This is a genomic window from Kitasatospora sp. NPDC015121 (assembly GCF_055562955.1).
In genome coordinates this window covers 1-115343 of sequence record NZ_JBVHEH010000018.1, presented here as the reverse complement: position 1 = coordinate 115343, position 115343 = coordinate 1, and the positions used below count along the sequence as shown (strand labels likewise).

Sequence of the window (115343 nt, the reverse complement as noted above, 5' to 3'; positions counted from 1 at the left end):
GGAGTCCGCACGGGGCTTTCCGGGGTGTTCGGCGTGCTGCCGGGGCCGTACCCGGGCACTTCCGGCGGGGTGTCAGGGGTGCTTGTGGACGGTGCCTTCCTTCATGACGAAGTCGACCTGGCCGGTGACGTTGATGTCGGTGAAGGGGTTGCCGGGCATGGCGATGATGTCGGCGGTCTTGCCGGGGGCGAGCACGCCCAGGTCGTCGAGTTGCAGGAGTTCCGCGGCGACGCTGGTGGCGGCCTTGAGCGCGCGGGCCGGGGTGATGCCGGTGGAGACCATCATCGGGAACTCCTTCCAGTTCTCCTCGTGGGGGAACATCCCGGCGTCGGTCCCGAAGACGATCTTGACGTCGCTGGCGGCGACCGCCTCCGCCCCGTCGAGCAGCGCCTTCTGGTACTTCTGGAACTTGCGGCGCTTGTAGAGCGGGGTGCCGGCCCAGTAGGCGTCGTCGTCGGCGCGGCGCGCGTCGTCCAGGATCGTGTACTGGGTGGGGACCAGGAACACGCCGTGGTCGATCATCATCTGCAGGGTGTCCTGGGTGGCGAGGTTGCCGTGGTCGACGCTGCGGACCCCGGCCTTCACCGCGCGGCGCACGCACTCGTCGCCGTAGCCGTGGGGGGTGGCGGGCACGCCCAGGTCGCGGGCGGTGGCGACCAGGGCGTCCATCTCCTCCTGGCTGTAGGTGGTCTGCGACGGGTCGTCGGAGGGGCTGGAGAACCCGCCGGAGGCGCCGAACTTGATCCAGTCCGCGCCGGCGCGGATCTCGGTGCGCACCCGGGTGCGGATCTCGTCGCAGCCGTCGGCGCAGGACATCTCCAGCAGCCTCGGGTGGTTCTGGAACTGGTTGTCGAGGACCGCGCTGAAGTCGCCGTGCCCGCCGCGGGCGGAGATCATGTGGGGGGCCACCAGCATGCGGGGGCCCTCGATCAGGCCCGCGGCGATCGCGTCGCGCAGCGCGACGGTGGTGTAGCCCAGGTCGGCGCCCATCAGGTCGCGGATCGTGGTGAACCCGTTGAGGAGCATCGTCTGCAGCACCGGGAGGGTCTGCAGCGTGTGCGTGGCCTCCGACTGGGTCAGGGCCGGGACGAGCAGCGCGGGCTGGACGGTGACGTGGGTGTGGCAGTCCATGAAGCCCGGCGTCACCGTGTGCCCGGACAGGTCGATCACCTCCGCCCCCTGCGGAGCGGTGATCTTCTCGGCGACCTCGGCGATCCGGCCCTCGCGCACCAGGACGTCGCGGATGCCCAGGGGCGCGTCGGCCAGCCCGTCCCACACTTCGGCGCCCGTCAGGAGTGTGACCACACCGTCCTCCTCGGAATCTTCGGTGACACCCGGTGACGCTACGCACACGGGTGCCGGGCCGCCAGCGCGGGCGTCCAATCGGTGGAGGACGCGGGCGCCGCGACCAGGCCCTGCGGGCTGCTGCGATGGGACGGCCCTTCCGACAGCTTCCTGTTTACCGCTTGGGCCGGCGCAGGGTCTTGGCGAAGGCGACGCTGGTGTGCCAGTGGAAGCGCATGGCCAGCAGGCGCACCGAGAGGGCGACGAGGAACGCGATGCCGCCGGTGAAGACGGTGTAGCGGCCGAAGTGCAGCAGCAGGGCGCTGATGGTGGCGCCGATGGCCACGGGGATGGCGTAGAGGTCCTCGTCGGGGCGCAGGATCAGGGGGGTGCGTCCGGCGAGCAGGTCGCGCACGACGCCGCCGCCGGTGCCGGTGATGATGCCCAGCAGCGCGGAGGAGACCGCGCCCAGGCCGTTGCGGTAGGCGGTGAGGGTGCCGGTGACGCAGAACAGGGCCAGACCGACGGCGTCGACGACGTTCAGCGGCCAGTGGGTGAGGCGGGCGGGGGGATCGATGAGGAAGATGATCACGGCGGCGGCCAGGGATACCCACACGTAGTGCAGGTCGACGAAGGCGACGGGGACCCCCTTGTTGATGATCACGTCCCGGATGACGCCGCCGCCGAACGCCGTCGCGAAGGCCAGGACGGTCAGGCCGGTGAAGTCGTAGCCCTTGCGGACGGCCAGCAGGGCGCCGGATACGCCGAAGGCGAAGGTCGCCACCAGGTCGGCGACCTGCTGGGCCGTGCCGATGACCGCGGCCCCGTCCGGCGCCGCGACCAGGACCGCGGCGCTCACCGGCGGCCCCCCGGGACCGGGTGGATGCGACGACGTGCTGGCTCGGTCATGCTCGTGCTCCTGGATGCCGCTCGGCGGTGTACCAGCGCCAATCTAAGTCGACCCCCCTCACGAGGCCGGAAGCGGCGCGGCGCGGCGGGCTGCGGCGGTGGCCCGCCAGCCGATTCGCGCTTCGCCCCGTACGCTCCACCGCTGTAGGCACATCCGTGCCCTTACACGTCGAGGGAGCCGTCCCGGGGCGGCGTCAGGTGAGCTTGCGGCATCTGCCGACTGCCGTCACTACGGATCTACAGGGCGGCGGCGCCTACCCGTGGCCCTTTGGGCATCGCCGGTCGCGCGGTGTCCTTGCACAGGGCCGCGCGACCAGCGCTTCGGTCAGCGGGGCACCAGCGTGCCGTTCAGGTGGTCGTAGGCGGTGTGGGCATGGAGGCGGACTCCGGTGACGAGAGTGTCGTCGTCGGCGTAGAAGTGTGGATTGTGGTTGTAGGCGATGCCTCGCCCGCCGGGGGTGGGACGCGTGGCGCCGTCGGGGGTGAACTCGACGTCCTGGACGCCGAGCAGGACGTAGAGACCGCCGTACTTGTTGACCAGTTCGGAGACGTCGTCGTAGCCGAGGGTGGGAGGGGTGTTGGTGACGTGGTCGTCGCCGACGACGCGGCGGAAGGTGGGCAGGCCGGCGTCGACCCATTCGGGGAGGTTGTGCACGGCGGGAACGACCTGGAGGAAGTCGACCGCGGCCGTGCAGTTGTAAGCCTGGGCGGTGTGCTCGGCCAGGATGGTCAGTCGTTTCTGCACGTCGGCCATGTCGGCTTCGACGGAGCAGCGGATGGTGCCCCAGAGGGTGACGCTCTCGCCGATGATGTTGAAGCGGCCGACGTCCTCGATGTGGCCGATGGTCACGGTGACGGGGTCGAAGGCGGGGACCTGGCGGTAGAGCTGGCCGATGCCTGTGATCAGGGCGCCGGCGGCGGGCATCGGGTCGACGCCTTCCCAGGGGGTGGAGCCGTGTACCTGCTGTCCGGTGATGACGGTCTTCACCAGGCAAGAGGCGCCGAACTGATTGCCCACCCGGTAGCCGACGTGGCCCTTGGGCAGTGGTGCGACGTGCACGCCGAAGGCCATGGTGGGGGTCGGATCGGCGAAGGCGTCCGCGTCGACCATCGCCCGTGCGCCGCCCTGCTCGTCCACCGGAGGGCCCTCCTCGGCGGGCTGGAAAACGAACAGCACCGTTCCCGCCAACTGGTCGCGCGCCTCCGCCAGAACGGTGGCAGCGCCCATCAGCATCGCGGTGTGGCAGTCGTGGCCGCAGGCGTGCGCGACGGGGAAGGGTCCCCCGGGGTAGTCACGGTCCACCACCGTGGAGGCGAACGGCACGCCGGACAGGTCCTGGACAGGCAGGGCGTCGATGTCGGCCCGCAGCGCGACCACCCTATCCCCCGGCTGGCCCCCGCGCAGGACGCCGACCATGCCGTGGCCTGTGATGCCGGTGCGGACCTCGTCCAGGCCCAGCGAGCGCAGGTGGTCAGCGACGTACTGGGCGGTGGCGCTCTCGCGGTTGGAGAGCTCGGGGTTTTGGTGCAGGTGGTGGCGCCAGGCCACCACCTGCGGGGCGATCTCGGTACTGCGGCGGTCGATTTCGGCGTACACCGGATCGGTCATGGAGGACTCCGGGGCTCGGGAGGGTATGAGCCGAACGCTAGTCGCCGGGCTGGGACACCGTCGTGCAGACCGTGGCAATCGGGGCACGGAGGGCGGTCTGAGGCTTCGGTGAGCCTGTTGCTCCGGTACGGGCCCGAGGGCCTGCCTCGGGTCCGTGCCGGTTCTGGTGTGCGGCCGCAGGCTCTCCAATCCCGTACTGGCATCAAGCAGCAGATACGAAGGAGAAGGGAGGACAGGCGTAGCGCGGCCATGAGCGGCATGCGGGTTGCGGCCGCCGTGTCGAAGTTGTCACTGAGGCTTCCTGGTCATTCACGCCTTACTGGAGAGGGCGGCACCACCTCCTCGCCAGCTGCCTCCTTGCGATTCGTCGCGGCCGTCCTAGCTCGGCTGCAGATTTGTGGTGCCACGCGTCGGCGATGTGCCGCTGACCGGGCGGGCCGGTATACCTAGGCCCCGAGAACTTTGACGGTGGCAGGCTCACTGTCTACCAGCGGGCGGCCGCTGACCAGGTCCGTCGGAAGCGGCCGGTGGCCGGAAGTGAAGTCCGCCCTTCTACCGGTACCTGCTGTGTTGCAGAATTTACCGATGCGCGTTGGCAGCACGTCGAGCTGAGCAGGCGTCAGGAGCTGGAGACCCGGCCGAGGGAGAGCAGGTCGATGGCGGTGCGGCCGCCCATGTAGGCGCTCTGCCCGCCGTCAACCGTGAGTTGGCTGCCCGTGACGAAGGAGGAGGCGTCGCCGGCCAGGAAGAGAGCCGCGCCGACGATGTCCTGGGACTGTCCCCAGCGGCCCAGTGGGATCTGGTCCACGATGCTGGCGGAGATCTCCGGGTCGGCATGGAGGATCCCGGTGAGTTCTGTGCGGTGCCAGCCCGGGAGCAGTGCGTTGACCCGGACGCCGGAGGCAGCCCATTCGGCGGAGAACGACTGGGAGAGCGAGATGATGGCGGCTTTGGTGGCCGCGTAGTGGGAGGCGAAGGGGAAGCCGGTGGTGCCGACGATCGACGCCAAGTTGATCACCGAGCCATGGCCGCATCCCACCATGTGTCGGCCGAAGGCCTGGCCGCCGGCATGAAGGAGTTCATGGCCGCCCAGGACTGGCTCACCGTCTACCAGCTGCCTCCGTACGCACCCGACCTCAACCCGGTCGAGGGGATCTGGATCGTTACTGCGGCGGGGATTCCTGGCCAATGTCGCGTTCGCCGACCCGGAGCACCTGGTGCGGACGGTCAGACGAAGGTTGCGGAAGATCCAGTACCGCCCGCACCTCATCGACGGTTGCCTGACTGGAACCGGGTTAGCCCTTGCCCCACCGTGACAACCGACATCGCGAGTTCAATCTGAGTAAGAAACCGCCCTCGCCCGCGACGGGCCGACCTGTACTGACCACGGAGGTCGGTGGCGGGGTTCACGGTGGGGTGATCTTGAAATGAGTGAGGGCCTTTTGAGCCGGTGAGGACTGCGACATCTCCATTCGGCCCGCAGGGCCCTCACGCCCCACCGTGATGCCCCGCCGACCGGTCATAGGACTGAAGGCGGGGCGTCACGGAGTGCGGGCGGCCGTTCAAGTGCCGGGGGTGAGGGCGGCGGCCAGGACGGTGACGTCGTCGCGCTCCCAGTCGGCGCCGTGCTCGGCAACCGCCCGGTAGAGGGCCTGCACACTCTCTCCAGGGTCCGTCCCGGCACGGGCGACGAGGCAGGTGACGGCGTCGCGGCCGAGCATCGCGCCCGTGCTGTTGCGGGCCTCGGTCAGGCCGTCGGTGGCCAGCACGAGCAGATCGCCGGGTTCGAAGGCGCTCTCCCGCACCTCCCAGGCCCCGTGGGGGTCGAGGATGAAGGAGCCGATGACGGGACCGGTGGTCTCCAGCGCGAGCACGGCGGCGTCGGCGCGGCGCAGCAGGGCGATTTCGTGGCCGGCGTTGAGCCAGGTCAGGCGGTGAGCGGTGGGGTCGAGGACGGCGACGAGCAGGGTGGTGAAGCGTTCGTCCTCGTGGGTGAGGAGGGACCAGGCCGCAGCCGCGGCGCTCTGGGGGGCGCGGCCCAGGCGCAGGGCGGCGACGACGGCGCTCTTGACCTGCGCGGCCAGTAGTCCGGCCTCGACGCCGTGGCCCGAGACGTCTCCTTGGACGAGGGCCGTGGTGCCGTCGGGCAGGGAGAGGGTCTCGATGAAGTCGCCGGAGATGACGCCCTCGGCGGCCAGGACGGTGCCGCGGGCGGTGACGCCGGGACCTGGGTGGTCCTGGGCGGCGAGGATGCGGTGCAGGCCGTAGGTGGTGGCGGCGTCGGTGCGCAGCGCCTCGTCGGCCTTGACCGCCCGGTGCCGGGACTCCTGGAGCAGCAGCAGGGTGCGTTCCGCTTCGCCCCATACTCCGCGCAGCCACGGCTCGTCTGCCGGAGCGGCGGGTCCGGCCCCGAGGGTGCCGGCCCGGGTGCGGGCGAGGTGGCCCTCCAGGTCGGCGAGCGGGCGCACGATGCGCCGCCACAGTGTGTAGGAGACGGCGCCCAGGATGATCAGCAAGGCCAGCATGCAGGCGCAGTGCAGGATGAACAGGGTCTCCTGGGCGTGCACGGCGCGTTCACGGTCGACGGCGCGGTGCCGGTCGAGGCTCGCGACCAGCGCGTCGGCGGCGGCGAGGACGGGGTGCAGGCCGCCGGCCGGAGCGGTGAGCCAGGACTCCAGCGCGGTGTCCAGCGCGAGGGCCTGCTGGTGCAGGCCCAGGGCGCGGGAATCGGACGTGATGGATTGGGCCAGCGCGCGGGCCGGGGCGGCGTACTTGGCGGGCACCGGCGTCTCCGCGCCGCCTGGGGCGGCGCGGCCGTCCTCCTGGGCGGCGTGGACAACGGTGAACATGCGCCCGACGCTGTGCGCGGCCGTGGTGGCCCGGTCTGCTTCACTCGACAGCCCGGTACGCACCCGGGAGGCGATCAGCACGTCCACCGCCACCAGGATGAGGGCGACCAGCACGCTCAGCAGCATCACCGCGCGTGCCGAGCGCGGCACCAGCGACCGGGGCAGCACTTCGACACCTCCGTCTCTACCTCGTCCGTCCGTGCCCCCTGGTCACCCGCACCCAACGCAGTGCCCTCTCCTGCCCAGTGTGCCTGTTGGTGCCCCCAGAACCCGGGACAAAGGGCTGTGCCGTCCCGGGCGAACGCCACCGCGCGCTGGCAGCAGATCACCGGCTCCGCTTCCGACCATCACCGGGGAGGAGATCGGTTGGACGGTGCTGCCGGGGCTCAGCATGCGCGAGCTGCACCTGCTACCGGCGCGGACGGTGTTCCGCATCAAGGAACTGCGCCAGGAGATGAAGGCGATCGGCTGACAGCTCCGGTACCTCGCGGCCGACGCTGATCTGCTGCTGGTGGTGAGGGCCGGCGGGCGACGAAGGTGTCACCCTGCTCCTGGGCGCGGCGGTGCCGTAGGTCTACCGGAACGAGTGCGCACCGGACGGAACGATCTACGACAAGAGCAGCGAGTCCTACAGGGTCTTCGCCGCCTCGATGTCGTACCGGTCCACTGCGCGGTGCGGTGTCCGGCCGGCGCGCCCCGGGGCCGGCGTCCGTGGTCCCGGGAGGTGCGGGAGGTCCGGGCGGCCGGTTCGTTCGGTGGCGTTGAGTGCCGGCAGGTCGAGGAGGGCGATGGAGTAGGCGGCGAGTTCCTCGGAGCGCTGTCCCGTCTTCCCTCCCGGGCCGGCGAGCTGGCGCAGCGTCAGGTCGACCGCCTCGTCCGGGGCGGTGGGCCGGGTCGGTGCGGCGGGCGCGGCGGCGGCTATGCCCGCTTCAGCGGGGGTGACGGTTCGGCCCAGTCGGCGTGAGAGGGCTTCGGCGATCAGCTGGGGCGTGCTGCCGCGCGGTCGGGTGCCGTAGAGCCAGTGCGCGACGGTCGAACGGTCGAAGGTCAGGGGGGTTCCGGCCTCCCGTCCGGCCCGGTTGACCTCGTTGGCCAACTCGGCGGCGCTCCAGTCGGCCTCTGTCAGCAGGGCCCGCAGCGAATCGTTCGGACGGCGCGGCGGTGTCATGGACGTCCTCCCTCCACGTACGGGCACGCGGGCCTCTTCACCGGCTTCCCGGCGGCATGGTGCCACGGCCGGCTCCGCGATGTCAGGCGGGCACGCTCGGCAGCGGGCAGTGTCGAGGACCGGAGGTTGCCACTGGTCACGGCGGTGACCAGGTGCGGGGGCGGGCGGGTTGGGTGAGCGGCGGTTTCAGCGGGCTGCCATTTTCAACACATCGGCTCTCGCCGTACGACACGGCCTGGTGCGGACGCTCCGCACGGGCTTCGTGAAACGCCGTCTGTGACGGCGTTTCACGAGCGCGCGATCAGCTGGGATGCCGGGGGTCGTGACCGGACGCACGCCCAGTCGATGCTTCATCGGACGCCGGTGTGGGGAAGCCGGAGTGCGGGGCTGTCGGGGTGGGGACGGCCTCGCTGTGGACCCGGTGCTCGACGATGCTGAGCGGGCCCAGTCCGGTGAGCGCCCGCAGGACGTCGTCCAGCAGCGAGTCCTTCGCGCCGTTCCGGGGTCCGGCTGGGATCAGGCCGATGGTCGCGGCAGCGGCCAGCTCGACCGGACGTAGGTCGACGAGGCCGTCGATCCGGCGCACGGGACCCTTTTCCGAGGCAAGGAGCTCTGTTTCGGCACCGCCGAGCAGGAGGGTCAGGTCGCTCGCCGCGGCGACCGCCCGGTGCGCCCAGCGGATGGCGGAGGTGCGGTGGCACCACTGCTCGGGGTGCTGCCCGCGCAGTCGGGGAAAGCGATCGCGCAGGATGGTGAGGATCTCGGCCGCGTCCTCGACCGGGGTGCACGGGCGCAGGACGAAGGAGAGCGCGTTCGGATCGGCCACCCGCAGGGTCCGGGCAGCCACGGAAGAGGGCACCGCGACAGTACGGACGCTGGGGGCTTCCACGGCACCTGGTGGCTGGGGGCCCGGGCCGACCAGGAGGACCTCGTCTCCTCGTTCGTGGAACTGCCGGACGGCGTCGGACGCGTGCCGCACGTGCGGGCAGTCGTCGCCGAGTCGGGCGGCGGCGCGCGCCCGGGGGAGCTGTGCGACAAGCTGGTTGAAGGATCCGCAGGGTTCGGCGGCGACCGGCAGGAGCACTCGCCGTGTGCGCAGCGTGGCGGACCACGCGGTGACGGCGACGCGTGCGCGGGGCAGCATTTTTTCGTTCGCGGCCACCGCCAGGCCGATGGCCGAGCCGTCGGCGGAGAGGAAAGTGGTGGCAATCAGGTTGGATTCGCCGTCCCGTGTCCTGCGCAGGGCAGTGGCAGCCGGCAGCGAGTCCGTGGATGTGACGACTTGGCGGCGTCGCAGCCACGCCGCCAGCAGCGGGGCGGCCGGGCAGGAGACCAAGCCTCTCTCAGGATGCCAGAAGCTCGACAGGACCAGGGCCTTATCGCCGAGGGGCAGTGCAGCTGTGAACTCTTCCGTGATCGAAGTCCGACCGACCATTTTTTCCGCCTCCTAGCGGCATGACGACGAATAGAAGTGTGGTACCCGCGCTTCGGAGCCGGACGCGGAGCGGATTGCCAGAATCTCTCTCGGATACATGATTCCCCCCGGGTGATTACTTTGCATTTTTTGGGATTTTCTCAAGTCTGCACGGTCCGCCGGGGAAACTTTCTGGCCATGTGATTTTTTCCGATAAAATTCCTCAAGGGGCCGTGGCATCACCGATGCGACTGCTCCTCGGCGCGAGACGGCGCGGTCAAGAAGCCGCAGGGGCGGACGACAATCCGCGGGCGAGGATCGAGTCGCCGCCTCCGGCCCGCCGCGACCGACTCCAGGGCGGTATCAGGCGCGCAAGCGGTTGAGGACGCAAGGGAATGCGTTGGCGCCGTACAAGGGCATCACCTGGCGGCGTCGAGCCGGTCTTCGGCTCCGGCCGGACCCGCTGACAACGCCTCGGTCACGAGCGCGGCAAGCGTGCCACGAACCCGGGGAACCGGCGCGCCCTCACGCGGCACAGCAGCCGGCACGACCACCTGCTCGACGGCGTCCGGGCCGTCACCCGCAGGCAAGTCGCCGGCCCTCGGCGGGGCGGGTCGCCTGCGCGGGAAGGCGTGCGGCAAGGCAATCCCCTGGGACACGCTCCACCGCCGGGCGGCAACTCTTGCCGCGCCCCGGCGCGGGCCGCGGGGGCAGTCGGCCTAGTTTTCAGCGCGGCGCCGTTTTCAACGCCGAAAGTCCTGGATCACGTAGAAGTGGAGCCGCTCGGCGGGCACACTGGCAGGCATCTGTACGGAAAGATTTCATGACTCCCAATCGAGTGCTTGAACCATCCCCTCACCCTCGACTCGAATGGCGGATCCGCAGGCTTTGAAATTGGAATACCCAAATCCAGCCGCTTCGTGCGCAGCATTTTTCACCCAGTCGCGAGCGGGTGATTCCTAAATTTCCGATTGGCCGAAAGGGGGCGCAATGAAGCGCGGAAACTCCTCCCTGGAACGACACGGCCGCAACATCCCGCAAGGAAATTTCGTCACCGCATCCGATATCGATGGGCCGTGCCACACATTTGTTGGCCGGTTCCCCTCGGCGCATCCGTCTGCACGTATGTCAGACCGCGAAGAAAAAGCAGTCACAGGCGCGCCCGACGTCCTCGCGGGATTCACGCTGGCCCATGCCGACGCCGTTCCCGGATTCCCCGTGGGCTTGCGCCCAGCAGCCTTCCGGACGTGCGGCGACGCCCTGGACTGCTGGTGCGCCGCCCCGTGCTCCTGGCTACCGGTGACCGCTGTATCTGAGCTCTGCCCCGAGCGGCGCCATGCTGCGGGGTCCGGCCGGGAAGACCGCCGACGACGGCCCCATCCTGCCGGAGTGCTACGGCGAAGCCGGCGCCTCTCCACCAGGCCGACTTGTCGGCTGACCGGTGCAGTCACAGCCGACATACATCCGGACCGTCTCGCGGGTCGACCAGGTCAGCCGCAAAACGGCGCGCGACGCACCGTTTTGTTGTTCGTCCCGCATCGGCTGATGCCGCCTGTCCCGGATACCGCCTTACGCAGAGTCCTCAGCGGCCTTGACCCGCTGTCAGTTGCATACCCGTGATACACGCCCTCCCCGTTCAGATGAGCGAGTGGGCCCTGGCGGACGGCATGACTCTCCTCGAGGTCATCACCGGCACTCATCCACAGCCCACTCCCAAAGCCGAGGCGTACCGACACCAGTAGCCAGGATCGGGCTCCGCGCCCTGCCAGGTGGGTACGCGCCGGCGAGTAACACACAGACAAGGTATATGCCATGGGCACTTCTACAGATTCCCGACAGCCGGCGGACATCTCGTCGCTGTACATGCCGTTCCCGGCCGCCATCCACCCCGGCCACACAGCGATCGACGATGAGACCGCAGCCTGGGCCCGGCGATTGCGCATCGCTGACGACGAATTGCGCGAACGCCTGCTCCGCCAGGACCTGGGAGCGCTCGCGGCCAGGATCCTGCCCGATGGCGACCAGGATGTCGTACGGATCGCCAGTGACATAGTGCTGTGGCTCCTCGTGGTCGACGACGGGCACTGCGAGGAAGGCGAGCTCGGCAGCCGTCCCGCTGAGCTGACCACCCTCCTCGCCCGACTCCTACGCATCGCTCAGAATCCCGAGATCACCACCCTCGCGGGAGACCCTCTCACGCAGAGCCTGCGTGACGTGCGCCGCAGGATCGACCGGTACGCCACCGCTGGTCAGGCCGCCAGGTGGGTCAACGCGCTGCGCGAGTACTTCCTGTCGGTGATCTGGGAGGCCGCCCACCGCAGCCGCGACAGCGTCCCGAGCCTGGACGACTACACGCTCATGCGCCTGTACAACGGCGCGGTCTCCGTCCTGCTCCCCTTGCTGGAGATCGGCCACGGCTACGAACTCCAGCCCCACGAACGCGACAGCACCCCGGTGCGCGCGCTGAGTGAAATGGCCTGCTTCATCATCTGCTGGGACAACGACCTGCTCTCCCTGCCCAAAGAAACCGCGGAGGGCTACTGGGTCCTCAACGTCGTCCGGCTGCTCCAACACCACCACCGGCTCAGCCCCAGCGAGGCCTTGGAAGTGGCTGTCGGTCAGCGCGACCGGGTCCTGCGACTCTTCCTGGATCTACGCGAGCACCTCACCCCCACCGCCAGCCCGCAACTCCAGCGGTACATGAAGAGCCTGAGCTGCTTCATCCGCGCCGCTCTGGACTGGCAGATCAGCTCCACGCGCTACACCCGCTCCGGCGCCTCCGGGCAACTGCCCACCACTTTCAGCACCACACCCACCGACACCGGCACCCGCCCGGTCGACATTCCGGTAATCGAATGGTGGTGGTCCCTCCTGCCCGAATCGAGCAACTGACGGAGTGTCGGGTTTGGCGCGACATGCGAGGCGATCCACCGACGGCCGACCCCCTTCAGCCACAACTGCGGCGACTCGTGCCCCGTCCGGGCCTTTACAGCCGGTCGCAGTTTCGCGACCCTTTTCGGCTCCCCGGCTGCTTCCGGCAGCAGCCGAGAACCTCCCTGCTCCGGATCGAACGCGGTGCACTCCGCGCGGCCGGCGCCGAGACCGCCGACCGCACGGCCGCTGATCACCCCTCAGCCCGCCCCGGCACCCTGCGCAGCACGGTCGCGGCAGCCCCTCAGCGGGTCCGTCACCCGGCCCGGTTCCGCTGGCCGCTCCCGGACGGGGCTCCCGACGCCGCACCGTTCCATCGTTCCGAGACCCACCAGGAGTCCGACATGGACGCCACACCCCCCCTTGGCCGCCGCGAACGCGGCCTGGCCACCGCCCGCGCGTTCGCCGGAGAGGAACTGGCCGACGGGTACCTGGCACGCCTCGGCCGGCTCAGCCCTGACCTCGCCGACGCCCTGCTCACGAACGTCTACTCGGACGTGCTCTCCCGCCCCGGTCTGAGTCCCCGCGAGCGCGAGTTGCTGACCCTGGCGACGCTGATCGCGCTCGGCGGCTGCGAGGACCACCTGCGCATCCACGTCCACCTGGCCCTCAACGTCGGCACCCGGCCGCAGGAGATCGCCGAGGCCCTGCTGCAGGCCGCCGCCTACGCGGGCTTCCCCCGCGCCCTGACGGCGGCGGCGGTGATCCACGACGTCCTCGCCGATCGAGGGCTCCTGCCCGCCGACGAACAACCCCCCGGCGTCCCGGGCGCGGTCCCCGAAGAAAGGTGACGACCCCCATGCCCCGCACCGCCTTCGTCTTCCCCGGCCAGGGAGCCTACCTGCCGGGCCTGCTCGTGGGTTTCCCCGAGACCCATCCCGTCGTCGTCCCGGTGCTCGGCGAGATCGACGGCGTCTGCGCGGAGTTCGGCGTCCAGCCCGTCTCCAAGCTGCTGCTCGACGTGGACGCCCCGGACCTGGAGGCCCTGCTCGAACGTTCGCCTGAAGCCCTCCACCTGTCCATCTTCGCCGCGTCCCTGGCCGTCGCCGCGGTGTGCGGCAACGAAGGGGTGCGTGCCGACGTGCTCGTGGGGCACAGCTTCGGGGAGTGGGCGGCCCTGACGGTCGCGGGCGCGTGGACGCCAGCCGAGGCGGCCCGGCTGATCTGCGAACGGGACCGGATCTGTCGCCGCTCCGTCATACCCGCCGGCGGCCTCCTCGCCGTGGACACCGGCCCCGTCCGCGCCCGCCACCTCGCCGCCGCCGTCGACGACTGGTCGCTGAGCGTGGCCGTCGTCAACGGGCCGACGCAGTGCGTCCTGGCCGGGCCCGATCCGCAACTGGCCCAAGCCGCGCGGGTCGTTGAGGCGTTGGGCCGCCGGGCGTTCCGGATCCGGGCGGCCTACCCCTACCACAGCAGGTGGATGCGGCCCGCTGCCGACCGCTTCCGGCCCGTGGCGGAAGCCACCCCCGCCCGCCCTCCGCAGCAGCGCGTCTACTCTCCCATCGCCGGCCGCTACCTGGAGACGGTGGCGGACCTGCGCCGGGTGACGGCCGACCACATGGTCGAGCCCGTGGACTTCCGGGCCGCCCTGTACGCGCTGGAAGCCGACGGCGTCGACGTGTTCGTGGAATGCGGGGCGAAGGACATCGTGACCCGGCTGGCCGCGCAGACCCTGCGCGCACCGGTCACCGTCGCCCCCCTCACGCGCCGCGCGCTCCCGGACGAGGCCCGCGAGGCCCTGCGCGCCCTGGCCGCGCCGCCGGGGCCGCCGCCCTCGCCCCGAGCCGTACCGCCGGGGTGGAACGCCGCTGACCCCCCGCCCTCGCCCCCGCCCGCCCCGCCGACCGCCGAGGAGGACGCCCCACGACCGCCGGCGAAGGGCATCCCCGCCCAGGAAACGCCGACCGCGCCCCGCACCTCCGGCGCGCCCACCGGTCCGAACGGACTGCCGGACCGGGCCACGCTGATCGCCGAACTGCGCGCCCTCTACGCCGAACGGCTCGGCTACCCGCCCGACGTGGTCACCGAGGACGCGGACCTGGAGGCCGACCTCGGCGTCGACTCCCTGCGGCAGACCGAGATGATCTCCTACGTCCACCAGCGGTACGGCGTCCCCCGGCCGACCGCCGACGGCCCGGGCGGCGCCCGGAGCCTGGCCGGGATCGCCGACCGCCTGCTCGCCCCCACCGCCGCCGGGCAGCGGACGTGAGCACGCGCCCGGAAAGCGACGCGCAAACGGAGCCGGTGGCCGTCGTCGGCCTGGGACTGCGGCTGCCGGGGGCCGACAACCCCGCCCAGTTCTGGGACCTGCTGAACCGGCCCCGCGACCCGTTCAGCCGGCCCGGCGGCCGCTTCCGCCTCGAACACTTCCTCGACACCGACCGGCGGACCCCGGACCGCACGTACGCCCCCGTCGCGGGCTACATCCACGACGCCCCGCAACCCGGCGAGCCGCTGGAGGTCCGCTGGCTGCGCGAGTGCGCCCGCCAGTCGACCGCCGGGGTGCGCGTGGACCGGGTAGGTCGCGCGGTGTGCGCGGTGGGCGCCTGGCCGGGAGGCAGCCAGGCACTGCTGCACACCGTGCTGACCGACCTGCTGGTCCGCCGGTGCTCCGCCCCGGGCGGCGACGGCCCGCTCGTGCGGGCGCTGCGCACCGCCCTGCCCTTCGCGCAGCCCCAGTGCCCGCAGGCCCCCGAAGCCGTCCGCGCCGCCGTCGAGGACCTGCTGCCCGCCGACACCCGCGTGATCACCGTCGATACCGCCTGCTCGTCCGCGCTCTACGCCATCGACCTGGGGGCCAGGCACCTGCGCACCGGCCGGGCCGACATCGCCCTGTGCGGAGGGGTGTCGGTCCTCGAACCCACCATGCAGGTCCTGTTCTCCGCGATCAACGGCCTGTCGGCCCAGGGGCGGCTGCTCGCGCTCGACGCCCGGGCCGACGGCACCCTGTTCAGTGACGCAGCCGTCCTGGTAGCGCTCAAGACGCTGCGCCGGGCCAGGAAGGACGGCGACCCGGTGCTCGCGGTCCTCGCCGGATTCGGAGCCGCCGCCGACGGCCGCGGACGTTCGATCGCCGCCCCGAACCCCGGCGGCCAGGTCCGCGCCCTGCAACGCGCCTGGCACGAAAGGGGGCTGGCGCCCGAAGACGTCGACTGGATGGTGGCCCATGCCACCGGCACGCGAGCCGGAGACGCGGCCGAGATCGAGGCCCTCTCCGCCCACGCCCCCCGGACCGGCTGGACCTGCACCGCGACCAAGACCCTGGTCGGCCACGCGGGCTGGGCCGCCGGCGCCGCGTCCGTCGCCCACGTCCTGCTCGCCCTGCAGCACCGGACGATCCCCGCACAGCCCGGATTCGACGAACCGCCCCGCCCTCTCGGGCGCCTGCGGGTCCCGACCACCCCGACCCCCTGGACCGAGCGCCGGGACCGGCCACGCACCGCGGGCGTCTCCGCCTTCGGATTCGGCGGCACCAACGCCCACCTCCTGCTGGCCGACGCGCCGGAGGCGACGGAAGGGCTCGGACAGGACCCGGGCCCCGCCCCGGCCGACGAGCCGGTCGTCCTGGTCGGCTGGAGCGCCCTGCTGCCCGACGGACCCGGTCCGGAAGCGATCCTCGACTGGCTGACCGGAGACGGACCCGCACCACCGGAGCGCTTCCCCCACGACCCCGAGCACCTGCCCGCCTTCGCGGAAGTCGGCCTTCCCGCACCGACCGCCCGCGCCGTCGACCGGGCTCAGGTCCTCGCGTTGCAAGCCACCCACCGCTTCGCCACCGAGCACGGTCCGTTGTGGGAGGCCTGCCCTGACCGCACCGGGGTGATCGCCGCCCACGCCGGAGTGCCCGCCGCCTTGGCCGACTACGCCCTGCGCGCCCACGCCACCACCCTGTCCGCGGCCCTCGCGGACCGGCCCGACGCGCTCGCCGCGGTGCAGCGCCTGCTGGAACAGGTGGAACGCCGGACCCCGCCGGCCGGCCCGGACGCCATGCCCGGCGTCCTGCCCAACGTCATCCCCTCCCGGATCGCTGCCCGCTACGACCTGCGCGGTGCGAGCATCTGTCTCGACACCGGCGACACCTCCGCCGCCACCGCCCTCGACACCGCTGCCGCCTACCTGGCCACCGCGGACCTCGACCTCGCCCTGGTCGTCGCCGCGGACGCCGGAGCGCTCCGCCCCGGTCCCGAGAGCGCCCCCACCCGCCGCGAGGGCGTCTTCGTCCTCGCTCTGGCGCGTGTCGACGCCGCCGAACGCCACCGGTGGCCGGTCCTCGCCCACCTCGTTCCCGCGTCGCCGGACGCCCCGCCCACTGCGGACACCCCGCCGTCCGGGCACGGCCTGCACGCCGCCGCGGACGCTGCCGACCTGCTCGCCCGACTGGCCCGGACGGCGACCGCCGACCGCGGAAGAACCCCCGTCTTCCGCCTGCCGCCTCCCGGCACGCGGCAACCCCGCCTGACGCGGCGTCACGTCCTGCGCGCCGCTCCATTCCCTTGGCGGCCCGGCCCCGGTGCCGTTGCGCCCGCTCCACCGCACGCCCTCGTCCTCACCGACGACGCCGCCACGGCGGTCCGGCTCGCCGCCCTGCTGGCCGGGACGCCCGTCACCCTGTGGTGCACCGACCCCGAAGCGCTCGACGTCCACCGCCCCGGCCCCCGAGCGATCGACGCCGCCGTCGACCTCGCCCGAGGCCACATCCGCGTAGTCACCAGGCCCTCCGCCCGGCCCGCCCCGCCCACCGACGCCGGCCGGCGCCTGCACGAACTGCTGTTCACCGCCCTCGCCCACACCCGGCGCACCGGGCGCACCGGCTCCCTGGGCGCGGTCGCCCTCGGCACCGCCGACCACCCCGAAGCAGCCCTGCTGGCCGCCCTGGTCCCCGCACTGCGCGCCGACCACCCCGATCTACCCGTGCGCACCGTCGCCGCGGACACCGACGACCCGGAGCTCGCATGGCAGCGGCTGAGCCGCGAATGGACCAGCGCCGACGGCAGGCCCGCCACCGCCTACGACGGCGCCCGGCGCACCGTACGGCAGCTTGTTCCCGCACCCCTGGCGTCCGCCCACCGACCCGCCTCCTTCCGCACCATCCTCGCCAGCGGCGGAACCGGCGGAGTCACCACCACCCTCCTTGCCGCCCTCGCCGCCCGCGAACGCCCCGACACCATCTGGCTGCTCGGCGCCACCGACCTCGACGCGCTCCCCGCCCAACTCCTCGCCACCGACGAGAGCGACGTCCCCGCCCTCCGGGCCGACCTGATCGCCCGACACCTGCACGACGGGGCACCGGACGTCGCCGCGGCCGCCCGCCGCGCGGACCGGCTGCTGGCCGGCCGCCGCGCCGCACGCAACCTGGCCCGACTGCGCCAGCAGGCACCAGGCACCACCGTGCACTACCTCGCCCACGACATCACCGACCCGAGCGCCGTCCAGGCCGCGGCCCGCCGGATCCTGGCCGAGCACGACCGGCTCGACCTCGTCCTGCACGCCGCCACCCGCAGCCGCACCGCCCCCCTCGAACGCAAAACGCTCACCGACTTCCGCCTCGTACGCGACACCAAGATCACCGGCTACCACAACCTGCGCACCGCCTGCGCACCGCTACGCCCCCGACTGTGGTGCAACATCGCCTCCGTCGCCGCCTACTACCCGCTGCGCGGCGAGATTGACTACGGCCCGGCCAACGCCTACCTCCTCGCCGCCGGCCGACCCGGCGCCGAGGACCCCGAGATCACCATCGGCCTGCCGCTGTGGCGTGACAGTGGCTACTTCGCCGCGCAACCCGCCCTCCTGGAGCGACTGATCGACGATGGTCGCCTCACCGCCGTTCCGGACGTCGAAGGCGTGGCCATGGTCCTCGCCGAACTCGACGCAGCCGCCTCGCCCCAGGCGACCGGGGCCTGCGTGTACCTGGGGACCAAGGAGCGCAGCACACTCACCCGCGAACTCCCCGGCCTGCTGGCCGACCCCGCCGATCCCGCCACCGCCGGCCCCGTCACCCCCGGTCCGGTACGGGCCCGCGCCCGCGCCGCCGACACGGCGCCCGCGTTCCTCACCGGGCCTGCCCGGGAAGGGCCCAACGGCTCGCTCTCCTGGACCCTCGACCTCGACGACCACGCCCACGACTACCTGAAGCACCACCTGGTCCACCAGAGACCCACCGTGCCCGGCACCCTGCTCCTGGCCATCGCCGCGGAAGCCGCCGTGGCACTCCGCCCCGGCCACACGCCGACCGCGATCCGCGACGCCTCCTTCGAAGGCTTCGTCCGCCGCTCCCACGGGCCGACCCGACGCACCTACACCGTCACCGCCCGGCACGACCCCGACGACGTCCGCACCGTCACCATCGACCTGCACGGCAGCGGACACGTCAGCGGCGCGCCCCTGCCCCGGCGCCGGCACTTCCGCGCCACCGTCCTCCTCGACCGGCCGCCGCCACCCCGGCCACCCGCCCGGCCCGCCACGCCCGGGCACTTCCTGCCCCCAGACCCCTACTACTACCCCGACTCGCCGATCCACCTCACCGGACCCTTCGCCAACACCCGCCGCTGGCAGCGGACACCGGACGGCCCCACCGCCCTGTGGCTACCACCACCCACCGCCTTCGACGACCACCCCGTCCTCGGCCGAACCGCCTTCCCCGCCCTCCTCGCCTGCGCCGCGCTGCGCACCCGCACCCTCCTCCCGGCACCGGACCGGTCCTCGGTGGTGGTCGCCCCGCAGCGGATCGCCGCCATCGACCTCCACCTCCCGGGCGGCGACCTCCTGCTCGCCCACGCCCACCCCGGCGGCATCACGGTGCACTGGGACCCCCTGCTCGACGAGTACCGCGCACTCGCACCGGACGGCAGCCGGCTCCTGCACGTCACCGGATTCCAGGCCGCCTCGGTCGGCGGAACCGGCCCGCTCACGGACCGCCCCCCGGCGGGACCGGCCGCTACCTGACCGGTCGTGTCGCCGCGGCCCCGGAGCCCGAGCGGACCGCCGCCCTCCGCCCGCCCGCCGCGAGCCACCCGGCCCGAGGAGACCGTCATCCACAGTGAAAAGTCCTGAACCATGTGCGGCGGTGGCACCGGCCAGGGGGGAGCAGCAGCCGTGCCAAGGCACTCCAAAGGCGCCCCCAGGCTGCGTGGCTGTTTCACCCCGGGGCCCCTGGGTACCCGCCGGAGCGCTGCCGGAGTGCTGCCGGAGCGCCGAAACTCCCGTAAGCGACCCGGCAGCGGAAGCACCGTTGCCCTCCCCTGGGTGAACGGTTCCCAGAGGTGCGCCGGAGTCACGGCCCCCGTCGCCGTACACGCGAGAGCCGAGTCCTCAGTGTCATCCCCATCACCGCACTGCCACAACGCCAAGGGGCACATCATGAAGGCAGCGGTATACGCAGGACCACGAACGGTCGAAGTGAACGACGTACCGGACGCGAAGATCGAGCACCCCTGCGACATCATCGTCAAGATCACCAGCGCCAACATCTGCGGTTCGGACCTGCACATGTACGAGGGCCGCACCTCGTTCGAGTCCGGCCGCACACTGGGGCACGAGAACCTCGGCCAGGTCGTGGAGGCCGGCCGCGCCGTCAGCAAGGTCAAGGTCGGGGAGTACGTGGTCCTGCCCTTCAACATCGCCTGCGGCTTCTGCAAGCAATGCGAGCAGGGCCTGACCAACTACTGCCTGACCATGCAGCCGGAACCCGCCCTCGCGGGAGCCGCCTACGGATTCGCCGACATGGGCCCCTACCAAGGCGGCCAGGCTGAACTGTTGCGCGTGCCCTACGGCGATTTCAACGCGCTGCGCCTGGGCGAGGACGCCGCCGAGCGGCAGACCGACTACGTGATGCTCGCCGACATCTTCCCCACCGGGTACCACGCCACCGAGATGGCCCACGTCAAGCCGGGCGACCAGACCCTCGTCCTCGGAGCCGGCCCCGTCGGGCTGATGGCGGCCTACTCCGCCCTCCTCAAGGGCGCCGGGCGCGTCTGGGTGGCAGACCACCAGCCCGACCGGCTGCGCATGGCGGAGGAGATCGGGGCCATCGCGATCAACACCGCCGAGCAGGAACCGGCGGAGGTCGTCAAGGAGGCCACCCTCGGTCTGGGCGCCGACAACGGCTGCGAATGCGTCGGCTACCAGGCCCACGACCCCCAGGGGCACGAGGACGCCGGGCTCACGCTCAACGGCCTGATCGACTCGGTCAGGTTCACGGGTGACATCGGCGTCGTGGGCGTGTTCCTGCCCCAGGACCCCGGCGGAGCGGAGGCCCAGGGCGAGCTGGAGGCCCAAGGCAAGGTCCCTATCGACTTCGGCATGATGTGGTTCAAGGGCCAGCGCATGGGCACGGGGCAGGCGCCGGTGAAGAAGTACAACCGGGCCCTGCGGGATCTGATCGCGGGCGGGAAGGCGAAGCCGAGCTTCATCGTGTCCCACGAGCTGGGACTGGACGAGGCCCCCGCCGCCTACGAGCACTTCGACGCCCGTGACGACGGCTGGACCAAGGTGGTCCTGCATCCGAACGGATACGGGAACGGCCACAAACGGTAGGAGACCCCAGCTCGCAGTGCGGTCGGCCCACTTCTGCAGGGGGGCGAGATGGTCAGCCAGCCAGCCAGCCAGCCAGCCAGCCAGCCAGCCCGCCCGTCCGCCCGCTCCGCCGAGCCCGTGAGGACCGGGCCGACGCAGCCGCCCCGGCCCGACCGGCCAGATCGCCGTCCGGCGCGGAAAGCCGAAGCCCAACGACTGCGCCAACGCGCTACGCGCCGACGCCCTGGGCGCGCTCATTTGTCCAGCCACGCGGAGACCAGGGGCGCGGAGGGACACTGCACCGGGCCGCGCTCGGGGTGGTCGAAGGAGGACGGTACGAGGAGGCCCTCATCGGCCAGGGCCGGGAAGCGTTCGGTGAGCCGCGAGCTGTGCATGCGTCCCTCCCAGGACAACTCATCGGTGGATCTCTCTGTCCCCTCCCCTGTCCTGGACCTGTCACGGGTGACGGTCCCTTGCCCGAGCAGACCGCTGCTGCGGATCGGCTCCCCGAGCGCGCGCCTTCGCCGCGCGGGGTCCTGCCGACGACAGCGCTCGGTGTCCGGTATGGGGGAAGTTCGTCTCCCGTTCGGGGCGCGTCGCGAATCGGTTGGGGGCGCGAAGGAGCGTTCACCGGGCTTCCTCCGCAGGGGCGGCGCGAGCCGGGATCCTTGCGCGCCGGGGGCACGGTGAAACGGTCTACATGCGAACGGCGCTGATTGCAGGTCACCTTCTGGGTACCGCTCCGGTCGGTTCAGGGGCTGGTCTGAACCATCAGATCGGCAAGGTGCCTCAGGGTTCGGGCGGGGCCGTCCTGGCAGGAGGCGAGTTCCAGGTGGTGGAGTGCTTCGGCGAGGTGGTGCCGCAGCCGGTGTGCGGCCCAGGATCGGGCGCCGGTGTCCTGGATCAGCTGTGCCATGAGGGCCGGGTCACCGTCGGGGGCGCCGGGTTCGTAGAACCGGGCCAGCCGGCCTCCGCCGGGGGTCTTGGAGGCCAGGGCGGCGATGACCGGCAGGGTTTTCTTGCGGCGGGCCAGATCGGCGTACGCGGACTTGCCCGTGGCCTGGGGGTCCGCCCAGATGCCGTGCAGGTCGTTGGCGATCTGCCAGGCCAGGCCCAGGCCGCGGCCGAAGTCTCCGAGGCTGCGGGCCCGGTCCGGGGTGGCGCCGCCGAGCAGCGCGCCGAGTTCGGTCGAGCAGCCGACCAGCGCGGCGGTCTTGTCGGCGGCCATGGACAGGTATTCGTCGACGGTGACGTCGGTGCGGTGTTCGAAGTCGACGTCGGCGGCCTGGCCCTGGCACAGCTGGACGCCGGTGGTGGCCAGCCGGGCGGCGCCGGTCGAAGGTCAAGGGGGTTCCGGCCTCCCGTCCGGCCCGGTTGACCTCGCTGGCCAACTCGGCGGCGCTCCAGTCGGCCTCCGCCAGCAGGGCCCGCAGCGAATCGTTCGGACGGCGCGGCGGTGTCATGGACGTCCTCCCTCCGCGTACGGGCACACGGGCCTCTTCACCGGCTTCCCGGCCGCATGGTGCCACGGTCGGCTCCGCGATGTCAGGCGGGCACGCTCGGCAGCGGGCAGTGCCAAGGACCGGAGGTTGCCACAGGTCACGGCGGTGACCAGGCGAGGGGGCGGGCGGGTTGGGTGAGCGGCGGTTTCAGCGGGCTGTCATTTTCAACACATCGGCTCTCGCCGTACGACACGGCCTGGCGCGGACGCTCCGCACGGGCTTCGTGAAACGCCGTCTACTCAGGTTGAACTCGCCTTGTCGTAGGCGCTGAGAGCTGTCGATCCGTGGGGATGCCCTCGTTGTGCGATACGCGCAGGGGGCGGCTTCACTGCCTAGGAACAGCAGCGCCGGGAGCGGATGCGGCTTGATGCCGCTGAACGGTTCGAGCGTGGTGACGGCAACAGAAAGATCGCGGCTGACCTGAGGGTCACGGTGCGATCGGTCGAGCGGTGGCGCCGGGCTTGGTGGGAAGGCGGCGCGGTGGCTCTGGAATCGAGGGGAGCGGGAACAGCTGGTCCACCCCGGTGGTCTCCACGACTTCCAGCACGTACGGTGTGGCCACGGCGAATCCCGGGACGGCGGTTGTGCTCCGCCGCTTGCCGGTGGGGGCGGGCTGGTCCAGGTATCCGGGAGTCTGACGCCGGTGGGCCGGACTCCTCGCGGGGAGTCCGGCCCACCGGTTCGTGCGGGTGTGCTGTGCCGGGGTCAGCAGCTGGTGGTGGTGTCCCCGGTGTCGACGGTGCAGGTGTCGGTGCCCAGGCCGCCGTTGGCACTGTCGCCGCCGGTGCCGTCCTGGACGTCGATGGAGTCGTTGCCGGTCCCGCCGCTCATGATGTCGGTGCCGTCGGTGTCGATGAGGACGTCATTGCCGTTCTGGCCGTCGAGGTCGTCGTTGCCGGGGCCGCCGTAGATGTGGTCGTTGCCGTTGTCGAACAGGTAGAGGAGCGAGCCGAGCAGCGTCTCGCCGTAGTTGGTGTCGTTGCCGGCTTCGCCGTAGAGCCAGTCGGCGCCGTTGCCGCCGCCGATGACGTCGTTGCCGTCGCCGCCGTGGATCACGTCGTCGCCGTTGCCACCGTCGACGGTGTCGTTGCCGGACCCGGCGTAGATGATGTCGTCGCCGTTGCCCCCGTTGATGGTGTCGTCGCCGCCCAGTCCGCAGATGACGTCGGCGCCGCTGGTGCCGGTCAGGGTGTCATTGCCCGGGGTGCCGGTGATGGTGCAGCCGTGGCCGTTGTTCACGGTGGTGGTCTGGGTGGCGGTGTTGTTGGCCGGGGTGGTGTCACCGATGGCGGAGGTGGTGGTGCCGGTGGCGGTCACGGTGCCGGTGGCCTGCGGCTCGACGGTCACGGTGATGGTGGCGGAGGCGGCGTTGGCCAGGGTGCCGAGGGTGCAGGACACGGTCGGGGCGGAGACGGTGCAGGAGCCCTGGGAGCTGGTCGCGGAGACGATCGCCGCCGAGGCACCGGACAGGGTTAGCGTCGAGGCGGTGCCCGTGGCGGTGTCGGCGCCATTGTTGGTGACGGTCTGGGTGTAGGTGTAGGTGTCGCCGAGGGCGGCCGGGTCGGCGGAGTCGGTGACGGTGGTGGCCAGGTCGGCGTTCGGGGCCACGTAGGTGTACTGGTCGGCCGGCCCGGTGGCGCTGGCGCCGACCGGGGTGGTGACGGTGACGTCCACCGTGCCGGCCGCGCCGGCGGGGGCGGTTGCGGTGATGGAGGTGTCGGAGTTGACGGTGAAGGCGCTCGCCGCGGTGGTACCGAAGGCGACGGCGGTGGCGCCGGTGAAGTCGGTGCCGGTGATCGTGACCGTGGTGCCGCCCGCGGTCGGCCCGGAGGCGGGGCTGAGGCCGGTGACGGCCGGGGCGGACTTGTCGTAGGTGTACTGCCCGGCGGAGCTGGTGCCGGAGGCGGTGGTGACGGTGACATCCACGGTGCCGTCGGCCTGCGCGGGGGCGATGGCGGTGATCTGGGTGTTGCTGTTGACGGTGAAAGAGGTGGCCGGCACGGTGCCGAAGGTGACGGCGGTGGCCGCGAGGAGGTTGGTGCCGGTGATGGTCACGCTGGTGCCGCCGATCTCCGGGCCGTGGGCCGGGGAGAGGGCGGTGACGGTCGGAGCGGGGATGGGGACCTCGGTGGCGTGGACGCCGCCGGGGTTGTTGAAGCCGCCGCTGACAGTGGCGGTCACGGTGTTGGTCGCGGGGTTGATGACCGAGACCGTGTTGCCGGCGCCGTTGGTGACGTAGGCGTGGGTGCCCGCCGCGTCGATGCTGATGAACTGCGGTGAGGAGCCGACCGGGATGGTGGCGGTGACGGTGTTGGTCGCGGTGCTGACCACCGCGACGGTGTTGTTGCCGTTCAAGGTCACATACGCGGTGGCCCCGTCCGGTGTGATCGCCACGCCGACCGCGGTGCTGGCCAGCGGGATGGTGGTGGTGACCGTGTTGGTGGCGGTGCTGATGACCGAGAGGCTGTGGCCGTTGAGGTTGGCCACGTAGGCGCTGGTCCCGTCGGGGGTGACCGCGATGTCGATCGGCAGCGTGCCGACCGGGATCGTGGCCGCCACCGTGTTGGTGGCGGTGTTGATGACCGAGACGGTGTTGGACAGCTGGTTGCTGACGTAGGCCTTCGACCCGTCGGGGGTGATCTCGATCCCGTAGGGGTTGGCGCCGACCGACACGGTGGCGGTGACCGTGTTGCTGGTGGTGTCGACGACCGAGACCGCGGCCGCACGGAAGTCGACCACGTACGCCTTGGCCCCGTCCGGGCTGAACGCCACGTTGACCGGGCCGGCCCCGGCCGTGACCGTCGCGGCGACCGTGTTGGTGGCGGTGTCGACGACCGAGACGTTGTTGCTGCTGTAGTTCGGCACCCACAGGCGCGTTCCGGCCGGGTTGGCCGTGATCGAGCGGGGCGAGGAGCCGACCGGGATCGTGGCCGTCACCGTGTTGGTGGCCGGGTCGACGACGCTGACGCTGTTACCACTCTGGTTGGCGACGTAGACGACCGTGCGGGTCGGGGTCGCCGAGGCCGGGCCGGCGGCCACGGTGAGCACGCCCGCGGCGGCGAGCGCCAGGGCGGACACCGCGCCGGTGGCTCGGCGCCAGCGGGCGCGGGCAGGGCGGGGCAGGACTGATGCGGACAAGAAGATCCCCTCCAGGGCACAAGGAAGCCGCGCCCGGCGGCCCCGGGGCGGATACGCCCGGCGGGCCGCCGCCACGCGACAGGAACAGCACGAAACGGCAGTTCAACAGGCAGACACGACAAGGGAGTTCGCCCCGGCCCGGGTGAGCGGGCCGAGCCCGTGGGCGGCCCGCCTGGAACAGTCTCCGGGCAAGCGGACGGACCCGTACCGGGAACCGCCCGAGATGGCGCGTTCACGACCGGCGCACCCGGCGCACACCACACCCACCCCAGAGCCACACCAACTGCCCGGCCGCTGGTTGTCCCCGGGCCGCCGCTCCCAGCCGTGGACCGTGACCACTGCGAACCGCCTCCCAGGGCATGCCGTGGCACTCGTCTCCTCCACAGCGGTGCGCCGAAGCCTGTGCGGGCGAGACCGTTCCCAACGGGCTCGTACGGCACCGTCGGGCGCGAAATCGCCCCCTGGTGCGGGAGCGTGACGGCGCGCACGGTGACATCGGGCGGACGATCACCGACGGTCGTTCACCGCCGGGCTCAGATGAGAATCGCGGCGAGGTGGAGTGCCGCCTGGAAGGCGATGGCGAGCTTGTCGCACCGCATGGCCAGGTGTCGGCGTGCGAGTTGAAGTGCAGAGGTATGTACGAGTGAACGTGCAGAACGGCATGCAGACGACTGGGACTTGATGCCAACAAGCTCGTCAAAGCGGATCAAGCCCACGCCCTTCAGCGGACGGCCACGCCACTGCCCCACGGCCACCATTGCCCGGGAAGGACATCACCGCGATCGCACGCAGCCTGCCGGCTGACGTCCGACTCGTCGACGACTTCTTCGAGAGCTGCTTCTACCAACGGGAGGACCACGAGCACCGCTAAAGGTTGTTGCAGAAGGTGGTGGCAGGGCAGGGTGAAGTGCGCTCTGACCTGGTGTTTCATCCGGTCAGGGCGAGGTTGTGCATGTGGGCGACGGCCTGCACCGCGTGGTGCAGGCCGTCGTTCTTCTGTCGGCAGTCGCGGAGGATCTTGTAGTTCTTCATGCGGGCGAAGGTGTGCTCGACGCGGGCGCGCACGCGTCGGTGTTCGGCGTTGTCCTCCTCCTGGGCCCGCAGCAGGGGGCGGCCCGCGCGTCTGCGGTGCGGGACCACCAGGCCGGTGTTGATGTAGGCGCCGTCCGCCAGGACCGTGGCGTTGGCGCACCGCGCGGGCAGGTCGCAGGCCCGCCAGACGTGGGCGTCGGCCTTGTTGCCCGGGGCAGGGCGGGCGGTGGCGACCACGAGGCGGGTTTCCGCGTCGATGACGACCTGCACGTTCGCCGAGAACCGGTAGTTGCGGCTGGACGCGCCCACGCCGCGGTCGCGGACCGGGATGAGGGTGCCGTCCACGATCCACAACCGCTCGACGCCCGGAGCCGGCCGCCGCACAGGCTCAAGCGCCAGCAGCGGGCCCAGACGCTGCACGACGCGGCACACCGTTGCAGTCGAGACGCCGAACAGCGGCGCCAACTGCCGCATCGTCAGGTTCGTCCGGTAGTACACCGCCACCAGCAGTACCCGCTCCGCCAACGGCAGACACCAGGGCCTACCCCCACCGGGCCCGTTGCCGCCCCGCTCCCGCACCACCTTCACCAGGCCTTCGAACTGCCGCATCCGCAAACCTGTGAATGTCTCCACCCACAACGGCTCAACCCTCAGCACCCCACCCATACAGGAGAAATGCCCCGATCCCAGCCTTACGGAACAATCTTTAAACCACGCACGAGGTCGTTAGGTAGGAAACGGTGTTTCCAAGCACTGCGGTAGCGCTGTCCACTGTGGCATCCAAGCGCTCGCGGATTTCCTCGGACATGCTGCTTCCTCCCAACGCGTAAGTGGTGAGGGCTTGTTCGAGGGTGGCTGTGTGGTGGGGGGCGAGGACGGTGCGGATGGTGGGGTGGGTGAGGAGGTCGCGTAGGGCGTAGCCGTCGCCGGATCTTTCTGTCCGGTCGGCGGTGGCCAGGGCGAGGTTTCGGGCGGCTGGTGTGCCGGGTGTGGTGGCGTCGACGACGGTGAGGGCGAGGCGGGTGGTGAACACCGCGAGACCGTCGCCGGGTTCTAGGGCGGTCCAGAGGTCGGCGGCGTGTTCGGCGGCGTGCTGGTCGCCGGGGCGGCACAGGGCGGTGAGGGCGGCGGTGACGGCGTCCTCCCACGGATCGCCGGGTTCGGTGTCGTGGAGGAGGGCGAGGGCGGTGGGGTGGTCGCCGGTGGTGGCGGCGGCGAGGACGGCGGTCTGGCGGCCGTCGAGGATGCGGCGGCCGATGCCGCGGTGTTCCTCGATGTGGCGCAGGGCGTCGTGCCAGCGGCCGGCGGTGGTGAGGGCGCGGGTGCCGTCGGCGATGACGACTCGCCACAGCCACTGGCGGACTTCGGCGCGCTGCTGGTCGGTTGCGGTGAGGCGGGCGGGGATGGTGATGCCGTCGACCCTCGTCTCGGTGGAGGTGGTGACGGCGCGGTAGAGGTCGAGGAGGAGTTGGTGGCCGTGCTGGTGGCGGCCGGCGCGCAGGTGGAGGCGGGCGAGGTTGACGAGGGGTTCGAGGCCGCGGACGGCGCTCATCGCGGAGAGCGGGCCGCGGGTGAGGTAGAGGGTGGCGTGGCGGTGGCACAGGGCGCGGGCCTCCTCGGGCAGGTCGAGGTCGGAGGCGAGCAGGGCGGCCTGGTTGAGGACGGTGGAGGCGAGGCCCGCGTCGTTCTGCCGGGAGGCCGTGTCGGCCAGCTCGGTGAGCCGGCCGACACGGGCGTTCAGGGGCAGGCACGCGGGCCGGATCCTCGGGACCAGCGGGAAGCGCTGGGCGGTGGGTCCGGTCGGGTGCACGGCGGCTACTCCCAGGTGATCGGGTGGTGGGGGCGGTCGAGGACGAAGCGGCCTGCGGCAGGGTCGGCGCTGGGCGGGGTGTCGGGGAGGGCGATGCGCGGGGTGCGGTCGCGGAAGCCGGCGTCCCAGGTGCGGATCCGCTGGGAGACGAGCTCGGCGAGCGCGGCGCCGTCGGGACCGTGGCCGATCACGCCGGTCTCGTAGGTCTTGCGGCCGTCGGGGGCGGGTTCGCCGGGACGCAGGGTGAGGTAGGCGAGGGAGGCGCCCTGGACGGTGGCCATGGCGCCCCAGCCGAACATGGGCGCGGCGGTGCCGTGTTCGCGGGCAGTGGCGCTGACGGCCATCCGGAGCAGGGAGTTGGGCAGGGTCAGGGCGAGGAACAGGTCCTGGTACTCGTAGGTGGTGCCGGCGGGGATGGTCACGCCGGTCCAGGTCTCGTGGCGGGGTGTGTCGAGGACGCCGAGCAGCAGGGTGGCGTCGGCGCTCTGGTCCTTGTGGACCTGGAGGGTGACGTCGCCGGTGCCGGTCAGGTCGAGGGTGCGGCGGGCGTCGTCCATGCTGCCGCGCAGTGGCATGAAGACGGCGAGCTGGTCGTCGACGGAAACCCAGGCGTCGGCGGCGCGTTCGAAGGCGACGGTGCGGGAGGCGTTGCCGCGCAGGCGCAGGGGCAGGACGATCCGGCCGGTGGGCTTGACCTGCTCCAGCCACGGTGTGGGCATCTCGCTGGTGCTGACGGTGGCGATGATCCGGTCCCAGGGCGCGCCGTCCGGGTGGCCGAGGGCGCCGTCGCGGAGCAGCACCTCGACGTTGGTGGCTCCGGCGTCGGCGAGGTGCTTGCGGGCGCCGTCGACCAGGTCCTCGTCGACGTCGACGGTGGTGACGTGGCCGTCGGGGCCGACGATGCGCCCGAGGTAGGCGGCGTTGACGCCGGTGCCGGCGCCGGCCTCGAAGACGCGCTGGCCGGGTCGGGCGGCGAGCTGTTCGAGCATCAGGGCGACGATGCTGGGCTGGGAGGCGGCGCTGATCTGCGCGCCGGAGCCGTCCGCCTTGGTGTAGACGGGGTTGTCGGCGTAGGCGGCTTCCAGCGGGAAGCCGGGGAGGAAGTGCTCGCGGGCGACGGTGCGGAAGGCGTCCTCCACCGGGGTGGTGCGGATCGCGTGCTGGTCGAGCAGGCGGGTGGTGAGGGCGTCGCGCAACTGGTCGGCGGTCGCGGCGGAGGGTCCGGTTTCGTCGCTCAGGGTAGTCATGTCGGTGACCTTAGTGGTTGCGGTGTTGGTGGCGGTCGAGGGCGCGGGGCCCTCATCGGAGTGGAAGACGGCGTCCAACGCCCGTGCGGCGAGGACTGCTTGGTGCTCGGTGGGCAGTCCGGCGCGGTTGGCGTGGAAGAGGAGGTGGTGGGCGAGGACGGCGCGCAGTCCACGGGTCAGGCGGCCGCCGCGGGAGAGGCGGGCGAGGTCCTGTCCGGCCTGCTCGAAGGCGTCGACCCAGGCGGCACGGCCGGCGAGCGGTGCGTCGTGGTGGGTGAGGGCGCGGGTGTCCAGGCGCATCAGGTGCCTGGCGGCGGCCGCCTGGCGGGCCGCCTGTTCCGGTCCGACGGGTGCGGGGGCGTCGCGGAGGGCGGCGAACTTGCCCCAGACGTCGCCCTGTTCGTACCAGTCGAGTCCGGCGGCGCGCAGCATCGCGGAGACCAGGACGGTGACGGTCTCGGCGCGGCCGAGGGCGGGTGGGCCCGGTCGAATGGCGCGGGTGAGGAGGTACCGGCTGTCGGTGTGGAAGAGGCGGTGGGCCACATCCAGGGCCTCGGGTCCGCCGAAGGCCGCGGTCTCGGGCTCGTAGACCACGGTGGCCCAGCCGGCGAGGAGCCCGGATTCGGAGAGGTTGTGCAGGAGCCCGGTGACGACGGGGACGGGAGCCGGGGCGCGGTAGCGCAGCCGCAGCCCGGCCTTGCGCATGTACCACCAGCCTTCCAAGTCGCCGGAGTGCTGGGCGAAGGCGAGCACGGGGGCGAGGTGGTGGGCGGCGGTCTGCTCGACGGTCGCGGGGTCCGGGAAGGCGAGGTCGTGCTGAATCCAGGTGGTCATTAGTCGTCCTTGGTCAGGCGGTCAGGAGGCAGCTGTCCCATCCGGTGGCTGGCACGGTGCCGGTGGCGGGGGCGAGCAGGGCGAGCGCGGTGCCGGCGGCGCCTTCCAGCAGCGCGGGCCCGGCGGCGTCGAGCAGGTGCCGGGCCTGCCGGTCGGGGTCGGCGTGCGGTGGGTGGGCGGTGTCCAGCAGGAGCGCGGTGGCCGCCCGCAGCCGGGCGGCGCCCGCAGGATCGGCGTCGGCGGCGGCCCGGTGGGCGATGTGGGCGAGCCCGGCGAAGCCGTGGCAGGCGGACAGGTCCGTGGTCGCCGCCAGGGCCGCCGGGTCGGTCAGCGCGGAGGCGAGCGCCTCCTCCGCCTGGTGGCGCAGCCGCTGGTCGTCGAGGGCGAGGGCGGCGAGCTGCTGGGCGCGGGCGAGGCCGGCGGTGCCGTAGCACCAACTCGGCCGCTGCACCGATGGCTTGTGTCGGGGGTGGGGGTGGTCACGAGTGGTCCAGTAGGGCCAGGTGTGGCCGCTACGCAAGCGTCCCAGGTGGGCCAGCACGGTGCGGATCGCCTCCCGCTGTTCGGCCACTTCGACGCCGTGGAGGAGAGCGAGGGAGAGCAGGGCGAGGGGTCCGGCTATGCCGTGGGCGAGGCCGTTGTTGCCGTGTCCGCCGGGGAAGCGCCGGTCGGGTTTCCCGGCGGGCCCGTCAATGGTCCACCAGCCCGGCAGCAGGTCGCCGTCGTGCTTGACGTCCTCGGTGAGCCGGACCAGGTGGGCCAGGACCTCCCGCAGGGCCCGGCCGTCGGGTTCGCGACGCAGCAGGAGGGAGCCGAGGCCGGCCAAGCCGCGGATGGTGTCGAACTCGGCGAGCGCCGGGAAGTCGCCGCGGGCGAGGCGGGTGCGGGCCTGCGCGCAGCGGCGCAACGCGTCGGTGGACATCGCGCGGTCGAGGTGGGCGAGGGCGGCCCGGTAGGTGCCGGGGCGGGCTCTGGCGGCGCAGTCGAGGGCGTGGGTGAGTGCGGGGGCGCCGTAGTAGAGGTAGCTGTCCGGGCCGCTGGTGACGGGGCCGTCTGCCGCGAGCGACAACCAGGTGGCCGCTGTCTCCCAACGGCCCCTGCCGGTGGCGGCGCGTTCGACGTGGAGCAGGGCGATGCCGGGGGCGCCGTGGGCGAGGGACTGGCGCCAGGACGGGTGTGCTGTCCAGGCTCTGGGCAGGGAGGCCGGGTCGGTGAGCAGGTCGGCGATCCGGTCGGACAGGTCCAGGGCGGGGTGCGGGGTGTTCACCGGGCACCTTCCCGTGACAGGCGGGCGAGGGCGGCGGCGCGGGCCAGGTAGAGGATCGCGGCCTCGTCGTCGAAGTCGATGCGGTGGGCGCGGACGTAGGAGCAGTGCAGCAGCGAGCCGAGGACGTCGTCGGTCCGGATGCCGTGGGTGTGCGGACCGGGGAAGTGGCGGCGGTAGGCGCGAAGGGCTCCGTCCCGGGGCGCCCAGGCGTCGATGATCGCGGTGCCGCCGGGCTCGGCCCGCAGGGCGGCGAAGCCGTCGGCCGGGTCGGCCAGGCGCACCGCCTCGGTGAAAACCGGTCGGGGGACGGAAGTCGGCGCCGTGGCAGGGACGTTGGCAGCAAGCCAGCGCAGTCCGTCGGTGGCGGAGCCGGTGAACGCGGTGGCGATGGCGACGGCGTGTGCGGCGAGCAGTGCGTGCCGATCGGGTCGTACCGAGGTGGAGAGGTGGGTGAGGACGGCGGCGGAGTCGGTGCGGAACACCTCTTCGGCGGCGTCCCACGCCGGTCCGTCTCCCCAACGGCCCTTCTCCCGGTAGGAGGTCGGGTACCCGACCTCGGACAGCAGCCCGGTCCCGTGCAGTTCGCCGGCCCAGGTGCTGACGGCGGCCGCGGTGGGGCCGAACGTGGCCGGCTCGGGGAGGGCGATGCGCAGGCGGAGTTGCTGGCGCGGGTCGCGGAAACGGACGAACCACCACTTCGGCTGCCCGAGCCGCTCCAGCAGCTCCGGCAGGTGCCGGACCAGGACGGTGTCCTGGCGCTCCAGGTCCCCGTACAGGGCGGCGAGCAGCACTCGGGAGGTGCCGGGCGCGTCGCCGTGGCCGCGCCGCAGTCGGCGGGTGCTCGTCGGCCGGGGCAGCGCCGGCCACAGGGCGGGACGCCGGGTGGCGGTGACGGGGAAGACGATCTCGTGGGCCCGGCCGCCCGCCCAACCGAGGTCGGCCGGCTCCGGGGCCTCCACCAGGACGGCGTGCGGCGCGGCGCGCAGGTGCTCGCGCAGCAGGACGCGGTGGGAAGGATGATCCAGGTCGAGCGGCAGGCCCTGGCCGTCGGTGGTGAGCGTCGCGTACCGGGGAGCGCGGTAGCGGTCGGCCCAGGCGGTGAACGCCTGATCCCACTGCTGGTGCGGGGAGTTGGCGGGCGGGAGGTCGGCGGAGGTGATCCGCCAGGTGGCGGGGGACAGGACGATCCGGCCCCACCGTAGCCGGGGGAGGAACGGCAGCGCGGCGAGGGCGCCCCACGAGAAGCGGACGGTCTGCGCGGTGTGGGCGCGGGAGAGTTCGGTGATCAACCGGGCGAGTGGTGGGGTGTGGGTGTGCAGGTTCAGCGCGTGGATGGCGGCGGCCTCGATCCGCACACCCCGCTCGGGAGCGGCCAGGTACATGCGGCGGCCGTCGCAGCCCACCGCCAGGTCCTCGGGCCCCAGGACGCCCTCGGCGGGCGTGCGGTGCTCGCCGAGGCTGATCACCAGCTGCCCGGTGGCCGGGCTGCGGGCGACGTGCCCGGTCGCCGGATCCAGCGGCGGGAAGGACAGTTGCGCGCTGACGGTGTCCTCGTCGGTGGCCGGCAGCGCGGCCAGCAACTGGAGGAAGGCGTCCCGGTGGGCGGGTTCGAGCAGGTGCAGGAACCGACCGACGGACACGCCCGCCGCCCGCGAGACCGAGGTGACCTCCAACCGGTACTCGCCCCGGTCGAGCGCCCGCACGTTCCGGGCGTGCAGCCGGGCCAGGACCTCCAGGTGCGGCGGGAACCGGGTCGCGCCCTCGGGCGTACCGAGGGCGTCGAGCGCCCGCTCGTCCAGCAGCACCTCCCGCTCGCCCGCCAGCGCCGCACGCTGCGCCAAGGCGGCGAGTGCCTCGTCACGGGCGTCGAACCGCGCTCGCTCGGCCGGCCGGGAACTCGGGAAGCCGTCCGGCCAGCCGATGCCGCTGTCGGCCACCACATCCAGCAGCGGCACCAACGCACCGCGCCCGTAACGCTCGTAGAACCGCTGGTGGTAGGCGCGCCAGGCCGACACGCTGTTCGGGAGCGGGCTCAGCCGGGCGAGCAGTTCCGCCGCCCGGGCCGCGTCCTCGGCCACTCGCGCCGGCAGGGCGAGGTCGGCGTCCAGTCGCAGGTCCACCGATACTGCGGTGTCGGCGACTTCGGGCACCTCACCGGTACCGGTCCGCTCCAGAGCCCGCAGCAGGTGGGCGTGGGGATCCGTCTCGGTCGCCGGGGCTCGTAGTGAACTGACCAGGGCGCCCTGGGCGACCAACTCACGGAGTAGACCGGTGATCTGTTCGGCGGACGCGGCCGGGAACTCGGCGATGGTCTTGTCGATCAACGTGCTGAAGAGGAGCGGGCGTTGGGAGACGGACATCGCGAACGCGACCGGCCCGGTGTGGCGCAGTGTGCTCTCGGCCGGCACGGCGCGCCCCGGCAGTGTGCGGTGCGGGACGACCAGGCGCTCCCCGCGGACCTGGGCGGTGTTGTTCGCCACCACCTCCAGCCGGGCCAGCACCTCCGGACGTCGCTCCAGTCGGTCGATCTGCTCGGTGAGCCGGGCGGCGGACGCTCGGGTGCTCCTGTGGTCGCCGGTGCCCCAGTCGGCCCGGGCCGTCCCTCCGACGGTCGCGGCTTGAACACCGGCGAACAGTCCGAACGGCGTCGGCCGTCCCTGGGCCCGCAGGACGTAGCGGGCGGTGGCCAGCGCCGCGCGCCGCACCCGGCCGGCCGCGGGCCGCTGGGCGGCCGACAGGTCCGCGATGCTGCGGGCGAGCGCCGGGCTGGCCAGCTCGACAGCCTCGGCCAACCGCTCGTCCGCCCACACCTCACGCAGCCAGCGTTCCTGCTCGCCGCCCGAACTTCCGCTTCCTGTAGCGAGATTCGGCAGGGCGCGCGTCGACAAGTCGGGGCGGACGACGGCGCGCACGAGCGCCACGGCGGCAGCACGGTAGGGCGCGGGGAGGGACACGGTGGCCTCGATTCGGTGGTGACGGTGGGGGCGCCGTCCGTGCGCCGGGGGCGTTCCCGGCGCACGGACGGCTTCGGGATCAGTGCAGGCCGGTGGTGCAGGCGCCGCAGGTGGCACCGCAGCCGTCGTCGGTGAGGACCTGCAGGCTGGCCGCGTCGACGGTCTCGACCACGGTGATGTCCAGGTCGAACTCGCCACCGGCCGTCGCCGTGGCCTGGGCGGTGATGTTCTGAGACATCGGGCTCCTCCTTCGGATCTCCCTCGCGGGACCTGGCGCCGGCGCGCGGGTGCGCGCCGCATCACCAGGAGTTCGTGGGCGGGGCCGGCCGGCCCCGGGGCGGGTCAGGCGGTCGGCGGTGCGGCGAAGCCCGGTTCGAGCTCCAGCCATCCGGCCGCGGTGCCCAGTGCCCGTAGCATCAGCCGCTCGCCGGTGAAAGCGCTGCGGCCGTGCAGGACGCGGTGGTTGTCGACGAGCAGGGCATGTCCGGGGTGCAGCCGGACGGTGGTGGAGTTCCGCCGCACGGCTTCCCGCAGCGCGGGCAGGTGCGGCACCACGTCGGGAGAGAAACGGGCGAGGGCGTCCTCGCGGAACCGGAGGTGCCAGCGGTCTCCGGCGAGCGGTTCGAGGACCGGGCTGAACCGGCCGTCGGCGCCACCGAAGTACGCCGCCCGGGGAGCGCTCAGGGCGGCGAGCGCCTCGGGGGCCAACCGCAGGACGTCCCCAAGCAGCTGTCGACCGTCGACCAGGACGCTGCTCCCGCCGGTCGTCCCCTCCCGCTGGCAGGCCAGCATGAGCAACCGGAGCGGGTCCTGCGCCTGCGTGCAGTCCGTGTGCGGGGGCAGGGCATCGTGCCCCAGACCCGCGAAGGTCGACCGCCCCGCGATCGAGGTGCCCAGGTCGCGTAGCACGGTCAGGCCGTCGGGACCACTGTCGCGGTGCCGTAGGACCGGCTCCATCAGCAGCTCGGCGGCTGCCCGGACCTCGGTCCTCCCGTGAAGGCCCTCCAGCAGCACCGTGCCGTGCTCGCGCAGCCGTTCGGCCAGCGCCCGTCCTGGGTGGGCGCCGCCGGTGGTCACGAGGGGGAGCGGGGCGAAGTGGTTCATGGCAGCGTTCGATGGCATGCGAATCCCCCTGAGCGGACAGGCGAGATGAGTGACGACAACTGTCATGGCCTGCGTGCTGAACGTAAAGTGACAAACTGTCACATCGTGATCATGGGTGTTCCGGACTGCGCGCCCGGGCCGAGCTGTTAGCGTCGAAACGCCCTCGCCCCACCGACCAGCACGGAAGAAGGCATGACCGCTCCTCCCCAGCAGCCGTACGTCCCCGCCCGGTTCCCGATCTCCGTCAAGGGCGTCGTCGTCGACGGCAGCGGCCGCGTGCTGCTGTTGAAGAACGAACGCGAGGAGTGGGAGCTGCCCGGCGGCAAACTCGAGGGCACCGAGACCCCCGTCGAGCGCGTCGAGACCGAGATCCACGAGGAGTGCGGCCTGCGCGCCACCGCCGGCGAACTGCTGGACGTGTGGATGTACGAGCCGCTGCCCGGCCGGCAGGTCTTCATCGTCACCTACGGCTGCACCCTCGCCGCCGACGACCGCGACCGCGCACCGGTCGTCAGCCATGAGCACAAGGAAGCCGGACGCTTCCACCGCGACGAAGTCGACGCCCTCACCATGCCCCAGGGCTACAAGGACTCCATCGTCCGCTGGTACCGACACCTCGACCAGGCGTGACCGATGCCCACGCCCCGGCCCGCCCCGCTCGCCGACGGGATCCGCTGGCGCTGGACGACGCCCAGGGCCCAGAGCGCCCTGCGCCGCCGCGACCTGCCGGAGATCCTCCAGCTCTACTGCGAGATCAACCAGCTCACCCAGCAGGACCTCGCCGACCTGCTCGGCTACTCCCGCAGCTACATCTCCCGCATCCAGACCGGATCGCGCACCCTCACCGACACCCGCTCGCTGCTCGCCCTCGCCCGGCGCCTCGGCCTGCCGCCGCACTGCCTCGGTGTCACCGACGAAGCCGACGGAGACCACCGCCTCGTGATCCAGCTCGCCGAGAGCGTCCTGCGCCTGGCCGAGATCGCCCGCCAGTCCGGTCAGGCCACCACCGCCGTCTCCGAACTCTGGCCGCTGGTCGCCCGGTTGGAAGCCCGCATCGCCGACGGCCACACCGACCTCGACGTCCTGCACCTGCTCGCCCGGGCCCGCACCAGCCTCGGCGTCGCCCTCGGCCACGTCCTGCCCGAGGAACGCCTCGCCGCCGCGGCTCGCTGGACCGGCAAGGGACTCGCCGTCGCCCAGCGCCTCGACGACCCGGCGCTGCACGCCCACGCCCTGCGCCACCACGGCAACGAACTGCGCAAGTCCGGCCTGCACACCCGCGCCCTCGACCGCCTGCACCGGGCCCGCGACCTCGCCCCCACGCCCACCGCCCGCGCCGAGGCCGTCGTCCTGCTGGCCCGCGCCGCCGGAACGGCTGGCCGGGCCGACGTCTTCGACGGCGCGGTCGAAGAAGGGCGGCGACTGCTCGACGAGACCGCACCGACCCCGCTCTTCTCCGCCTTCACCCTCGACGAAGTCCACCTGCGCGGACTGCTCGGCACCTCCCGCGTCCACACCGCCGCCGACCTGCTCGACCACGCCCCGAAGCCGGGCCTCAACGCCAGCGCCCAGTGGCGGATCATCTCCGCCATCACCGCCGGCCAGGTCCTGCTGCGCCGCGGCGACCAGGCAGGTGCACGGGAACAGCTCCACGCGGCGGTCGACGGAGCCGCCTCCCACCGGCTGCCGCACCAGCTCCAGCGGATCCTGCGCGCCAGTGCCGCCCTGCCCGACGTCCGGGACAGCGCCGAAGCCTCCCTGCAGGACCTGCGGGCCGCCATAGCGGCATGACGGAGCACCCTGGGGCTGATCCAGACTCCGGTGGCGTCCGGTCCGGCCCCGGCCCGCTCCGGGAGTCGTGGTTCGAAAGAGCGCTGTGAGCGCGGCGGCCAGCGGCCCGCTCGGGGTGAGCACCGGGGTCACAGCGCGGCCTGCGCGAGGACCAGTTCCTCCGGGGCGGCGGCCTGTTGGGCGGCCTGGAGGTCCAGCAGCGCGGTGAGCAGCGCCTCGTGGCTCATGCCCTGCGGGGCGTTGCCCTGATGGCGCCGGGTGTCGGGGTCGGCCTGCTCGGGCAGCAGGCCCAGGTCGCTGCGGACGCCCAGCAGCACCTCGATGCTCTCGCGCGCCCCTTCGGTGTCGCCGGTGAGGGCGCGTGCGGAGGCCAGCCAGGCGGTGCAGGGGAGGAAGGTGCCCTCGTGGCCGGGCAGGCCGTCGATGTTCGCCCCGTTCCCGTGGGTGGGGTAGCGCTCGACGAGGCCGAAGGGGCCCGCGCCGAGTTCGCGGGCGACGACTTCGACGGTGCCGGTGGCGAGCGGGTCGGCGGGGGCGAGGAGGCCGGTGGTGATGGCGTGCAGGACGGAGGCGTCCAGGTCCCGGCCGCCGCAGATCTGGGTGAGGGTGGCCCGCTGCGGGTCGGCCCCGGCCTCTCGGACCGTGATCCGTACGTATGCCGCCAGGACCTCCAGGCGCTGCGCGGTTGCCAGGTGGGCGCCGTGGTGGCGCAGCAGCTTGACCGCGCGGTCCAGTGCGACCCAGCACCAGATCCGGGAGGAGGTGTAGTGCTGGGGCTCGCCGCGGCTCTCCCACATCCCGCAGTCCCGCAGGTACCACGTCTGCTCGACCTGGAGGGCAAGTTGGAGCGCGTACTCCACCGCTTCGTCTCCTCCGGGCAGGTCGTGCAGCTCCATCTGCCACAGGGTGTCGAGGAGTTCGCCGGGGACGTCGAGCTGGAGCTGGTCGTCGGCGCCGTTGCCGACGCGCACGGGGCGGGCGACGCCGAGGTGGCCGGGCAGGTGGCCCAGGGTTCGTTCGGCGGTGTCGGTCGACCCGTCGAGCCGGTAGAGCGGGCGAAGCGCTCGGGGATCGGTGTGGGTGAGGATCCACTCGCGCCAGGCCAGGGCCTCTTCGACGAACCCGTAGCGCAGGAAGGCGCGGATGTACCAGGCGGTGTCGCGCGGCCAGAAGAAGCGGTAGTCCCAGGCCCTCCACTCCTGCTCCCCGCCCGGCACGGCGGTGCCGGGCAGCAGGTGCAGGAGGCGTTCGGGAAGGCTGGTGGTGGGCGCGGCGACGAACGCCCCGGTGGCGACGTCCTGCATGGCCTTGAGGGTGACCAGGGAGCGCAGGGCGGCGTCCCGGTAGGGGCCGGTGTAGGTGCAGGCGCTCGCCCAGCCCTCCCACCAGGCCAGCGTGGCGGTCAGTTCACGACCGGTCGGCGGAGCCGGCACGGGGTCGCCCGCGGCGCACCAGGTCAGCGCGAACACCCGCTGCTGGCCGGCGGCGAGGGTTTCCTCGGCGTAGTGGCGGCCGTAGAGGTTGAAGTGGAAGGCGCCGTCGAGCCAGTAGGTGTCGGCTCCGTCGGCGAACTGGATCCGCGGAACTCCGTAGGAGGCGGGGCGGGGGACGGGGGTGTTCGCGCCGTAGCCGGGCCGCACCGCGATCTCGGAGGCGACGGTGACCGTGCCCTCGGTGCACACGGCGATCCGTATCAGCTGCGCGGGCGCGTAACCGGTGGCGTCGGGCGCGACAAGGAAGTCGGTGACGGTGAGCGTGCCGGTGAGGGTGTGCCAGGTCTGCTCCACCACCGTGCTGGTGCCCACGTAGCGCCGCGAGTCGGCGGTCGGCGGTGCGGTGTCGAGCGCAGCGGGCCCCATCCGCCAGAAGCCGTGCGCCTCGGGGGCGTCGCTGAGCAGGGAGGTGAACACGGAGGGCGAGTCGAAGCCGGGCAGGCACAGCCAGTCGATCGCGCCGTCGGACGTGCTCAGAGCGGCGGTGCGGCAGTTGCCGAGGAGGGCGTGGTCTTCGATGCGGGCCGGGGCGGCGAGGGTGCGGGTGGTCATGAGGGAGGTCCTGTACTTGGGCGGGAGGTGGTGTCGGGGGACCGGTCAGCGCCGGGAGGCGGCGCGGTTGGCGAGGGTTGCGAGGGCGGTGTGGGCGGGTAGCCACGGGATGGCGCGAAGGAGCAGCGTGCGGTTGGCCTGTTGGACGGGATCTGCGGGGTCGCAGCCGACGAGCACCGAACCGGCGTGTGCGGTGGACAGGTGGGCCTCGTAACAGTCCTGTGCGTGCTGCTGGCCGAGGGGGTTCCAGAACAGGACCACGCTGGTGCGGCGGATCTTGCGGTCCTGCCAGCCAGGCGGGGTCCACGCTGCGTAGGGCTCGGCGTCGGGGCTGCGGGAGAGGCGGGGGCTGAGGACGGTGGTCTCGAAGCCGCCGTCCGCCAACAGGCCGACCGCTTCGCGCTGCCAGGCCGGGCAGCCCGCAGTCGCCCCGGCCAAGTACCTCGAGGGCAGTTGGTCAGATTCGAACCGCCTCGGCGCTTCGATGTAACGCAGGCCGCTTCGGGCGGGAACGGGCCAGGCTGACGGCCCGATGCCGGCCGCTGGCCGGGTGGCTGCGGTGGGCGGCTGGTTCGGGTGATGGGATGTCATCTCTTCTTCGCGTACAAGGGGTGCGGAGGATTCGGGTCAGTGCAGTGCGTCGACGAAGCCCGACAGCCGGACAGCGGTCCGGTTCGGCTTGAGGTAGGGGTCGCGGAGCGGGATGGCGTGGCCGGGGATGGCGCGGATCACCAGCCCGATCGCGACCGCCTGCACCGTGGTGCGGGCGCCCAGGGCCTTGACCGCCGCGTTTCGGCGGGTCTCCGCCACGTTGCGGTTGAGGGCCAGGCGGCGCGCCGCCTGGGCCAGCGTGCTGTCGATGGTGGCGATCAGGACATCGAGATCGTCGGGCTGCGGGTCTCTGGGGGGCGCGAGGGCTGCTCGCACGGCGATGGCCGGATCCAAGTAGCCGTCCAACACATCGTGGCCCACCAGGTGTGCCGGCCTGCGGCATCCACGGCTCTCCGCCATCGAGTTGAGGGCTTCCAGGACGGCGGCCCGGGTGTAGAAGGACCGCTGCGCGATCTCCTCCATCGTCCGGCCCGCCACGGCCAGGACGAGCATCGCCTGCATGAGTGGCGACGCCGGCACGGGATGCTGGGGCGGACCGATCATCCGGCCGCAGACGCTGGTCAGCAGCCCCGGCACCGGGACGACGAACCCGGCCGCCTCCTCTGGCGTCACCACCGTCACCGCACCCCGCTCCAGCGGAGGCTGCTCCGGCCGCTCGTCCTCTTCCAGTACCTCGGTCCACAGCTGCTGCAGTCCGCGCCGCCTGTACTCCGCGCGCACCCGCTGGGCCTGGTCCACCCCGTGCAGCAGCACGGGAAGGCCGGCCCTGCGGGCGTGCGTCAGGAGCCGTACCAGCGGCGGCAGGGAGACGCGCGAGGCGAACGGGGCGGCGCTGAGCAGCGCGCGGGCGCTGACGACCATGCCTGGATGCGTCCGCAGTAAGCGTTGGAACAGCTCGTCGGACTCGTACGGTGCGACCTGGGCCTCCTCGGAGAAGACCTCTCTCATCGGCGCCGCCAGCCGGTGATGGTGCAGGTGCGGCCCTGACCCGGACGGCCGCCATGGGTTTCGTGCTGGTGGTACGGGGTGGTGAGGACGTGCGGCACTCGGGGGGAGAGCCAGTCGGCGCCCGCCGCCGCGGCCAGGACACCGGCCGCGAACAGGCCCAGCCAGGCCGGGTGTGCTTGGTCGCGGTATTCGACGAGAGACGCCCCGGCGCTGCCGGTGCCTGTGCCGAGGACGAAGCAAACGATGGCCGTCGCGGCGCGGCGGGCAGGACGGGGCGCGCTCACGCGGCGCTCGCCTGGCTGCGAGTGGCGGTGAGCGGCTCGTCGGGCCAGCCCGGCATGATCGCGGACAGGTGGACCGTCCCGCTGAGCACGGCGGCGATGGCCAGCCGGGTGCGGCCGGTGGCCCCGAGCTGGTGGGTGATCGTCTTGACGTAGGTGCGCAAGGTGGCCGGGGCGACGCCCAGCTCCTGGCTGATCTCCAGGTCGTCGGCCCCGGCGACGAGCGCGTCGAGGACCTGTCGGTACCGGGGGGTGAGGTGCGGACGTCCGGCGCGGGCAGTGGGCGACTGGTCGGTGACGATCCCGCAGCCCGCCGCCCAGGCCGCCAGGTGGACGGTGTTCCTCGTGCCGGTGGCGGCGTGCAGGTCGGCGACGGCGGCGTCGACGTCATCGATGCCGAGCAGGGCTCGCAGGGTTCTGCGGGTGGTGCCGGTGACGACGTGCCGGACCAGGTCGGCCCGGGCGGCGTCGAGGTCGTGGAGAGGGTGTTCGGTGAGCACAGGAGTCTCCTTGCCGGTGAGAGGGGTCAGGGGGCGGTGTCGAGGAGGGCGAGCAGGCGCTCGGCGACGGCGGGCGCCCGGTGGGTGCCGATGACCAGGACCACGTCGCCGTCCTTCGCGTGGCCGGCGGCGATCTCCTCGGCGCTCTGTGAGCTCGGGCCGGTGTGGACGGTGTGCACCCGCTCGACGGGCAGGCCCTCGCGGGCCGCCGCCGCTACCGCCTCCAGCGGGTCCTCGACGTCGAGCACCGGAAGCCCTGCGGCCACCGGCAGCAGCACGGCGCGGTGGCCGCGGTCGAGCGCGGCGCCCAGGGCCTGGGCCTGGGCACGGGTGCGGGCGTAGCCGTCCGGCTCCAGCACCGCGGTCACGCTGCCCCGGCCGGCGAGTTCGCTGGCGGCCTGCAGGTCGCGGGCGACCTCGGCGACGTGGCGAGCCCGCGAGCGCAGGACGCTGATGCCGCGCCGGGTACCGAGGTGCTGCATCGACCCCTCGGCGCCGCCGAAGCGGGCCAGGCGCTGGGCGAGGGCGTCCTTGTCCTCGCTCAGGACGAGGGCGGTGGCCACCGCGCAGAGCGTCATCACCGCGTGGTGCAGGCCGGTCGCGGGCACCACCGACCGGAACGTGCCGCCTCGGTACCGCAGTTCCGCCCAGTAGCCGCCGCCGTCGACCTTCTCCAGCTCGGTGATCCGCACACCGCAGCGGGAGGAGTACCCGACGGTGACCACCTCAGGGCCCGGCCGGTCGGCCAGCCGTTCGCGCAGGAACGTCAGCGGCTTGTTCCACCACGCGATGTCCGGGACGACGACGGTGCGCGCGGTGCGGGCCTGGTGCTCCGCCATGGCCAGCGCGGCGTGGACGTCCTCGTGGTGCGGGTGGTTGGGGTCGACGGCGGTGATCAGCATCGCGGCGGGAGCCGGGGTAGGGCGGGAGACGGTGCCGGGAGACAGCCGCATCGGGGAGGCGGGGACCGTCTCGTGGGTGGCGGTGTCGGGCGAGAGGTCGACGACCAGGCGCACGCCACCGTGGTGCCCGGCCGGAGTGCCGGGTGCGGAGGTGCTGAGGATCCAGCCCGTGCGGCCGTCGTCGAGGAGGTGGGCGAGAGCGGTCGAGGCCGTCGCGGTGCTGTGGCTGCCCCACACCCCCACCAGCCCGCTGCCGCTGACCCCGGCGCAGGCCAGCGCCAGGGCGTGGGTGCGGGCGAGCACCGGCACCCGGCGCTCGACGGCCGCGTCCAGCTCGGGGTGCGGGCCGAAGAGCGCCCGCGACCACACCATCGCGCCCAACTCGCCGACCGCCTCCGGTGCCAGGACCTCCACCATGCTCACCCCGGCTGCCCGGAGTCGGTCGGTAACGTGCCCGCCGGCTTCGTCGGCATGGGCGCTGCCGCTCACCCGCGCGCCGCGCGCGGCCAAGTGCAGGGCCAGGCCCTCCATGCCCGGATCGGTGACGCCGACCAGGTGCACCGTCGACAGGGCGCTGGGAAGGCCGACGGGGTCGGGCGCCGCGCCGGGGGCGGCAGTAGGGGCGGGGACGGTGGCCATGCTGCTCTCCAATGTGCTGAACGGGGGGAGGGGGTGGCTCGGCCCGGCCGGGCCGGGGCTCAGGACTGGGCAAAGCCGCGGGCGAACTCGGCCGGGCTCACCAGCGGCGCGTGGTGGTCCAGTTCCAAGCGGGCGAGGGCGGCCAGGTGCGCGATCGCCTGCACGCCGAACAGCTCGGCAACCGTCCGGTCCGCCTCGAACACCCGCACCGCCGAGGCGAGATCGCGCGGCAGGCGCCACGCCTTCGCATCCTGGTAGGAGTCGCCGGCGGTGGGCACGGGCGGCTCCAGGCCGTCCGCGATGCCGTGCCGGATACCGGCGAGGGCGGCGGCCACCGCGAGGTACGGGTTGGCGTCCGCGCCCGGCACCCGCACCTCCAGGCGTCGGCCGCTGCCGTGGCCGACCACCCGCACCGCGCAGGAGCGGTTGTCCCACCCCCACGTCGCCCGCCTCGGCGCGAAGGAGTGGTCGGCGGCCAGACGCCGGTAGGAGTTGACCGTCGGCGCCCACATCGGCCCGGTCACCGGCAGCACGTCCAGCAGCCCGGCCACCGCCTCCCGCCCCATCTCAGACAGCAGCTCCCCGCCCGCGTCGGGGGTGAACACGGAGGCACCACCGTCCAGTCGGTGCAGCGACAGGTGCAGATGCAGGCCCGAGCCGGTACCGGTGAACGGGGTCGCCATGAACAGCGCGGACATCCCGTGCCGCTCGGCCACCGCCCTCGCCGCCATCTTGAGCAGCAGGTGCTGCTCGCACGCCCGCGCCACCGGACCGTAGGGGAAGGTGACCTCCACCTGACCCGGCGCCCCTTCGAGCTTCAGCGCCTCGACCGGCAGGCCCGCCTCGGCGAGCACCCGCCGCAGCTCCCGCAGGAACGCGGCGACGTTCTCCGGCAGGTCGAGCGCGTAGTCCAGGTTGCCGAGCATCGCCGCACGCGGACGCCACCCCGAGCGCTCGGCGTCCCGCTCACTGCCCTCGACCAGCACGAACTCGCACTCCAGCCCGACCACCGGCACCAGGCCGCTCCCGACGAGCCCGGCCACTTGCTGGGACAGGACGCCCACCGGGGACAGGGGGTGCGGCCGGCCGTCCTGCAACGGCGTCGCCCACACCAGGGCGGTGCCCGGCAGCCACGGCAGACGCCGCGCCCGCTCCACGTGCCAGTCCAGCTCGACGTCGCCGAACCCGGACTCCCACGACCACGTTCCGCGCCCGGCGGGCGTCATGCCCAGGTCCGTGCCCAGCAGGTAGCCGCACACCTCGCTGGAGACCGGCCCCCGCTCCAAGCGCGCCCGGAGAGTTCCGGTGTCGAACAGCTTGCCCTTCATCCGGCCCTGCGCGTCCGCCACCGCGACCATCACCGAGTCGACGCCGCCACCGTCGATCAGGTCCACCAGCGAGCCCTCGGGCCCCGACGCGCTCACACGACCTCCTCGGACAGCTCGACCAGCTCGGCCGACTGCTGCACGGGCGGCGCGTAGTCGTACCGGCCCCGCAGCCGCCACCACAGCGCGGCCAGCCCCAACGCGACCAGCAGCGCCACCGGCGCGTAGTTGAACGTGGAGACGTTCACCGGGTAGGACTGCGGCAGGCACACCAGCACCGTCACCACCGCCACCCAGCCCACCGCGACCCAGCCCACCAGCCGCCCCCGGCGGCGCAGGTTCCACGGGCCCGGCCGAAACGGGCTGCCCCTGCGCAGGCGCAGGTAGACCGGCACGGCGTACGCCGGGGTCATGCCCACCACGTTGATCGCGGTGACCGCCCCGTAGGCGACCGGCGACCACAACGACGGCAGTGCCAGGACGAACGCCGCCACTACCGACAGCCACACCCCTGCCACCGGCGTACCGGTGCGCTCGGAGACCCGGCTCCACAGTCCGGATCCGGGAAGTCCCCCGTCCCGCGCGAACGCGAACACCATCCGGGAACTGGCCGCGGCCTCCGCGTTGCCGCAGAACAACTGCGCCACGATCACCACCAGCAGCAGCGCCTTCGCCCCGGTCGGGCCGAGCGCGTCGAGGAAGATCTGCGCAGGCGGCACACCCGTCGGGGTGTTGAGGACGGCGTCGTAGTCGCCGATGGCGAGCAGCAGGCCGGCGAGCAGCACCGCGCCCGCGATCCAGGACACCCAGATCGAGCGCACGATCCCCCTCGGCGCCGCGACGGACGCCTTCGTGGTCTCCTCCGACATATGCGCGGACGCGTCGTAGCCGGAGAAGGTGTACTGCGCCAGCAGCAGGCCGAGCGCGCTGACGTAGACGGGGTTGCTCCAACCGGTGTTGTCGACGAAGTGGCTGAGCAGCCAGTCGGCACTGTTGTGCTGGTCGGGCACGACGGCCAGCGCCCCGACGATCAGCACCACGCCGCCGATGTGCCACCAGACCGAGACCGAGTTGAGCACCGACACCAGCCGCACACCCCGCAGGTTCAACCCCGCGTGCAGCAGCAGGATCACCGCGAAGATGCCGAGCAGGCCCAGCGCCGTCGGCTCGTAGCTGAACTGCATGTTCAGCAGCGCGCCGACGAAGCTGGCGGCGCCGTAGTCGATGCCGCAGATCCCGCCGATCAGGCCGAGGAGGTTGAGCCAGCCGACCAGGAAACCCCAGCGGGGGCCGCCGAGGGCGTGCGCCATGTAGAACAGGGCGCCGGACGTCGGGTAGGCGGAGGTGACCTCGGCAAGTGCGGCACCGACGAACAGCACCATCGCGCCGACGCCGATCCAGCCCCAGAACATCACCGTCGGCCCGCCGGCGTTCAGGCCGAACGCGAACATCGTCATGCAGCCGGACAGGATGCTGATCACGGAGAAGGACGAGGCGAAGTTCCCGAACTCGCCCATCCGTCTCGACAGCTTGGGCTCGTAGCCGAGCCGACGCAGGTGCTCCTCGTCGCTCGGTATCGGCGGCGCGGCGTGGGCAGGGGACATGATGAGACAACCTCCGTACGCGAAGAAGGAGATGACAAGGAGGGGAAGAGGGGGGAGGAAGGTCAGGCGAACGCCGTGGCGCGGCCGGCGAAGGCCTGCTGCCGGGCGGTCAGCAGCAGTTCCTCCCCCTGCGTCGGCGAGTCCGCGACGTAGGACCAGGGCGCCCGCGACGCGAGTCGCCCGAGGGCCTCGAACACCTTGACGGCCGCACCCATCTGCGCCGACGCCCACAGGGCGTGCGCGAGATGGCTCAGGTCCGCCACCGTCCACGCCCCCGGGTCCGCCGACAGCCAGCGTTCGTAGGCGCGTTGAGCGTGGGAGAAGTGCGGCTCCCGTCGCCACTGCCCCCGCGTCACGGCATCCCGGACCGGCATGCTGCGGTACTGGTCGACGGACACGTACAGGTGCAGAGCCGCCAGGGGCGAACCGGCCGGCGCCCGCAGCGCCGCAGTGTGCACGAAGTCGACGGCCGCCGTCCGGTCCAGCCGCCGCCAGTACCGGTACACCCGGTGGTGGACTTCCCGGGAGCCGGGGACGCGGCGCAGCGCCTCGTCGACCAGCCCCCACGGGCCGGGCGGCAGGAGCGGATCCGTCGACCGGACCCGGTGTTCGGGCCTGGCCCGGCCGCGGTCCAGCACGGCCAGGGCCAGCAGGCACGCCCACGGAACCGGATCGGACGTGTCCTCCGTCGCCGCAGTCCAGCACGCCTCGCGGGCCTCCTGCTCCAACCGCCCCGCCCCCGACCGGCCCTCCTCACCAGTGAGAAGGGCGTGCTCGACCAGCGCTCGCAGCCGCAGGACGCCGAGCCCGACGGCCGCCGGATTCTCGCGGGCCCACGCGGAGAGCACCGTCGACCGAGCGGCGACCAGCCCCAGCACCTGCGTCCGGGACACCCACAGGTCGGACGACCGCTCCGTACCCGCCAGCAGCCGCTCCGTCGACAGCCAACGGCCGGCCAACAGGTCGTCCACCGCCGTGCGGAGCGGGCCGTCGAACCCGGCGGGGTGGTAGTGCGGTCGAGAGGTCTGCACGGCAACCGCCTCCAATTGGATGTGGGCATGACATGAGGGGTTCGGACTCGGTGCACGGAAGGCGGCGTCCATGACCTGGGCCGACGGACACGCGGGGCTCCGTGTGCCGCTCCGGGTTCCCCCGGCATCGGGTGCGAGTACAGAGAATCAGCCGCGAACTGGCCTTGAACAGGTCAGACTTGGGGACACCCGTGGGACATCCATGGGACATCGTGGCGTTGAGCTGCGGTTCTTCGAGTGGGGCTCTGGAGTTCGCCGATGAATGACCCCTCGCCGCTGGCGGCGCGACGGAGACTGCTCGGCTATGCCCAGCAGGCCGCCGCCCGGGCGGCGGGGGTCGACCGTCGCACCTGGGGGCGCTGGGAGCGGGGTGAGGCCACCCCCTACGCGTACCAGTTGCCCCGGGTGGCAGCCGTCCTCCAGATCCACCTCGAGGAGCTCGACGCCCTCCTCAGCCGGGCGTCCGACAGCATCCGGAACCCTGTGTCGGCCGCTCCGGCACCTGCGCCGCCCTCGCTCGACGACCTCGACACCGTGGTCGCCGACTGGGCGGGACTCTCACCGGTCACCGAGTCCGTAAAGGCCCTGTGGGTCACCGAGCAGGACCTCGCGATGGCCGGCCAGATGCTGGCCGCGTTCCGCCAGTTCGACCACACCTACGGCGCCCGGCAGAACGCCGGACAGGTCGCCGGCTACATCGAGCAGCAACTCGACCAACTCCAGCGGCGCCCGGCGGCGAGCCCTGAGATCGCGCGGCGGAGAGCACAGCTGACGGCCGAGTACTGCGAGCTGGCGGGCTATCAGGCCGTCGACAACGGCGAGCCGGAGAAGGCCCAGGCGTACTACCGGCGCGCCCTGAACCTGACCGCGGCGATCGGCGACCGGTCGTACGGCGCCTACCTGACCGCCGTCAACCTCGGCCACCTGGCGCTGCACTGCGGCCGACCGGAGACGGCACTGCGCTGGGCCTCGGCGGCCCAGGCCGCCGCGGGAACCGCCGCGAGTCCGCTCACCAGGGCCGCGATCACGGCGGTGGTCGCCCGGGCCAACGCGCGCCTCCAGCGGGAGGACGAGGCGACCAGGCTGATCGGGGAAGCCGAGAGGCTGCTCGACCGTAGCGACGCGGACGAGCCCGCCTGGATCCGCTACTTCACCCACCCGTACCTCGCGGACGAGGCGGCCCACTGCCTCAGCGACCTCGGCAGGCCGCCGGCCGCGCGCAACCAACTGGTCGACGCCCTGCACGGGGTGGGGCCCGACCGGGTGCGGCGGCGCGCGATCGATGCGGCCCTGCTCGCCACCACCTGGGTCGCCTCCGGCGACCTCGACCAGGCGTGCGCGGTGGGCACCGAGGCCGTCGAGTACGCCGCGCGCACCGGATCCGGCCGCTGCGTCAACCGGGTCACCGACGTGCTGGACGCGCTCCGCCCGCACGCCGAGTACCCCGTGGTGCGCGACTTCCTGGAGTTCACCCGGACGGTCCTTCCCGCCGCGTTCGCCGGGTGAAAGCCAGGGGTAACAGGGGGCACAGGCGCAGGTGAAGACGGCTTTGATTGTTCAGGCACAGGAGGCACGGCGGCGGTTCTTGCTGCCCGCGCGGCCGGCGACTCGCCGACCGCGTCCCCGGCCTCACCCCGCCAGCGGGCCCCAGGCAGCGGGCACCACCGTACGGTAGAAGCGGAGTTCGGCGGCCAGCGCCGCAGCCCGGTGCCGGGGGTCGGACAGGTAGTGATCGCCGCCGTCCAGCAGCAGCGCCTCACCGATCCCGCGCGTGGCTAGTGCGTCGCCCAACTCCATGGCGTCCTCGGCGGAGGTGATCGTGTCCGCCGAACCGTGGACCACGAGCACCGGGCGCTGCACCGATTCCGGCCGGGCCGCGCCGGCGCGGCCGCGAAGGGCGGCCGCGTGCGGTTGCTGCCACACCGGTACGGACTGCTCCCACCGGGCCGGGTCGATGATCGCGGACACGGCGGTCGCGGCGGCGAACGGCCCCGGGCGGCAGGCGGCTTGGAGCGCCGTGTACCCGCCCGCGCTCGCGCCGCCGATGAAGACCGCGTCGGCCCGGGCCGTCCCGTTCGCGATGAGGTGTTCGGCGACAGCCGCGCAGTCGTCCACGTCCAACTCGCCCCAGCGGCCGTCCAACTGCTGCCGGAACGACCTGCCCCGGCCCGTGCTTCCGCGGTAGAGCGGTTCTGCTACCGCGAAGCCGTGGCTGACGAAGAACCGCACCGACCAGTCCAGCCGCAGTGGTACCCCGTCGGTGGGGCCGGGGTGCGCGCGGACCAGGGTCGGGACCGGCCCTGTGGCGCGGGGGAGGTGAAGCAGGTAGCGCACCTCGACGCCGTCCACCAGGACGAACTCCACCGAGGGTGAGGGCACGGGTTCCAAGGTCGGCGTCGGGGGAGCGGCGGAGAGGAGGACGGCGTCTGGACGGCCGTCGAGATCGCACGCCCAGAGCGCCGGAGCGCTCGTCGGAGTCGACCCGATGACGGCCACGCTGCCGCCCAGCACGGCCACGTACGGCTTCACCGAGGTGAGATTCGCTCCGATCCGCTCCCGTCGGCCGTCGTCGTCCACCACGAGCAGCTCGCTGGTGATGCCGTCCGTGACCGTCAGGACGGTCTCGCCGGCCGGCAGCAGCGCGTAGGACTGGTATCCGCCCTCCCACGGGGCGGGCCCGCAGTCGGCGTCGAGGGGGGCCACGGCTTCGACCCCGTCGGAGTCGGTGAGGCGGTAGAGGTTCCACCACCCCGTCCGGTCCGACAGGAAGTGGAGCCGGCCGTCCGGCCCCCAAGTCGGCTGCATCACCGACTCGGTGGGGCCGCCGGCGACCAGGAGCGGTGGGCTCCCGGTGTCTGTCCGCGCGATCATCAGCCGGGTGCCGTCCCACGGCATCCGGTGGCGCTCCCACTCCAGGAAGGCCAGCCGGTCGCCCGTAGCCCGCGGGTGCCCGAGAAAACCGGAGGAGCCGACGAGCACCTCCACCCGGCCGTCCTCGGCGATGGCGACGATCTCGTCCCGGTCGGTGCTGCCGCGGACCGCGAGCAGCCGGCCGTGCGGGCCCGCCGCCAAGTCGCCGTACTCCCAGCCGTCGGCCTCCACCAGCGCGACGGGGCCGCCATCGAGCGGCTGGAAGAAGACCGCGCCGTCCGGCCCGACGAACCACACCGATCCGTCGGTGACCGCGAAACTCCCACCCCCGTAGGCGTGGAGCGAACCGCCTACGGCCAGCCCGGACGGCGTGACCGGCACTGCCGGGCCGGCCAGCGAGGACCGGAACAGCCGCTTCACACCCCCGTGGTCCCGATCGGACTCCAGCCACCAGAGGGAGCCGTCGGCCGCCACCAGCTCGTCGCGGGAAATCGCGGCCCGAGCTGCGGCTTCGGGCAGCATCCCGTCTTCCTCGATCATGCCGTCCTGGTCCTCCCGGGCCACCGTCCCTGGCAGCTCGTAGGCTACCTGTAGCAAGGGGGACCCCAAGTCACCTTCCTGCCGCGTCTCTTCGGCGGTCACCATGTCGAGTCCGAGACCGGCTGCCGGACGGCCCGGAACCTGCCTCGCCTCCGTGGACGGACGGAGCGCCGGTTCAGCGCAGCAGGATGAAGACCAGTGCCGCGATGCCGCCGAGGGCGGTGCCGGCCAGGATCTGGGCAAGGGTGTGGGCCTTGAGCACCGTCCGGGACCAGCCGATGGCCGCGGCGCCGAGCGCGGTGAGCAGCAGCCAGGGGCCGAGAGCGAGCGCGAGGATCATGACGGTGCCACCGGCGACACTGTTGTGGATGGAGATCTGCCACCCGGTGGTGACGACGAGGGTGGAGACGAGCCCGACGAGCATCGCGACGACCAGCGCCGACACGGCGGACGGTGCGCCGAGGGCGTACAGCAGGGTGATGCCGGTGGCGACCGAGACCAGGCTGAGCGCCATGGGCAGGATGCGCTGGCGGCGGACGCGGATGTGCTTGTCGGTGAGGCCCCCGCGCTTCACGCCGAGCAGGATGATGCAGATCGGGATGACGCCGCAGAAGAGCGCGGCCAGCAGCCCCCAGCCCAGGCCGGACCAGGAGCGGGTGCTGTGCCAGCCGATCAGCAGCAGGAGCGCGATCACCAGATTGGCCGGGGCGAGGACGTCCGTGATGACCCGCGCGGCCTTCTGACGGGGCGTGCTCTCGGCGAAGGCGGGCGGGGCGGGCGGTTCGAACGTCACGGGGTGGCTCCGGCAGGGGCGGTCGGGCGCGCGAGGTGCGCGCTGGCGAAGTCGGTGGCGAGGTCGGAGAAGTAGGCCTCCGACAAGGTGAGTAGAAAGGCGACCTCGGTTTCGAGATCGGCACCGGAGTGCGTCGGCGCTTCGAGATGGCCGGTTCTGGCCCGTCCGGCGATTTGGGCTTCGCGGGCCGCACGCAGCCAGCAGGCCTCGGCCGCGACGGCGGCCCTGCGGCCGGTCATCCCGGCGTCGTCCACGTGGTCGGCGGCGCGCAGCCGCATCGGGACGGTGGCGGAGCCGTTCAGGACGAGGATCGCGTCGCGGATCTCGATCGTCCGCCGATAGAGCCGGTTGCGGATGCCCCGTAGGTCGAGCGCGTCGACGACCGGGTGCCGTTTCGGGCCGTAGCGGATCTGGGGGACGGCGTCGCTCAAGTGCGCCCAGAGCGGGTACAGCCTGACGAGGCTGCAGTGGTGCCGGGCCGCCCGGACGGCCATCGGAACCATCGGCATGGTGCTGCCGACGGAGACCAGCAGCAACGGAACGAGTGCCAGGAGACCGTTCAGCACCTGCTCGGTCCCGTCCGGCAGCGGATGGAACCCGAGTCGGCCGAACAGGAGCATCGCGGCACGGTGCGCCGTGTACACGATGCCGATGCCGGTGCCGAGGCAGATCAGTCGGAGTCCTCTGCGGAGCGAGTCCGGACCGGGATGGCGAGACCACTTCCAGGAGAGCCGGGCGGCGGTGAACATGGCCCAGCCGAAGTACGTGGTCCAGGTCAGGGTGTAGACCAGGAGCCAGGGATCCCGGGGAAAGGTCGTCAGCGGGTCGAGCGCCTCGTGCGGGCGATCGGAGCCGAAGAACAGCGCGACCATCGCGGTGAGGGTGGCCAGCGGGACCACGGCGCCGGGATGACGTCGACCGCGCCGTACCGCAGGACCGGAGCTGGCGGCCGCGCGGGAGAGGAACACGAGGACGCAGGCGGCGGCCGAGACCGCTGAAGCGTGTTTGAGCAGCGCCGCGAAGCTGTGCACACCGACTGCTCTGTCGAGCCATAGGGTCGCCGGAACGTTGGCGAAGCACAGTTCCACGGCGAGGATGAGGAAAGCCGCCCAGAGCGCCCGCTTCTCCTTGTTCCGGAAAGCTCCCGGGGCGCGCCAGACTGTGATCGACCACAAGATCATGCAGACGCTCAAGTTGATGACACGCATATCGGTTTACTCGATCAGGGAGGACAGGAGGTGGTTTGCGATAGGGTCGGCCGGCCTGCTCGCCATCTCCTCCGCCTGGCGAATTCGGTGGGCGAGAAGTCCGGCCAGTCCTTCCGCCGACTGCTCATCCTCGTGGGCGTAACTGGTGCGGCCGAGGAGGCTGACGATCCGGTTCATCGGAAATCCAGCCCATTCCTCCGCGCTGAGTACCTCGCCGATACTGCGCCGCTGCTCAGTCCGAGCCGGCGTCTGGGCATGGGTGTCACCCGGCAGGCAGGAGTGGCCCAACAGCATGTGGCACAGCTCGTGGAGGATGATGTGGTCGTGATGCAGGCGGCTGGTCGCGTTTTCCACGAATATGTGGTCGGAGTTCTCCAGTGCGATCCACGCCCCGCAGGGAGCCGAGTTCGCGTCCCCTTGGTGCTCGATGGCGTGAATGTGTATCTTGCGACCGCGCATCGCCGCGACATTCTCGCACAGCTTCTCGATGGTGAAAGGAGTCGGTATTTCCAGGCTTTCCGCCACAGCGGAATGGTTCCTGGAGCCGCCTGCCTGGCCTCTGCCGCGCCAGCTTCGCATGTCCCCTGCCCGATCCGGTGATTATCCTGTGCCCCGTGGGGAGTCAAAGCATATGCGCACGAACAAATGGAGCTGCCGCCGGGGGATTGGAGGGGGCGGTGATTCGCTGCGGAGCGTGATCGCCGGGTTGCCGTGCGGCGGGATGAGGCGGTGAGGCTGCCGCGCGTGAATCACTTACGGTGATGAAGCGTGTTACCGGAAATTTATCTGAACCGTTTTCAGATGATCACCGGCGGCGTCCGCGTCAGCTGGCCGGGCCGCTGTCCAGCCCTTCTGCGGCCCGGGCGATCTCCACCATCCGCGAGATGGTCGACAGGCTCTCCTGGGACAGCCCGGACGCCCGGAAGGCGAGGTTGGCCACCGGACCGTCGTCGATGATCCTTTGCACGTCGTCGGCTTCGGCCGGCGCGGCCGGTGCGGCCGACTCTTCGGGCTCGTCGTCACCGAGGAGGTAGCTGGGGCGGACGCCGAAGCCGCCCTTGGCGAGGGCCCACAGGGTGGTCGCCGTCGGATTCGTCTTCCCGCCGGTGCGGAGCTTCTGGATCAGGCTCGCGCTGACGCCGGCGCCGTCGTTGGCCGCCGCCCAGGCCGCCGTCCTGTCGGCGATCTCCTTGTTGGTGAATTCACGCCCTTCGGTCGGGTGGCGATGGGTCGCGAAGAGCTCGTTGAGTCTCGACTGGACGGTTGCTGTCATGGAGTGCTCCGGCGGTGTGCGGCGATGGACACACTCTAGTCCGACTCGGTCCTCGGGGGCGCACTCTAGTCTCCCGAATGCGTGGACTTTAGTGTACGTTGATCGCGCAGACGGCACACCAAAGTCCGTCTTTGCTGGTCAGGCTGCCCAATGGGGTGGATGGATGCCCCCGCGCGCTCTATGGTTCTGGTCCCACCACACACGGTGGACCGGTCGGAGAGCCGCTGCTCGCGCCCACCGGAAACGAGACCGGCGCCCTGGAGCCACCAACTCCTGGACGCCGGGCCGGCGCCCAGGGGGCCGGTTCACTGCCACGCGCTCGGCGGGACTTCCTTGCACGAGAGACCACCGCGCGCGCTCCTACGAAGCACGGAGTGTCTCATGCGCGTACCCACGATGGAAACGGAAAGCTCGGTACCACGTTCTTGTGGCCGGCACCTCCGGTCGGCCGGCCGGCCGGCCGACACCCTGCTCGACGCCGCCGCTCGGGGCCGCTGACATGGCGCGCATCCGATCGGTCAAACCCGAGACCTGGGTGAGCGAGACGCTCGCCGAGGTCTCCATCCCCGCGATGGTCACCTTCCTCGGCATGACCAACCACGCCGACGACCACGGCCGCCACCGCGACAACGCCGCGATCGTCTACGGCCTGGTGTGGCCGATGCGCGAGGAGATCACCCGCGCCGACGTCGAAGAGCACCTCCAGCAGCTCGCCGCCGTCGGAGCCGTCTGCCGCTACACGGGCTGCGACGGGCGGAAGTACTTCCACTACCCGACCTGGCGCAACCACCAGAAGATCGACAAGCCCTCGCTGTCCCGGCTGCCCGCGTGTCCGCACTGCGAGCCGGAGCGGTGCGGTGTCTGCAAGGGCCCGTGCATCCAGCGCAGCGCCCTCGCCGCAGTGCCGACCCCCGCGCCCGAGGCGGACCCGACCGCTCCCCGACTGTTCGACGAACCCTCGGCGAACACTCCCTCCCGCCTCGCCCCTCCTTCCGGACCCGCCGCGAAGCTGTCCCCGCAGGGCGGTGCCAGCGGCGGCACGGCCCCCGCCCCGGCGGTCGACGAGAAGCGCGTGGCCGTCCCTGCCGCTGGAAGAAGTGCAGGTCACACGGCATTCGTCGAAGCCTCTCCGAAGGCTCGCCGAAGTGTCCGGGAGCCCTCGGCGCCTGGATCTAGGATCTTGGATCCTGGATCTTCTTTCCCTACGGGGCGCCAGGCGCCCGAGCCGGAGGCCGTCTCGGTGGGCCAGCTCGTCGGCGAGTACGTCGCCGCCTGTGACAGGCGCCCACCGGGCAGCGTGCTCGGCCACCTCGGCAAAACCGTCAAGGGCCTGCTGGCCGAGGGCATCGACCCCGAACACGTCCGTGCCGGGCTGCGGCGCTTCGCCGAGATCCAGGGCCACCCGTCCCGGCTGCCCAGCCTGGTCAACGACGCCATGAACGCGCGCACCGCTGGTTTGGCCCGGCCGGGATTCCGCCCTAACCTGCCCGCTCACCAGGCATGGACCAACCCGGTCGACGCCGCCACCGCCTACGCCGAGGAGCTGTGATGCGCCACCACCGCGACCCGCAGACCCTCGCCGACAGCCCTTCCGTCCTGGACCGGATGGCCCGGATCCTCGCCGCCCGGGGCATCGACCACGCCGCCGTCGACGCCCTCCCCGACGAACCGGAGCCCTTCTCGCCGCAGGCCGCGCTGCCCGCCGGGATCCCGCCCCGCTACCGCGACGCCGTCGCCGACCACCCGCTGGTCCTGGCCTGGACCCGACAGGTCGCCGCCCAAGCCACTGCCCCCAGCACCGGGGCACGCCGCCAGGTCGCCTCCGGCCCCAGCCTGCTGATGGCCGGGGTGACCGGCGCGGGCAAGACCCACCAGGCTTACGGAGCCCTCCGCGTCCTGGTGCGGGCCGGCCTCGGCGTGCGCTGGCGCGCCACCACCGCCGCCGACCTCTACGCCGAACTCCGCCCCGGCTCCGACACCGACGCCGAGCGGGTGCTCGCCGCCTACGGCCGGGTGCCGCTGCTGATCCTCGACGACCTCGGCGCCGCCAAGACCAGCGAGTTCGTCGAAGAGCAGACCTACCGGCTGATCAACCGCCGGTACAACGCGATGCTCCCGACCCTCATCACGACGAACCTGCAGATCAGGGATCTCAAGGCGTACCTCGGCGATCGCGTCACCTCCCGCCTCGCCGAGATGACCACCCGGGTCGAGTTCGAACCGGTCGACCGCAGACGCCTTCACCGCGCCGCCTGAACGACCATCCCAGCCGCGCCCCCGAGCGCGCCGCCCCTCGCCGACCCAGCGCACCTCTCCGCCGACGTCGCCCCGCGTGCGGAGAGCGATCGGAGCACCCCGCATGAGCACCACGCCCACCACCGCCGAGCGCTACCGCTCGCTCGGCGACCACACCTGGCAGGACCAGGCCGTCTGCCACCCCAGCGAGTACAACCCCGTCGACCCCGAAGTGTTCTTCCCCGCACCGGACGAGATCGGCAAGATCACCACCGCCCTGTCGCTGTGCGGCCAGTGCCCCGTCCGCCTGGCCTGCCTCGACGCCGCCCTCGAAGGCGGCGAGACCGACGGCATCCGGGGCGGCCTCACCGAGGAGGAGCGCGCACCCATGCACAAGGAGATCGCCAAGCGCCTCGATTACGGCCGGGTCAACGCCACCATCGCCGGGCGCGACATCCACCTCACCACCGCCGAACGCCACGCCGTCGTCCTCGCCGGATACCGCCACGGTGTCAGCGCCGAACGGATCGCCGACCTGCTCAAGGTCACCGAAGACCACGTCCAGAAGCTCTACCGCAAGATCTGCCGCACCATCCGCAACCGCGAACTCCAGCAGGCCGCCCGCCCCACCGGCGCCGACACCGGCCGCCTGACCTCGGGCGACTTCGGGACGGCCGCATGAGCGCCACCACCCCGACCACCGCTTACGTCACCGGCTGGGACCGCATCGCCGTCATCGCCCTCGGAGCCACCGGCTTCGCCCTCTCCTACGACTCCCTCCAGCAGATGGCCGAAGCCGTCCACGTCCGTGGCCTCCTCACCTACCTTTTCCCACTCATCGTCGACGGCTTCATCGCCTACAGCATCCGCGCCCTGCTGGTGATGCGCGACGCCCCGCTGCGCGCCCGTGCGTACTTGTGGCTGCTCTTCGGCGCGGCCACCGGTACGAGCCTGTGGGCCAACGCCCTGCACGCGGTCAGGATGAACGAGCAGAACGCCGTTACCGGCCTGCGGCTGACCGACACGGTGGTGGCGGTGCTCTCCACCATCGCCCCGCTCGCCTCAGCTGGCGCCGTCCACCTCTACATCCTCCTCGCCCGCGGACCGGTAGACCCGGCTGACCGGGACGGTCGGACAGACCGCACCGGCCACCCGGCCGAACCGGGTGGCAATGCGGACAACCTTCCGGTGGCCACCAGTGACCTCGAACTCGGTCAGTCGGCCACCCACCCGGTCAGTGATCGTCCGGCCGAGGCCGTCCCGGTGACCGGCCCGCCGGCCAGCCCGGTCATCCCGGTCACCGCGCTGCCGGTCACTGACCGGGCGGCTGACCGGGACACCGAGGAACTGCTGGAGATCGCGAAGCAGGCGGTCGCGGAGGCGGACAACAAGCTGACCCGCGCCGTGGTCGCCACCGCGATCCGGGGTCAGCAGATCCCGCTGTCCAGCGACACCCTGACCCAGCTGATGGCCCAGCTCCGCGAACAGCAGCGCAAGAACCAGCTCGTCGACGCCGACCGGAGCTGACCGACACCGACCGGCCGGGGCTGACCGAGGAGGTCACCCGGCCGGTCACCCACCCGCCACCGCACCACCGAAGTGGAGCACCGACATGCGCACCACCCCCGCCACCTGGACCGAGGCGGACGCCTGGCTGACCGTCCTGCACCAGCACGGCCACCTCCACCACGTCCAGGCCGGCACCGACGGCACCCGCACCGTCCAACGGGGCCGGCACTCCCGGCCCTGGACCCTCCACCACCCGGTCTTGGCCCTCGACTGGATCGAGGACCTCGTCCGCGACGTCGAGCAGCGCGACACGGAGATGCGCCGATGACCGGCACCGCCCCGAAGGCCACACCACCGCGAGCGGCCGGGGACCCCAACCGGGCTCCTGGCGGAGCAAGTTGTGGGGTAAGGAGTCCTTACCCCGCGCCCACCCCCACGGGGGCGGGAGCACCCCGGTCGGCGGCAGACCCAGGGGTGCCTGCCGCCGACCGGGGAGTCGGCCCGGGGGTGCCGACGAAGAAAGAGGAGGGGGAGCAGCAGGGCGAGCCGACCGCCGAAGCCGTCCGCGCGGCCACCCGCCGCCGGCTGCGCCAGCCCGTCGCGCGCACCAACCGCGTCTGCCCCCGCTTCAGCGACCCCGAGTGGTCCCTCCTCCAGCACGCCGCCCGGCAGACCGGCCTCGCCTCCGGCGGCTACACCGCCGCCGCGACCCTGGCCGCCGCCGCGAGCAGTGACCCGAACGCCGCCGTCGCCGACTACCGCCGCGGCATCCAGGAACTCATGGAGTCCAACCGCCAACTCGGATCAATCGGCAACAACTTGAACCAGGTCGCCCACTTCCTCAACGCCGGAGGCCAGGTGGCCGCCGACCTCCAGCAGCTCCTGCAGCGCGTCGAAGCCTCCATCGCCGCGGTCGACGACGCCATCGCCTGGATGGTCCGCCGGTGATCCCCAAGATCCGCACCGGCACCGGCGGCACCTACGGCCTCATCCGCTACCTCTTCGGACCCGGCAAGCACGACGAGCACACCGACCAGCACGTCGTGGCCAGCTGGAACGGCTTCGCCCCCGACCCCGGCCGCAACCCCCACCACACCCTCGCCCAACTCGCCAACCAGCTCGACCAACCCGTCAAGGCCATCGGCGACCGCGCCCCCGCCACCACCATCTGGCACTGCTCGGTGCGCGCCGACCCCGGCGACCGCCACCTCGACGACAACGACTGGGCGAACATCGCCCGCCGCATCGTCCACGCCACCGGCATCGCCTCCGACGGCGACACCACCGCCTGCCGCTGGGTCGCCGTCCGCCACGCCGGCGACCACATCCACATCGCCGCCACCCTCGTACGCCAGGACGGCCGCCTCGCCGGCCTCTCCTTCGACCGCCGCAAGGCCCAGGCCGAAGCCCGCCGCATCGAAAAAGACTACGGCCTGCGCCAACTCACCCCCGGCGACGGCACCGCCGCCAAGAACCCCACCAGCGCCGAGCGCTGGAAGGCCGAACGCACCGGCCGCACCGAGACCCCGCGCGAAACCCTGCGCGAAGCCGTCCGCCAAGCCGTCGCCGGAGCTGCCGACGAGGCCGAGTTCTTCGACCGGCTGCGCGAGGCCGGCCTCCGCGTGAAACTCCGCCACGCCCCCTCCGGCGACGTGCTCGGCTACAACGTCGTCCTGCCCGGCGACCGCAACCGCGACAGCGAGCCCATCTGGTTCGCCGGATCCACCCTCGCCCCGGACCTCTCCCTACCGCGCATCCGCCGCCGCCTGACCGACGCACCCGCCGGCACCGCACCTCCACGCACCGACCAGTCCGCTCCCGCCCGCACCCGCCGGGACGCCGCCGCCACCGCCGAGCGCGCCACCGCGCTCCTCGACGAAGACGGCGACGAAGCCGCAGCCCAGCTCGTCGGCGCCGGCGAACTCCTCGACGCGCTCGCCCAGACCTCCCCCGCCGCCACCCGCGCCCAACTACGTGACGCAGCAAGGGCCTTCGAGCGCGTCACCCGCTCCCATGTCCGCGCCGAGAACGCGGACATCCGTGCCCTGCGCTCGGCCGCCCGCGGAATAGTCCACGCCGGAACGGCGCTTGGACGAGGGGAGGACGGCGGCGCCACCGCCATGGTCCTGTCCACCCTCGTCCTGCTCACCCTGGCCGCCGCCCGCTGGCACTCCGCCCGCGGCCACGCCCAGCAGGCCGCAGCCTCCCGCCAGGCAGCCGAACATCTGCGCGCCGCCTACCGGCACAGCGCCGCGACCCCGCTACGGGCGATGCGCGAGAGGGCCCAGGCACTGCCCGAACCCGAACGCCGCCGCCACGAAGCCACCATCCGAACTGCCCTCGGCGAACCGGACACCCGCACCAGCACTGCCGAGCGGTTCGACGCTCTGGCCGCCACCCTCGCCGAAGCCGAGAAGGCCGGCCACGACCCCAAGACCCTCCTCGAAGAAGCCGTCGACCGCCGCGAACTGGGGAGCGCCCGCGACACCGACGCCGTGCTGGTTTGGCGCATCCGTCGCCTCGCCAATCTGCCCGCCCTCCCCAGCAGCTCGACCAAGCCGAAGACCGCTGCGGCCAAAACGGTACCCGGCCGCGCCGGAACGCCGACGCCGACTCGGCCGGCCACCGATCCCCGCCGCCCGGCTCCCCGCCGCTGACCAGCACCCGAAACCCCTCGACACCTCCTTCCAGCAGGTGTCACGCAAGAACCCGCACCGTCCGAACGGAGAGCAACCCGTGCCCAGAACCACCGAAGGGGCCACCACTCCGGCCGCGTCCGCCGCGCAGCCGACGGCCGGCGACCCGCTGCTGCAACTGGAGTACGAGACGCAGCCACCCAGCGGACCGGACGTGATCCGTGGCCTGCAGTGCCCGCACGAGCTGGACCTGCGCGGCATGCCGGTCTACTGCTCCAACTGCCGGGCTCGGCGCGACTGGCTGCTGATCAACCACCGCCAGCACGTCTGGATCCGTTGCCGCTGCGGACACCAGTGGCTGGAGCCCGAGATCACCCGCAAGGACTTCGACGCGATGTCCAGCGACCCGAACTGGACGGCCTACCCCACGCTCCAGCAAGGACAGGTCGCCCTCGGGTTCGACGGCACCTTTGCCGGGATCTACCTGGAGTAGGAATACAGCGAGAGGGGCACCACCGATGGGTGGTGCCCCTCTCGCTGTCCGGGCTGTCAGTGCCCGGCGTCTGCCGGGCCGCCGGGCTGGGGGAGGCTGCCGCTGCGGGACAGCCGGTGGAGGCTGAGCCGGACGACGGCCGGGCGCAGGCCGAGGCTGGCGGCCAAGGCGTGCTGGTCGAGGGTGGCATCCTGCCGCAGTCGGTGGAGGACGAGCTGGTCGGTGCGGACTTCGGCGGCCCGGGCGGCGCGATACGCGGCGAGGGCAGAGCCGCCGAGGACGACCAAGCCGACGGCGCACAGCGGGTAGGAGTGGGAGACGGCCGCGACGATCGCGGTGACGCCACCAACGGCGGCAAGGAGGCCTCAGAAAGTGTCGGGTAATTGATCGACTGCGTGGTGTGATCGCTGGCGGTGGTCGTCGCGGTCTGGGTGTCCGCGATGATCGCCGCCATGTGTGTCTGCGCGTGCAAGCCGTCCTACGAGTCGTCTCTGACGGATGCTCAGTGGGCGGTGATCGAGCCGCTGCTACCGCGGCGCGATCCGCGCAGAGCGGGTCGGCCGTTGAAGTTCCCGCGTCGGCTGGTCGTGGACACGGTGCTGTACGTGCTGGTCAGCGGATGCGCGTGGCGGTTGGTGCCGCCCGATCTGGTGCCGTGGGACGCGGCCTACCGCTGGTTTCGCGCTTGGAGTGCGGACGGGATCTGGGGCCGGGTCCACGACGTGCTGTGCGAGATGGTGCGCGCGGCGGACGGGCGGGATTCGCAGCCCTCGGCGGCGGTGCTGGACTCACAGTCGGCCCGCAGTCACCAGGGCGGGCAGGGGATCGGCTACGACGCGGGCAAGCGGTTCCGGGGTCGCGAGCGGCACCTGCTGGTGGACACCTGCGGGCTCGTTTTGCGGGCGGTGGTGCACTCGGCCTCGGTGCAGGACCGGGCGGGCGCGAAACTGGTCCTCACCGGTGTCCGGGAGCTTTTTCCGCGGGTCGGGCTGGTCTGGGTGGACGGCGGCTACGTGAAGGTGGTCGACGCCGGCCTGGTCGGCTGGGCGGCCGGGCACGAGGGGCTGGAGATCGTGGCGGTGCCGCGCAACGCGGATGTGAAAGGCTTCGGGTGCTGCCCCGCAGGTGGGTGGTGGAGCGGGCATTTGCCTGGCTGGGACGGTGCAGACGGTTGGCGAGGGACTACGAGCGCAAGACCGCGCACGCCGAAGCGATGGTCAAGGTCGCCATGATCCGGCTCATGGCCGCCCGCCTCGCCGGCGAGGAGATCGAACCACGCGGTCCCATCGAGACCGAAGCGGCCCGCCGCCTCGCCGACGACCTCAACGATCAGTAGCCAACTAATTACCCCACACTTTCTGAGCCGAGGGTGTCGTCGGCCTACTGCCAGAGGTCGATCTGCCGGTGGTTGGAGGCGAGGATCGGTGTCCAGCCTTCTTCGAAGATGTCGGCGAGGGCCCGGCCGTCGGATTGGGTGAGGGCGAGCCGTACGGCCGACCAGTCGATGCTTTCGGAGTGGACATGGGGTAGGACGGCGCGGGTGGCGGCGATGCTGGCGCGGGCCATTCCGGGGTCGTCGATCTTGAAGTGCCACTGTTCGACGTCGCTCTCGCGGTGCCAGCACCACTCGGCGATGCCCCGGGCCGCGGCCGACGAGACCGGGTCCGCGACGATCAACGAGTAGGTCCACATTCCGGACCCGGTCCGCCAGGAGGACTCCCCTCCCAGATCCTCGATCGCCGCATCCCCGTTGTCGCTCCGTTAACGGCTGATCGCGTCATTGACGGTGTCCGCCCACGGCAGCAGGACCGGGTCGCGGTGCAGTGCCTTGGCGTTCTCCGGGAGGTGGATACGGGAGGCGTCCAGCAGGCCGGCTTCGGCGAAGACCCGGCGTGCGGCCTCGGCCTTCGCGGCACGGGTGGCGCGCCCGCCGAGGTCGAGGGGTTCGTCGAGCGGGCACAGTGGGGGCAGGCTCTCGCACCAGTCCCAGCCGTCGGTCTGGTCTTCGACGGTGAGGGGGCGCCGGTGGGATCCCAGGTGACGGCGATGTGGAAGTTCGAGCGGGAGAACTCCAGGCAGATGGGGTCCCTGCCGGGCTCTCTTTACCCTCCTCGTCTCCCTCGTACCAGGTCTCGTCCTGGGTCCATCCGGCTTGCCGCAGCGGTGCGGTGAGCCGGGCGAGCAGTTGCGGCCCGAGGGCGTGCAGTGACAGGGGCTGTCCGGTGCGCTGCCCACGGGGACCTCGTCAGGTGGTCGGTCGAGGGAAGGTTCAGGGCTGGCCGGCATGGGTGGTTCGGGCCCGGAGCAACAGCACTCGGACGATCTGGTGCCACCGGCGGGAGTCCTCGCTGTAGGAGTGGTCGTCGGCGTCGGGCTCCCACTTCTCGAGTTGCAAGAGCTGTTCCACCAGCTGCCCGCGCTGGCCGGGGTCGTATCCGCCACGGTCGGGGTCCAGCTGCTGCGCGATCTCGTGGAGCCGGTGGGCTGTGCGGTGGTGGGCGAGCTGGGTGTCCGTCAGGCGGCGGATCGCGTAGCCCCAGCACTTGCTGCACCAGTCGAACTTCGTGCCGCCGAGCAGGTCCGCGACGGTGAGCAGGTCGTCATCTCCGGCGACACCGCGTTCGGGGACGTGGAAGCAGAACGGCGAGTGCCCCTTGCCCTGGCATCGGGGGTCGGCGTTGACCGCGTAGACCTGGACCTGGGCGAGGACCGCCAGCGGGATGCCGCTCCCGCTGCACTTCCAGGTGCCGGTGTCGGGTGCTTCGAACGGTTCGAGGTCCAAGTCCTGGCCGTGGGCGAGGAGTCCCCACCACACCGCGCGGGAAAGGCTGCGCGAGCGCCCGGCCCGGTCGTACCCGGAATCCGGAGTGAGCAGGTCGGGCACGCCGCGGGCCACCGCGAGCAGCCGCAGGTTGAACTCCCGCATTCAGGGCCTGTCCCTGGAAACCAGCCAGGTGGCGCGCTCGACTCCGGCTTCGAGACTGAGTCGCTCGCCGAACAGCGGGTCATCAGGTTCACGCATCCGCTCCCGCCACACAGCGGAGGGCTCCTCGGGACGCTGGCCGATCGCCTCGGACCAGGGCTCGATCAGTGCCGCGGGCAGGTCGGCGGAGCCGACGAGCAGGACACCTCGCCAGCCGCGGGCCGCACGTCGCTCCAACTCCTTGCAGGGCACCACCTCCGTCCCGACGTCGGTGGAGAACACGGTGTACAGCTAGTCCTCGGCACCGGGCGCGGCATTGAGCAGCCGCAGGTGCTCCGCGGCAAGGGGACGGCGCTGATGTACCGGGGTGTTGTCGGAGGCCTCCGGCCCCAGGGGGCTCGCTTCGTCAGCAGCCGTCGGGGCGCCGGGGGCTCGGGCTCGCACCGCACGAACGTGGTACGGGCCACAAGTTGGCCGACGATCAGCCGGGGTGCGCGGACAGTGAGCCTGCGCCGGCCCCAGTCGGCACCGGTCAGGCAGGTGAGCTGGACGCCGATCGTCCAGTGGTCGAGAGACTGCCCAGCAGCCCCCGCTCGCGCTGCTGCGAGTAGGGGTCCCCATCCGGAGGTTCCTGCCGGTGCGCGGTCAGCGCCACCGTCACATCCGGGTCAGACGCGCGGACGACCCGGCGTGCCTCCTCCCCCCAGCTGAATGGTCGTGGAGTCCACACCGATCAGCGACAGGTCCAGCGCTGGGCACGACCGCACCTGCGACCGCTTCCCGGACGGTCCGGGCAGCGAAGAATCTCGTCATGGATCTCGGCGACGCCGGTGCGATCACGCATCGGTTTGTGGGCCCGAGTCCGCAGCTGGTGCGGAGGGCAGGTCGCGCCGACGGACGAGGGGACCGACGAGGAGGATGCCGCACGCCGCCACCAGCATGGCTGCGGTCGTCCAGAGGGTGGCGCGCAGGCCGATCAACGTGCCCAGGGTGCCGCCCAGCAGCCCTCCCAGCGGGATGCTGCTGTGGTTGATCGTCATGGCGAAGGTGATCATGCGGCTGAGCATCTCGGGCGGGGCGTAGGTCTGACGGAAACTCGCGAAGACCACGTTCCCCGCGACCACGCCCGCGACCAGGACCGTGGATCCCAGGGCAAAGAGGGCGACACCGGGTCCCGGGAAGGCAAGGGGGATCAAGAACGCGAAAGGGGTCGCGGCCAGTTGCACCGCTACCGCGCCGCGCGCGGTACCGAGGCGGCGGCACAGCGGGCGGGCAGCAGCCGCACCCAGGACGCCGCCGATCGCGCCCACGGCGGCCAGTGGGCCCACCAGGCCGGCTCCGACGTGCAGTTCGCGGACGAGGTAGAGCACCACGATGGACTGGTAGGCGGTCAGGGCGAGGTTCGCGGTGGCGCCGAAGGCCGTGATCACACGAAGGTACGGGTCCTGGATGATGAACCGGAACCCGTCCCCGATGTCGCCGAGGAGGCTACGGGCCCCGGGTACGGAGCCGTCTGCACCGTATGTGGAGGACTGACCGCCGGCTCGGGGATCAGAAGGCCGGTGCCGACGAATGAGGAGCAGGGTGACCGCGGAGACGACGAACGTCACGGCGTTGGCCAGCAGGCCCGAAACCGCCCCGAACGCCTGAGCGGCCAGGCCGCCCGCGCCGGGGCCGGCGACCTGGGCGATGGAGGCACTGCCCTGGAGTTTGGCGTTGGCCTCGATGAGGTCACGAGAAGGGACGAGCTCGGGCAGGTAGACCTGGTACGCGGCGCTGAAGAAGACCGAGGCGATGCCGGACAGCACGGCGACCACCATCAGGTGCGCCAGGGTCAGGGCATGCAGCCACGCCGCGACGGGAACCGTGGCGAACAACCCCGCCATGGCCACGTCGCACATGACCATCAGGGGCCGCCGGGGCACCCTCCCCACCCACACTCCCGCGGGCAGGCCCAGCACCAGCCACGGCAGCCAGATCGCAGCCGTCAGGAGACCGACCGTCAGGGGTCCGGCATCGAGCTCGACGACGGCCACCAGGGGCAGGGCGACAGTCGTGATGCTGCTGCCGGCCTTACTGATCGTCTGCCCCGCCCACAGGAGGCGGAAGCTCCGGTCCGCCAGCAGCCCCCAGCGGGATCCGGCAGCGGCTCCGGCCGAACGGTCCGCGCGCGCCTCGGCGTCGGATCCGCGGTTCGGCTCGTTGACGCGCGTGGTCATGGCATGGCCGGCACGGCGTGGCCGAAGACCAGTACCGGCTCGCGCACCTGCCCGTCGTCCGGGACCGGTCGGGCCGACCAGGATTCGAGCAAGGCGACCAGTTGCGCGCCGAGTTCGCGCGCTTCGGACGGCGTGAGCCGCAGCCAGGCCTCAGTGGAGACCGAACAGCCGTCCCGCCACTCCTGCGGATAGTTCGAGCGACGGCCGGACCACGTACGAACGCACTCCGTCTGACGGTCGAGCATGAGCGATCCGGCCGCGTCGGCGATCGCCTCGGCCGCCGGACTGGCTTCGAAGTCGGCCCGCGCCCAACGGACTTCGGAGGAGGTGAGGCGCCACCAGCGTTCACGTCGGTCCCGCGCGAGCTCGGGCACCTGCTCGATGAGGAGGGATTCGGCCAGAACTCGCATGTGGTGACTGACATTGCCGACGGCCTCACCGCTGCGTTCCGCGAGTAGCCCCACGGTCGCGGGGCCGTCCACCTTCAGGAGGTCCAGGAGCCGACGACGGAGCGGGTGGGTCAGCGCGGCCAGGACGCGCGTGTCGGAGACTTGGCGTACGAGGTTGTCTGCCATGCGAAGAACATAGAGGAACGATTGCACAACGTCAATCGCACAATAACTCTTGTCCTTTGATCGGCGGGGGTGGGCCGCCGACCGGCCGACGGGCCCGACCCGCACGACGGGCCCGGTCCGGACGACGGCGGCGCCGACGGGCGGCGCCTCACTCGCCCGGAGGCCGGGGGTGGCACGACCGGCCCGGCAGTCTGCGCTTCAGGGCGCGGGCGTCACGGACCACGGGGCGCCGCTCCCCGGAGCACCGCACCGGGGGGATGGGGAAGGACTCATTCTTCAAGATCTCCTGATGGAGGTCCTGAAGCTCTTTTCCCGGCTCGATCCCGAGCTCGGCAACAAACTGCCTGCGAATCCTCCGGTAGACCTCGAGCGCGGCCGACCTCCGACCGCTTCCGTGCAGCGCGGCCATGAGCTGGGCCTGCAGGCGCTCACGCATCGGGAACTCCGCCGTCAGACCCATGAGCTCGTCTATGAGATGCGCATGCCGGTTTAGTTCCAGGTCATATGCGATACGCTCCTCGGCCACGACGACCCGACGCTCGTTCAACCGCGAGGAGAAAGATTGCACCAGGCTGCTGTCTACGTCCGCGAGCGCCTGGCCACGCCATAACGCGAGGGCCTTTCCCAAGAGGTCCGACGCCTCCCAGGGGCGCCCGCTCCCTCCGGCGGCCTGCGCGCGCCGCACCAGATTCTCGAACACGTACAAGTCGAGCTGGTCCTCACCCGCTCGCACGCGGTACCCGGGAGCCGAAGTCTCGATGAGAAGAGGCGCACCCACGGCGTCAAACGACCTGCGCAGCATCGAAATGCAGAAGTGGATCTGGGTCCGGGCCGTCGAGGGGGGCCAGTCACCCCAGACCGCCTCCACCAGGCGGTCATACGATATGGGTTGGTTGGCCTCCAGTAGGAGAACCGACAGGACGATTTTCTGGCGGGGCGGCGTGATGGGCACCGTCCCGCCCTCAGAGGCGATCTCAAGCGGACCGAGCAAGCCGAACCTGAGCACTGTTCCCCCACACCTGTAGGCAGAGAAGCCGGGAGTGGGCGACTTCAGCCCAACCCGCAGTCATGGCGCCACCGGAAACCCCTACAGGGAGGGCAGTACGGCACCCGGGGAAATGCCGCCAAGACCAAGCCCCCCCTCCATGAAATGGCACAATGAAATAAAGCACCATTCGCGCTTTTGGCGCAGAATTCAATGCTAGGCGAGGAACCGATGGTGTGCAACCGGACTTGGCATTCCGATTACTTTGACCAGATAGACGTCAAATCGACCGTAATGGGCGAGGAGCCGGAGGGCCGTCCGGGCGGCAGCAGCATATCGATCATGGAATCCCGACCGGCACGGCTCAACGGTGCGAGGTGGATGCCCCCGCTGCCGCGAGGGCCCCGGCCGCACGCCGCACGGTCGGGTTGCGGAACAGCATGACCAGGGTCAACGGAAGGCCGCGCTCCTGTGCGTCGGCCACGATGCCGATGGCCAGGATCGACGTGCCGCCGAGCGCGGAGAAGTCCTCGTCGGGGTCGACCTGCTCGACGCCGAGGTTCGACCGCCAGATCTCCGTGAGCACGGGTTCGATGTCGCCCGGTCCTGCGGTGGCGTCGGGGGAACCGCCCGCCCCGCCCTGTCCTCCGGCGCCGGCCACGAGGGACGGGGTGGACGCCGCAAGGGCCCGGCGGTCGACCTTCCCCGACTGAGTCAGCGGCAACTTGCCGCACACTTCGTAACCGCTCGGGTTCATGTACGCGGGCAGCTTCCCCGCCGCGTGCGCGGCGAGCGAGGACAGGAGTTCGCGGGTTCGGGCCGGCCGGGAGCCCTCCCCTGGCCGGGGCTCCGCAGGGACGACGTAGGCGATCAGGCGTTCGTGCGGACCGCCACGATCCGCGACGACAGCAGCAGCGTCACGGACTTCCGGATGCCCTCGCAGGACGTGGTCGATCTCGTTCAGCTCGACGCGGTGCCCACGGAGCTTCACCTGCTCGTCGAGGCGCCCGGCGAACACGAGGCGCCCGAACTCGTCGAGGACCCCCTTGTCGCCGGTCGCGTACATCCGGGCGCCCGGAACTCCGGCGGCCGGGTCCGGGATGAACCGTTCGGCGGTGAGTCCGGGCCGGTGGAGGTAGCCCCGGGCGACCGGTGCGCCCCCGAGGTAGATCTGTCCGGTCCCGCCCGCGGGGACGGGGCGCAGCTCGTCGTCCAGCAGCCGGATTCGAGCGCCTTCGATCGGCAGGCCGATCGGAACCCTCTCCGCGTCGGCGGGCACCCGGCCCATCGGCTGCGCGGAGACCATGGTGGTCGCCTCGGTCGGGCCGTACGCGTTGACCATGAGTCGCGGTGCTCCGCCGGGGCCGGGCACCCGGTCGGTGAAGGTTCGCGAGCGGGCCGCGGAGAGCACGTCCCCGCCGACGATCAGCTGGCGGACCCCGTCCAGGGCCTCGGGGCGGCGCTCGATCAACGGATGGAACAGCGGAGGGGTGAGCACCAGCGTGGTGACCCGTTTCTCGGCGAGAACCTTCGGAAGCTCGTCGATCGCGCCGTATGAGGGCGCGGCCACGACGAGTCGGCCTCCGTGGGCCAGCGCACCCCATATCTCCAGGGCCGAGGGGTCGAAGGCGAGCGGGGACAGTTGGAGGACGGTCTCGCGGGCGGAGAAGCGGACGTACCGCTGGGCGGTGGAGACCAGGTTGGCGACATTGGCGTGGCTGACCACCACGCCCTTGGGAAGGCCCGTGCTGCCGGAGGTGTAGATGACGTACGCGGCGTTGGCCGGGTGCACGGCGGGCAGCGCCGGTACGGCACCCCGCTCTGCGGACGGGGAGCCGACCGGCAGGACGGTCACGTCCTCCGCCAGGTCCCCCGGCGGGAGGCCCTCGCCGGCGACCACGAGCCGCACCCGTGCGTCGCGCGCCATGAACCGCAGTCGGTCGACCGGGTGGGCGGGCGGCAGCGAGACGAACGCCGCCCCGGAGAGCAGCACTCCGAGCATCGCGACGACGGCCTCGGCGGAGCGGTCGAGGTGGAGGCCGATGACGTCCTCGCTCCGGGCCCCGGCGCGGTGCAGCCGGGCGGCTACGTCCTCGGCCCATCGCAGGACCTGACCGTAGGTCAGGACGTATCGCGCGTCCTCGATGGCCACCCGGTCGGGCGCGGACGCCGCGTGGGCGGCGAAGCGCTCATGGACGAGGAAGGCGGTGGTCGACTGGTCGGTAGGTGTCATCGTCGGCCCCTTCAGGCTCCGGTGCGCCCGGACAGGCGCACCGGAAGGCTGTGGTACCCGGACAGGAAGTTGGAGTAGATGCGCTTCGGCTCGCCCGCGAGCGTGATGTCGTCGACCTGCTCGACCAGTGCCTCCAGGAGGGCGGTGAGCTCGATCTTGGCGAGACCCACGCCGAGGCAGTAGTGCGGTCCGTGGGCGAAGGACAGGTGGCGGTTGGGCGTGCGGCCGAGATCGAGCCGGTCCGGCTCGGTGAACTGGGCCTCGTCGAAGTTCGCCGAGCTGTTCCAGACCACCACGAGGTCGCCGGCCGCGATCCGTCGGCCCTCCAGGAAGGTGTCGCGGGTCGCGGTGCGTCCCCCGTGCATGGCCGGCGTGGTCCACCGGAGCAGTTCGTCGACGGCCGTCCCGACCGTCACCTCGCCCTCGCGCAGGCGACGCCACGCGGCCGGGTCGGCGGCGAACTCGCGCACCGCTCCGATCATGGTGAGCCGGGTGGTCTCGTCGCCGCCGAGCAGCAGGCTGTAGCAGTTGAACAAGAGCTCCTCCATCGTCAGTCGCAACGGGGGCCCGGTCATGTGGAGGAGGCTGCCGAGGACGGTGTCCTTCGACGAAGCGGTCCGACGGCCTCGGACGAGTTGCGCGAAGAACAGCAGGATCTCGCTGCGGGCGAGTTTGGCGTCCTCGTCGTCCGCTCCGGGGGCGTCCGCAGCCAGTGCCCTGCTCGCGTGGCCGTAGACGAAGTCGCGCCGTTCCTCCGGGACTTCGAGGAGGTCGCAGATCGCCGCGAGGGGGATCCGGGCGGCCACCTCGGAAGCGAAGTCGCAGGTCTCCGCCGCGACCGCCCGCCCGACCAGCGACCGAACGGCGGCCGTGGTGCGTTCCCGGATCGGGGCGAGTGCCGTGTGGGAGAAGGAGCGCAGCAGCTCCCGGCGGATCTCCTGGTGGCGCGGGCCATCGGACACCGCGAGCATCAACCCGCCCGCGGAGTCACCGCCGTCGAGCAGGGTGGCGAGGACATTGCCCCGCCGGGAGGTGAACCTGTCGCCGTCCCGGTACACTTCGGTGGCGGCGCGGTGCGTGCTGACCACCCAGAAGCCCCCCGGCGCCTCGCCCAGCGGGTGCCACGCGACGGGTGCCTCGCGGCGGAGCGCGCGCCAGAACGGGCGGAGATCGTGTTCCGCGTGCTGCACCGGGTCGCTGAGATCGATGTCGTGCCCCAGCCGTGCGGTGGTGGGCTTCATGGCGGACTCCCTGTGTTGTGCCGTCACCCGGCATCGGCGGACCGGTCCACCGCGTCGACGATCAGTCGCACGAGTGGTTCCGGGGACTCTGTCAGGTACATGTGGCCGCCCGGGAATTCGGCGGACCGCAGCGGGTGCGTGCTGGCGCGGCTCCACTGCCCGGTCTCGGCGGCGCTGACCACCTCGTCTTCGCGACCGCGTACGGTCAGGACGGGAGCGGGGAGCGGAAGGTCCGAGGAGGGCACGTAGCCCTCGTGCATCTCCGCGTCCGCCCGCAGCACCGGCAGCATCATCGCCCGGAAGTCCGGGTCCTCCAGGGCGGGCGGGTGGTAGCCGGCGAACCGGCGCAGGCTGCGCAGGAACTCCTCGTCTGTCAACCCGGACACCCGGTCGGCTCTGGTGTTCCACGGACCATGGGACCCGCTGGCCACCAACAGGGCGATCCGCACACCGGCCCGGGACACCAGTGCGTGGGCCAGCTCGTAGGCGAGCACCGCGCCCATGCTGTGGCCGAAGAGGGCGGCCTCATCACGACCGTCCAGCCGGGCCAGGACGTCCGGGAGGGCCGCGTCGACCGCCTTCCCGACCTCGCGGTACGGCTCCTCGTCGATGCGGTCCTCCCGGCCAGCGAGTTGCACCGGCACGACGTCGAGCGCGCCGTCGGACAACGGCGCCCAGAGCCGGTAGACGGAGGCTCCCGCACCGGCGAAAGGAAGGCAGATCAGGGGCATGGGACGCATGCGCGCTCCACTCTCTCGTGTTCGGCGTCCGGCCCAAGTCTGCTGGTTCCCAGGCGTGTTCACCTCTTTCATCGAAAGGGCTGTCGGTATCCCGACAACCGGGCAGGGCCTTCTTGACAGCGGTGCCGACCGAGGGGCCCAGGGCCTTGCCGGCCGGCCTTCGACCACGCCGGGTCCCGTTGGCGGTCCTGATAGTGAAACGAAAGCCGACTGGTATCGCACAACAGGAGGCTCTCCATCAAGCCGATCCGGGGCCCGTACGGGATCCGTGCGGGATCCACTGCTTCCGAGTACTCACCGAGCCCGCGCGCATCCCGCGTCCGTTCCGTGCACCAGAGGAAGGTGACCGTGTCCGCCGCACCCGCTGCCGCCACCGGCTCCCACGTGGCCATCATCGATCCCGAGCCCGAGGTCCGCGAGCGGCTGGCGCGGGCGGGGGCGGCGGTCGGCTTCACGGTCGCCTTCCCTCCCGACCCTGCGGAGTGGGCCGCACGGCACGACGGGGTCGTCCTGCTCACCATCGAGGCCCCCTCCGAACTGGGCGGCCTGGAAAGCCTCTTCGAGGCGAATCCCAGGCTCGTCGTCGTGGCCCTGCTCTCCGGGATGGCCACCGACCTCGGCCCCGCCGCGCTGCGGCGCGGGGCCAACGTCGTGCTGGACCGCTCCAGCGATCCGCACGACGTGCTCATCGCAGCGCACCTGGCCCGGCGCGGCACGGCCCTGTTGCCCGCCCGGGTCCTCTACGAGTTGGTCGGGCCGGCGCCGACGGGGCCGGACGGGCACGCGATCACGCTCGACGACTCCGAGCGGACCCTCCTGCAGGACCTGGCGGACGGGGCCACCGTCCAGCGTATGGCGCGCCGCCGCCACCAGGCGACCCGCACGGTGGAGCGCCACCTGCGCCGGCTCTACCTGCGCATCGGCGCCGACAGCCGCGCGCAGGCCGTAGCCAAGGCGACCCGGCTGGGACTGGTGAGAGTCAGCTGACCGCCGCGCCGGGCCGGTGCCTCCCGGGACCCGCCGACCGATCCCGCCCGGCCCGCCGCACCCACTCCGGCAGAACCGACAGAACCGAGGAGAGCACGTCATGAACGATGCGCACACCTACACCACCGTGGTCAACGACGAGGAGCAGTACTCCGTCTGGCCGCTGCACCTCCCGCTGCCGGGTGGCTGGCGCGCCGTCGGCGCCCCCGGCACCAAGGAGGCGTGCCTGGCGTACGTCGAACACGTGTGGACCGACATGCGGCCGGCCAGCCTGCGGGCCGCCATGGCCGCGGACGGAGCCCGGTGAAACCCCCTGCGGACGCCGCCCCCGGGGACCGGCCGTCAACAGGTCGGACCGCTCCGGAGCGCGGCTGGGGTGAGGGGCAGCACCTGCTGCTCCACCAACTGGTCGAGCAGCAGGCGGCGGTGGCACCCGACCGCCCCGCGGTCACCGTGGGCGACCGGTGCCTGTCCTACCGCGAGCTCGACCAGGCTGCCGACCGCCTCGCGCACCGGCTGGCGGCCGACGGGGTCTCGGTGGAGACGCCCGTCGCGGTGGTGACCCACCGTTCCCCCGAGTCCTTCGTCGCCCTGCTCGCGGTACTCAAGGCCGGCGGGACGTACGTACCGGTGGATCCCGACTACCCCGCCGACCGCATTGCACAGCTGTTGTCGGACGCCAGGGCACCCCTTGTCCTCACCCAGGCCGTCCTGATGGGGGAGTTGCCTCCCTCCGCGGCGCGGATCCTCACCCTGGACGGGTGGGACGAGGACGTCGTGGGGCCGTCCCTGCCCCGGCCGGACGTGGGGACCCGGCCGGACAACCTGGCGTACGTCATCTACACCTCCGGCTCGACCGGCCGTCCCAAGGGCGTGATGACCACGCACCGCGGTGTCGTCAATTCGACCGTGGCGCGCAAGGGCGTCTACCCAGAGGACCCGGACCGCTACCTGATGCTCTCCTCGCTGGCCTTCGACAGCTCCGTCGCCGGCATCTTCTGGACCCTGGGCTGCGGCGGCCACCTGCTGGTTCCGCCAGCCGCAACGCAGGGCGACCCCACCCGGCTCGCCCGCTACGTCGCCGAGCACCGGATATCGCACCTGCTGTGCGTGCCCTCGCTGTACCAGTTGCTGGTGCGCGGCGATCCCGACCTGTTGGGGAGCCTGCGGCTGTGCGTACTGGCCGGCGAGGAGTGGCCGGGTGACCTGCACGAGCGGCACCGCCGGACCCTGCCGCAGGCGCTGCTGTCCAACGAGTACGGCGCCACCGAGGTATCGGTGTGGTCGACCGGCTGGATCTGCCCTTCCGGACCGCTGTCCGGACCGCCGAACGTCGGGACCCCCATCCGGGACTCGACGATGTACGTCCTCGACGACGACCTGCGCCCGGTCACCGGAGACGCCGTCGGCGAAGCGTACCTGGGCGGTGTCGGGGTGGGGCGCGGTTACCTGGACCGGCCGGCGCTGACCGCGCGGGCCTACCTGCCGGATCCGTTCTCCCCGGTGCCCGGTGCCCGGATGTACCGCACCGGTGATCTGGTGCGGCCGCTGCCCGGAGGCGGCGCGCAGTTCCTCGGACGGGTCGACGACCAGGCCAAGATCCGGGGTCACCGGGTCGAACTCGGCGAGATCCGTTCGAGGCTGTGCTCCGAGCCGGACATCGCCGACGCGATCGTGGTGACCACGGCCGGGGACGGGATCGGCGGTGCGGCGAAGTTGACGGCGTACGTAGTCGGCGAGGAACACGGCGCGCTCGATCCGGTGGAGATCCGTGCCCGGCTGGCCCGGACGCTGCCGGGCTACATGCTGCCCCACGCGGTGGTCGTCCTGGCCGAACTCCCGCTGACTCCGAACGGCAAGGTCGACCGCGGGGCCCTGCCCCCTCCGGAGCCGGCCGGGCGGCCACCGTACGCCGCGCCCGCGAACCGCGAGGAGGCGGCGATCGCCGACGCGTTCGCCGAGGTCCTGAACGTCGCACGGGTGGGGCGTCGGGACAACTTCCTAGAACTGGGCGGCGACTCGCTGAGTGCGATGTCGGTCGTGGCGAGACTCCGCGCGCTGGGGATGCCGGTGAGTGCCCAGAGCGTGCTGACGAGCCCGACGGTGCGGGACCTGGCGCTGGCCCGGTCCGCCGGAGGGGCCGGGTCCGCCACCGCCCCGAAGCCGAATCCGTACCCGGACCCGACCGTGGTTCCGGAAGACATCAACCGCCTACTCGATGGGACCAGGTGACCTGTGACCGCTTCCTCCACCCCGGGCGTCGTGGGTGTCCACCCGCTGTCCCCGGCCCAAGCCGGCATGCTGTTCCACCGCCTGCACGACGAACGCGCCGGGGTCTACCTGGAGCAGGACCGCTACCGGCTGACCGGACCGCTGGACGCGGCGGCCTTCCGCGCGGCCTGGCAAGCGGTCGCCGACCGCCACGAGGCACTGCGGACTGCGGTGCTCTGGGAAGGACTGGAACAGCCGCTCGCAGTGGTCCGTGACCGGATCACGGTTCCCTGGGAGGAGGTCGACCTGACGGGGCTTCCCGGTGCGGAGCAGCGTCGGCGCATCGAGGAGTTGCTGGGCACCCGGCGGAGCCCGGGCCTCGACCTGGCCACCGAGCCACCCCTCTCGATCGTCCTGGTACGCCTCGGCGAGGACCTGCACGAACTGCTGTGGACCAGCCAGCACATCGTGCTCGACGGCTGGAGCGCCACCGTGGTGCTGCACGAGGTGTTCGCGCTGTACCGGGCCGCTCGTGAGGGCCGGACCGCCGAGCTCCCCGAACCGGTGCCGCACTCCCGCTACCTCGCCTGGCTGCGGTCACGCGACGAGGCCGGGCAGGAGCGCTTCTGGCGGGACCGGCTGAGCGGCTTCGAGGCCCCGACGGTGCTGCGCCTACCCACCCCCGCACCGACCGCCCCGCCGGGACGGCCGATCCGGCTGCCGTTCACGCTCAGCGCGGAATCGACCGTGTGGCTGCGGGAGTTGACCCGCCGTAGCCGGATCACCCTGACCACGGTCGTGGAGGCCGCGTGGGCCTTGACTCTGTCGGCGTTCAGCGGAGAGCAGGACGTGGTGTTCGGCGCGGTGCGCAGCGGCCGGTTGCTGGACCTGCCCGAGGCGGACGCCGTGGTGGGCATGCTCGTGAACACGGTGCCGGTCCGGGTGACGGTCGACCCGGTCGCGCCGGTCGGCCCCTGGCTGGCCGGGCTGCACCGCACGTTGACCGAGCAGCGCGGCCACGAGCACGCCTCCCTCTCCGACATCCAGGGGTGGAGTGCCGTGCCGCGGCCCAAGCCGCTGTTCGACTCACTGATCACGGTGCAGGCACTGCCCGTTCTCGACGCCGCGGAGCTGCCGGCCGGGCTGCGGTGCGAGCCGGTCGAGGCCCTCGTGGACTCCGGCTACGGCATCGCCGTGGTCGTCACCCCGGGCGAGGCGCTCGCCGGTGAGTTGGTGTGCCGTCCGGAGAGCATCGACGCGGAGAGCGCCGCCTCCTTGGCCTCCACCCTCACCCGGTTCCTGCACGGCATCGCGACCCGCCCCGAGGCCGTGGTCGGAACACTGGACCTGGTGGACGAGGCGGACCGCGCGCGGTTGACGGAGGCGTTCGCTCCCGGCCCGGACCACCCGGGCGACCGGCCCGGCCGGGTCTTGGAGCTGATCGCCGAACAGGTGCGCAGCCGACCGGACGCCCCCGCGGTGCTGTGGGGTGAGGACGGCAGGCTCGACTACGGGCGGCTGGACGCGCTGGCCGACGCGTGGGCGGCCGAGTTGACGGCCCGCGGCGTCGGCCCGGAGAGCCCGGTGGGCGTCTGCTTCGGCCGTGGCCCCGAGCTCGTCGTGGCGATGCTGGCGGTGCTCCGCGCAGGCGGCTGCTACGTGCCCGTGGACCCCGAACACCCGCAGCGCCGACGGGCCGACACGTTCGCCGCCACCGGGGTGCGGCTGCTGCTGACGTCGGAGACCCTCGTGCCGCGTTTCGCGGATCAGGGCGGACCGGACGTGCTGGCCGTGACCCTGGTCCCGCCGGCCGCCGACGGAGCACCCCGGCGGCCGCGGCCGACGGACCCGGAGGCGCTGGCCTACGTCGTCTACACGTCCGGGTCCACGGGCGCGCCCAAGGGCGTCGGCATCCCGCACCGTGCGCTGGACTGGTTCGTCGGGACCACCGACTACGCCGGAATCGGTCCGGGCGACGTGGTCGGCATGGCGTCCAGCCCTTCGTTCGACGCCCTCACCTTCGAAGTGTGGACGGCGCTCGCTCACGGCGCGGTGCTCCGGGTGATCCCGCACGACCTGCTCTTCGCGCCAGCGGCCCTGGGTGAACGGCTGGCCGACTGGGGCGTCGACGTGATGTACATGACGGCGGCGCTGGTGGAGGAACTGGCCCGGCACGCCCCGGCCTTCGCGACCGGGCTGCGGGTGCTGCTGTTCGGCGGCCAGGCCGCGGACCCGGCCGCGGTGGCGCGAGTCGGCGCGGCCTCCGCGCCCTGCACGCTGCTCCAGGTGTACGGTCCCACCGAGACCACCGTGTGGTCCTCCGTGCAGCGGATCGACCCCGGTATGCCGGACTTCGTCCCGCTGGGGCGGCCGATCGCGCGGACCACCGAGTACCTGCTCGACGCCGAACTGCGCCCGGTCCCCCCGGGCATGCCCGGCGAACTGTACATCGGTGGCGAGGGCGTGGCCCGCGGCTACCACGGTCGGGCGGCGCTCACCGCCGAGCGGTTCCTGCCCGACCCCTTCACCGCCGGCCGGATGTACCGCACCGGGGACCTGGCGCGGCTGCGGGCCGACGGGCGGCTGGAGTTCCTGTGGCGGGCTGACGAGCAGGTCAAGATCCGCGGCTTCAGGGTGGAGCCCGGCGAGATCGCGGCGATGCTGCGCGAACACCCGGACATCGACGCGGCGGCGGTGGCGGTGCGGCAGGACGCGCAGCGCGGCGCGGTCCTGGTCGGCTACGTCGTCACGTCTGCCGGCGCACCGGTGGACGTGGCCGGTTGGCGGCGGTTCGCGGCCTCCCGCCTGCCCGCCTACATGCTGCCGGCGACGTACGTCGTCCTGGACGCCTTGCCGCTTTCGGTGACCGGCAAGGTCGACCGCGGCCGACTCCCCGCACCGGAGGAGCGCGGCCTCCCCGAGACCGCGGTCGGCGCGGCGCCCGGGTCGGCGCTGGAACTCTCGATCGCCGAGCTGTGGGCGCGGGTCCTCGGGTTGCCCGGAGTGGGCGTCGACGAGGACTTCTTCCAACTGGGCGGGCACAGCCTGGTGGCGGTGCGCGTGGTCGCCGCCCTGGCCCGTGAGCTCCGGCTCTCCGCCAAGGTCCGCGACCTGTTCGACGCGCCGACCGTGCGCCGGTTCGCGGCCGTGGCACGGCCGGTGGAGGCCGACGTCGAACTCCGCGTCCCGGCGGCCCCGGCCGGCCCGGTGCCGCTGTCCAGCGGGCAGCGGCGGATGTGGATGCTGCCCCAGGTCACCCCGGGCAGCGCCGAGTACAACTCGCCGACGCTGCTGCGCCTGCGGGGCCCCCTGGACACCCGGGCCCTGGAAGCGGCGCTGGCCGACGTGGTGGAGCGGCACGTCGCCCTGCGGGTACGGATCGGCATGACCGAGGACGGTCCGGTCCAGCGTCCCGACCCAGCGCCCCCGACTCCGCTGGTCGTGCACGACCTGACCGTGCTGCCGTCCCAGGAACGCGAGGATGCGGCGCACGCGCTGGTGCTGGCCGAGGCCGCGGTCGGGTTCGACCTGGAGCGCGATCCCTTCCTGCGCCGTGTGTGCGTCCGTCTGGCCGACGACGACCACCTGCTGCTCCTCACGGTCCACCACATCGCCTTCGACGCGGTCTCAGAACGGATCATCGCCGCCGATCTCGCCGACCGCTACGGGCGGAGGCGGGCCGGCACGGTGGGCCCGGTGGAGCCGCCGGCGGTGTCCTACCTCGACTACGCGGCCTGGGAGCACGGCCGCCGGGCCGCCGGCCGCTACGCAGGCGAGGAGGAGTACTGGGCGTCGGTGTTGCGGGACCTTCCGCTCGTCGAGCTGCCCACCGACCGGACGCGGCCGCCAGTGCGCTCCGGCGCGGGCGACACCCACGAGTTCACCGTGCCGCCCGCCTCGGTCGAGGCGCTGGCATCGCTCGGCTCCGCCCACGGCGCGTCCGCCTTCATGGCCTTCCTGGCCGCCTTCGGGGTGCTGGTCGGGCAGCACTCCGGTCAGGAGGAGGTGGCCGTGGGCTCACCGACGGACCTGCGCGACCACCCGGACCTCGCCGACGTGGTCGGATTCATGGTCAACACCCTGGTGCTGCGGATCGACCTCAGCGGGGACCCCACCTTCGAAGAGGTCCTGCGCCGGGTCAGGGACGTCACACTGGACGCGCACACCCACCGGCACGCGCCCTTCGACGCGGTCGTGGAAGCGGTGAACCCGGAGCGCGACGCCAGCCGGACACCGCTCTTCGATGTGCTGTTCCAGCTCTCGCCCGATCCGGCGACGGTCTGGGAGCTGCCCGGCGTCGACGTGGCGCCGGTCCACCTGCCCCGCCTGGCAAGCAACTTCGACCTGGACATGGAACTGGTGGCCGCGCCCGACGGCGGGCTGGCCGGCCGGGTCCTCTACAACACCGAGCTCTTCACCCCGGCCACGATCGGCCGCCTCGCCGACCGGTTCGTCGCACTCGTCGAACGGCTGGGCGCACAGCCGCTGACCCGGATCGGCGCCCTCGACCTCCTGCACGACGCGGACCGGCGAGCGCTCACCGCCCTCACCGGCGCCGCGGACCCGGGGACCGGCGGGGCGTGCGCACGCCTGGACGAGCTGGTCGCCGGACACGCCCGGCACGCCCCCGACACGCCAGCCCTCGCGCACGGCGGCACCGCGCTGAGCTACCGCGAGCTCGACCGGCGCGCGAACCTCCTCGCCGCGACCCTGTGCGAACGCGGTGTCGGACGCGGGGACGTGGTCGGCCTGTGGGCCGAACGCCGCCTGGGGACCGTGGTGGGGATCCTCGCCACGCTCCGTGTCGGGGCGGCCTACCTCCCCCTGGACCCCACCGATCCGGCGGAACGCGTCGCCTTCCTGCTGCGTGACCGCGGTTGCGCCGCTGTGCTGACCCACGGTCGGGCCGACCACTTGCCGGAGGAGTTCCGGGCGATGGCCCTCGACCTCGAACCGGCCGGGGAAGCGGTACCGGGGCCGGGGCCCGTACGGACGTCCCCCACGGATCTCGCGTACGTCATCTACACCTCGGGTTCGACCGGGCGGCCGAAGGCGGTCGGGATCGAGCACGCGAGCGTGTCGCACTACGCCCGGGTGACGGCCCTGGCGTACCGGCTCACCGACCGGGACCGGGTGCTCCAGATGTCCTCGTTCGGCTTCGATGCCTTCGTCTCGGAGCTGTGGACGACGCTGACCGCGGGCGCGACGCTCGTCCTCCCCGAGGACCCCAGGATGTCGCCCGGCGAGTTCCTCGCCTGTGTCGCGTCCACGGGCACCACCGTCGTCGACCTGCCGACGGCGTTCTGGCACCTGCTGTGCGCGTGGCTCGCCAACGAGCCGAGCCCGCGGTTCCCCGACAGCCTGCGGCTGGTGGTCATCGGCGGCGAACAGGCCAACAACGCGCACCTGGAGCAGTGGCGGGCCTCCGTCCCGTCCCGGGTGCGGTTGATCAACTCCTACGGGCCGACCGAGGCGACCTGCGTGGTCACCCACGCGGACCTGGCGGACGGGGAACCCCTCGACGCGCGGACCCGGGCCGTCCCGGTCGGACGGCCCCTGTCCGGTACCCGCGCCTACGTCCTGGATGCCCGCCTGCGCCCCGTACCACCCGGCGTGACCGGAACGCTGCACGTGGCGGGGCCCCAGGTCGCCCGGGGGTACCTGGGCGCCCCGGCGGCGACCGCCGCGGTCTTCCTCCCCGACCCCTGGGGGCCTCCTGGCACTCGCATGTACGCGACCGGTGACACCGCCCGGCTGGGGACGGACGGACGGCTGCAGCTGCTCGGCCGCTCGGACAACCAGGTCAAGGTGCGCGGGTACCGGGTGGAGCTCGACGAGGTGGAGAGCGCCCTGGCGGCCTTCCCCGGACTGGGGGCCGCGGCCGCCGCCGTCCACGAGCACCCGGAGGCTGGCCCGATGCTGGTCGGTTACGTCGTGCCCTCCGGGGCGGACCGGCCGGACCCGGCCGGGATCCGGGCGTTCCTCCGGAACCGGCTGCCCAGGCACGCCGTCCCGGACGCGATCACGGTGCTCGACCGGTTGCCGCTCAGTCGGACCGGCAAAGTCGACCGGCGCTCCCTACCGGTGCCGGGTGCCGTACCGGCCTGGCCCGCCAGCACCGACCCGACCCCCCTGACCGAGGCCGAACGAGCCGTCGCGGAAGTCTGGCTGAGCGTCCTGCCGGTGGACCGGGTCTCCCCCGGTGACCGGTTCTTCGACCTGGGCGGCCACTCCTTGGCGCTGGCCCGGATCGGTGCCCGGATGCGCAGCGACTTCCAGCTGGACATCCCGCTGACCGCCCTCTACGAGCGGCCCACGCTCGCCGAACAGGCCGCATTCGTCGAGTCCTTGATCGAGGCCGAGATCGCCGGGATGTCCGACGCCGAGATCCGCGACTCCCTCGCGGCCCACGCCCCTGCCTCCGAGGGCGATCCGTCCTCCGTCTGAAAGGACCGTCCCATGCACCACCTCCTCTCCCTCGCCGACCTGGACCAGGAGACCGTCCGCCACCTGGTCGACCGGGCGGTGTGCTTCGCCGACCCGCGGCAGCGGGGGCTTCCCCTCGCGGACCGCGTGGTCGGCGTCTACTTCCGCCGCACCTCGACCCGCACCCGCAGCGCCTTCCAGGCCGGGGCGCAGCGCCTCGGCGCGTCGACGGTCTTCTACGGGCCGGACGACCTGCAGGTGAACACCGGCGAGACCTGGAGCGACACCGCCCGGGTCATGTCCGGTTACCTCGACGCCCTCGTACTGCGCACCAACGACGGCATGGAGGAGCTGCGCGAGATCGCCGCCGCCTCGGACGTCCCGATCGTCAACGCGCTGACCCGCGACGAGCACCCCACCCAGGCGATCGGCGACCTGGCCACGCTGCGCGAGCACTTCGGGGAGCTGTCCGGCCGCAGGATCCTCTACGTCGGCGAGGGCAACAGCAGCGCCGCGGCACTCGCGATGGCAGTCGCCGCCCACCCGGGACTGGCACTCACCCTGGTCACCCCGGAGGGCTTCGGGTTCCCCCCGCACACCCTGGAGAAGCTGGAGAAGCTGGACGGGGCCGACCGGATAGAGGAGCGGCACGACGTCCGGTCCCTTCCCCGCGGCGTGGACGCGGTGTACGCCACCCGCTGGCAGACCATGGGCGTGCGGCACGACGGGAACGACTGGCTCGCGGCCTTCGACGGCTTCCGGGTGACCCGCACGATGCTGGACGAGGTCGCCCGCGCGTCCGGAGAAGGGCCGGTGTTCCTCCACGACCTGCCGGCGGTGCGCGGCCAGGACGTCGACGACGACGTGCTCGACGGGCCGGCGTCACTGGCCTGGCGCCAGGCCCACCACAAGATGACCTCGGCGATGGCCGTGCTGGAATGGTCGGTGCGCGGCATGGCGGGCCCCGGCGCGTAACGGCGGGCACCTTGCCGCAGGTCGCGGGAGAGGGCCGCGCCCGGTCGGGCGCGGCCCTCTCCTCGGTCTTCTCAGTGGGTCAGTTCGATGCCGATCAGGCTGATCGCCTCGTCCAGGACGGCGTCCACCTCGGCCGCGTCGGCGCCGTGGGCGATGACCGAGCCGAGGCGGTCGTACGCGTCACGCGCGCTGCGCACCGTCCGTCCGGGTGTGGCGCCCACGATCACCTGGGTCACCCCCGGAACAGCCTCGGCGTCCTCGACTCCGGTCACCCGGGCAACCGTTCCGGGTCCGGGTGGGAGCAGGAAGGCCACACCGGCGCAGCGGCCGCGCACGGGCGCCAATTCGACGGCCCGGCCGGTCGCCACGTCGAGCTGACCGCGCAGCAGGTCGCGGCCTTCGGCCAGCCGGACCAGTTCGGGGATCATGCCACCGGCGAGCCGCGGGTTGACCTCCACCAGTTCGGGGCCGCGGGCGGTGAGCCGGATCTCCAGGTGAGCGGGCCCGGCCGTGAGGCCGAGCACGCCGAGCACGGTGCCCGCGTAGTCGGCGAGCCGGGCGCGGTCGGCCTCGGGCAGCGGGGCCGGGTAGACGTGCCGGGTCTCGACGCAGTGTTCCCCCGGGGTGACCGATTTGCGGGTGACGCCGACGCAGTACGGCTCGCCGGCCAGGCCGAACATCTCGACGCTGAACTCGGGGCCGTCCAGGAACTCTTCCATGAGCGCGACCGGTTCGACCCGCTGGCCGCGGATGTTCGTACGGACCTCTAGGACGGTGCGGACGGCCTGTTCGGCCTGCTCGGCCGTGTCGCACAGCCTCACCAGTTCGGATCCGGAGCCACCGACCGGCTTCACCACGCAGGGAAGCCCGACGGAGGCCACCGCGGACGCCGCCTCCCCAACCGCGCGCACGGAGGCGAATCGCGGCTGCCGGAGACCGGCCTCCCGCAGCAGCTCGCGTGCTCGGGCCTTGTCACGACAGGTCCGCACCGCTTCGGGCGGATGGCCGGGCAACCCCAGCAGCGCCGCGAGTTCGGCCGCCGGAACCACGTAGAAGTCGCTGGTGGTGGTCACGCCCGCGATGGCACCGGGCAGGGCGCGAACCGCCTCTTCCAGCTGTGCGGGGGAATTGGTGTCACACCGGATGACGGTGCTCCCGGTGGCGTCCAGGCCCCGGTACCGGGTCGGGTCCGCGGTGAGCAGGACCGGCCGCGCACCGGCCGCGCGGGCGGAGGTGAGAGCGATCATGCCGGTGCCGGTCGTGTTCGATTCGACGAAGACGAGGGCCGGCGACTCGTACGCGGGCGCGTCGTCCGACGGGGCGATCATCGGTGTCATGCGGGTTCGGTTCCGTTCTGCGGGTCGCGGGGTCCGTCGTCGCCGAGCAACCGGGCGACGTGCCGGGCAGCACGCTCCGGCACCTCCCGGCGCTGGTTCCACTGCTCGGTCAGCGCCTTGAGCCGGACGGCCTGGCGGTCGAGCAGGGCTGTGGTCTCCGCAGGCGCGGCGGAGCCCGAGGTGGCACGGCGTGCCAGCTCCTCCTGGGGTCGCAGGACGGTGTCCAGCGTCTCGGCGGTGCGGTCGGCCCGGTACCCGTGGGACGCGGCGAGGGTGCGCAGCAGTTCCGGGTCGCCGTCGCTGCTCGGCCGGCCGTCGTCCTGGGCGGCCAGCACGTACTGGCCGGTGACGACCTGGGCCTCGCGCCAGGGCAGGCCGTCGGTCAGCGTGAGCTCGGTGGCGAGGGAGAACGCGCCCAGGTACTCCTGCTCGCAGCGCTCGCGTAGGCGGCCGACCCGGAAGACGAGGTTGTCGAACACCACGGTCGCCAGGCGCAGCATGGTCCGCAACCCTTCCATCTGTTGGACGAGTTGGGCCGAGCCCTCCTTGGACACCTCGACGGTGTTGCTGAACGGGGTGGCGCGCTGGGTGGTGGCGACGTCGACGTACCAGGAGAGGGCGTGGGTGCTCTTGCCGCGCAGCCTCTCCAGGATGGGGTAGTTCTTCTTCTGCGGCATGGCGGAGGAGATCGCGGCCAGTTCGTCGGGCAGTTCGACGAAGCCGTGCTCGCCGCCGGCCCAGGCCATCAGGTCGGTGAGGAAGCGGCTCATGCCGATGCCGAACGTCGCACACTCGGAGGCCAGTTCGAGGACCCAGCCGCGGGACGCCACCGAGGCGAGGGCGTGCGGGTCCGCTCCGCGGTACCCGAGCAGTCCGGCCAGCCGGTCACGGTCCCAGGGCAGCAGTTGGCCCGCCATCGCGCCGGCGCCCAGCGGGCAGGCGTCGCTGCGGTCGTAGCCGGCGAGCAGCCGGTCCGCGGTGTGGAGGAGGTGCTCGGTCAACGCACCGAGGTAGAAGGCGGGGCTGACCACCTGGGCGGCCTGGAGGTGGGTGTAGCCGGGCATCACGTCGTGGACGTGGCGGGAGGCGAGGCCGTGGACGGCGGTGGCGCAGCGCAGGAGCTCGACCGCGGTCTGCACCGTCTGCGCGCGGCCGAGCCGCAGTTGGGCGCAGGCCTGGAAGTCGTTGCGGCTGCGGTCGACCCGCCAGGTCGGCACCGGCTCGTCCAGCAGGCGGGCGACCGAGACCTCGATCGCGAAGGAGAGGTCGGACAGGTTAGCCGCCGGGTCCGCGACCAGCCCGGTGTCGGCGATGCGGTCGAGGGCCGAGGCGACCGCCCGGACCTGGGCGTCGGTGAGCACGCCGAGTCGCCGCGACTCCAGGAGCAGGGCCTTCTCGCCCTGCAGGTAGTGCGGGAGGAGGTGGCGGGAGTCGTAGGCGAACTGCGGGGCGAGGACCTCGTCGTGCAGCAGCGCGGCCGGGGGCCGCGAGATGCGACCGGTCAGCGTGCCGATGGCGTCGCTCTGGTCGGTGTTCACCGGGTTCCTTCCTCGGTTGTCGGGTGCGGGGCCGCGGGGTCCGGAACACCGCGCGCCGCGCGGGACGGGGCGGGTGGGAGCGTGCGGAGCAGTTCCTCGCAGAGGGTGGCGAGGTCCGCGGCGTTACCGGGGCCGATCATCGCCATGTGGTCGAGGCCACTGTGACGGACGGGGAGCGCCCCGTCGACGAGGCGCTCCCATGCCGCGATGTAGCGCTCGGCCGAGTCGTGCAGGACCCCGGACGGGTGGTCGGGGCTCGCGTCGCGGCCTTCCCGGGAGAGCACCAGGTGGGCGGAGCCCCGCAGTGCCGACGAGGGCCGGTAGTCGGCGACGGCCGTGTGCAGCAGGCGGCAGGCGCGCAGCGGCAGGACTCCAGCCAGCTCGGCCTCGTACGGGGGCCAGCCGACCTCGGCGAAGAAAGCGGTGACGTCGGCGAGCCGTCGGAGGTGCTCGGGGTCGCCGGGTGGCACCGCGCCCGCGTGCTCGACCAACTCCTCCGCCCGGCGGTAGAGCTCTGCCGTGGTGCGGTGGCCGGCGGTCGAGGTCGGGTCCTCCGGGAGAGTCGGCTCCAACAGGACCAGCGGGTCGACCTGGTGTCCGGCGGCGGCGAGTTGGCGTGCCATCTCGAAGGCGATCAGGCCGCCGAGCGACCAACCGAGCAGGGCGTAGGGGCCGGCGGGCTGTTCCTTTCGGAGCCGGTCGACGTAGCAGGCGGCGAGGTCCTCGATCGTGGAGAGCGCCTCCCCCGTCCCGTAGGCGCCGGGGAGTTCGAACGCCAGTACCGGACGGTCCGCGGGTACGGCACGGGCCAGGGCGGCGTACCACGCGGCGCTGCCCCCGCCCGGGTGGACGCAGAACAGCGGGCGTCCACCGCCCGGGGAGAGCCGCACCATCGGCCCGTCGTGCTCGTGGGGCGCCTCCTCCGCGACGCGGGCGTCGACCAGCCGGCCGAGCGCTGCGACGGTCTGGTGCTCGTAGTGGTCCCGGACGTCCAGCGGAACGCCCTGGTCGCGGAGGAGCGAGGTGACGTGCACAAGGCGCAACGAATCACCACCCAGCTCGAAGAAGTTGTCGTGGATGCCGACCGGTCCGGTACCGAGCACCTGGCGCCAGACGTCGGCGAGCAGAGTCTCGGTGGGGTTTCGCGGCGCTCGCCTCCGTTCGCCGGAGGTCAGTTGGGTGCGGGGCAGGACGGCGAGCCCGCGGCGGTCAGTCTTGCCCGAGGCGGTGGTGGGAATCCGTTCGACGCGGTAGTAGACGCCGGGGAGGAGGTAGGAGGGGAGGCTCTCAGCGAGGAACGCCCGCAGCTCGGCGGCGTTCGGGGCCGGGTCGGCCGTCTCCAGCCACGCGGCGAGCACGCCGTCGGTCCCGTCGGTGCCGGGCTGGACGGTGACCACGGCGGCCGTCACGGCGGGGTGGCGGCACAGCTGGGCTTCGATCTCGCCGGGCTCGACGCGGACTCCGCGCACCTTGAGCTGACCGTCGAGCCGTCCGAGCAGTTCCAGCGTGCCGTCCGGGCGGTAGCGGCCCCGGTCGCCGGTGCGGTAGAGGATGTCGTACGGATCATCGGTGAAGGGGTTGGCGAAGAAACGGGCGCGCTCCCCGGCCGGAGCGGCGAGGTAGCCGTGGCTGCGATCGGGCGTGCGCAGCACGACCTCGCCTGGCTCCCCCACCCCGCACGGCACACCGGCGGGGTTCAGCAGCAGCGCCTGGCAGCCGGGCAGCGGACGGCCCACCGGGATCGTGGCAGGGGCACGGCCGTCTGGCACCCGGTGGACGAGCTTGGCCAGGGTCGTCTCGGTGGGCCCGTACAGGTTGACGAGCTCGGCCTCGCCGAAGCGCTGGCGCACCTCGTCCACCAGTGCCCCGGTGAGCGGCTCGCCGGCGAAGAAGACCGTGCGCAGGTTCGGCAGCCTGCGGTCGGCGTACGGGCCGGCGAGCCACGACCTGGCCACCGAGGGCACGCTGTGCAGGCGGGTGGTGCCCCGGGCCCGCATCCACGCGAACAGCGGCTCGGGCGCGGCGGCGTGCACGCCGGCCGGTGGGATGTCCAGAGTGGCTCCGCTGACCAGCGGCAGGAGGACATCGCGGTACAGCACGTCGAAGGAGAGCGCGGTGAGCTGCGCGACCCGGTCTCCGGGGCCGACCTCGAAGGTGTCGCGCTGCCAGGCGAGGAAGCGGGCCAGCCCTCGGGCGGAGCCGGCCACGCCCTTGGGGACACCGGTCGAGCCGGAGGTGAAGGCCAGGTAGCCGACGGTGTCCCCGGGGCGGACTGGGAGCTGGACCCCCGCCGGTGCGTGGTCACCGGCCCGGTCCGTGTTCAGAGCGGGGTCCGGCCCGATGTCCAGACCGGTGTGGGACGGGCCGACTGGTCGGCCGTCGCCGCCGAGCACCAGTCGGGCACCGGCCTCCTGGAGCAGCAGCCGGGTGCGCTGCACGGGCAGCGCGGGGTCGACCACCAGGAGCGTGCGCCCGGCCGCCAGGACGCCGAGCATGCCGGCCGCCAGGCCGGGCGAGGACGGCAGCCGCAGGGCGACGACGTCCCGGGGCCCGGTCAGTCGGCCGACCATGGCGGCGACGTCCCGGACGTGCTCGTCGAGGCAGCCGTAGGTGCAGGTGGCACCGTCGTGGGTGACCGCGGGCAGGTCCCGGTGGCGGGCCGCCACCGCACGGAACTGTTCCGCGACCGGGGGCGCTTCGCGCGGGACCAGCGCGGCGTCGGGCTGCGGCAGGACGGCATCGCTGTCGGGGGTGCGCAGCGAGTAGCCCTCGACGCAGGCGTCCGGGTCCGCGGTGGCACGGGTCAGCAGACGACTGAACTGCCGGGTCATCTCGGTGACCTGCCGCGGCCCGAGGACATCGGTGCGGAACACCCATTCCAGGCGGATCGTGTCCGTCTCGCGGGAGCCGTAGACGGTCAGGGGGAACTTGGGGTCGCTCGTCTCCACGTCGTCCGCGACCATCCTGGCGAGGCCCAGGCGGGAAGCGGCCGGCGGGGTGTTGTCGAAGTTGAACAGCACGTCGACGAGCGGTGTGCGGTCCAGCGAGCGCGGCGGGTTGAGGGCCTCGACCAGTTGCTCGAACGGCACCTCGCACGCGGCGAGCGCCTCGGTCACAGCCGCGTCGGTGCGGTCGAGCAGGGCACGGAAGGACGGCCGTCCGGACAGGTCGGCGCGCACCACGAGGGTGTTGAGGAACATCCCGATCACCCGGTCGAGTTCGGGGCGCGACCGACCCGCGAAAGGAACGCCGACCAGGAGGTCGCGCTGCCCGGCCAGTCGGCCGAGCAGCAGGGTGACGGCGCCGAGGAGCACCGTGAAGATCGAGGTGTTCTGCGCGTCGGCGAGCCTTCGGAGTTCCCGGGTCAGGTCGGCCGGCAGGACCAGCGACACGCGTCCTCCGACCGACGCCCCCGGATCAGGCCGCTCGTCGGAGGGCGGGAGGCCCAGCGCTGGCGCGCCAGTGAGAACGCCGACCCGCTCGGCGGTCTGCTCACGTGTCGTCGGGCCGTCCAACAGCCCCGGCAGCTCTGCGGCGTGGGCGGCGTAGCCCGTGCGCAGGTGGGGTGGCGCGGTGTCCAGGCCCAGCAGCCCGCGGTACTCCGCGTCGAGATCGGCGAGCAGCACTCCGACCGACCAGCCGTCGAAGACGATGTGGTGGGCGGTCAGGACGAGGGTGTGCTCCGTCTCAGCAGTGCGCAGCAGCAGGCCGCGGACCAGGGGCGCGCGGGTGAGGTCGAAAGGCCGACCGGCCTCTTCGGCGATTAGCCGCCGACGGCTCGCTCCGGCCTCCTCAGGAGCGAGGCCGCGCAGATCGTGAACGCACCACGGAACGGCCGCGGCGTCCGCGATCCGCTGGACGGGGCGTCCTGCGGTCTGGCCGAATTCCGCGCGGAGGGCCTCCTGCCGCGCCACGACCCGTTCCAGGGCGCGGCGGAGCAGTTCGGCGTCCACGGGGCCGTCGAGGCGCCGGACGACGGGTAGCAGGTAGTCGGTGCGGTCCGGCCGCAGACGGGTCAGGAACCAGATGCTCCGCTGGGCCGGGGACAACGGGAGTTCGTCCCCGTGGGCTGCGGTCCCCTCCTCGGCGCGGCCCACCGGCGTGGCGGTCCCGCCGAGAGCGGCGGCGAGGTCCGCGACCGTGCGGGCCTTGACCACCGAGCGGATCGGCACCGGGACGCCGAGCGCTTCCCGGAGCCGTCCGGCCGCCCGCACGCTGACCAGCGAGTCCGCGCCCGCGGCGCGCAGGTCCTGGTGGACGCCGATCCGGTCTGCCCCGAGCAGTTCGGCGTAGACCGCCGCGATGACACGCTCCAGCTCCAGCGGGCCGGGCTCGGGCTCCTCGGCCGGCTCGGGCCGCGGCTCCGACTGCTGCTCCGACCGGGTCACGGCTGCCGGTATGGCTGTTGACACGGCCGCCGACGGGAACCGCTCCAGCGGGCGGTCGGGATCTTCGGCCAGTTCCGCGAGCAGCGCGACGTACTCCTCGGCGAACGCGGTGATCGTGCTCTCGTCGAACAACTCGGTGCCGTAGTCGAGGTAGCCGCGCAGCCCACCGTCCTCCGTGACGACGGACAGCGCCAGGTCGTAGACGGCCCTGGTGGTCCGGTAGCGGCGTTCGGTGACCTCCGCGCCCGTCAGGGCCAACGTGTGTCTCGGTGCGGTGTGCAGGCCGAACAGCGACTGGAAGAACGGCGTCCCGTGACCGGTGCGCGTCGAGCCGCCGACCGCGTCCAGCACCTGCTCGAAGGGCACCGCCCGGTGCGCGAAACCGTCGAGTGCGGTCCGCTTGACCTCGTTCAGGAGAGCGGGGAAGGTGGCCGCCGCCGAGACGTCCGACCGCAGCACCACGACGTCGACGAAGTACCCGATCAGATCCTCGTGCGCCGGGTCGTCGCGGTGCGCGGCGGCGGTCCCGGTGGCGATGTCGGCGGAGCCGGTGCGCCGGGAGAGGAGCAAGTGGTAGGCGGCCAGCAGGACCATGAACAGGGTGGCGTCGTGAGCGCGGGCGAGTGCCTCCAGCCGGCCGGTGAGGTCCGGGGGGAACCCGAAGGAGTGCTCCGCCCCCGCGCGGGTGGCCTCGGCCGGCCGGGGGCGGTCGGCGGGGACGTCCTGGCGCCTCAGGCCGTCGAGCCGACGCGACCAGAACGCGATCCCCTCTCGAACGGCCGGGGTGTCGTCCCGCAGCCGTTGTGCGGCGGCGACGTCCGCGTACTGGAGCACGGGGGCCGGCAGCGGATCGGGGTCACCACGGGTGAAGGCACCGTACAGGAGGCCCAGTTCGCGTTCGAGGACGGTGGCCGACCAGCCGTCGAAGGCGATGTGGTGCACGACGACGGTCAGCATCCGCCGCTGCTCGGCGATCCGGTACAGCCGGGCCCGTAGGACCGGCCCGGCGGCCAGGTCGAAGGGTTGCACCGCGTCGTCGTCGGCCAGGAGCGCGGCCTGCGCCTCGGCCGTGGCGGTCGGCAGGCCGCTCAGGTCGACGGTCCCCCAGGCCGGCGGCCCCGGAGGCTCCACGACCTGGCAGGGCTCGCCGTCGTCCCGGTACCGGGTACGCAGGATGTCGTGCCGGTCGGTGACCGCCTCCAGTGCGCGACGCAGAGCCGCGTCGTCCACCGGGCCGTCCAGCCACCAGGCCAGCGGCACGTTGTAGTCGGGTGACGGACCGCTGACCTGGTCCGCCAGCCACAGGCGCCGCTGCCCGTGCGACAGCGGCGCCCGGACGAGCCGCACGGCCCCGGACGGTTCCGTGCGGGTGCCGCGGGAGCCGCGGGCGAGCCGCCGGCGCAGGAGTTCGCGACGTCCTTCCGGGGACCCTGCGTTCGCGATGTCGCTCATTCGCCCACCCCGCCCGCCCTGGTTCGCCCGGCGAGTGCCTCGTGCCTGGCGCGCCTCCCGCTGGAGGGCCAGCTCCGTCCGCCCATGTCCTCTTCCTCTCCGGGGGTTCCCGTGGGTGCAGGTCGTCCGTGCAGGTCAATGCCCGGGGGCGACCGCGCCGTCGGACCGGCCCGGCACCAGGTGGAACACCTCGCTGTAGGCGATGTCGAGCGGGGTGCGTCCGGTCAGGTGCCAGGCGGACTCCTCGAAGAGGTCGCACCACTCCGAGAGCGTGGGGATGTACTGGCCCATCAGGGCGTGGGTCAACTCGAAGCCGAGCGTGAAGATCGGCGTCTCGGCGTCGCTCCGCCGGGGGGAGGCGTACGTGTCGCTGAGCAGGAAGTCCTTGGCGTTGGGGAAGGCCTGGCGAATGCCGTCCAGCGTGCGCAGGCAGGCGTCGCGCGGCCAGAAGTCGTGGCCGAGGAAGAACGACGACAGGGCGTCGACCTCGACGTACTCCGGACGGTCGGCGAGCCGCTGGATGTCGTCCTGGACGATGGTGACACGGTCCGTGAGGCCCGCGTCCGCCACCGCCTCGCGGGCCACTGTGATGGCTCCGCTGTCGCGCTCGACGCCGAGGAAGCGCCGGTCCGGGTAGGCGGTGGCGAGCCGGATGATGCGGTTGGCGCTACCGCAGCCCAGGTCCGCCAGGAAGGTGAAGTCGACCCCGGAAAGCAGCCGGTCGACGATCGGGTCGACGAACTGCCCGCCGTAGTCCTTGCCGGCGCGGGCGATCGCCCCGCCGTCCCGGTGCCAGGATCCGGCGACGGCACGGGTGGCCTCGGAGGTGAGGCCGGCCGTCCGGCTGAGCATCTCGCCGTAGCCGCCGACCAGCCACAGGAAGTAGCCCTTGTTGGCCCACACCTCGTCGAAGGCAGGGCCGCTGGCCACCACCAGCGGCCCCGTCTCCAGCACCCGCAGGATCCCGGCGTCCGCCAGGGTGGTCGCGACCGCGTCCAGAGCCGGGGCGAACAGGCCCCCGTCCGCGGCGAACCGGTCGAGGTCGAGCTTGTCCTGCCGGGCCACCCGGTCGAGCAGACCGAGGTCGAAGCCCGCACTCACCGCAGCCGTGGTCACGTATCCGTTGAAGAGCGACGTCGCAGACATCTCCCTGCCTTTCATCGGTCGAATGCGTCGCCTGGGCGGCGACGGTGGAAAGTCAGTCGGCTGCCGGGCCGTGGCCGTCGATCGCGGCCACGGCCCGGCCGACCGCGACAAGGGCGCGGCGCATCTGGGCGGGGGTGCCGATCGAGATCCGCAGGTGCCCGGGCAGACCCATGTCCGCCGTGTTCCGGACGAGACAGCCGAGGGTTCTCAGGTGAGCGGCGACCCGGAGGGCCCGCGCTCCGATCCGGACGAGAACGAAGTTGCCGTGCGAGGCCGGGGCTTCGAGGTCCAGGGCGAGCAGCTCCGTCCGGAACCACTCGCGCGTCTCCACGACAGCGGCGACGCCCGCGCGCAGGTGGCCCTGGTCGGCGAGGGCCGTGAGCGCGGCGTGTTGGGCCAACCGGTTCACGCCGTACGGCAGCGCACCGCGCACCCGCTCCACCGCCGCGGTGATGGCCGGGTCGGCGATCGCGTACCCGATCCGCAGCCCGGCGAGCCCGTACGCCTTGGAGAAAGTGCGGAGCACGACGACGCCCGTCCCCCCGGCCGCCGCGGGCAGCGCGGAGGCGAAACCCGGTCCGGCGTACTCCGCGTACGCCTCGTCGACGACCAGCACACCACCGCCTTCGGACGCGGCCTCCCCGAGCAGGGCCAGGTCGGCGTGGCCCAACAAGCCGCCGGTCGGATTGTGCGGATTGCAGACGAAGGCGAGCGGGGCTCCCCGGCGCAGCCGCTCGGCGACTTCGCCGACCGGTTGCCGGTAGCCATCGAGCGGGCACGCGGTGAAGGGGCGACCGGCCGCGCGCAGGCTCTCCGTGTAGCTCAGGAAGGTGCTCCCGGTGACGACCGCGGGGCGGCCCTCCTCGGCCAGCGCGAGCACAAGCAGGAGGATGACCTCGTCGATGCCGTTGCCGAGGGCGATCCGCTCGGACGGGACCTGGTGGTGCCGGCCGAGCGCCGCGAGCAGATCGGCCCCGGGCCGGTCGGGGTAGTGGTGCACGTTCTCTAACTGATCGGCCAATGCCGCCAGTACGCGGGGACTGGCCCCGTATGGGTTCTCCCCGGCGTGCAACCGCAGTTCCGCGTTCCCCTCGTCGTCGAACCGGCGCGGCGCCGAGCGCGCCGGTGCGCCGCGGGGCACGGCGACGGACTTCTCCTGAACGGGCCTGACCATGGGCGCACCTTGGATTCCGGGACGGGAACGGAATCTCATGATGTGCGCGCAGCGGCCCGACCGGAGTCGTCGGAAACGAAGGAGGCGGACATCCGACATCTTGGCAGCAGCTGATTGACCCGACCCGCGACGACGACCAAAGGTGCGGTGAGAGGGCGTCGAAGGGCGAACGGTGGCTGTGGGTCCCGCACCGGCTCGCGTCCTGGATGGAGGACTGATGACCAATGTGACACGTCCGCGACTCCGAACCGCCGCCGTCGACGAGACGGTGGGGCGGGGCACCGCCAACGGGACGTTCGGCGAACTCCTGCAGGGCCGACTGCCACCGGGCGGCCGGGATTTCCTCGTCACCCTGCCGATCGACCGCTGGGCCACCGCCGAATTCCGGTGGGCCCCCGACCAGCCGTTGACCGTCGAACCGTTCGGCAAACTGAAGTCCCGCCAGCTCGTCGAACGCATCCTCAGGCGTCACGGGATCCCGGGTGGCGGTCTGCTCACGCTCCACAACGACCTGCCGGAAGGCAAGGGTCTGGCGAGCTCCTCCGCGGACCTGGTGGCGACCGCCCGGGCGATCGGCCACGCCTTCGGCATCCCCATGCCGGCGGCGACCATCGAGGCGCTGATCCGGCCGATCGAGCCGACCGACGGCGTGATGTACGACGGCGCGACGGCCTTCTACCACCGGGAGGTGCGACTGTGCGCACGGCTCGGGCACCTGCCGCCACTGGCCGTGGTGGGCGTCGACGAGGGCGGCGTGACCGATACGATCCGCTTCAACCAACACCCCAAACCGTTCGGCCCGCAGGACATGCGCGAGTACGGGCGTCTGCTGACGGCGCTGTCCGCCGCCGTCCGGTCCGGTGACACGGCAGCCATCGGCAGGGTGGCCACCCGCAGTTCGGTGATGAACCAGCGCCTGCACGAGAAGCGGCTGCTCCCCCGCCTGATGGAAATATGCACGGCCCACGGCGGTCTGGGCGTCGCCGTGGCCCACAGCGGCACCACGCTCGGCGTCCTCCTCCACACCGAGGACCCCCGGCACGCGGAGCGCCTGGACGCGGTCATGGCGGCCTGCCGGGCCCTGGCAGGGGACGTCACCCTCGACCACACGCTGGGCTTCGCCCCGCCGACGGCCCTCCTGTCCTAGTCCGCTCGATCTTCCCGTCCTTTGGAGGAACGGCCTTGTCCTACAGCGATGTCGTAGACGCCATCGGCCACACGCCTCTGGTCCGGCTGCGGCCGGGCGGTCACAGCGGCGCGGCGGTCTTCGCCAAACTGGAAATGCAGAACCTGTTCGGGATGAAGGACCGGGTGGCGCGCCAGATCATCCTGGACGCCCGGCGGTCCGGTCGGCTCGCCGAGGGCGCGCCCATCATCGAGAGCTCCTCGGGCACCATGGCCCTAGGCGTGGCACTCGTGGGCTCCGCCCTCGGCCACGAGGTGCACATCGTGACCGATCCGCGGATCGACCCGATCACCCTGGCCAAACTCCGTACCCTCGGGGCTGTCGTGCACGTCGTCGAGCGACGCGGCGAAGGCGGTTGGCAGCGGGCCCGGCTGGACCTGCTGGAGACGCTCATGAACCGCCTGCCCGGGGCCTTCTGGCCCCGGCAGTACAGCAATCCGCAGAACCCCGCCGCCTACCGGGCGCTGGCCGCCGAACTCCTCGACGACCTCGGGCACATCGACGTCATCGTGGGATCGGTCGGCAGCGGGGGGTCACTGTGCGGCACCGCCCGCGCCCTGCGCCGCACGGTACCCGGATTGCGGGTCGTGGCGGTGGACTGCGTCGGCAGCATGCTCTTCGGCCAGCCCGACGTCCCCGCGCGGCTGCAGAGCGGGCTCGGCAACAGCCTCATGCCCGCCAACCTGGACCACACGCTGGTCGACGAGATCCACTGGCTCAACGACCGCGAAGCCTTCGAAGCGGCCCGCCGACTGGCCCGCGAACAGCAGCTGTTCGGGGGCAACACCTCCGGCTCCGTGTACCGGGTGCTGCGCCACCTCGGCGAGACGGCGGCCCCGGGCGCCCGCATCGTCGGCCTCCTCCCCGACCGCGGGGACCGGTACCACGACACCGTCTACGACGACGACTACTGGCAGGCCCACGGTCTCGACCGGCTCCCGTTCCGCGAGTGGCCGCAGAACGTCGCCCCCGGAACGGTGGTGGACTCGTGGTCCCGCTGCACGCTCCGCGCCGCAACCGCGGTGAAGACCGCAGCCGCCACCACGACCGCCGCCGCAGCTCAGGAAGGGTGCTGATGACCCCCGAAATCACCACGTCGTTCGAAGCCATCAAGGTACGGTACGGCACCTCGTCGCTCGAACGCGTGGAAGCCATGTTGGAGCGGCGCGAAGGCGACCGCGCCCCTCTTCAGCGAGACGCGAAGTGGATTTTGCCCGGCATCTCCAGGAATCCCTGGCACGACCCGTACGAGCACCCGGAAATCGCCGGCATCGTCCGGGCGTTCGAGAGTGCCCATGTGGCGATTAAGGATGAGCTAACCGACGCATGGACGCAGCGCGGCGAAGTCTTCTCTCCGTACCAGCACTACCTGATGCAGAAGCACGACTGGAAAGCCCTCTACCTCTACCGCGACGCCGCGCTCGTGCCCGAGGCCGAGGCAGTGGCCCCGACCGCCTACCGAATCCTGGACGAGCGCGCCGTCCGCACGGACCTGATCTGCCCCCTCCTGGAGAGCCACTTCTCAACCCTGTTGCCGGGCGCCGAGATCGCTCCTCACTGTGATCTGTGGAACTTCAGCATCAACCTGCACGTGGCCATCGACATCCCTGACGGCTGCGCAATCGATGTGGCGGGCGAGACCCGCACTTGGGAGGAGGGGCGCTGCCTGCTCTTCGACTACTCATTCCGGCATTCCGCCTGGAATCACGGCGCTCGGCCACGCACCTGCCTGCTCGTCGACCTCTGGCACCCCGAAACAACGGCCCCGGAGCGCGAAGCACTGACGACACTCATCACAGAAATTCGGACCCTGCTCGGCCAGCAGTGACAGTATGCCTCTCACCCCCGACGAGGAAGGCACGGCCGCAACCCCACCGCAGCCGCACGAGGAGGGGGATCCGACTCGTAGGGTCTCGCCCCGCGGTGGCGGCGGCCGGCTACGAGTGCCCGGCCATCGCGGCCAAGACCGATTCCCACCTGCTCGCCCCCGACCGGAACTCACCGGTGGCCCGTACGTCCAGAACGCCGAGCTGCACACTCACGGTGTCGGCACCCCGGACCTCGGGCTCGGCTCCCACCGACCGCGTTCTTCGCGGCCCGCCCACCGATGCCGCGCCCACCCGGACCCAGGCATGGGCCAAGGCCGGGTGGTTAACGGATTTCTGTTGGCTGCAAGGCCGTTGATGTCCAGGCCGTCGCTGCGTGGAGGCCGGGGCCGATCTTGTGGATGAGGCCGCTGTCGGCCCATCGGGAGAGCTACCGATACGTGGCGTGCAGGGTGACGTCGCCGAAGTGGGCGGCGATCTCCGCGGGTCTTTACAGCCGGGTCGGGTCGTCCTCGGGGAGGGAGAGGATGCGGTGTCGTCGGCGCTGGGCAGGGACGGTGTGCCGGTCGTCGCGGGAGGCTTTGGGTAGAAGCAGCTGTTCGAGGTCGGTTTCGAGGACGGTGACGGCAGGGTGGGTGATGGCGCGGCTGCGATCAGGGCGACCGTCGTTACGTCGCTCGCTGTACCGGGACATCGGGGACTTGACCTTGCGGGCGCTCGTCCGGTGACGGCGGGGCGCGAGGAGGTGGGTCGGCACCCGTCGGCCGATCAGTCCGAGGGTGCCGGGATCAGCGGGGAGGATGCCAACGGCCTGGACGACTTGGTCGCGGGCGGTCTGGACGGCCACGGTGAAGCAGCACCGGTCGGGGGCGCGCTCGGGACAGACCCGGCGGCCTCGACCATCACGGTCCGCAGGGCCCGGTAGAGCGTGAGCAGGGCCCACATCTCCTGTTCGGGGCCGACCCGGTCGCCTGGGCGAAGGTTGCGTCGGCCAGGATCATGTGGCGAAGCGCGTAGTACGTGCTCTCGTGTTCCCAGCACTCGTGGTAGAGGCTGATGAGTGGCGGGGTGGCGGCGCGCGTCGGTGAGAATGGTGACCAGCCGGTAAGAGCGGGTGAAGGCGGTGCCGTCGGCGCAGGTCACCGTGATCTCGGCGTCGAAGCCCTCGTCCCACAGTTCGTTGGGTTCTGGTTCTGTGTCTGATCCTTGTGCGGGGTAGGGGGCGGTTGCAGGTGGCACAGGTGCCGGTCCAGCCCTTGAGTAGGCCCAGGGCCTGGTAGGGGGTCAGGCCGGCATCGGTGCTTGTGGGTCGAGCCGCCTGAGGGTGAGGAATGCCCGGGCGGCGGTGACGAGGGTGACGTGGTGGTGCCGGCCGCGCCGGGTGCGTCCCTCGAAGTGATCCAGTCCCAGGCCATGCTTGAGTTTCCGGGGGTCGTGCTCGATGCGCCGGCGCGCGGCAACGGCTACCTCGCTGAGCACTTCAGCGAGGAGTGCGTCGACGTCGAAGAACAACCGCAGAACCCGGCCGAAGTCCTGGAGTAACGTCTGGGCATCGGCCAGCTGTGCCTCTCAAGCCGAAGAACTGGCACGAGGACACCTTCTTCGGCCTCGTCGAGGTCTTCCACGATCTTGTGTCCCGGCCGCGGGATCGCACCTTCCACTCCTGGAACGGATGCGGATGGCACCACCGCGAGTTCCATGTCGGCCCGGCCAGAGTGCTCTACCGATGGCGGCTGAACCGCCTGCTCGCGAGTGCCGGCTTCAGTACCGCCTCGCCGACGAGGGCGAGAACCAGGACCGCCTCGGCGCGGTCACCGACGCCGCCCGCGCCGACCTCGTCCACCGTGCCCTCGCCGTCGCCGACCCCGACATCAAGCAGCGCACCACGCACGCCATCGCCCTCTACCGCGACCGCAGCACGTCCACCGAGGAGAAGCGCTCCCCGGTGATCGTGCTCGCAGGCGTCCTGGAGGAACGGCGCGACCTCATCCGCAGAGAACTCGGAAAGCCAGACGACGGGGCCCTGTTCGTGATTGCCAACAAGTTCGAGATCCGCCACCGTGACGCCTCCCAGCAGGAGGACTACGACCCGGCGTTCCTCGACTGGGTCTTCTGGTGGTACTCCGCCACCGTCGAACTCACGACGACCCTCCTGAGCCGCCAACAGACGGAGGACTCCCGCACCTGCCCCGGAGCGGCGCTGGAGCATCAAAATGGGGAGCCCCCGCCCGGGATCGCGTGGGGGCTCCGGGTGTGGCTGGTGGGAGAGGTCAGGTCACCGGCGGCTCCGGCGTTGCCGCGCGGTGGTGAGGAGGACGCCGGTCGCGAGGGTGAGGGCGGCCATGCCCGCCCACCGGACGAGGGCGTCGGTGCCGGTGCCGGTGCCGGTGTCGGGCAGCGGGGCTGGGGGCCGGGATGGGAACCGTCTTGTCGTAGGTGGAGCACGCGGGGTCGGTGGAGCCGGGGCGGAGTTGGAGGCGTCCGGCCCGGTGACGGTGTTGGCGAGTTCCCGGTCACCGTGTCGGGGTTGTCGACGGTGATGGAGTAGGTGGGGGCGGCGGTCTGGCCCGCGGTCAGGTCACCGGTCCAGGGGAGGGTGGGCGCCTTGTGGGAGACGGTGCCGGAGGTGGCGTCGTCCAGGTCGTCGCCGATCGCGGCGTGATCGCCGAACCCCTCGGCCACTTCACCGCCCCCGACCCCGACTTCGCCGTTGTCACCCCCTGACCCACCGCCGCGATGGGGCGCCCCGCCGACCGGGGCGCCGCGTCGGGCTTCCCCGGGGCACGCCCTCTCAGAAAGTGTCGGGTAATTGATCGACTGCGTGGTGTGATCGCTGGCGGTGGTCGTCGCGGTCTGGGTGTCCGCGATGATCGCCGCCATGTGTGTCTGCGCGTGCAAGCCGTCCTACGAGTCGTCTCTGACGGATGCTCAGTGGGCGGTGATCGAGCCGCTGCTACCGCGGCGCGATCCGCGCAGAGCGGGTCGGCCGTTGAAGTTCCCGCGTCGGCTGGTCGTGGACACGGTGCTGTACGTGCTGGTCAGCGGATGCGCGTGGCGGTTGGTGCCGCCCGATCTGGTGCCGTGGGACGCGGCCTACCGCTGGTTTCGCGCTTGGAGTGCGGACGGGATCTGGGGCCGGGTCCACGACGTGCTGTGCGAGATGGTGCGCGCGGCGGACGGGCGGGATTCGCAGCCCTCGGCGGCGGTGCTGGACTCACAGTCGGCCCGCAGTCACCAGGGCGGGCAGGGGATCGGCTACGACGCGGGCAAGCGGTTCCGGGGTCGCGAGCGGCACCTGCTGGTGGACACCTGCGGGCTCGTTTTGCGGGCGGTGGTGCACTCGGCCTCGGTGCAGGACCGGGCGGGCGCGAAACTGGTCCTCACCGGTGTCCGGGAGCTTTTTCCGCGGGTCGGGCTGGTCTGGGTGGACGGCGGCTACGTGAAGGTGGTCGACGCCGGCCTGGTCGGCTGGGCGGCCGGGCACGAGGGGCTGGAGATCGTGGCGGTGCCGCGCAACGCGGATGTGAAAGGCTTCGGGTGCTGCCCCGCAGGTGGGTGGTGGAGCGGGCATTTGCCTGGCTGGGACGGTGCAGACGGTTGGCGAGGGACTACGAGCGCAAGACCGCGCACGCCGAAGCGATGGTCAAGGTCGCCATGATCCGGCTCATGGCCGCCCGCCTCGCCGGCGAGGAGATCGAACCACGCGGTCCCATCGAGACCGAAGCGGCCCGCCGCCTCGCCGACGACCTCAACGATCAGTAGCCAACTAATTACCCCACACTTTCTAAGGCTGCCACGGCGACGGGCCGGGGACGGGCAGGTCTGGTGGTCATGGTCTCTTAGCGGTCCTTCCTGACCGGAGCGCAGGAGTCAGCTGCGCCGGGTCGACTTGGGCAGTGCTCCTCGAAAGTCGCAGCCAGGGCACTCGTCCTCGCCCTGGATATGGCCCTCGTACCAGCCCTGGACGACTGCGTGCAGGATCGCCTCCTCGACGCTTGCCTCGCCAGAGCGTACGGACTCGACGGCGTTGCGGACGATGACGTGCAGCACGGCGGAGTCCGGCGGCGGGAACGGCGGTGAGGGCTTCGGGGAAGCGCTCATGAGGGGGAGCGTAGGGCGTGAAGGGTCAGGCGGTGGGCGGTCCGGCGGTGGGCCGGGCGGCTAGGTCGCTGCGGTAGCCCTGGCCTCGCGGCTTCCAGCTGGTGAAGGTCTAGGGCTTCCAGCGCGGGCGGTCGGGGATGTTCTCGTCATCGGGGGCCGGCAGGGCGCCGCGGCTCTTGCGGCTGCGGGTGGCTTCGACGCTGATGCCCAGGTGCGCGGCGACCTCGGCGCATCCCCAGAGTTGCTGGTCGTCGGCGATGGTGTTCCTCCTCGGTGGTCCGCTCACGAGGGTACGCGGGGCGGAAGGGGCGGACGTGCGTCGAGGCCGCCCTTGCCGGTGGGCAGGGGCGGCCTCGTGTCGTGCGCGAGTGCGGGCACCGGTTACGGGTCGAGTCAGTCGCACGGCTGGGCGTCGATGGGGTGGCCCTGGCACTGGTGGGGGAGGCCGACCCAGTCGTCCCAGGGGGCCGGGAAGCACTCGACGCCACCGGCGGTCAAGGTGGTGTCCAGGTGCTCCCAGAGCTGGCGGACGGGGTGGGGCGGGGCGAGGGTGTTCACAGCGTCGGCGAGGGCGGCGTGCGTGGCGTCGGTGCTCATCTCGTCGAGGTCGAGGTCGAGGTCTAGATCGAGGTGCGGGCCGGGTTCGGTGAGGCCGAGGGCGTAGTTGAGGGCCGTGGTGGCGAGGGCCAAGGCGCCCCACAGGCCGGTGACCTCGGCGAGGGTGGGACGGACGAGGGTGGGCCAGTCGTCTGAGGCAGCCGGCCAGGAGGCGAGGTGCACCTCGTTGGTGGCCAGGCCGAGGCGGGCGGTGACGTCCCAGCCCGAGCCGGTGGCGGGCTCCCAGCGCAGGCTGATGCTGCCGAAGGGGAGGCGGGGGGCGTCGGCGGGCAGCCACAGGACGCCGATCGGGCGTCCGGGGCCGGCGGGCGTGCTGCGGACGAGCACACCGCGGACTCCGGCGGGCATCGGGCGGACGGCGAGGCGGTCGAGCGGCTGGACGGTGGAGCGTTCCGGGGTGGTGATGCGGTTCTCCTTGTTCGAACTGGGGGTGGGGCGGGACGGTCAGGCCCAGGCGAGGTGTTCGCCGACGGCGGGCGGCAGGTAGCAGTCCTGGCCGTCCTCGCCGATGTAGGCGGTGCCGTCGTGGACGACGATGTCGGTGCTGACGTAGTGGGCGTACGGCCAGTCGGGGTTGACGGCGAGGCGGACCCGCAGGTGCGGGTCGAGGCCCTAGAGCGCGGCGACGAGCTGTGCGACGGTCAGGTGGTGGGACACGGGAACCTCCGGTTAGGAGCGAGGGGGAGAAGAGACGGTCATCGGGTTCAGCGCATGTTGAAGGGGGAGTACGTCGCGCACCAGCGGGCCCGGCGTGGGGCCGGGTGAACAGGCGCAGGCGCGGCAGGACGAGGACCAACTCGTCGGCGGGCCAGGAGTCGCAGGTGCCCCAGGGCCAGCCGGTGGTGAGAACGACGGTGCCGTTGGGTCCGCGGACCTCGGGGAGTTCGCACACCCCGCAGCCGCAGCCCAGTTTGAAAGCGGTGGGCTCGGCCGGGTAGGGGCCGGAGGCGAGGTAGCCGGTGCGGGGCATCCGGTCCTGGCCATGGGGGTCGAGGGCGGAGACGATCAGGTCGCCGGGGCGAACCTCGTCGGCCCGGCGACGCGCAGCAGCGGGTTGGCCAGGACGCGGCGGCTGGCGCGGTGCTCACTGGAAGGGGAGACGATGACCGGGCGAAGTCGACGTTGTGGAAGTGGTGGGCGTGCGCGACCCTCTCCTGGCGGTCGGTGGGCCCCGGGGCGAACGGCCCGGGGCGAAGGGGGCGCGGGTTCAGTCAGCCAGCCGGTAGGAGCACACCGGCAAGGACTCGCCCTCGTACTCGCGTACGACGATGCCGTCGGCGGCCAGTCGGGCAAGCGACTTGGCGACCACGGGGTCGGGCAGGTTCAGCGCGTTGCCGATCTGGCGCAGGCGGGCGCCGTCGGGCTGCTTGGCGAGGTGGGCGACGGCCTTCCGGTCACGGCGCAGGCCCTGCTCGTGGACGTCGTCGGCGGCGAGCAGCAAGCCGCTGGAGGCGACGCAGATGCTGATGCGAGGACCGTGCGGTCGTGGGTGGTGAAGGCGGTGAACAGACCGGTGGCGAGGATGCCCGGGTCGGGGATGCGGTTCGGGTCGATGGAGATCTTCACGCGGGTCTTCTCGACGGGCCGGTCCGGGTCCTGGCTGACGATGACGGTGAGGGGGCACCCGGGATTCGGTGAGTGGGGCTCAGGAGGTGAGAACGAAGCCGGTGTCGGCACGGCGGGCGGCGACCCAGCGGGCGAGCGTGTCGGCGAGGGCGGTGCAGTCGTCCGCGAAGGAGAGGGTGCCGTCGCCGAGGTAGATCTCGGTCATGTCGTCCTCGTCGGCGTCGTAGGGCGAGGATGGTGCGGCGTAGAAGCAGGCGAGCCAGGCGCCGTGGTGAGAGGCGTCGTGGGCGATCTGTCCGTCGTCGGCGACCAGGACCTCTCCGTCGGGGAGCACGAGGGACAGAGCGAAGCAGCCGCCGCCGGTGTGGACGGGGACGAAGGGAAGGCCGCGCTCGCGTAGTGCCTGGTAAGCGCCGCGCCCGGCGATCGGGGCCTCGCCATCGGGCAGGGGGTCGGTGAGGGCGGAATCGATGGTGCGGACGAAGGGCAAAGGGGCTTCTCCTTTTGGTAGTTGGGCGGAGGCGTGTCCGGTCAGCGGGTGGAGGCGGTGATCAGGGCCGCGAGGAATCCGGCGACGGCCTCGGAGGGGGTGTGCAGGCCGAACTCCTGGGTCCAGGGCTCGGCGTCGGCGGGGCGGACCTGGACGCGCCAGAGGATGCCGCACGCCCAGGCGTCCGGGTCCTCCGGCAGCCAGCCGACGTACAGCCGCCCGTCCGGGCTGGTGCAGTGGACGTTGGCCTCCGGGGTGTCGACGACCGGCCAGCCGAGACCGACCAGGAGCGCGAGGACGGGGCCCGTGCAGTGGTCGCTGGACAGCCAGGACCGGTCTTCGGGGTCAGGGGCGACCGGGGCGGGGAGGTTGGAGGACACGTTCACGTGGTTCGATCTCTTCGTTGACCTGCGGTTTTCCGCCGCACGAGTACTTTGACATGCAGCGTGCCGATGTACGTAGTCGTTTCCGGGACCAGTTCGGTTCGCCGTCGGCGGATCGGCGGGAATCAACCAGCGGCGGGCGATGCTGATTAAGGGTTACGGCGCGGGGCCGTACACGGGCCCGAGGGGGAGAGCGGCAGTGGAGTTCAGCAGAGGGCGCGACATGGCGGCGCTGGAGCGCAAGCTCCACAGTGCGGGCAGGCCGTGGACGATGGCCGGCATCGTCATGATCAGCGACGGGCAGTGGGCCGTACCCACGGCGGACGGGACCCAGCGCACGCAGGAGCACGTGGTGCGCGAGCGCCTGCAGGACGGCCAGCGGATGGAGTTGACGCTGGAGGAGCTGGCCCGTGCGGTGGGTGGCGCTGACCCCGGCGCCCACGGCGGCCAGGACGAGGACTGACCGCAGCCCTACCGGCGGTTCGCTGTGGCCGGCGCGTGAGCACCGGTGGCGAGCGGGGCAGGCCGGTCGGCCGCCTGGCCCAGTGGCCGGGAGAGCGCGGTGCGGGCGGTGGCGGCCCGGACCCGCTCTGCGGCCAGGTCCGCGTTGACGGCTTCGCGGGCCTCGACCAGGTGCTGCAGCGAGGTCAGCGCGCTGTATCTCTCGGCGTAGGCGGTCCTCCGCAGCGCACTCGCCGTGTCCGTGACGGCGACGAGGTCGTAGTGGGCGAGCACCCGGCCGGGCCGGGTGAGTGCGTGCAGCCGGTCCTGGTGCACGGCCACCTAGTTGGAGACCACCGTGAGGTGGCTCCTGGTGCGCAAGGCGGCCACCAGGAGAGGGTCCTCGATGGGGCGTCGGACTGCGGCCTTCGCCAGTTCGGCGATCGGCAGGTTCCAGGCTTTCTCGATCATCGCGTCGGCGTGATCGAGGGCGGTCGCGTCGGACACGGTGTCTTCCCAGGAGGTTGGTCAGCGGGCGAGGGCGACGATCGCCTGCTGATCGGCGTAGAGCTGGACGGCGTGGTCGAGGGTGGCGGCGCCCAGCTTCCGGCGGGCGCGGGCGGCGCGCCGGTGCACGGTCGCGGTGCAGGTGCCCAGCCGCAGGGCGCGGCCGGCGACGGTGTAGCCCTGCGTGGGGTAGTGCAGGAGGGCGGACTCGGCGGGGTTGAGGGGTTGGCCGTGCAAGGGCTTGGGCTTGTTCAAGGCAGGGTCCTTCGAGGAGTTGGGGCGGCGCCCGCACCGAGGGGAGCGAGCACCGATGCCGGCGCTGTCCGGCAGACGGAAGGGGCGGAAGGCGAGCGGGAGGCGGCGGCGCAGACGCGTGCCACCTCCTGCGGGCTGGGTGCGGTCGGTGTCGCGGTGGCCGTGGCGGGCAGGTGCTCCAGGTCGATGCGCCACATGGGCCGCAGGACTGGGGTCGGATCGGTGACGGCGACGGTGAACGACCGCAGCAGGTGGTCGGGCAGGTGGGAGGAGGCGGTGGCGTACCAGCAGGACCGCGCCGGTCCGACCTCGACCAGCAGGCGCTCGGTGGCGCCGGCCATCTCAGCGGAGTGCGGCAGCGGCTTGTCCCGGAAGTGGAGCCGGACGAGGCGGTCGGGCGACCGGTAGCTGAGGAACGGCGTCGAGAGGTCCGACGTCCAGCCCTTGGCGAGCAGTTCGAGGGCCGTCTCGGTGCCCCTGCTGCGGCTGCCGCCCAGATAGGCGTCGGGGCCGCAGGTGTACGCGTCGGCGCGCGCGGCGGTGAAGTCGGCGACGACCTCGGGCGGGGTCAGGTGGTCGAAGGTGACCAGCCACTCGGGCGGCGCGAAGGCGTCCGGCCCCGCGCTGATCTTCCACAGCACCGGGCCGTCGGCCTCGGGCAGGTGCGCCAGGCGGGCGGTGAGGTCCGGGGCGGTGACGAAGGTGTTCCCCGCGCGGTCGTGGCTCCGGGCCCAGCCGACCTTCACCAGCGCTTCGACGGCCGCGGATCCGTCCGCCTCCGGGTGCGCCAGGTAGCGGGGCGCGATCTGGTATTCGCGAGGTTCTTCACGGGAGTTGGGCACAGCACCTCCTGGTTGCGGATCAGTGGGCACGACCGGCCGACGCGGGCTTCGGGAGCACGGTCGACCGTGTCGCGGTGGTGTAGGCGAGCATGGAGCCGCCCGCCTGCGGCGCGGGAGCGGTGCGGGGGACGGAGAGGGGACGCGCGGTCGCCGCCTTCATCCGGGCGACCTCCAGCGGGCTCGGCGCCACCCGGGTCGCGGTGGCCTGGGCCGGGAGCTCGGCGAGTTCGGAGCGCCGCAGGTAGCGCCGCACGGGGGCCGGGTTGGTGATCGCGGCGGCGAGGGTGTCCAGGAACCGGTCGGGGAAGTCGGAGGTGACGGCGGCGTACCACTGGTGTCCCGGAGGGCCGACCACGAACGTCCAGCGTTCCAAGTCGCCGGTCATCTCGTCGTCGTACCGCAGGGGTCCAAGGCGCCGGTGCAGCGTGACGAGCCCGTCGGGCGAGCGGAAGGCGGCCAGCGCGGGTTTGCCGTCCTGCTGCCAGCCGCGCTCGTCGAGGAGGCGGTCGGTGAGGTCGAAGCCGCCGGCGGGACCGTGGACCACGGACGCGGGCGATGAGGCGTGGGCGGCGGCGAGTGCGCCGGTCAGCTCGGCGACGATCTCGGGCGGGGCGGCGAGGTCGACGATCACCTGCCACGTGGCCGGCGCGAAGACGTCGTCGTGGGCGGTGATCATCCACAGGTCGCCGCGGTTGCCCTCGGGCAGGTAGCCGAGGCGGACGGTGAGGTCGGGGGCGGTGACGTAGGCGTTGCCCAGCTCGTCGTGGCTCAGAAGCCAGCCCGTGTCCAGGAGGGGCAGCAGCGCGGGGTCGCCGGTGCCGGTGGAGTCGGCGAGGAAGCGGGGTGCGATCAGGTAGTCGCGCCCCTTGTCGGTGGGGTTCGGCATGGTGGGAGTCCAGGGTCAGCGGCGCCGCGCGGTGGGCGCGGGCCGGGAGGGCGGAAGGTGGGGCCGGCCCGCCTCCGCCGGAACGGGCGGGCCGGCGGACTGCCGTAGCACGGTCACCCGGGCCAGGTGGCGTGCCGGGATCTCGTCGGCACGCCGGAGGACGGGCCCCGGTTCGCTGAAGGCCGCAGCCGCCCGGGTGAGCGGGTGGAAGGGCACGCCGATCGTGAACTCCGCACACCAGGAGGGCTGTTGCTGGCTCCCGGTGAGCATGCTCCACGTCGGCGGGACCAGGCGGGTGACCTCGTCCTCGTGCGGCTGGTGACCCAGGCGGTGCCGGTAGAGGGCCCAGCCGTCCGGCGCCAGCTGGTCGTGGAAGCCCTTGGGGGAGCGGTCGGAGGGGCGCCAGCCGTGGTCGGCCAGGATGGAGCCGGGCGTCCCGGGTCGGTGGAGGCCGTCGCGGTGCCGGGCGCTCAGGTCTTCGGCGAGCGCGGCGGTGAAGGCGGCGACGACCTCGGCGGGCGTGCCGGAGCTGAAGGAGACCTGCCACAAGGGCTCGGTGCCGGGCCGGGTGTAGCCGTGGACGGCCCAGGCGACCGGGGAGCCGACGTCGCCGTTCACGCTGAGCGTGGCCGTCCGGCACGGGCTGGTGAAGTGGGTTCCGCCTTCGGGGGTGCGGGTGGAGCTCCAGCCGTGGACCGCGGTCAGCGGGCCGGTGACCAGCTGGCGGTTGCCGGGCCCGGCCAGGCGCAGCGGCTGGACGAGAACAGGGGCGGAGGAGGGCACCGGGGGAGTTCCTCGTCGAGTTCGGCGGCGGCCGGGCCCGCACGCGGGGCACCGCAGTGCCCGGGCAGCGCGCGGATCCGGCCCGGTGGCGGGCGGGTCTGCGGCGGAGCACGGCGCTCACCGGCCACGGGCCGGGTGGGAGGCGGCGATGACGGCGTACGGCACCTGGTGCTGGGGGTGCAAGGCGTGGCTGAACAGGGAGGGCGGCACTGGGCTGCGGCGCAGCGCCGCCGCGGTGCACGCACTCTGCACGCCTTCGGCCGGGGCGGTGAGGGAGTGGACCTTGGCGGCCGGGGCGGTGCTCTTGGCGGTGTGCCGGTCGTGCCACTGCTGGACGGCCGCGTAGATCGGTCCGAGGGCCTGGCCGGCCTCGGTCAGGGTGTACATGCCGTGGCTTCGGCTGCCGTTGGAGACCACCAGGCCGTCGGACTGGAGTCGGGCGATCCGGACTGCCAGCAACTGCCGGTAGACGCCGGACTCCGCGGCGATCCGGTTGAAGTCCATGCTGCCGCCTTCGGCCAGCAGCTGGACGATCCTGGTGGTCTCGACCGGCTGCAGGCGCTGCAGCGTGTCCTCGATGCGGCCGGGCCGCGCCAGCAAGGTCGGGGCGATGTGCTTCGAGGACCACTGGCTCAGGGACCGGTAGACGGGGCCGAGGGTGAGCGCCTGCTGGCTCAGGCGGTACGGCGCGCGCTTGTCGAACGCGTCGTCGCGGTCCACCAGGCCGTCCTGACGCATGGCGGCCAGCCGCTTGCTGGCGTACGACTCGCTGAGCGTCGGGACGTAGCCGGCGACGTCCCGCACCTGCAGCGTCGGGCCGTACTTGGCAATGGCGCGGACGATGTCGGTGGTCCAGTTCGGTGCGAGCCGGCGCAGGGCGGCTTCGACGACCTTCAGGTCGGCGGCGCGAGGGGTGGGCATGATCGGTACTCCGGTTCAACGGCTGGGGAAGGAGAGGGGGAGGGAGACCGGCGCCGCGGCCGGGGCGGTCTCCGTAGGCGCGGCGCCGGCGGCGGTGGTGCGGTAGAGCGCGGCTCCCGAGCGGCGCTCGGCGCGGTGCGCGGCTTCGAGGGCGCAGGGGGCCGCCTCGCCCTCCGGTGTCAGGGAAAGCAGGTAGCCGGGCTCGTACGAAGGGGTGCTGGCGTCGGCGGTGACCAGGCCGTCCGCGATCAACTGCTTCGCCGTCTCGACGCGGACGGTGGCACCGCCACCACTGGTGTAGGTGATGGACTTGCGCCCGTTGAAGGCGCGTTGGCGAAGCCAGTGATCATGGCGCTTGATGTCCTACAGCGCCCGCAGCTCGAAGCCTTCCGGGGCCTGCCGCGCGAGGAACTCGGATTCAGGCTGAGAACCGGCGTCTCTTGAGGCGGCGGCGAGCAGGGGAGGATCCTGCCCGGGCGTCCGGGCGGGAGCGGCCGGATTCGGCTCTAGTCGCAGGTACTGCTCGTAGTCGCGCAGGGTGTTGGTGAGCTGGTGATATGCCGAGATGTAGCGGGCGGCCAGCACCTCGATGCCAGGGCTGGTGAGTTCGGCGTTGAGCATGGCGGCGCTACTGCCCTGTGCGATCGGCGAGAGCTGCTCGATCATGCGGCGCGTGCTGGAGGCGAGTTGGCGGTGGAGGCGGGTAGTGCCTGCGGCGGTGTGGACGGCTTGGGTGAGGCGGGCGGCGGCGTTCTCGTCCAGGGAGTCGAGGTCGTCGGTGCCGAGCCGCTCGTGGATGAGATGGTCTCCGGGGCTGGTCAGCGGGTCGTGGGGGTTCACTGGGCCGTCTCCAGGCGGGCGAGCAGGGAGCAGACCAGGGTGGGGAGGCCGCCGGGGCCGTTGCCGATCCGGACCTCGCTGGCAGCTTCCTCGACGATGTACTGCGCGTCCTCGATCAGGCCGCTGCTGATCTCCATGCAGGCGTCGGTGATCGCGGTAGCGGCCCGCAGCGCGCCGATGAGGACGTCGACGTAGGCGTCGGGCTCCATCCCGGCCGCTTCGGCGGCGGCGCGGATCGCCGTCGTCTCCGCTTCGTTGAAGCAATAGTCGAAGCCCTCCTCGTCCTCGCCCGGGGCGGGCACGGCCTGCCCTCCGTGCTCCAGCATGGGGAGGCCGGTGCGGGTGCAGATCACATCGACCGCCGCGGTCAGCTCGGCCAGCGACTCGGTCAGCCAGCCCAGGGCGGAGGCGTAGGAGGCCAGGGCGAACAGGCCCACAGGGGTGGCCGGCAGCGGCTCGTCGAGCAGGTCCTCCAGCCGCTCGTTCAGCTCGCCGACCACCCGGGGCCCGGCGGACAGCGGCCCGAGGAGCGGGGCGAGGTAGGAGCGGCTGGTCGGCGCGTCATACTCGGCGACGAGGATCCCGGCGACCGCCTGGGCGGCGTCGGTGAGCCAGCCGGCGAGGTCGGAGCGGCTGGGCAGGGTATCGGTGGCCATCATCGTGCCTTTCGGGGAGTCTCGGCGGCGGCGAAGCCTGGTGAGGCGGAGGTGTAGGCGATGCCGCCCTGGCGGCGGGCGTGCGCGGTGCGGGGGGAGCGGGCGCGGGCGGCCCGGACGCGGGCCTTCTGCGCTTCCCGGACGCGGGCCGCCAGCCCCGGGTCCGCGTCGGGCGCCGGGGTGTTGAGTCCGGTGCGGCCCAGGCGCTTCTGGGCGGCGTTGTAGACCGCGTACTCGTGCCGGGCCCCGGCGGCGACGAGGTAGACCTCGCGGGAGTGCTTGGAGCCGGGTGGTGCGTCGCGGAACTGCACCACCAGGCGGTGGCTGGCCCAGTCACCGCCCGCGCCGAGGACGATCTTGTGGCAGCCCTCCAGCCGTTCGTGGAGCTTGGTAGCCACGCGCTCGCCGTGGACCAGGTCCTGAAGGTGCAGCAGGGCCTGGTCCCGGATGGGCTCGGGCAGTTGGCGAAGGTCGGCGATGGCGTCGGGGTGCGCGGCGAACGCGAACTTGGCGCGGCTCACAGCGACCTCCCGAAGGACTCCGGAGAGTTGACGGGAACAGCGGGCGCGCTCGGGGCGGCGGTGGCCCGGGGGAGCGAGGCGGTAGTGCGGGAAAGTGCGGCGCCGGTCCGCAGCGCCTGCGCGTCGAGGCGGTACTCGGGTGCCTCGGGCAGCGGGGCGGAGCGGTCCTCCAACCAGGCGTCAGCGGCGTCGTGGTCGGCGAACGCCCCCTCGCGCACCGTGTAGGTGTACTGCTCCGGCTGGAGCGATTCGAGGAACAGCCGGACGGGCAACTCCTTGGCTTGGTGGTCGACGGCAATGCTCCAGCCCTCGACGTCGCCCCCGTCGATGACCTGGTGCTCGACGATCGCAAGCCGCTCGCCGGAGTGCCGGATGCGGTCCTCGACCCGGACGGTCAGCTCGTCGGCGGGCCTGTGGGCGTTGGCGATCGGTGCGAGCGCGTCCGCCGGGCAGCCGCGGTTGATGAGCCACCTCTGCGCGAACGCGAAGGTGGCGTGCCCGGAGCTGTTCATGCTGAACGTTCCCTGCGCGCTGTCGCGCACGACATCGAAGGAGAGGAGGTTGGGCGTATTGGGCACGTCCCAGGTGGCCGTGGGGTCGAAGGCGACAATGAAGCTCCGCTCGCCCCTGTCGTGCTGGGAGAGGGTCTGGTGCCTGCAGATCCAAGTGCGGTCGTAGGCGGTGGCGCTCTGCTCGTCGGCGGGCTCCAGGCCGTCGAGCCGGAAGTCGGTGTCCTTCACGCCGCTGCCCCCAGCTGGTCGGGTGTGGCCAGCACGCGGTGGGAGGGCCGGGCCGGGCTGGTGGTGCACGCAGCGAACGGCCCGTCAGGGGAGCGGAGTTGGGCCAAGGCGTGGTCGAGGTGGTCACGGTGCCACGTCGAGGGCCCGATGAGGCCGGCCTCCGCGTCGGTCAGCTGCTGCCACGCCAGCCACAGGCCGTGGAGGCGGGCGACGGCCTCCGGGTGCTCGTACCAGCGCGCGCACCAGGGCCGGGTGGAGCCGATCTCGCGCCCGTAGACCGGCAGCAGCACGTGCGTGATCCAGTTGCCGAGGGCCGCCAGTTCGGCGGCGTACTCCGCGCCGCCCATGGCCAGGATGAACACCGAGGTGGGGCCGTCGGCCTCGGCCTTGCCGTCGGTGGGGTCGCTCTCCGGTTCCTCTGCGCCGTCCGGTTCGGGGTCGGCGCCGAGGCGGTCGAGCAGCACGCCGTGCTGGCGGACCTCGGCGATGGTGCGCGCCAGCGTGCTGGCGAGGTCGTCGAGGTCCTCGTCGGCGATGCGGATCGGTTCGGGCTCGGGGGAGCCCGCGGTCGGGTCGGACATGGCACATCCAGGGGGATCGGACGGGCAGGGACATTGGGCGGCGCGGGTCTTATCGGGCGGTTCACAGGCGGGCTCCTGACGGGTGGGTGAGAAGAGAATCCGCGGATCCGGCGGCTTGGTCGGGCCGCGGGTTCGTGCTAGGCACTGTCCTGGCGATCACGGGCGGAGCCAGATGACGAGGGCTGCCGCGGTGACGGTGCTGAGGTAGATGTAGGCGCGTTTGTCGAACCGCGCGGCGACAGCACGGAAGGCCTTGAGCCTGTTGATCACACGTTCGACGGTGTTGCGTTTCTTGTAGCGGTCGTGGTCGAACCCTGGCGGCCGACCGCCTGCGCTACCGCGTCGGCTCCGGTTTTCCGCTTGGCCGGCCTTCTCCGGAATGACGTGCCGGATACCGCGCCTTCGCAGGTAGCGGCGTGTGCGCTGGTTGGAGTAGCCCTTGTCGGCGCTGACACTGTCCGGCGTGATGCGACGTCTGCCAGGGACGAGCCTTGGGACGCGGATCTTGTCCATGACCGGCTCGAACCGGGTGCAGTCGGCGTGCTGCCTCGGTGTGATGACCAGCGAGAGGATTCAGTAGCGGCCGTCCGTGCCCAGGTGGATCTTGGTCGTGAATCCGCCGCGCGATCGGCAGAGCGCCTCGCCCGCAGCTCCGCCGCCTCCCGCTGGCCGTTCGACCGTGGTCCGGCCTGTGCGGCCTGTCCCTAGTACAGACGGCGCGGTGCGCCGGACACCGGCGGCGTGGTGGTGCGCGCGTACGACCGTCGAGTCGACCGAGATGTCCCAGTCGATGGTCCTGGCTGCGTCCTCCTGGGCCTGGATCCGCTCCAGGATCAGTTGCCCGGTGCCCTCCGCCGGCCAGCGCCGGTGCCGCTCGTGTACGGTCTTCCACGGCCCGTACCGCTCGGGGAGGTCCCGCCACGGGACACCGGTGCGGATCCGGTGCAGCACCCCGTCCACCACCTGCCGGTGATCGCGCCACCGGCCGCACCGCCCGCTGCCCACCGGCATCAGCGGCTCGATCCGCTCCCACTGGGCAGCGGTCAGATCACCCCGCGCTTCCACACCACGGCCAACGGCCCGCCCTGGCACCGGGGTGCCGCCGCCCGGCACCGTCTTGCGGTATCCGGCCCGGATGGTAGGGCGCCGCGGCCGGTCCGCCGACAGGGGGCTGGTCTTCGGCAAAGCCCCTTTCCGGGCGGGGGTGTTCCCCTAGGGTCGGGTGGCATGAGGGCTGTGGGGGATAGCGGTTTTGGTGGTGCCGTGCCGTACGCGGGGGTGCCGCCGGTATTCGAGGACCGGACCAGGGACGCGTGTGTGGTGGTGCCGGGCATCATGGGCAGCGTCCTTCAGGACGCGGCGACGGGCCGGACCCTGTGGGGCGCCGACCTCGCGGCTCTCACCGGCGCGCTGACCGGTGAGAGCCTCTTCGCAGCCCTCGGAGCGACCGAGGAGGAACGGGCGGCCGGCACCGCCCGGACCGGGCCGGTGACCCGGATCCGGGCCACCGGTCTGCTCGCCAAGCCGTGGTGGCTGCCGGTCTTCGAGGGCCTGGACCCCTACACCGATCTCCACAAGGCGCTGACGGGGGTGGTGCTCGCGCCGGAGGCGGTGGCGCCGTTCCCCTACGATTGGCGTCTCGCGGTTTCCTACAACGGCGCGCTCCTGGCCCGCGCGGCCCGCGCCCATCTGACCCGCTGGCGGGAGCGGGTAGCGGCCCGGCCCGAGTGGCGGGCCGCTGGTGAGGGGGTGCCGCGGCTGGTGTTCGTGGCGCACTCGATGGGCGGTCTGGTGGTGCGGGCCGCGCTGGAACAGGACCCCGAGCTGGCCGCGGACACCCGGGCGGTGGTCACGGCCGGCACGCCGTTCCTCGGCTCGGCGAAGGCCGTCCTCGCCCTCAACCTCGCCCACGCCCGTGAGAAGCCGAGCTGGCTGCAGCGGCGGGTGCAGGCGCTGGCGGCGACCCTGCCCGGCGTCCACGACCTGCTGCCCGGCTACCGCTGCCTCGATACGGGCCTGGACGTCGAGCGCCTCACGGCGGGCGATGTGGCCCGCTTCGGCGGCGACCGCGACCTCGCCGAGCGGACGCTCGCCGAGCGCGCCCGCCACCGCGAGAACGTGTTCGTCCTGCCCGGGCACCGGGCGATCGTCGGCGACGCCCAGCCCACCGTGCAGACCCTGCACCAACAGCAGCGCGCCGGCCGGGCGGTCGCCGAAGGCCGCCACCACGCCTTCGACATCGGCGACGACCTCCAGCTCCTGCGCGACCCCGCCACCGGCCTCCCCGCCCGCCGCAACACCTACGGCGACGGCACCGTCCACACCCCCTCCGCGGCCGTAGGCACCCAGGCCCTCACCTACGTCTACGGGCAGCACGGCACCCTGATGCGCCACGACGAAGTCCTGCGCCAGATCCGCCGCACCGCCCTGGAGCGCCCCCAGGGCACCCACCTCGGGCCCAGCGACACCGACACCCGGCCCGGCCTGGACATCCCGCACCTCGGCGGAACGCTCGGCGAGCCGCTCACCCTCGCCGCCACCGGCCTGACCACCCCGGCCGGTGTGAGCCTGACGGTGCGCTCAGCCACCACCGGCCGTCCCGGCCACCCCCTCACCTTGCGCCCCGACCCCGACCGCACCGGCGGGGCCCTGTCGGCCCGGTTCACCGCGGACATCCCCGATCTGTACCGGGTCACCCTCGACACCGGCGCCCACCCGCCGATCACCCAGCTCGTCCTCGTCACCGCGCCCGACACCAGCACCCGGTAGGCCCGCCCGTGACAGCGCCCAGCAGCCCGGACACCTCCGCACCCGGTCCGGGCCCGGACGGCGTCGGGGGCGGGTTGGAGCTGTTCCCGGTCAACTTCACCGCCTACCGGCACGATCTCCTGCCCGACCTGGACACCGAGGCGCACGTGCGGGCGATCGCCGGCCTCCTCGCCCCCTACGGCGCCCGCACCACCGAGTGGACCGTGCCGCCCGCGGAACGGGACAGCCAGGCCGTCGAGGACCGGCTCGCCGAGTGGGCGGGCGAGGCGCCCTTGTCCGGCGGGAACACGCTGCTGTACTGGACCGGCCACGGCAGCGCCCGCCACCTCGCCCACCACCGCACCGCAACACCGATCACCAACGGCGTCACACCGCACGACATCGCCGACGCCATCGAACGCCGCCAGACGAGCGGCGACGGCGGCTGGGCGATCATCGTCCTGGACGCCTGCTTCTCCGAGCACTTCGCCAGGGCCGTCCACCTGGACCTCTTCGCCCGCAACAGCGGCGTCGGCCGCTACCTGCTGCTGTCCACCGCCGCCCGCGGCTACGCCGAACTCGGTGCCCTCACCGAAGAGCTCGGCCGGGCCCTGACCATCACCTTCCCCACCCGACGGGCCATCGGCCTGTCCACCCTCGGGCGGGAACTCGCCGCCCGCCTCGGCGGCTTCTTCGACGACCTCACCGTCGACGACCGCTCCGACCAGCTCGTCAGCCTCCGGCCGAACGCCGCAACCGCCGTACTGGGCCCGCTGGACCAGCTCGCCGAACTCCAGGCCGTCATCGACCAACTCCCCGACGACGAGCGCCGCCACTTCCTCCCCAAGGCCACCGGCGCCGAACTCGGCGAACTCGCCTGGTACTTCCATGGCCGCACCCTCCAGCGCGACCGGATCCTGCACTGGCTCACCACCGCCCGCCAGGGCACCCTGGTCGTCACCGGCCCCGCCGGCGCCGGCAAATCCGCCCTGCTCGGCCACGTCCTCCTGCACACCAACACCCGCCTGCGCGACCCACTCATCCGCAACGGCCACCTCACCCCCCTACCCCCCGGCATCGCCTGCCCCGACAACCCC

96 protein-coding genes and 8 pseudogenes are annotated in these 115343 nt (G+C 72.3%); 37 read left to right on the top strand and 67 right to left on the bottom strand.

Annotated elements, in window-relative coordinates:
• Positions 1 to 72: 72 nt before the first annotated feature.
• The 4 genes from ACZ3J7_RS26535 to ACZ3J7_RS26520 form a co-directional block, all read right to left on the bottom strand.
• Positions 73 to 1305: a metal-dependent hydrolase family protein gene (locus ACZ3J7_RS26535; protein ID WP_465625422.1), complete on the bottom strand. Its 1233-nt coding sequence runs from the start codon at positions 1303 to 1305 to the stop codon at positions 73 to 75.
• 154 nt (positions 1306 to 1459) lie between these two features.
• A complete protein-coding gene (locus ACZ3J7_RS26530) occupies positions 1460 to 2143 on the bottom strand; it encodes a trimeric intracellular cation channel family protein (RefSeq protein ID WP_465625420.1) in 684 nt (227 codons plus the stop codon).
• 375 nt (positions 2144 to 2518) lie between these two features.
• A complete protein-coding gene (locus ACZ3J7_RS26525; RefSeq protein WP_465625418.1) occupies positions 2519 to 3802 on the bottom strand; it encodes a M20 metallopeptidase family protein in 1284 nt (427 codons plus the stop codon).
• Positions 3803 to 4421: 619 nt separating this feature from the next.
• Complete coding sequence (locus ACZ3J7_RS26520) at positions 4422 to 4820, bottom strand: SDR family NAD(P)-dependent oxidoreductase (protein ID WP_465625416.1); 399 nt, start codon at positions 4818 to 4820, stop codon at positions 4422 to 4424.
• 42 nt (positions 4821 to 4862) lie between these two features.
• On the opposite strand from ACZ3J7_RS26520, the pseudogene ACZ3J7_RS26515 reads away from it, so the two are divergent.
• Positions 4863 to 5118, top strand: a pseudogene (locus tag ACZ3J7_RS26515) (transposase); the annotation flags it as partial.
• 246 nt (positions 5119 to 5364) lie between these two features.
• Here the strand turns inward: ACZ3J7_RS26515 and ACZ3J7_RS26510 are convergent.
• The 3 genes from ACZ3J7_RS26510 to ACZ3J7_RS26500 form a co-directional block, all read right to left on the bottom strand.
• Positions 5365 to 6819, bottom strand: a complete 1455-nt coding sequence (locus tag ACZ3J7_RS26510; protein WP_465625414.1) for a PP2C family protein-serine/threonine phosphatase — start codon at positions 6817 to 6819, stop codon at positions 5365 to 5367.
• Positions 6820 to 7279: 460 nt separating this feature from the next.
• Positions 7280 to 7819 carry a hypothetical protein gene (locus ACZ3J7_RS26505; protein WP_465625412.1) on the bottom strand — a complete coding sequence of 180 codons (540 nt, stop codon included), beginning with the start codon at positions 7817 to 7819 and terminating at the stop codon, positions 7280 to 7282.
• A gap of 301 nt (positions 7820 to 8120) precedes the next feature.
• Entirely contained in the window at positions 8121 to 9254 is a 1134-nt protein-coding gene (locus ACZ3J7_RS26500) for a hypothetical protein (protein WP_465625411.1), read from the bottom strand.
• 1791 nt (positions 9255 to 11045) lie between these two features.
• Between ACZ3J7_RS26500 and ACZ3J7_RS26495 the strand changes: the two genes are divergently transcribed.
• The 5 genes from ACZ3J7_RS26495 (at position 11046) to ACZ3J7_RS26475 (ending at position 20702) form a co-directional block, all read left to right on the top strand.
• Positions 11046 to 12125: a selina-4(15),7(11)-diene synthase gene (locus ACZ3J7_RS26495; protein WP_465625410.1), complete on the top strand. Its 1080-nt coding sequence runs from the start codon at positions 11046 to 11048 to the stop codon at positions 12123 to 12125.
• A 383-nt stretch (positions 12126 to 12508) separates the two neighbouring features.
• Positions 12509 to 12955 carry a carboxymuconolactone decarboxylase family protein gene (locus ACZ3J7_RS26490; RefSeq protein WP_465625408.1) on the top strand — a complete coding sequence of 149 codons (447 nt, stop codon included), beginning with the start codon at positions 12509 to 12511 and terminating at the stop codon, positions 12953 to 12955.
• Positions 12956 to 12963: 8 nt separating this feature from the next.
• Positions 12964 to 14376 (top strand): acyltransferase domain-containing protein, encoded by a 1413-nt coding sequence (locus ACZ3J7_RS26485; RefSeq protein WP_465625406.1) that lies wholly within the window; start codon positions 12964 to 12966, stop codon positions 14374 to 14376.
• Between the two features lie 35 nt (positions 14377 to 14411).
• Positions 14412 to 19112, top strand: a complete 4701-nt coding sequence (locus ACZ3J7_RS26480) for an SDR family oxidoreductase (protein WP_465625405.1) — start codon at positions 14412 to 14414, stop codon at positions 19110 to 19112.
• Between the two features lie 414 nt (positions 19113 to 19526).
• Complete coding sequence (locus ACZ3J7_RS26475; protein WP_465625403.1) at positions 19527 to 20702, top strand: glutathione-independent formaldehyde dehydrogenase; 1176 nt, start codon at positions 19527 to 19529, stop codon at positions 20700 to 20702.
• Positions 20703 to 20935: 233 nt separating this feature from the next.
• Here ACZ3J7_RS26475 and ACZ3J7_RS26470 read toward each other — a convergent pair whose 3' ends face one another.
• Entirely contained in the window at positions 20936 to 21076 is a 141-nt protein-coding gene (locus ACZ3J7_RS26470; protein ID WP_465625401.1) for a hypothetical protein, read from the bottom strand.
• A 356-nt stretch (positions 21077 to 21432) separates the two neighbouring features.
• Entirely contained in the window at positions 21433 to 22002 is a 570-nt protein-coding gene (locus ACZ3J7_RS26465; RefSeq protein WP_465625503.1) for a polyprenyl synthetase family protein, read from the bottom strand.
• A gap of 538 nt (positions 22003 to 22540) precedes the next feature.
• Here ACZ3J7_RS26465 and ACZ3J7_RS26460 point away from each other — a divergent pair.
• Positions 22541 to 22660: pseudogene (locus ACZ3J7_RS26460) on the top strand (helix-turn-helix domain-containing protein); the annotation flags it as partial.
• A gap of 228 nt (positions 22661 to 22888) precedes the next feature.
• On the opposite strand, the gene ACZ3J7_RS26455 reads toward ACZ3J7_RS26460, so the two are convergent.
• From ACZ3J7_RS26455 to ACZ3J7_RS26420, 8 genes are all read right to left on the bottom strand, one after another.
• Positions 22889 to 25321 carry an IPT/TIG domain-containing protein gene (locus ACZ3J7_RS26455; protein WP_465625399.1) on the bottom strand — a complete coding sequence of 811 codons (2433 nt, stop codon included), beginning with the start codon at positions 25319 to 25321 and terminating at the stop codon, positions 22889 to 22891.
• Between the two features lie 927 nt (positions 25322 to 26248).
• Positions 26249 to 27019, bottom strand: coding sequence for a transposase (locus tag ACZ3J7_RS26450; protein WP_465625398.1), 771 nt, complete (start codon positions 27017 to 27019; stop codon positions 26249 to 26251).
• Between the two features lie 40 nt (positions 27020 to 27059).
• The gene (locus tag ACZ3J7_RS26445) at positions 27060 to 28163 is read right to left on the bottom strand and encodes a hypothetical protein (RefSeq protein WP_465625396.1); all 1104 of its coding nucleotides are present in this window, start codon (positions 28161 to 28163) and stop codon (positions 27060 to 27062) included.
• A gap of 5 nt (positions 28164 to 28168) precedes the next feature.
• Positions 28169 to 30244: a methyltransferase, FxLD system gene (fxlM, locus tag ACZ3J7_RS26440; protein ID WP_465625394.1), complete on the bottom strand. Its 2076-nt coding sequence runs from the start codon at positions 30242 to 30244 to the stop codon at positions 28169 to 28171.
• Between the two features lie 13 nt (positions 30245 to 30257).
• The gene (locus ACZ3J7_RS26435; RefSeq protein WP_465625392.1) at positions 30258 to 31511 is read right to left on the bottom strand and encodes a lanthionine synthetase LanC family protein; all 1254 of its coding nucleotides are present in this window, start codon (positions 31509 to 31511) and stop codon (positions 30258 to 30260) included.
• Positions 31508 to 34432: a lantibiotic dehydratase gene (locus ACZ3J7_RS26430; protein WP_465625390.1), complete on the bottom strand. Its 2925-nt coding sequence runs from the start codon at positions 34430 to 34432 to the stop codon at positions 31508 to 31510. Before ACZ3J7_RS26430 ends, ACZ3J7_RS26435 begins: the two co-directional genes overlap by 4 nt.
• Positions 34433 to 34544: 112 nt before the next feature.
• Positions 34545 to 34703 (bottom strand): FxLD family lanthipeptide, encoded by a 159-nt coding sequence (locus tag ACZ3J7_RS26425; protein ID WP_465625388.1) that lies wholly within the window; start codon positions 34701 to 34703, stop codon positions 34545 to 34547.
• Between the two features lie 104 nt (positions 34704 to 34807).
• On the bottom strand, positions 34808 to 35587 hold the full coding sequence (locus ACZ3J7_RS26420) for a TauD/TfdA family dioxygenase (RefSeq protein WP_465625386.1): 780 nt from the start codon (positions 35585 to 35587) through the stop codon (positions 34808 to 34810).
• A 174-nt stretch (positions 35588 to 35761) separates the two neighbouring features.
• Here ACZ3J7_RS26420 and ACZ3J7_RS26415 point away from each other — a divergent pair, with 174 nt between their 5' ends.
• On the top strand, positions 35762 to 36199 hold the full coding sequence (locus ACZ3J7_RS26415; protein WP_465625384.1) for an NUDIX hydrolase: 438 nt from the start codon (positions 35762 to 35764) through the stop codon (positions 36197 to 36199).
• Positions 36200 to 36202: 3 nt separating this feature from the next.
• Positions 36203 to 37360, top strand: a complete 1158-nt coding sequence (locus ACZ3J7_RS26410) for a helix-turn-helix domain-containing protein (RefSeq protein ID WP_465625382.1) — start codon at positions 36203 to 36205, stop codon at positions 37358 to 37360.
• Between the two features lie 128 nt (positions 37361 to 37488).
• On the opposite strand, the gene ACZ3J7_RS26405 is transcribed toward ACZ3J7_RS26410, so the two are convergent.
• The 9 genes from ACZ3J7_RS26405 to ACZ3J7_RS26365 form a co-directional block, all read right to left on the bottom strand.
• Complete coding sequence (locus ACZ3J7_RS26405) at positions 37489 to 39405, bottom strand: glycoside hydrolase family 15 protein (protein WP_465625380.1); 1917 nt, start codon at positions 39403 to 39405, stop codon at positions 37489 to 37491.
• A 45-nt stretch (positions 39406 to 39450) separates the two neighbouring features.
• Positions 39451 to 39843 carry a hypothetical protein gene (locus ACZ3J7_RS26400; RefSeq protein WP_465625378.1) on the bottom strand — a complete coding sequence of 131 codons (393 nt, stop codon included), beginning with the start codon at positions 39841 to 39843 and terminating at the stop codon, positions 39451 to 39453.
• A gap of 189 nt (positions 39844 to 40032) precedes the next feature.
• Positions 40033 to 40965 carry a hypothetical protein gene (locus ACZ3J7_RS26395; RefSeq protein WP_465625376.1) on the bottom strand — a complete coding sequence of 311 codons (933 nt, stop codon included), beginning with the start codon at positions 40963 to 40965 and terminating at the stop codon, positions 40033 to 40035.
• A complete protein-coding gene (locus ACZ3J7_RS26390) occupies positions 40962 to 41249 on the bottom strand; it encodes a hypothetical protein (RefSeq protein WP_465625374.1) in 288 nt (95 codons plus the stop codon). The genes ACZ3J7_RS26395 and ACZ3J7_RS26390 overlap by 4 nt, the downstream gene beginning before the upstream one ends.
• Positions 41246 to 41746 (bottom strand): helix-turn-helix transcriptional regulator, encoded by a 501-nt coding sequence (locus ACZ3J7_RS26385; RefSeq protein ID WP_465625372.1) that lies wholly within the window; start codon positions 41744 to 41746, stop codon positions 41246 to 41248. Before ACZ3J7_RS26385 ends, ACZ3J7_RS26390 begins: the two co-directional genes overlap by 4 nt.
• Before the next feature lie 26 nt (positions 41747 to 41772).
• Positions 41773 to 43287 (bottom strand): Mur ligase domain-containing protein, encoded by a 1515-nt coding sequence (locus ACZ3J7_RS26380; RefSeq protein ID WP_465625370.1) that lies wholly within the window; start codon positions 43285 to 43287, stop codon positions 41773 to 41775.
• 59 nt (positions 43288 to 43346) lie between these two features.
• A complete protein-coding gene (locus ACZ3J7_RS26375) occupies positions 43347 to 44711 on the bottom strand; it encodes a glutamine synthetase family protein (RefSeq protein ID WP_465625368.1) in 1365 nt (454 codons plus the stop codon).
• Positions 44708 to 46216: an amino acid permease gene (locus ACZ3J7_RS26370; protein WP_465625366.1), complete on the bottom strand. Its 1509-nt coding sequence runs from the start codon at positions 46214 to 46216 to the stop codon at positions 44708 to 44710. Before ACZ3J7_RS26370 ends, ACZ3J7_RS26375 begins: the two co-directional genes overlap by 4 nt.
• Positions 46217 to 46278: 62 nt before the next feature.
• Positions 46279 to 47247 (bottom strand): hypothetical protein, encoded by a 969-nt coding sequence (locus ACZ3J7_RS26365; RefSeq protein ID WP_465625364.1) that lies wholly within the window; start codon positions 47245 to 47247, stop codon positions 46279 to 46281.
• Positions 47248 to 47505: 258 nt separating this feature from the next.
• Between ACZ3J7_RS26365 and ACZ3J7_RS26360 the strand changes: the two genes are divergently transcribed.
• On the top strand, positions 47506 to 48753 hold the full coding sequence (locus ACZ3J7_RS26360) for a helix-turn-helix domain-containing protein (RefSeq protein WP_465625362.1): 1248 nt from the start codon (positions 47506 to 47508) through the stop codon (positions 48751 to 48753).
• 123 nt (positions 48754 to 48876) lie between these two features.
• Here ACZ3J7_RS26360 and ACZ3J7_RS26355 read toward each other — a convergent pair whose 3' ends face one another.
• The 5 genes from ACZ3J7_RS26355 to ACZ3J7_RS26335 all read right to left on the bottom strand — a co-directional run bounded on the left by ACZ3J7_RS26355 (position 48877) and on the right by ACZ3J7_RS26335 (position 53932).
• A complete protein-coding gene (locus ACZ3J7_RS26355) occupies positions 48877 to 50715 on the bottom strand; it encodes a S9 family peptidase (protein WP_465625360.1) in 1839 nt (612 codons plus the stop codon).
• 118 nt (positions 50716 to 50833) lie between these two features.
• On the bottom strand, positions 50834 to 51451 hold the full coding sequence (locus ACZ3J7_RS26350) for a hypothetical protein (RefSeq protein ID WP_465625358.1): 618 nt from the start codon (positions 51449 to 51451) through the stop codon (positions 50834 to 50836).
• The gene (locus ACZ3J7_RS26345; protein WP_465625502.1) at positions 51448 to 52632 is read right to left on the bottom strand and encodes an MAB_1171c family putative transporter; all 1185 of its coding nucleotides are present in this window, start codon (positions 52630 to 52632) and stop codon (positions 51448 to 51450) included. The genes ACZ3J7_RS26350 and ACZ3J7_RS26345 overlap by 4 nt, the downstream gene beginning before the upstream one ends.
• Before the next feature lie 33 nt (positions 52633 to 52665).
• A complete protein-coding gene (locus tag ACZ3J7_RS26340) occupies positions 52666 to 53184 on the bottom strand; it encodes a hypothetical protein (protein ID WP_465625356.1) in 519 nt (172 codons plus the stop codon).
• Positions 53185 to 53482: 298 nt separating this feature from the next.
• Positions 53483 to 53932: a helix-turn-helix domain-containing protein gene (locus ACZ3J7_RS26335; RefSeq protein WP_465625354.1), complete on the bottom strand. Its 450-nt coding sequence runs from the start codon at positions 53930 to 53932 to the stop codon at positions 53483 to 53485.
• A gap of 499 nt (positions 53933 to 54431) precedes the next feature.
• On the opposite strand from ACZ3J7_RS26335, the gene ACZ3J7_RS26330 reads away from it, so the two are divergent.
• The 12 genes and pseudogenes from ACZ3J7_RS26330 (at position 54432) to ACZ3J7_RS26275 (ending at position 62141) form a co-directional block, all read left to right on the top strand.
• A complete protein-coding gene (locus ACZ3J7_RS26330) occupies positions 54432 to 55481 on the top strand; it encodes a hypothetical protein (protein ID WP_465625352.1) in 1050 nt (349 codons plus the stop codon).
• The gene (locus ACZ3J7_RS26325; protein ID WP_465625350.1) at positions 55481 to 56188 is read left to right on the top strand and encodes an ATP-binding protein; all 708 of its coding nucleotides are present in this window, start codon (positions 55481 to 55483) and stop codon (positions 56186 to 56188) included. Before ACZ3J7_RS26330 ends, ACZ3J7_RS26325 begins: the two co-directional genes overlap by 1 nt.
• Positions 56189 to 56291: 103 nt before the next feature.
• Positions 56292 to 56849, top strand: a complete 558-nt coding sequence (locus tag ACZ3J7_RS26320; protein ID WP_465625348.1) for a WhiB family transcriptional regulator — start codon at positions 56292 to 56294, stop codon at positions 56847 to 56849.
• Positions 56846 to 57694 (top strand): DUF2637 domain-containing protein, encoded by an 849-nt coding sequence (locus ACZ3J7_RS26315; protein ID WP_465625347.1) that lies wholly within the window; start codon positions 56846 to 56848, stop codon positions 57692 to 57694. The genes ACZ3J7_RS26320 and ACZ3J7_RS26315 overlap by 4 nt, the downstream gene beginning before the upstream one ends.
• A gap of 85 nt (positions 57695 to 57779) precedes the next feature.
• Entirely contained in the window at positions 57780 to 58004 is a 225-nt protein-coding gene (locus ACZ3J7_RS26310; protein ID WP_465625345.1) for a hypothetical protein, read from the top strand.
• Between the two features lie 179 nt (positions 58005 to 58183).
• Positions 58184 to 58624, top strand: a complete 441-nt coding sequence (locus ACZ3J7_RS26305) for a MobC family plasmid mobilization relaxosome protein (protein ID WP_465625344.1) — start codon at positions 58184 to 58186, stop codon at positions 58622 to 58624.
• On the top strand, positions 58621 to 60333 hold the full coding sequence (locus ACZ3J7_RS26300; protein WP_465625342.1) for a relaxase/mobilization nuclease domain-containing protein: 1713 nt from the start codon (positions 58621 to 58623) through the stop codon (positions 60331 to 60333). The genes ACZ3J7_RS26305 and ACZ3J7_RS26300 overlap by 4 nt, the downstream gene beginning before the upstream one ends.
• A 79-nt stretch (positions 60334 to 60412) precedes the next feature.
• Positions 60413 to 60805 (top strand): hypothetical protein, encoded by a 393-nt coding sequence (locus tag ACZ3J7_RS26295; protein WP_465625341.1) that lies wholly within the window; start codon positions 60413 to 60415, stop codon positions 60803 to 60805.
• A gap of 32 nt (positions 60806 to 60837) precedes the next feature.
• Complete coding sequence (locus ACZ3J7_RS26290) at positions 60838 to 61188, top strand: hypothetical protein (RefSeq protein WP_465625339.1); 351 nt, start codon at positions 60838 to 60840, stop codon at positions 61186 to 61188.
• A 57-nt stretch (positions 61189 to 61245) separates the two neighbouring features.
• Positions 61246 to 61845: pseudogene (locus ACZ3J7_RS26285) on the top strand (IS5 family transposase); the annotation flags it as partial.
• Between the two features lie 71 nt (positions 61846 to 61916).
• Positions 61917 to 61985, top strand: a pseudogene (locus ACZ3J7_RS26280) (hypothetical protein); the annotation flags it as partial.
• Between the two features lie 33 nt (positions 61986 to 62018).
• Entirely contained in the window at positions 62019 to 62141 is a 123-nt protein-coding gene (locus ACZ3J7_RS26275) for a hypothetical protein (RefSeq protein WP_465625508.1), read from the top strand.
• Between the two features lie 44 nt (positions 62142 to 62185).
• On the opposite strand, the gene ACZ3J7_RS26270 is transcribed toward ACZ3J7_RS26275, so the two are convergent.
• The 9 genes from ACZ3J7_RS26270 to ACZ3J7_RS26230 all read right to left on the bottom strand — a co-directional run bounded on the left by ACZ3J7_RS26270 (position 62186) and on the right by ACZ3J7_RS26230 (position 71721).
• Positions 62186 to 62497 carry a hypothetical protein gene (locus ACZ3J7_RS26270; protein ID WP_465625337.1) on the bottom strand — a complete coding sequence of 104 codons (312 nt, stop codon included), beginning with the start codon at positions 62495 to 62497 and terminating at the stop codon, positions 62186 to 62188.
• A gap of 577 nt (positions 62498 to 63074) precedes the next feature.
• Positions 63075 to 63731, bottom strand: coding sequence for a hypothetical protein (locus ACZ3J7_RS26265; RefSeq protein ID WP_465625335.1), 657 nt, complete (start codon positions 63729 to 63731; stop codon positions 63075 to 63077).
• A complete protein-coding gene (locus ACZ3J7_RS26260) occupies positions 63732 to 64010 on the bottom strand; it encodes a hypothetical protein (RefSeq protein WP_465625334.1) in 279 nt (92 codons plus the stop codon).
• 554 nt (positions 64011 to 64564) lie between these two features.
• A complete protein-coding gene (locus tag ACZ3J7_RS26255) occupies positions 64565 to 65947 on the bottom strand; it encodes an MFS transporter (RefSeq protein ID WP_465625332.1) in 1383 nt (460 codons plus the stop codon).
• Entirely contained in the window at positions 65944 to 66522 is a 579-nt protein-coding gene (locus ACZ3J7_RS26250; protein WP_465625330.1) for a helix-turn-helix domain-containing protein, read from the bottom strand. Before ACZ3J7_RS26250 ends, ACZ3J7_RS26255 begins: the two co-directional genes overlap by 4 nt.
• Positions 66523 to 66670: 148 nt before the next feature.
• On the bottom strand, positions 66671 to 67528 hold the full coding sequence (locus ACZ3J7_RS26245; protein ID WP_465625328.1) for an AfsR/SARP family transcriptional regulator: 858 nt from the start codon (positions 67526 to 67528) through the stop codon (positions 66671 to 66673).
• Between the two features lie 343 nt (positions 67529 to 67871).
• On the bottom strand, positions 67872 to 69740 hold the full coding sequence (locus tag ACZ3J7_RS26240; RefSeq protein WP_465625326.1) for a non-ribosomal peptide synthetase: 1869 nt from the start codon (positions 69738 to 69740) through the stop codon (positions 67872 to 67874).
• Positions 69741 to 69751: 11 nt separating this feature from the next.
• On the bottom strand, positions 69752 to 70981 hold the full coding sequence (locus tag ACZ3J7_RS26235; RefSeq protein ID WP_465625324.1) for a cytochrome P450: 1230 nt from the start codon (positions 70979 to 70981) through the stop codon (positions 69752 to 69754).
• Between the two features lie 23 nt (positions 70982 to 71004).
• Positions 71005 to 71721: a thioesterase II family protein gene (locus ACZ3J7_RS26230; RefSeq protein WP_465625322.1), complete on the bottom strand. Its 717-nt coding sequence runs from the start codon at positions 71719 to 71721 to the stop codon at positions 71005 to 71007.
• Positions 71722 to 72069: 348 nt separating this feature from the next.
• On the opposite strand from ACZ3J7_RS26230, the gene ACZ3J7_RS26225 reads away from it, so the two are divergent.
• From ACZ3J7_RS26225 to ACZ3J7_RS26205, 5 genes are all read left to right on the top strand, one after another.
• The gene (locus ACZ3J7_RS26225) at positions 72070 to 72708 is read left to right on the top strand and encodes a response regulator transcription factor (protein ID WP_465625320.1); all 639 of its coding nucleotides are present in this window, start codon (positions 72070 to 72072) and stop codon (positions 72706 to 72708) included.
• Between the two features lie 100 nt (positions 72709 to 72808).
• Positions 72809 to 73015, top strand: coding sequence for an MbtH family protein (locus ACZ3J7_RS26220; RefSeq protein ID WP_465625318.1), 207 nt, complete (start codon positions 72809 to 72811; stop codon positions 73013 to 73015).
• Positions 73012 to 74940 (top strand): non-ribosomal peptide synthetase, encoded by a 1929-nt coding sequence (locus ACZ3J7_RS26215; protein WP_465625316.1) that lies wholly within the window; start codon positions 73012 to 73014, stop codon positions 74938 to 74940. The genes ACZ3J7_RS26220 and ACZ3J7_RS26215 overlap by 4 nt, the downstream gene beginning before the upstream one ends.
• A gap of 3 nt (positions 74941 to 74943) precedes the next feature.
• Positions 74944 to 81366: an amino acid adenylation domain-containing protein gene (locus tag ACZ3J7_RS26210; RefSeq protein ID WP_465625314.1), complete on the top strand. Its 6423-nt coding sequence runs from the start codon at positions 74944 to 74946 to the stop codon at positions 81364 to 81366.
• A 12-nt stretch (positions 81367 to 81378) separates the two neighbouring features.
• Positions 81379 to 82320 carry an ornithine carbamoyltransferase gene (locus ACZ3J7_RS26205; RefSeq protein WP_465625312.1) on the top strand — a complete coding sequence of 314 codons (942 nt, stop codon included), beginning with the start codon at positions 81379 to 81381 and terminating at the stop codon, positions 82318 to 82320.
• Positions 82321 to 82391: 71 nt separating this feature from the next.
• Here ACZ3J7_RS26205 and ACZ3J7_RS26200 read toward each other — a convergent pair whose 3' ends face one another.
• From ACZ3J7_RS26200 to ACZ3J7_RS26180, 5 genes are all read right to left on the bottom strand, one after another.
• A complete protein-coding gene (locus ACZ3J7_RS26200; protein WP_465625310.1) occupies positions 82392 to 83657 on the bottom strand; it encodes an ATP-grasp domain-containing protein in 1266 nt (421 codons plus the stop codon).
• Entirely contained in the window at positions 83654 to 85195 is a 1542-nt protein-coding gene (locus ACZ3J7_RS26195; RefSeq protein ID WP_465625308.1) for a lyase family protein, read from the bottom strand. The genes ACZ3J7_RS26200 and ACZ3J7_RS26195 overlap by 4 nt, the downstream gene beginning before the upstream one ends.
• Positions 85192 to 91035 (bottom strand): amino acid adenylation domain-containing protein, encoded by a 5844-nt coding sequence (locus tag ACZ3J7_RS26190; RefSeq protein WP_465625306.1) that lies wholly within the window; start codon positions 91033 to 91035, stop codon positions 85192 to 85194. Before ACZ3J7_RS26190 ends, ACZ3J7_RS26195 begins: the two co-directional genes overlap by 4 nt.
• Positions 91036 to 91170: 135 nt before the next feature.
• Positions 91171 to 92181: a methyltransferase domain-containing protein gene (locus ACZ3J7_RS26185; protein ID WP_465625305.1), complete on the bottom strand. Its 1011-nt coding sequence runs from the start codon at positions 92179 to 92181 to the stop codon at positions 91171 to 91173.
• Positions 92182 to 92233: 52 nt separating this feature from the next.
• The gene (locus ACZ3J7_RS26180) at positions 92234 to 93355 is read right to left on the bottom strand and encodes a pyridoxal phosphate-dependent aminotransferase (protein ID WP_465625303.1); all 1122 of its coding nucleotides are present in this window, start codon (positions 93353 to 93355) and stop codon (positions 92234 to 92236) included.
• 217 nt (positions 93356 to 93572) lie between these two features.
• Here ACZ3J7_RS26180 and ACZ3J7_RS26175 point away from each other — a divergent pair, with 217 nt between their 5' ends.
• The 3 genes from ACZ3J7_RS26175 to ACZ3J7_RS26165 are packed head-to-tail and all read left to right on the top strand — an operon-like array spanning position 93573 to position 96369.
• A complete protein-coding gene (locus tag ACZ3J7_RS26175; RefSeq protein ID WP_465625301.1) occupies positions 93573 to 94502 on the top strand; it encodes a GHMP family kinase ATP-binding protein in 930 nt (309 codons plus the stop codon).
• 35 nt (positions 94503 to 94537) lie between these two features.
• Complete coding sequence (locus ACZ3J7_RS26170) at positions 94538 to 95617, top strand: PLP-dependent cysteine synthase family protein (protein WP_465625299.1); 1080 nt, start codon at positions 94538 to 94540, stop codon at positions 95615 to 95617.
• Positions 95617 to 96369, top strand: coding sequence for an aspartyl/asparaginyl beta-hydroxylase domain-containing protein (locus ACZ3J7_RS26165; protein WP_465625298.1), 753 nt, complete (start codon positions 95617 to 95619; stop codon positions 96367 to 96369). The genes ACZ3J7_RS26170 and ACZ3J7_RS26165 overlap by 1 nt, the downstream gene beginning before the upstream one ends.
• Before the next feature lie 488 nt (positions 96370 to 96857).
• On the opposite strand, the gene ACZ3J7_RS26160 is transcribed toward ACZ3J7_RS26165, so the two are convergent.
• Complete coding sequence (locus tag ACZ3J7_RS26160; protein WP_465625296.1) at positions 96858 to 97214, bottom strand: hypothetical protein; 357 nt, start codon at positions 97212 to 97214, stop codon at positions 96858 to 96860.
• Positions 97215 to 97651: 437 nt separating this feature from the next.
• A pseudogene (locus ACZ3J7_RS26155) lies at positions 97652 to 97819 on the bottom strand (IS701 family transposase); the annotation flags it as partial.
• A 274-nt stretch (positions 97820 to 98093) separates the two neighbouring features.
• Here ACZ3J7_RS26155 and ACZ3J7_RS26150 point away from each other — a divergent pair.
• The 4 genes and pseudogenes from ACZ3J7_RS26150 (at position 98094) to ACZ3J7_RS26135 (ending at position 100129) form a co-directional block, all read left to right on the top strand.
• Entirely contained in the window at positions 98094 to 98915 is an 822-nt protein-coding gene (locus ACZ3J7_RS26150; protein WP_465625295.1) for a hypothetical protein, read from the top strand.
• Positions 98916 to 99233: 318 nt separating this feature from the next.
• Positions 99234 to 99833, top strand: a pseudogene (locus ACZ3J7_RS26145) (IS5 family transposase); the annotation flags it as partial.
• Between the two features lie 71 nt (positions 99834 to 99904).
• A pseudogene (locus ACZ3J7_RS26140) lies at positions 99905 to 99973 on the top strand (hypothetical protein); the annotation flags it as partial.
• Positions 99974 to 100006: 33 nt separating this feature from the next.
• Positions 100007 to 100129 carry a hypothetical protein gene (locus ACZ3J7_RS26135; RefSeq protein ID WP_465625508.1) on the top strand — a complete coding sequence of 41 codons (123 nt, stop codon included), beginning with the start codon at positions 100007 to 100009 and terminating at the stop codon, positions 100127 to 100129.
• 108 nt (positions 100130 to 100237) lie between these two features.
• Here the strand turns inward: ACZ3J7_RS26135 and ACZ3J7_RS26130 are convergent, their stop codons facing one another.
• The 6 genes from ACZ3J7_RS26130 to ACZ3J7_RS26105 all read right to left on the bottom strand — a co-directional run bounded on the left by ACZ3J7_RS26130 (position 100238) and on the right by ACZ3J7_RS26105 (position 103522).
• The gene (locus ACZ3J7_RS26130; protein WP_465625293.1) at positions 100238 to 100468 is read right to left on the bottom strand and encodes a hypothetical protein; all 231 of its coding nucleotides are present in this window, start codon (positions 100466 to 100468) and stop codon (positions 100238 to 100240) included.
• Between the two features lie 109 nt (positions 100469 to 100577).
• On the bottom strand, positions 100578 to 100754 hold the full coding sequence (locus ACZ3J7_RS26125) for a hypothetical protein (RefSeq protein ID WP_465625291.1): 177 nt from the start codon (positions 100752 to 100754) through the stop codon (positions 100578 to 100580).
• Positions 100755 to 100861: 107 nt separating this feature from the next.
• Complete coding sequence (locus tag ACZ3J7_RS26120) at positions 100862 to 101413, bottom strand: hypothetical protein (protein ID WP_465625289.1); 552 nt, start codon at positions 101411 to 101413, stop codon at positions 100862 to 100864.
• A gap of 880 nt (positions 101414 to 102293) precedes the next feature.
• Positions 102294 to 102527: a hypothetical protein gene (locus tag ACZ3J7_RS26115; RefSeq protein ID WP_465625287.1), complete on the bottom strand. Its 234-nt coding sequence runs from the start codon at positions 102525 to 102527 to the stop codon at positions 102294 to 102296.
• 204 nt (positions 102528 to 102731) lie between these two features.
• Entirely contained in the window at positions 102732 to 103142 is a 411-nt protein-coding gene (locus ACZ3J7_RS26110; RefSeq protein ID WP_465625285.1) for a hypothetical protein, read from the bottom strand.
• A 41-nt stretch (positions 103143 to 103183) separates the two neighbouring features.
• Positions 103184 to 103522 (bottom strand): SPDY domain-containing protein, encoded by a 339-nt coding sequence (locus ACZ3J7_RS26105; protein WP_465625283.1) that lies wholly within the window; start codon positions 103520 to 103522, stop codon positions 103184 to 103186.
• A 202-nt stretch (positions 103523 to 103724) separates the two neighbouring features.
• Between ACZ3J7_RS26105 and ACZ3J7_RS26100 the strand changes: the two genes are divergently transcribed.
• The gene (locus tag ACZ3J7_RS26100; protein ID WP_465625281.1) at positions 103725 to 103988 is read left to right on the top strand and encodes a hypothetical protein; all 264 of its coding nucleotides are present in this window, start codon (positions 103725 to 103727) and stop codon (positions 103986 to 103988) included.
• 8 nt (positions 103989 to 103996) lie between these two features.
• On the opposite strand, the gene ACZ3J7_RS26095 is transcribed toward ACZ3J7_RS26100, so the two are convergent.
• From ACZ3J7_RS26095 to ACZ3J7_RS26030, 14 genes and pseudogenes are all read right to left on the bottom strand, one after another.
• Positions 103997 to 104308, bottom strand: coding sequence for a hypothetical protein (locus tag ACZ3J7_RS26095; protein WP_465625279.1), 312 nt, complete (start codon positions 104306 to 104308; stop codon positions 103997 to 103999).
• On the bottom strand, positions 104309 to 104473 hold the full coding sequence (locus ACZ3J7_RS26090) for a hypothetical protein (protein WP_465625277.1): 165 nt from the start codon (positions 104471 to 104473) through the stop codon (positions 104309 to 104311).
• Between the two features lie 21 nt (positions 104474 to 104494).
• Positions 104495 to 104728, bottom strand: coding sequence for a hypothetical protein (locus ACZ3J7_RS26085; RefSeq protein WP_465625275.1), 234 nt, complete (start codon positions 104726 to 104728; stop codon positions 104495 to 104497).
• Positions 104725 to 105570, bottom strand: a complete 846-nt coding sequence (locus ACZ3J7_RS26080; RefSeq protein ID WP_465625273.1) for an SPDY domain-containing protein — start codon at positions 105568 to 105570, stop codon at positions 104725 to 104727. The genes ACZ3J7_RS26085 and ACZ3J7_RS26080 overlap by 4 nt, the downstream gene beginning before the upstream one ends.
• A gap of 19 nt (positions 105571 to 105589) precedes the next feature.
• The gene (locus ACZ3J7_RS26075) at positions 105590 to 106456 is read right to left on the bottom strand and encodes a DUF317 domain-containing protein (RefSeq protein ID WP_465625271.1); all 867 of its coding nucleotides are present in this window, start codon (positions 106454 to 106456) and stop codon (positions 105590 to 105592) included.
• A 15-nt stretch (positions 106457 to 106471) separates the two neighbouring features.
• Complete coding sequence (locus tag ACZ3J7_RS26070) at positions 106472 to 107239, bottom strand: SPDY domain-containing protein (RefSeq protein WP_465625269.1); 768 nt, start codon at positions 107237 to 107239, stop codon at positions 106472 to 106474.
• Positions 107240 to 107356: 117 nt separating this feature from the next.
• On the bottom strand, positions 107357 to 108160 hold the full coding sequence (locus ACZ3J7_RS26065; protein WP_465625267.1) for a winged helix-turn-helix transcriptional regulator: 804 nt from the start codon (positions 108158 to 108160) through the stop codon (positions 107357 to 107359).
• Positions 108161 to 108175: 15 nt separating this feature from the next.
• Positions 108176 to 108412, bottom strand: coding sequence for a hypothetical protein (locus ACZ3J7_RS26060; RefSeq protein ID WP_465625266.1), 237 nt, complete (start codon positions 108410 to 108412; stop codon positions 108176 to 108178).
• 111 nt (positions 108413 to 108523) lie between these two features.
• Positions 108524 to 109000 carry a hypothetical protein gene (locus ACZ3J7_RS26055; protein ID WP_465625264.1) on the bottom strand — a complete coding sequence of 159 codons (477 nt, stop codon included), beginning with the start codon at positions 108998 to 109000 and terminating at the stop codon, positions 108524 to 108526.
• Positions 108997 to 109656, bottom strand: a complete 660-nt coding sequence (locus ACZ3J7_RS26050; RefSeq protein WP_465625262.1) for a hypothetical protein — start codon at positions 109654 to 109656, stop codon at positions 108997 to 108999. Before ACZ3J7_RS26050 ends, ACZ3J7_RS26055 begins: the two co-directional genes overlap by 4 nt.
• The gene (locus ACZ3J7_RS26045; protein ID WP_465625261.1) at positions 109656 to 110177 is read right to left on the bottom strand and encodes a hypothetical protein; all 522 of its coding nucleotides are present in this window, start codon (positions 110175 to 110177) and stop codon (positions 109656 to 109658) included. Before ACZ3J7_RS26045 ends, ACZ3J7_RS26050 begins: the two co-directional genes overlap by 1 nt.
• Entirely contained in the window at positions 110174 to 110917 is a 744-nt protein-coding gene (locus ACZ3J7_RS26040) for a glycosyl hydrolase (RefSeq protein ID WP_465625259.1), read from the bottom strand. The genes ACZ3J7_RS26045 and ACZ3J7_RS26040 overlap by 4 nt, the downstream gene beginning before the upstream one ends.
• On the bottom strand, positions 110914 to 111498 hold the full coding sequence (locus tag ACZ3J7_RS26035; RefSeq protein WP_465625257.1) for a DUF4913 domain-containing protein: 585 nt from the start codon (positions 111496 to 111498) through the stop codon (positions 110914 to 110916). The genes ACZ3J7_RS26040 and ACZ3J7_RS26035 overlap by 4 nt, the downstream gene beginning before the upstream one ends.
• Before the next feature lie 156 nt (positions 111499 to 111654).
• A pseudogene (locus tag ACZ3J7_RS26030) lies at positions 111655 to 112563 on the bottom strand (IS5 family transposase).
• A gap of 270 nt (positions 112564 to 112833) precedes the next feature.
• Between ACZ3J7_RS26030 and ACZ3J7_RS26025 the strand changes: the two are divergent.
• Together ACZ3J7_RS26025 and ACZ3J7_RS26020 are read left to right on the top strand one after the other, a co-directional pair.
• The gene (locus tag ACZ3J7_RS26025) at positions 112834 to 114267 is read left to right on the top strand and encodes a lipase family alpha/beta hydrolase (RefSeq protein ID WP_465625255.1); all 1434 of its coding nucleotides are present in this window, start codon (positions 112834 to 112836) and stop codon (positions 114265 to 114267) included.
• Between the two features lie 8 nt (positions 114268 to 114275).
• A partial coding sequence (locus tag ACZ3J7_RS26020; protein ID WP_465625253.1) for a hypothetical protein occupies positions 114276 to 115343 on the top strand: 1068 nt, incomplete at its 3' end.

Excerpts from the sequence above, each read along its gene's own strand:
- ACZ3J7_RS26360 (WP_465625362.1), top strand. The coding sequence starts at position 47,506 with ATGAATGACCCCTCGCCGCTGGCGGCGCGACGGAGACTGCTCGGCTAT.
- ACZ3J7_RS26220 (WP_465625318.1), top strand. The coding sequence starts at position 72,809 with ATGAACGATGCGCACACCTACACCACCGTGGTCAACGACGAGGAGCAG.
- ACZ3J7_RS26165 (WP_465625298.1), top strand. The coding sequence starts at position 95,617 with ATGACCCCCGAAATCACCACGTCGTTCGAAGCCATCAAGGTACGGTAC.
- ACZ3J7_RS26310 (WP_465625345.1), top strand. The coding sequence starts at position 57,780 with ATGCGCACCACCCCCGCCACCTGGACCGAGGCGGACGCCTGGCTGACC.
- ACZ3J7_RS26180 (WP_465625303.1), bottom strand. The coding sequence starts at position 93,355 with ATGGTCAGGCCCGTTCAGGAGAAGTCCGTCGCCGTGCCCCGCGGCGCA.
- ACZ3J7_RS26525 (WP_465625418.1), bottom strand. The coding sequence starts at position 3,802 with ATGACCGATCCGGTGTACGCCGAAATCGACCGCCGCAGTACCGAGATC.
- ACZ3J7_RS26335 (WP_465625354.1), bottom strand. The coding sequence starts at position 53,932 with ATGACAGCAACCGTCCAGTCGAGACTCAACGAGCTCTTCGCGACCCAT.
- ACZ3J7_RS26025 (WP_465625255.1), top strand. The coding sequence starts at position 112,834 with ATGGGCAGCGTCCTTCAGGACGCGGCGACGGGCCGGACCCTGTGGGGC.
- ACZ3J7_RS26250 (WP_465625330.1), bottom strand. The coding sequence starts at position 66,522 with ATGGCAGACAACCTCGTACGCCAAGTCTCCGACACGCGCGTCCTGGCC.
- ACZ3J7_RS26205 (WP_465625312.1), top strand. The coding sequence starts at position 81,379 with ATGCACCACCTCCTCTCCCTCGCCGACCTGGACCAGGAGACCGTCCGC.
- ACZ3J7_RS26345 (WP_465625502.1), bottom strand. The coding sequence starts at position 52,632 with ATGATCTTGTGGTCGATCACAGTCTGGCGCGCCCCGGGAGCTTTCCGG.
- ACZ3J7_RS26380 (WP_465625370.1), bottom strand. The coding sequence starts at position 43,287 with ATGGCCACCGTCCCCGCCCCTACTGCCGCCCCCGGCGCGGCGCCCGAC.
- ACZ3J7_RS26035 (WP_465625257.1), bottom strand. The coding sequence starts at position 111,498 with ATGTCCGACCCGACCGCGGGCTCCCCCGAGCCCGAACCGATCCGCATC.
- ACZ3J7_RS26420 (WP_465625386.1), bottom strand. The coding sequence starts at position 35,587 with ATGCCATCGAACGCTGCCATGAACCACTTCGCCCCGCTCCCCCTCGTG.
- ACZ3J7_RS26450 (WP_465625398.1), bottom strand. The coding sequence starts at position 27,019 with ATGGGTGGGGTGCTGAGGGTTGAGCCGTTGTGGGTGGAGACATTCACA.
- ACZ3J7_RS26185 (WP_465625305.1), bottom strand. The coding sequence starts at position 92,181 with ATGTCTGCGACGTCGCTCTTCAACGGATACGTGACCACGGCTGCGGTG.
- ACZ3J7_RS26190 (WP_465625306.1), bottom strand. The coding sequence starts at position 91,035 with ATGAGCGACATCGCGAACGCAGGGTCCCCGGAAGGACGTCGCGAACTC.
- ACZ3J7_RS26230 (WP_465625322.1), bottom strand. The coding sequence starts at position 71,721 with ATGCGTCCCATGCCCCTGATCTGCCTTCCTTTCGCCGGTGCGGGAGCC.
- ACZ3J7_RS26315 (WP_465625347.1), top strand. The coding sequence starts at position 56,846 with ATGAGCGCCACCACCCCGACCACCGCTTACGTCACCGGCTGGGACCGC.
- ACZ3J7_RS26395 (WP_465625376.1), bottom strand. The coding sequence starts at position 40,965 with ATGAGAGAGGTCTTCTCCGAGGAGGCCCAGGTCGCACCGTACGAGTCC.
- ACZ3J7_RS26405 (WP_465625380.1), bottom strand. The coding sequence starts at position 39,405 with ATGACCACCCGCACCCTCGCCGCCCCGGCCCGCATCGAAGACCACGCC.
- ACZ3J7_RS26470 (WP_465625401.1), bottom strand. The coding sequence starts at position 21,076 with ATGCACAGCTCGCGGCTCACCGAACGCTTCCCGGCCCTGGCCGATGAG.
- ACZ3J7_RS26410 (WP_465625382.1), top strand. The coding sequence starts at position 36,203 with ATGCCCACGCCCCGGCCCGCCCCGCTCGCCGACGGGATCCGCTGGCGC.
- ACZ3J7_RS26500 (WP_465625411.1), bottom strand. The coding sequence starts at position 9,254 with ATGGTCGGTCGGACTTCGATCACGGAAGAGTTCACAGCTGCACTGCCC.
- ACZ3J7_RS26425 (WP_465625388.1), bottom strand. The coding sequence starts at position 34,703 with ATGTCTCAGAACATCACCGCCCAGGCCACGGCGACGGCCGGTGGCGAG.
- ACZ3J7_RS26370 (WP_465625366.1), bottom strand. The coding sequence starts at position 46,216 with ATGTCCCCTGCCCACGCCGCGCCGCCGATACCGAGCGACGAGGAGCAC.
- ACZ3J7_RS26495 (WP_465625410.1), top strand. The coding sequence starts at position 11,046 with ATGGGCACTTCTACAGATTCCCGACAGCCGGCGGACATCTCGTCGCTG.
- ACZ3J7_RS26275 (WP_465625508.1), top strand. The coding sequence starts at position 62,019 with ATGGTCAAGGTCGCCATGATCCGGCTCATGGCCGCCCGCCTCGCCGGC.
- ACZ3J7_RS26320 (WP_465625348.1), top strand. The coding sequence starts at position 56,292 with ATGAGCACCACGCCCACCACCGCCGAGCGCTACCGCTCGCTCGGCGAC.
- ACZ3J7_RS26475 (WP_465625403.1), top strand. The coding sequence starts at position 19,527 with ATGAAGGCAGCGGTATACGCAGGACCACGAACGGTCGAAGTGAACGAC.
- ACZ3J7_RS26330 (WP_465625352.1), top strand. The coding sequence starts at position 54,432 with ATGGCGCGCATCCGATCGGTCAAACCCGAGACCTGGGTGAGCGAGACG.
- ACZ3J7_RS26325 (WP_465625350.1), top strand. The coding sequence starts at position 55,481 with ATGCGCCACCACCGCGACCCGCAGACCCTCGCCGACAGCCCTTCCGTC.
- ACZ3J7_RS26490 (WP_465625408.1), top strand. The coding sequence starts at position 12,509 with ATGGACGCCACACCCCCCCTTGGCCGCCGCGAACGCGGCCTGGCCACC.
- fxlM (WP_465625394.1), bottom strand. The coding sequence starts at position 30,244 with ATGACCACCTGGATTCAGCACGACCTCGCCTTCCCGGACCCCGCGACC.
- ACZ3J7_RS26065 (WP_465625267.1), bottom strand. The coding sequence starts at position 108,160 with ATGCCCACCCCTCGCGCCGCCGACCTGAAGGTCGTCGAAGCCGCCCTG.
- ACZ3J7_RS26135 (WP_465625508.1), top strand. The coding sequence starts at position 100,007 with ATGGTCAAGGTCGCCATGATCCGGCTCATGGCCGCCCGCCTCGCCGGC.
- ACZ3J7_RS26150 (WP_465625295.1), top strand. The coding sequence starts at position 98,094 with ATGGCGGCTGAACCGCCTGCTCGCGAGTGCCGGCTTCAGTACCGCCTC.
- ACZ3J7_RS26270 (WP_465625337.1), bottom strand. The coding sequence starts at position 62,497 with ATGTGGACCTACTCGTTGATCGTCGCGGACCCGGTCTCGTCGGCCGCG.
- ACZ3J7_RS26130 (WP_465625293.1), bottom strand. The coding sequence starts at position 100,468 with ATGAGCGCTTCCCCGAAGCCCTCACCGCCGTTCCCGCCGCCGGACTCC.
- ACZ3J7_RS26050 (WP_465625262.1), bottom strand. The coding sequence starts at position 109,656 with ATGGCCACCGATACCCTGCCCAGCCGCTCCGACCTCGCCGGCTGGCTC.
- ACZ3J7_RS26255 (WP_465625332.1), bottom strand. The coding sequence starts at position 65,947 with ATGACCACGCGCGTCAACGAGCCGAACCGCGGATCCGACGCCGAGGCG.
- ACZ3J7_RS26265 (WP_465625335.1), bottom strand. The coding sequence starts at position 63,731 with ATGCGGGAGTTCAACCTGCGGCTGCTCGCGGTGGCCCGCGGCGTGCCC.
- ACZ3J7_RS26175 (WP_465625301.1), top strand. The coding sequence starts at position 93,573 with ATGACCAATGTGACACGTCCGCGACTCCGAACCGCCGCCGTCGACGAG.
- ACZ3J7_RS26200 (WP_465625310.1), bottom strand. The coding sequence starts at position 83,657 with ATGACACCGATGATCGCCCCGTCGGACGACGCGCCCGCGTACGAGTCG.
- ACZ3J7_RS26505 (WP_465625412.1), bottom strand. The coding sequence starts at position 7,819 with ATGACACCGCCGCGCCGTCCGAACGATTCGCTGCGGGCCCTGCTGACA.
- ACZ3J7_RS26235 (WP_465625324.1), bottom strand. The coding sequence starts at position 70,981 with ATGAAGCCCACCACCGCACGGCTGGGGCACGACATCGATCTCAGCGAC.
- ACZ3J7_RS26415 (WP_465625384.1), top strand. The coding sequence starts at position 35,762 with ATGACCGCTCCTCCCCAGCAGCCGTACGTCCCCGCCCGGTTCCCGATC.
- ACZ3J7_RS26240 (WP_465625326.1), bottom strand. The coding sequence starts at position 69,740 with ATGACACCTACCGACCAGTCGACCACCGCCTTCCTCGTCCATGAGCGC.
- ACZ3J7_RS26075 (WP_465625271.1), bottom strand. The coding sequence starts at position 106,456 with ATGCCGAACCCCACCGACAAGGGGCGCGACTACCTGATCGCACCCCGC.
- ACZ3J7_RS26485 (WP_465625406.1), top strand. The coding sequence starts at position 12,964 with ATGCCCCGCACCGCCTTCGTCTTCCCCGGCCAGGGAGCCTACCTGCCG.